The sequence below is a fragment of the Achromobacter sp. SD115 genome, assembly GCF_017355315.1.
GTDB lineage: Bacteria > Pseudomonadota > Gammaproteobacteria > Burkholderiales > Burkholderiaceae_B > Achromobacter > Achromobacter xylosoxidans_B.
This window is the reverse complement of sequence record NZ_JADIJM010000029.1, coordinates 1-84,797: the sequence shown is the minus strand read 5'-3', so window position 1 is coordinate 84,797 and position 84,797 is coordinate 1. Positions and strand designations below refer to the sequence as shown.

At 65.8% G+C, this 84,797-nt stretch carries 86 protein-coding genes and 1 pseudogene; 47 read left to right on the top strand and 40 right to left on the bottom strand.

The genetic code is table 11. The features are described from left to right. Positions 1 to 108: 108 nt before the first annotated feature. From IPU70_RS29175 to IPU70_RS29165, 3 genes and pseudogenes are all read right to left on the bottom strand, one after another. Positions 109 to 879, bottom strand: coding sequence for a hypothetical protein (locus IPU70_RS29175; RefSeq protein ID WP_207472634.1), 771 nt, complete (start codon positions 877 to 879; stop codon positions 109 to 111). A 99-nt stretch (positions 880 to 978) separates the two neighbouring features. Further along, complete coding sequence (locus tag IPU70_RS29170) at positions 979 to 1,533, bottom strand: hypothetical protein (RefSeq protein WP_207472633.1); 555 nt, start codon at positions 1,531 to 1,533, stop codon at positions 979 to 981. Between the two features lie 105 nt (positions 1,534 to 1,638). Further along, a pseudogene (locus IPU70_RS29165) lies at positions 1,639 to 1,965 on the bottom strand (GGDEF domain-containing protein); the annotation flags it as partial. Between the two features lie 333 nt (positions 1,966 to 2,298). Here IPU70_RS29165 and IPU70_RS29160 point away from each other — a divergent pair. After that, positions 2,299 to 3,354: an RNA methyltransferase gene (locus tag IPU70_RS29160; protein ID WP_207472632.1), complete on the top strand. Its 1,056-nt coding sequence runs from the start codon at positions 2,299 to 2,301 to the stop codon at positions 3,352 to 3,354. 72 nt (positions 3,355 to 3,426) lie between these two features. Here IPU70_RS29160 and IPU70_RS29155 read toward each other — a convergent pair whose 3' ends face one another. The 4 genes from IPU70_RS29155 to IPU70_RS29140 all read right to left on the bottom strand — a co-directional run bounded on the left by IPU70_RS29155 (position 3,427) and on the right by IPU70_RS29140 (position 6,908). Then, positions 3,427 to 4,200 carry a M15 family metallopeptidase gene (locus IPU70_RS29155; RefSeq protein ID WP_207472631.1) on the bottom strand — a complete coding sequence of 258 codons (774 nt, stop codon included), beginning with the start codon at positions 4,198 to 4,200 and terminating at the stop codon, positions 3,427 to 3,429. A gap of 213 nt (positions 4,201 to 4,413) precedes the next feature. After that, complete coding sequence (locus IPU70_RS29150) at positions 4,414 to 5,055, bottom strand: ABC transporter substrate-binding protein (protein ID WP_207472630.1); 642 nt, start codon at positions 5,053 to 5,055, stop codon at positions 4,414 to 4,416. A gap of 85 nt (positions 5,056 to 5,140) precedes the next feature. Next, positions 5,141 to 5,740 (bottom strand): hypothetical protein, encoded by a 600-nt coding sequence (locus IPU70_RS29145; protein ID WP_207472629.1) that lies wholly within the window; start codon positions 5,738 to 5,740, stop codon positions 5,141 to 5,143. Positions 5,741 to 5,957: 217 nt separating this feature from the next. Next, complete coding sequence (locus IPU70_RS29140) at positions 5,958 to 6,908, bottom strand: LysR family transcriptional regulator (protein WP_207472628.1); 951 nt, start codon at positions 6,906 to 6,908, stop codon at positions 5,958 to 5,960. 158 nt (positions 6,909 to 7,066) lie between these two features. On the opposite strand from IPU70_RS29140, the gene IPU70_RS29135 reads away from it, so the two are divergent. Next, a complete protein-coding gene (locus tag IPU70_RS29135) occupies positions 7,067 to 7,987 on the top strand; it encodes an alpha/beta hydrolase (RefSeq protein ID WP_207472627.1) in 921 nt (306 codons plus the stop codon). Between the two features lie 100 nt (positions 7,988 to 8,087). Beyond that, entirely contained in the window at positions 8,088 to 8,723 is a 636-nt protein-coding gene (locus IPU70_RS29130; RefSeq protein ID WP_207472626.1) for an SDR family oxidoreductase, read from the top strand. A 46-nt stretch (positions 8,724 to 8,769) separates the two neighbouring features. Here IPU70_RS29130 and IPU70_RS29125 read toward each other — a convergent pair whose 3' ends face one another. The 4 genes from IPU70_RS29125 to IPU70_RS29110 all read right to left on the bottom strand — a co-directional run bounded on the left by IPU70_RS29125 (position 8,770) and on the right by IPU70_RS29110 (position 11,146). Next, positions 8,770 to 9,609: a hypothetical protein gene (locus IPU70_RS29125; RefSeq protein ID WP_207472639.1), complete on the bottom strand. Its 840-nt coding sequence runs from the start codon at positions 9,607 to 9,609 to the stop codon at positions 8,770 to 8,772. Positions 9,610 to 9,666: 57 nt separating this feature from the next. After that, positions 9,667 to 10,278 carry an LON peptidase substrate-binding domain-containing protein gene (locus tag IPU70_RS29120; RefSeq protein ID WP_088140795.1) on the bottom strand — a complete coding sequence of 204 codons (612 nt, stop codon included), beginning with the start codon at positions 10,276 to 10,278 and terminating at the stop codon, positions 9,667 to 9,669. A gap of 9 nt (positions 10,279 to 10,287) precedes the next feature. Then, a complete protein-coding gene (locus tag IPU70_RS29115) occupies positions 10,288 to 10,695 on the bottom strand; it encodes a carboxymuconolactone decarboxylase family protein (RefSeq protein ID WP_207472625.1) in 408 nt (135 codons plus the stop codon). Positions 10,696 to 10,801: 106 nt separating this feature from the next. Further along, positions 10,802 to 11,146, bottom strand: coding sequence for a GFA family protein (locus tag IPU70_RS29110; protein ID WP_207472624.1), 345 nt, complete (start codon positions 11,144 to 11,146; stop codon positions 10,802 to 10,804). Positions 11,147 to 11,238: 92 nt separating this feature from the next. Between IPU70_RS29110 and IPU70_RS29105 the strand changes: the two genes are divergently transcribed. Both IPU70_RS29105 and IPU70_RS29100 read left to right on the top strand, forming a co-directional pair. Further along, positions 11,239 to 11,667, top strand: a complete 429-nt coding sequence (locus IPU70_RS29105) for a VOC family protein (protein WP_207472623.1) — start codon at positions 11,239 to 11,241, stop codon at positions 11,665 to 11,667. A 47-nt stretch (positions 11,668 to 11,714) separates the two neighbouring features. After that, positions 11,715 to 13,154: an MFS transporter gene (locus IPU70_RS29100; RefSeq protein WP_207472622.1), complete on the top strand. Its 1,440-nt coding sequence runs from the start codon at positions 11,715 to 11,717 to the stop codon at positions 13,152 to 13,154. Positions 13,155 to 13,205: 51 nt separating this feature from the next. On the opposite strand, the gene IPU70_RS29095 is transcribed toward IPU70_RS29100, so the two are convergent. Beyond that, positions 13,206 to 14,396: a M20 aminoacylase family protein gene (locus tag IPU70_RS29095; protein ID WP_207472621.1), complete on the bottom strand. Its 1,191-nt coding sequence runs from the start codon at positions 14,394 to 14,396 to the stop codon at positions 13,206 to 13,208. A 57-nt stretch (positions 14,397 to 14,453) separates the two neighbouring features. Further along, entirely contained in the window at positions 14,454 to 15,512 is a 1,059-nt protein-coding gene (locus tag IPU70_RS29090; RefSeq protein ID WP_371819126.1) for a Bug family tripartite tricarboxylate transporter substrate binding protein, read from the bottom strand. Between the two features lie 137 nt (positions 15,513 to 15,649). Here IPU70_RS29090 and IPU70_RS29085 point away from each other — a divergent pair, with 137 nt between their 5' ends. Further along, entirely contained in the window at positions 15,650 to 16,363 is a 714-nt protein-coding gene (locus IPU70_RS29085) for a GntR family transcriptional regulator (RefSeq protein WP_207466776.1), read from the top strand. A gap of 26 nt (positions 16,364 to 16,389) precedes the next feature. Here IPU70_RS29085 and IPU70_RS29080 read toward each other — a convergent pair whose 3' ends face one another. Further along, the gene (locus tag IPU70_RS29080; RefSeq protein ID WP_207472620.1) at positions 16,390 to 17,235 is read right to left on the bottom strand and encodes an IclR family transcriptional regulator; all 846 of its coding nucleotides are present in this window, start codon (positions 17,233 to 17,235) and stop codon (positions 16,390 to 16,392) included. 180 nt (positions 17,236 to 17,415) lie between these two features. Between IPU70_RS29080 and IPU70_RS29075 the strand changes: the two genes are divergently transcribed. Both IPU70_RS29075 and IPU70_RS29070 read left to right on the top strand, forming a co-directional pair. Further along, complete coding sequence (locus IPU70_RS29075) at positions 17,416 to 19,053, top strand: GMC family oxidoreductase (RefSeq protein WP_207472619.1); 1,638 nt, start codon at positions 17,416 to 17,418, stop codon at positions 19,051 to 19,053. 88 nt (positions 19,054 to 19,141) lie between these two features. Then, positions 19,142 to 20,479, top strand: coding sequence for an MFS transporter (locus IPU70_RS29070; protein ID WP_207472618.1), 1,338 nt, complete (start codon positions 19,142 to 19,144; stop codon positions 20,477 to 20,479). 53 nt (positions 20,480 to 20,532) lie between these two features. Here the strand turns inward: IPU70_RS29070 and IPU70_RS29065 are convergent, their stop codons facing one another. From IPU70_RS29065 to IPU70_RS29055, 3 genes are all read right to left on the bottom strand, one after another. After that, on the bottom strand, positions 20,533 to 21,543 hold the full coding sequence (locus IPU70_RS29065) for an aldo/keto reductase (RefSeq protein ID WP_207472617.1): 1,011 nt from the start codon (positions 21,541 to 21,543) through the stop codon (positions 20,533 to 20,535). A gap of 701 nt (positions 21,544 to 22,244) precedes the next feature. Further along, entirely contained in the window at positions 22,245 to 23,297 is a 1,053-nt protein-coding gene (locus tag IPU70_RS29060; RefSeq protein ID WP_207472616.1) for a serine hydrolase, read from the bottom strand. A 24-nt stretch (positions 23,298 to 23,321) separates the two neighbouring features. Next, positions 23,322 to 24,518, bottom strand: a complete 1,197-nt coding sequence (locus tag IPU70_RS29055) for an alanine--glyoxylate aminotransferase family protein (protein ID WP_207472615.1) — start codon at positions 24,516 to 24,518, stop codon at positions 23,322 to 23,324. 201 nt (positions 24,519 to 24,719) lie between these two features. Here IPU70_RS29055 and IPU70_RS29050 point away from each other — a divergent pair, with 201 nt between their 5' ends. The 7 genes from IPU70_RS29050 to IPU70_RS29020 all read left to right on the top strand — a co-directional run bounded on the left by IPU70_RS29050 (position 24,720) and on the right by IPU70_RS29020 (position 32,394). Further along, complete coding sequence (locus tag IPU70_RS29050) at positions 24,720 to 25,475, top strand: GntR family transcriptional regulator (RefSeq protein WP_242702745.1); 756 nt, start codon at positions 24,720 to 24,722, stop codon at positions 25,473 to 25,475. 100 nt (positions 25,476 to 25,575) lie between these two features. Next, entirely contained in the window at positions 25,576 to 27,147 is a 1,572-nt protein-coding gene (locus IPU70_RS29045; RefSeq protein WP_207472614.1) for an ABC transporter substrate-binding protein, read from the top strand. A gap of 65 nt (positions 27,148 to 27,212) precedes the next feature. Further along, positions 27,213 to 28,130 carry an ABC transporter permease gene (locus IPU70_RS29040; protein WP_013394212.1) on the top strand — a complete coding sequence of 306 codons (918 nt, stop codon included), beginning with the start codon at positions 27,213 to 27,215 and terminating at the stop codon, positions 28,128 to 28,130. Position 28,131: 1 nt separating this feature from the next. Continuing rightward, positions 28,132 to 29,043: an ABC transporter permease gene (locus IPU70_RS29035; protein ID WP_207472613.1), complete on the top strand. Its 912-nt coding sequence runs from the start codon at positions 28,132 to 28,134 to the stop codon at positions 29,041 to 29,043. Positions 29,044 to 29,045: 2 nt separating this feature from the next. Then, positions 29,046 to 30,035, top strand: coding sequence for an ABC transporter ATP-binding protein (locus tag IPU70_RS29030; protein ID WP_207472612.1), 990 nt, complete (start codon positions 29,046 to 29,048; stop codon positions 30,033 to 30,035). Next, complete coding sequence (locus IPU70_RS29025) at positions 30,032 to 31,003, top strand: ABC transporter ATP-binding protein (protein ID WP_207472611.1); 972 nt, start codon at positions 30,032 to 30,034, stop codon at positions 31,001 to 31,003. The genes IPU70_RS29030 and IPU70_RS29025 overlap by 4 nt, the downstream gene beginning before the upstream one ends. Next, on the top strand, positions 31,000 to 32,394 hold the full coding sequence (locus tag IPU70_RS29020; protein WP_207472610.1) for a M20 family metallopeptidase: 1,395 nt from the start codon (positions 31,000 to 31,002) through the stop codon (positions 32,392 to 32,394). The genes IPU70_RS29025 and IPU70_RS29020 overlap by 4 nt, the downstream gene beginning before the upstream one ends. Before the next feature lie 48 nt (positions 32,395 to 32,442). On the opposite strand, the gene IPU70_RS29015 is transcribed toward IPU70_RS29020, so the two are convergent. Continuing rightward, the gene (locus IPU70_RS29015) at positions 32,443 to 33,339 is read right to left on the bottom strand and encodes a LysR family transcriptional regulator (RefSeq protein WP_207472609.1); all 897 of its coding nucleotides are present in this window, start codon (positions 33,337 to 33,339) and stop codon (positions 32,443 to 32,445) included. A 112-nt stretch (positions 33,340 to 33,451) separates the two neighbouring features. Between IPU70_RS29015 and IPU70_RS29010 the strand changes: the two genes are divergently transcribed. Then, the gene (locus IPU70_RS29010) at positions 33,452 to 33,847 is read left to right on the top strand and encodes a hypothetical protein (RefSeq protein ID WP_207472608.1); all 396 of its coding nucleotides are present in this window, start codon (positions 33,452 to 33,454) and stop codon (positions 33,845 to 33,847) included. Positions 33,848 to 33,894: 47 nt separating this feature from the next. Here the strand turns inward: IPU70_RS29010 and IPU70_RS29005 are convergent, their stop codons facing one another. Then, positions 33,895 to 34,515, bottom strand: coding sequence for a TetR/AcrR family transcriptional regulator (locus IPU70_RS29005; protein WP_207472607.1), 621 nt, complete (start codon positions 34,513 to 34,515; stop codon positions 33,895 to 33,897). A 77-nt stretch (positions 34,516 to 34,592) separates the two neighbouring features. Between IPU70_RS29005 and IPU70_RS29000 the strand changes: the two genes are divergently transcribed. After that, positions 34,593 to 35,051 (top strand): carboxypeptidase regulatory-like domain-containing protein, encoded by a 459-nt coding sequence (locus IPU70_RS29000; RefSeq protein ID WP_207472606.1) that lies wholly within the window; start codon positions 34,593 to 34,595, stop codon positions 35,049 to 35,051. Between the two features lie 119 nt (positions 35,052 to 35,170). Continuing rightward, complete coding sequence (locus IPU70_RS28995) at positions 35,171 to 35,749, top strand: hypothetical protein (protein ID WP_207472605.1); 579 nt, start codon at positions 35,171 to 35,173, stop codon at positions 35,747 to 35,749. 103 nt (positions 35,750 to 35,852) lie between these two features. On the opposite strand, the gene IPU70_RS28990 is transcribed toward IPU70_RS28995, so the two are convergent. The 3 genes from IPU70_RS28990 to IPU70_RS28980 form a co-directional block, all read right to left on the bottom strand. After that, a complete protein-coding gene (locus IPU70_RS28990; protein ID WP_207472604.1) occupies positions 35,853 to 36,170 on the bottom strand; it encodes a hypothetical protein in 318 nt (105 codons plus the stop codon). Beyond that, positions 36,160 to 36,666, bottom strand: coding sequence for a DUF523 domain-containing protein (locus IPU70_RS28985; protein ID WP_207472603.1), 507 nt, complete (start codon positions 36,664 to 36,666; stop codon positions 36,160 to 36,162). The genes IPU70_RS28990 and IPU70_RS28985 overlap by 11 nt, the downstream gene beginning before the upstream one ends. A 94-nt stretch (positions 36,667 to 36,760) precedes the next feature. Next, entirely contained in the window at positions 36,761 to 37,027 is a 267-nt protein-coding gene (locus IPU70_RS28980; RefSeq protein WP_207472602.1) for a hypothetical protein, read from the bottom strand. Positions 37,028 to 37,125: 98 nt separating this feature from the next. Here IPU70_RS28980 and IPU70_RS28975 point away from each other — a divergent pair, with 98 nt between their 5' ends. Next, positions 37,126 to 37,923, top strand: coding sequence for a helix-turn-helix domain-containing protein (locus IPU70_RS28975; RefSeq protein WP_207472601.1), 798 nt, complete (start codon positions 37,126 to 37,128; stop codon positions 37,921 to 37,923). Positions 37,924 to 37,949: 26 nt separating this feature from the next. Here IPU70_RS28975 and IPU70_RS28970 read toward each other — a convergent pair whose 3' ends face one another. Further along, complete coding sequence (locus IPU70_RS28970; protein ID WP_207472600.1) at positions 37,950 to 39,707, bottom strand: NYN domain-containing protein; 1,758 nt, start codon at positions 39,705 to 39,707, stop codon at positions 37,950 to 37,952. Between the two features lie 102 nt (positions 39,708 to 39,809). Here IPU70_RS28970 and IPU70_RS28965 point away from each other — a divergent pair, with 102 nt between their 5' ends. The 3 genes from IPU70_RS28965 to IPU70_RS28955 all read left to right on the top strand — a co-directional run bounded on the left by IPU70_RS28965 (position 39,810) and on the right by IPU70_RS28955 (position 42,452). Beyond that, positions 39,810 to 40,373, top strand: coding sequence for a GNAT family N-acetyltransferase (locus IPU70_RS28965; RefSeq protein ID WP_207472599.1), 564 nt, complete (start codon positions 39,810 to 39,812; stop codon positions 40,371 to 40,373). A gap of 226 nt (positions 40,374 to 40,599) precedes the next feature. After that, positions 40,600 to 41,490: a motility protein A gene (locus tag IPU70_RS28960; protein WP_013394229.1), complete on the top strand. Its 891-nt coding sequence runs from the start codon at positions 40,600 to 40,602 to the stop codon at positions 41,488 to 41,490. Continuing rightward, complete coding sequence (locus IPU70_RS28955; RefSeq protein WP_207472598.1) at positions 41,487 to 42,452, top strand: OmpA family protein; 966 nt, start codon at positions 41,487 to 41,489, stop codon at positions 42,450 to 42,452. The genes IPU70_RS28960 and IPU70_RS28955 overlap by 4 nt, the downstream gene beginning before the upstream one ends. A 35-nt stretch (positions 42,453 to 42,487) precedes the next feature. On the opposite strand, the gene IPU70_RS28950 is transcribed toward IPU70_RS28955, so the two are convergent. Both IPU70_RS28950 and IPU70_RS28945 read right to left on the bottom strand, forming a co-directional pair. Further along, positions 42,488 to 42,919, bottom strand: coding sequence for a hypothetical protein (locus IPU70_RS28950; protein ID WP_013394231.1), 432 nt, complete (start codon positions 42,917 to 42,919; stop codon positions 42,488 to 42,490). Positions 42,920 to 43,028: 109 nt separating this feature from the next. Continuing rightward, on the bottom strand, positions 43,029 to 43,580 hold the full coding sequence (locus IPU70_RS28945) for an OmpA family protein (RefSeq protein WP_207472597.1): 552 nt from the start codon (positions 43,578 to 43,580) through the stop codon (positions 43,029 to 43,031). Between the two features lie 319 nt (positions 43,581 to 43,899). On the opposite strand from IPU70_RS28945, the gene IPU70_RS28940 reads away from it, so the two are divergent. Then, complete coding sequence (locus IPU70_RS28940) at positions 43,900 to 44,817, top strand: AraC family transcriptional regulator (RefSeq protein ID WP_207472596.1); 918 nt, start codon at positions 43,900 to 43,902, stop codon at positions 44,815 to 44,817. Here the strand turns inward: IPU70_RS28940 and IPU70_RS28935 are convergent. The 3 genes from IPU70_RS28935 to IPU70_RS28925 form a co-directional block, all read right to left on the bottom strand. After that, positions 44,814 to 45,587 (bottom strand): hypothetical protein, encoded by a 774-nt coding sequence (locus tag IPU70_RS28935; RefSeq protein ID WP_013394234.1) that lies wholly within the window; start codon positions 45,585 to 45,587, stop codon positions 44,814 to 44,816. The two genes, IPU70_RS28940 and IPU70_RS28935, sit on opposite strands and share 4 nt — an antisense overlap. A gap of 10 nt (positions 45,588 to 45,597) precedes the next feature. Further along, positions 45,598 to 47,040 carry a DUF1254 domain-containing protein gene (locus IPU70_RS28930; protein WP_207472595.1) on the bottom strand — a complete coding sequence of 481 codons (1,443 nt, stop codon included), beginning with the start codon at positions 47,038 to 47,040 and terminating at the stop codon, positions 45,598 to 45,600. A gap of 206 nt (positions 47,041 to 47,246) precedes the next feature. Next, on the bottom strand, positions 47,247 to 47,699 hold the full coding sequence (locus tag IPU70_RS28925) for an Lrp/AsnC family transcriptional regulator (protein WP_013394237.1): 453 nt from the start codon (positions 47,697 to 47,699) through the stop codon (positions 47,247 to 47,249). 100 nt (positions 47,700 to 47,799) lie between these two features. Here IPU70_RS28925 and IPU70_RS28920 point away from each other — a divergent pair, with 100 nt between their 5' ends. After that, positions 47,800 to 48,432 carry a LysE family translocator gene (locus IPU70_RS28920; RefSeq protein ID WP_207472594.1) on the top strand — a complete coding sequence of 211 codons (633 nt, stop codon included), beginning with the start codon at positions 47,800 to 47,802 and terminating at the stop codon, positions 48,430 to 48,432. Positions 48,433 to 48,445: 13 nt separating this feature from the next. Next, on the top strand, positions 48,446 to 48,799 hold the full coding sequence (locus tag IPU70_RS28915) for a flavin reductase family protein (RefSeq protein ID WP_256439256.1): 354 nt from the start codon (positions 48,446 to 48,448) through the stop codon (positions 48,797 to 48,799). Between the two features lie 757 nt (positions 48,800 to 49,556). Here the strand turns inward: IPU70_RS28915 and IPU70_RS28910 are convergent. Next, positions 49,557 to 51,332: a SulP family inorganic anion transporter gene (locus IPU70_RS28910; protein ID WP_207472593.1), complete on the bottom strand. Its 1,776-nt coding sequence runs from the start codon at positions 51,330 to 51,332 to the stop codon at positions 49,557 to 49,559. Between the two features lie 160 nt (positions 51,333 to 51,492). Between IPU70_RS28910 and IPU70_RS28905 the strand changes: the two genes are divergently transcribed. The 8 genes from IPU70_RS28905 (at position 51,493) to IPU70_RS28870 (ending at position 57,281) form a co-directional block, all read left to right on the top strand. Further along, the gene (locus tag IPU70_RS28905) at positions 51,493 to 51,921 is read left to right on the top strand and encodes an SgcJ/EcaC family oxidoreductase (protein WP_207472592.1); all 429 of its coding nucleotides are present in this window, start codon (positions 51,493 to 51,495) and stop codon (positions 51,919 to 51,921) included. 119 nt (positions 51,922 to 52,040) lie between these two features. Then, complete coding sequence (locus IPU70_RS28900) at positions 52,041 to 52,394, top strand: YciI family protein (RefSeq protein ID WP_013394242.1); 354 nt, start codon at positions 52,041 to 52,043, stop codon at positions 52,392 to 52,394. Between the two features lie 229 nt (positions 52,395 to 52,623). Continuing rightward, a complete protein-coding gene (locus IPU70_RS28895) occupies positions 52,624 to 53,034 on the top strand; it encodes a YciI family protein (protein ID WP_207472591.1) in 411 nt (136 codons plus the stop codon). Between the two features lie 43 nt (positions 53,035 to 53,077). Beyond that, a complete protein-coding gene (locus tag IPU70_RS28890; protein WP_013394244.1) occupies positions 53,078 to 53,605 on the top strand; it encodes an SRPBCC family protein in 528 nt (175 codons plus the stop codon). Positions 53,606 to 53,637: 32 nt separating this feature from the next. Further along, positions 53,638 to 54,045, top strand: coding sequence for a VOC family protein (locus tag IPU70_RS28885; RefSeq protein ID WP_013394245.1), 408 nt, complete (start codon positions 53,638 to 53,640; stop codon positions 54,043 to 54,045). After that, positions 54,042 to 55,319 (top strand): RNA polymerase sigma factor, encoded by a 1,278-nt coding sequence (locus IPU70_RS28880; RefSeq protein WP_207472590.1) that lies wholly within the window; start codon positions 54,042 to 54,044, stop codon positions 55,317 to 55,319. The genes IPU70_RS28885 and IPU70_RS28880 overlap by 4 nt, the downstream gene beginning before the upstream one ends. A 95-nt stretch (positions 55,320 to 55,414) precedes the next feature. Beyond that, complete coding sequence (locus tag IPU70_RS28875; protein ID WP_207472636.1) at positions 55,415 to 56,239, top strand: AraC family transcriptional regulator; 825 nt, start codon at positions 55,415 to 55,417, stop codon at positions 56,237 to 56,239. Between the two features lie 82 nt (positions 56,240 to 56,321). Beyond that, entirely contained in the window at positions 56,322 to 57,281 is a 960-nt protein-coding gene (locus IPU70_RS28870; RefSeq protein WP_207472589.1) for a DMT family transporter, read from the top strand. Positions 57,282 to 57,337: 56 nt separating this feature from the next. Here the strand turns inward: IPU70_RS28870 and IPU70_RS28865 are convergent, their stop codons facing one another. Beyond that, on the bottom strand, positions 57,338 to 58,516 hold the full coding sequence (locus IPU70_RS28865; RefSeq protein WP_207472588.1) for a CynX/NimT family MFS transporter: 1,179 nt from the start codon (positions 58,514 to 58,516) through the stop codon (positions 57,338 to 57,340). Positions 58,517 to 58,622: 106 nt separating this feature from the next. On the opposite strand from IPU70_RS28865, the gene IPU70_RS28860 reads away from it, so the two are divergent. Next, positions 58,623 to 59,561: a LysR family transcriptional regulator gene (locus IPU70_RS28860; protein WP_207472587.1), complete on the top strand. Its 939-nt coding sequence runs from the start codon at positions 58,623 to 58,625 to the stop codon at positions 59,559 to 59,561. On the opposite strand, the gene IPU70_RS28855 is transcribed toward IPU70_RS28860, so the two are convergent. Further along, positions 59,528 to 60,319, bottom strand: a complete 792-nt coding sequence (locus IPU70_RS28855; RefSeq protein ID WP_207472586.1) for a DUF169 domain-containing protein — start codon at positions 60,317 to 60,319, stop codon at positions 59,528 to 59,530. The two genes, IPU70_RS28860 and IPU70_RS28855, sit on opposite strands and share 34 nt — an antisense overlap. A 173-nt stretch (positions 60,320 to 60,492) precedes the next feature. Between IPU70_RS28855 and IPU70_RS28850 the strand changes: the two genes are divergently transcribed. Beyond that, positions 60,493 to 61,242, top strand: coding sequence for an SDR family oxidoreductase (locus IPU70_RS28850; RefSeq protein WP_013394252.1), 750 nt, complete (start codon positions 60,493 to 60,495; stop codon positions 61,240 to 61,242). A 47-nt stretch (positions 61,243 to 61,289) separates the two neighbouring features. Here the strand turns inward: IPU70_RS28850 and IPU70_RS28845 are convergent, their stop codons facing one another. Further along, positions 61,290 to 62,069, bottom strand: coding sequence for a DNA alkylation repair protein (locus tag IPU70_RS28845; RefSeq protein WP_207472585.1), 780 nt, complete (start codon positions 62,067 to 62,069; stop codon positions 61,290 to 61,292). Further along, positions 62,066 to 62,596 (bottom strand): MarR family winged helix-turn-helix transcriptional regulator, encoded by a 531-nt coding sequence (locus IPU70_RS28840; RefSeq protein ID WP_242702743.1) that lies wholly within the window; start codon positions 62,594 to 62,596, stop codon positions 62,066 to 62,068. The genes IPU70_RS28845 and IPU70_RS28840 overlap by 4 nt, the downstream gene beginning before the upstream one ends. A 125-nt stretch (positions 62,597 to 62,721) precedes the next feature. Between IPU70_RS28840 and IPU70_RS28835 the strand changes: the two genes are divergently transcribed. Both IPU70_RS28835 and IPU70_RS28830 read left to right on the top strand, forming a co-directional pair. Next, positions 62,722 to 63,237 carry a GNAT family N-acetyltransferase gene (locus IPU70_RS28835; RefSeq protein WP_207472584.1) on the top strand — a complete coding sequence of 172 codons (516 nt, stop codon included), beginning with the start codon at positions 62,722 to 62,724 and terminating at the stop codon, positions 63,235 to 63,237. Positions 63,238 to 63,255: 18 nt separating this feature from the next. After that, positions 63,256 to 63,729 (top strand): VOC family protein, encoded by a 474-nt coding sequence (locus IPU70_RS28830; RefSeq protein ID WP_207472583.1) that lies wholly within the window; start codon positions 63,256 to 63,258, stop codon positions 63,727 to 63,729. Between the two features lie 48 nt (positions 63,730 to 63,777). Here the strand turns inward: IPU70_RS28830 and IPU70_RS28825 are convergent, their stop codons facing one another. From IPU70_RS28825 to IPU70_RS28815, 3 genes are all read right to left on the bottom strand, one after another. Beyond that, on the bottom strand, positions 63,778 to 65,751 hold the full coding sequence (locus tag IPU70_RS28825) for a TRAP transporter large permease subunit (protein WP_207472582.1): 1,974 nt from the start codon (positions 65,749 to 65,751) through the stop codon (positions 63,778 to 63,780). After that, entirely contained in the window at positions 65,748 to 66,371 is a 624-nt protein-coding gene (locus IPU70_RS28820) for a TRAP transporter small permease subunit (RefSeq protein ID WP_207472581.1), read from the bottom strand. Before IPU70_RS28820 ends, IPU70_RS28825 begins: the two co-directional genes overlap by 4 nt. An 80-nt stretch (positions 66,372 to 66,451) precedes the next feature. Further along, positions 66,452 to 67,576, bottom strand: a complete 1,125-nt coding sequence (locus IPU70_RS28815; RefSeq protein WP_207472580.1) for a TRAP transporter substrate-binding protein — start codon at positions 67,574 to 67,576, stop codon at positions 66,452 to 66,454. Between the two features lie 263 nt (positions 67,577 to 67,839). Here IPU70_RS28815 and IPU70_RS28810 point away from each other — a divergent pair, with 263 nt between their 5' ends. Beyond that, positions 67,840 to 68,577 (top strand): hypothetical protein, encoded by a 738-nt coding sequence (locus IPU70_RS28810; protein WP_207472579.1) that lies wholly within the window; start codon positions 67,840 to 67,842, stop codon positions 68,575 to 68,577. Here IPU70_RS28810 and IPU70_RS28805 read toward each other — a convergent pair. The 4 genes from IPU70_RS28805 to IPU70_RS28790 all read right to left on the bottom strand — a co-directional run bounded on the left by IPU70_RS28805 (position 68,564) and on the right by IPU70_RS28790 (position 72,663). Then, on the bottom strand, positions 68,564 to 69,226 hold the full coding sequence (locus IPU70_RS28805; protein ID WP_207472578.1) for a PQQ-binding-like beta-propeller repeat protein: 663 nt from the start codon (positions 69,224 to 69,226) through the stop codon (positions 68,564 to 68,566). The two genes, IPU70_RS28810 and IPU70_RS28805, sit on opposite strands and share 14 nt — an antisense overlap. A 35-nt stretch (positions 69,227 to 69,261) precedes the next feature. Next, positions 69,262 to 70,491 (bottom strand): helix-turn-helix domain-containing protein, encoded by a 1,230-nt coding sequence (locus IPU70_RS28800; protein ID WP_207472577.1) that lies wholly within the window; start codon positions 70,489 to 70,491, stop codon positions 69,262 to 69,264. Between the two features lie 124 nt (positions 70,492 to 70,615). Beyond that, a complete protein-coding gene (locus IPU70_RS28795) occupies positions 70,616 to 72,004 on the bottom strand; it encodes an ATP-binding protein (RefSeq protein ID WP_207472576.1) in 1,389 nt (462 codons plus the stop codon). Next, positions 72,001 to 72,663 (bottom strand): response regulator transcription factor, encoded by a 663-nt coding sequence (locus IPU70_RS28790; protein WP_013394266.1) that lies wholly within the window; start codon positions 72,661 to 72,663, stop codon positions 72,001 to 72,003. The genes IPU70_RS28795 and IPU70_RS28790 overlap by 4 nt, the downstream gene beginning before the upstream one ends. A gap of 400 nt (positions 72,664 to 73,063) precedes the next feature. Between IPU70_RS28790 and hutH the strand changes: the two genes are divergently transcribed. From hutH to IPU70_RS28745, 9 genes are all read left to right on the top strand, one after another. After that, a complete protein-coding gene (gene hutH / locus IPU70_RS28785; protein ID WP_207472575.1) occupies positions 73,064 to 74,827 on the top strand; it encodes a histidine ammonia-lyase in 1,764 nt (587 codons plus the stop codon). Between the two features lie 40 nt (positions 74,828 to 74,867). Then, positions 74,868 to 75,851, top strand: a complete 984-nt coding sequence (locus IPU70_RS28780; RefSeq protein WP_207472574.1) for a tripartite tricarboxylate transporter substrate binding protein — start codon at positions 74,868 to 74,870, stop codon at positions 75,849 to 75,851. Positions 75,852 to 75,864: 13 nt separating this feature from the next. Continuing rightward, a complete protein-coding gene (locus IPU70_RS28775; protein ID WP_207472573.1) occupies positions 75,865 to 76,869 on the top strand; it encodes an ornithine cyclodeaminase family protein in 1,005 nt (334 codons plus the stop codon). Positions 76,870 to 76,879: 10 nt separating this feature from the next. Next, a complete protein-coding gene (locus IPU70_RS28770; protein ID WP_207472572.1) occupies positions 76,880 to 77,698 on the top strand; it encodes a phosphate/phosphite/phosphonate ABC transporter substrate-binding protein in 819 nt (272 codons plus the stop codon). A gap of 194 nt (positions 77,699 to 77,892) precedes the next feature. Then, positions 77,893 to 78,822, top strand: coding sequence for a LysR family transcriptional regulator (locus tag IPU70_RS28765; RefSeq protein WP_207472571.1), 930 nt, complete (start codon positions 77,893 to 77,895; stop codon positions 78,820 to 78,822). A 157-nt stretch (positions 78,823 to 78,979) separates the two neighbouring features. Then, positions 78,980 to 79,813 (top strand): DUF3348 domain-containing protein, encoded by an 834-nt coding sequence (locus tag IPU70_RS28760; RefSeq protein ID WP_207472570.1) that lies wholly within the window; start codon positions 78,980 to 78,982, stop codon positions 79,811 to 79,813. A gap of 10 nt (positions 79,814 to 79,823) precedes the next feature. Then, entirely contained in the window at positions 79,824 to 83,513 is a 3,690-nt protein-coding gene (locus IPU70_RS28755; RefSeq protein ID WP_207472569.1) for a DUF802 domain-containing protein, read from the top strand. Then, a complete protein-coding gene (locus tag IPU70_RS28750; RefSeq protein ID WP_207472568.1) occupies positions 83,510 to 84,160 on the top strand; it encodes an OmpA family protein in 651 nt (216 codons plus the stop codon). The genes IPU70_RS28755 and IPU70_RS28750 overlap by 4 nt, the downstream gene beginning before the upstream one ends. Further along, on the top strand, positions 84,150 to 84,797 hold a 648-nt coding region (locus IPU70_RS28745), incomplete at its 3' end, for a DUF2894 domain-containing protein (RefSeq protein WP_207472567.1). The genes IPU70_RS28750 and IPU70_RS28745, both read left to right, overlap by 11 nt.

Here is an 84,797-nt window from a genome sequence, read left to right as displayed (position 1 = left end):
GTCAAAATTGTAGTCTGACACCATTTTTCCGAAGGACCATCCAGCTGGGAGCAACTAACCGGCTTAACGTATTAAAGCCACCATTTTAGTCTGGCACCTTTACTTCATTCATCGAACGACATCGCTATCCCACCAACGCCTTGTCAAGCGAGGTTTCCGTGGGAATTGACTATGACGGGGTTCTATATGAATTGGAAGCTGAGAGAGGATATTTTTAAGATCTTCATAGCCCTTTATTGAAGTCATCCCCTTTTCTTCCCAGGCAGAGTCAGAGCCGAAATTATTGAATTGAATTCCAAGATTTCTGAGTGAATGCACAAATCCATTAAGATTATTGCTTTCAAAGGGATGCTCTGGATTACCATTCATACCCACATAGTTCCACCCTAGCAACCAGTACGGGAATGGACGTCCTTTTACCGAAAGTGTTGTAATTATTACGCGAGCGATCGCATCCACTATTTGCGCAGGTTCCAGTCGATCAAGTTGAGAATAAATGGAATGGTCGCGATTTTTTGCATGCGTCACTTCGTTACGAATTTCTTGAAAATCCTTGAAACAATAGATTAAATTCTCAGGAATTTCGACTGTCCTGCCGCATATCACCGACGGCCAATTTCGGAGCTTATCCTCCAATTTTCCTCTTCGGAGCTCTTTTAAAATAACATCTTCATCAAGTCCATCATGTGTAAGCTTCTCCCGCATCATCGAATTTAAGAAAGCTTCGAAGCAGCATACAGAAAAATATGTACATGCGCGTAAGTGGTGGTATTTTTTAAAATCGTTATTTGATTCTTTAGCCAACGCGCTCTCATAAACCGCGGATGAATAATAGTGCCAAGTTATATTTGAATTAAATCGCCAATATTCGCCGCTCATATTTTTCTCTCACTCAATTCACGATTTTGGAAGAATTATTTTAATATTAGGAACATAGCAAACGCATAGCCCACATTTTTCGGCGAGTTGACTGCCATATCAGACGCCTGGTCCTTTGAGTGCTCGAATCATATTCAAGGTAGCTTCAGTGAGTCGACGATTCCTTGGGATACCCAGACTTCCGGCAGGCGTAGACGCGAGCTTCGCAACAAACTCGCACGACTCGTAGATAATGTCACGCACATCATTCCAAGTAATATTAAGCGGCGCAAAAACGTCCTTGGCTGTCAGACGTTTTTCCACGTGCGCCACCGTCTTGTATCGTACTTTCAGAAGTGGTCGAGCACGTGAAGCCAACCCAGCGAACTCTGCTTCAAGAGCAGCAAGCGCGCTTATGTCGGCCGTCGCCTGCACAGATGAAAAATATGTAGGAATGGAAGACGAGTCGGACCTTGGATCGAACAAATGAGCGAAGTTAACAAAAAAAGCCGTATAGTGCGCATCGTAGGAGGCAAGAAAGAAATCACTATGCTCATTCATCACTGCTACGAGATGCGGCTTGGCCTCGCTAGCCTGTGCCCACCAGACATCGAAATGCACCTTTGCTGCGATGGCTGAATCTATCAGGTCGCCAAGAATCTTCGAATGAGTCATTCCGAAACCCTACGTCGGATTTAAGCGGGTGGAGGCTGGCTAGGCGTTCTACATAAGAGCAATGTTAAACAAGGTATCAGGCTAGCTTATTTGTAGTCTGACACCTATTTTCCACTCAATGCCATAAGCCGCAAAAAATATGAGCAACGTGCGCCACAACCGGACTTGACGCCCGAAGAAGCGCATGGCGCCTAGCCAGAAGGCGATCGGGGCTGCCAGCGTGAGGGTATGGTTGACGACGCTCATCACACTCCAGGCGGGTCCGCCTTCAAGCAGTTGCAGAATATAGGCCAACGCCAGCAAGAGATTGCCTGCGGCGAAAAAATCCATCCTCATCCTGTTGCCGGGCAAGCGGTGGCTAATCAGTAAGAACATGACCGAAAAGCACAATAGATGTGCACACAGCATGGCGACGAGAGTGGATGCAACCATAACCTTGACGTGGAGAGACGCGAAAAGTCCTGCACTGGAGCCGCAAAATCATAGGCAGCGACATTAACCGGGGAAACCCGAGCCAGGTCAAGTGCTATGTGCGACTTCATTCATTAAGGTGGAAATCAATTCCGAGGCGGTACGCGCCACGGTGGAACGACTTGGGTAAATCCTCAGGGCGTGATCCCCGTATGACGCAATCCGTGGAGAGCTGCCATTGGCCGATAAGAGACCGTGCGGCAGCTATCGACCTGAGAAGTCTCGCCAATAGTCGCCAACGAGCCATCTACCCTCCTACAGCCCGTTCCAGTCGCAGGGTAAAATGCGCCCCCCATGCGCTACTCCAACTTCGACCAATGCCTCGCCGCTCTCGGCGCCCTGCCCGTCCACCGTGGCCGGCTCCTGCGCGTCTGGCTGCAAGGCCAAGCGCTCGACACCGGCACGCGACGCCGGAGCGCCGAGCACTTTCTGCCTCTCGCGCTGCGCGACGCCGTCCCCGCCTTGACCGCAGAACTGGACGCCCTCGCCCGCGTCCGCTCCGAACACGCCGGCAGCGACGGCTCGCGCTTGCTGGTCGAACTCGCCGACGGACAGATGGTGGAAAGCGTGCTGTTGCCGCGCGACGGGCTCTGCGTCTCGACCCAGGTCGGTTGCGCGGTCGGCTGCCGCTTCTGCATGACCGGCAAGAGCGGCCTGATCCGCCAGGTCACGAGCATGGAAATCCTCGCCCAGGTCGTGCTGGCGCGGCGTCAGCGCGCGGTGAAGAAAGTCGTCTTCATGGGCATGGGCGAACCGGCGCACAACCTCGACAACGTGCTCGAAGCCATCGACCTGCTCGGCACCGAAGGCAATATCGGCCACAAGAATCTCGTGTTCTCCACCGTGGGCGACCCGCGCGTGTTCGAAGCCCTGCCGCAGCAACGGGTCAAACCCGCGCTGGCGCTGTCGCTGCACACGACCAAGGCCGAACTGCGCGCACACCTGCTGCCACGGGCGCCGAAGATTGCGCCGGAAGAACTGATCGAACTGGGCGAGAGATACGCCCGCGACACGGACTATCCCATCCAGTATCAATGGACGCTGCTCAAGGGTGTCAACGACGGCGACGACGAACTTGATGCGGTCGTGCGTCTGCTCAAGGGCAAGTACGGGGTGCTCAACGTCATTCCCTTCAATAGCCTTGAAGGGGATGACTATCAGCGGCCTGAAACCGAGCGCATCCGTGAAATCGTCCGCTCTCTGCAAAGCCGTGGCGTGCTGACCAAGGTGAGGAATAGCGCCGGTCAGGATGTGGATGGAGGCTGTGGGCAGTTGCGCGCTCGGGCTGTAGGCGCAGCGCAGGTGGTTGAGCTGCGCCGCATGCGGATCGCAAAGCTGGAAGCTACCTAGGACGGCACCGCCCTTAGTCTGGGCCTTTCTCTGCTTGCGGATTCACGGGCAGTTCCACAGAGAGTCGCCCTGTCAGTTAGTCACAGATGGAATTTTGTAGGTCCCATTTTGAACCGCCTGCTGAGCGCTTCTGGGATCGTATTCCCAATGCCATGGCTCATCACTGACGGTGCGAACGAACCCATACCGAGGCGCGTTCTGTTTTAGCCATTCATAAACCTCGTTGCCGTCCGCGCCCGCGACAGCGATATCGATGGCGATCCCGTTTTGGTGGTTCGAGTTGCCGGGCTTCGCAGCCAAATTGAATCCGGGAAGACGCTTGACATACCCATCCCACAACATCTTCTGCTCCGGATAGGATCGGAACCCGCTATTGATGGTGAGGTTCACATCCGACGACTTCGCCTTGCCTACCATTTCCAGATATGGCGAAACGGTATCAATAGAAAGACGCTCAATTTCCATTGTCGAATCGACTATTTCGACGACGTCAATCTGGCCAATGTAGGCGCCATGCGACCATGCGGCGTTAGGACCGAACTTTCCGCTTCCAGCCCCGGGTTTGAGCAGATCGAGGGTCTCATTGATAAACGAGCCCTCGAAGTTCTTTGCCGAGGTCCAGCCAAGTGGCTCGCCGTTTTCTCGGATGGCATGCGCGAACAGCGCGATCTTCTTTGCTCCCGTCTGCAAGCGCTGAATCGCGTCAACACGTACGACGGTCCCTTTCTGTATTATTCGGATTTTTCCGTTGGCCGTTTCGAAAGCCATGAGATTGTTTGCTTGCCTCAACCGCGCGTCGGGATCCGAGACGGTGAAGCTGTTGCTGAGATAGCTACGTTCAAGCATAGGTCCTCCATTTAGGCGCTTGCCTGAAATCAGATCGGAACACTACGACACACCTAGCTTTGCAAATAATAAAATTGATGCCGGACTAAAATTTACGCAGTACCCAGATAGCGAAACTGTAGTTCGACTACCACTTCCCAAGCGCAGATCAGCCAACCAGCAGCAGACCGGACGGCTTTAGAATTCGGCCGCATGGCCGGCGTTGTAGCCTGATCAGTTATCGACCCGGGCGCGGAGCTTTTCCAGAAAGTTTTCGACCGAACTGGACTTGATAATGGAGCGAAAACTCGAAAGATAGGTCTGCTGAACGGACATCCCGCTCATATACATTTCGACCACCTGCCATTTACCATCAATGTAAAGAAGTTGAAACTCCATGGTGAACTCGTTGGCCTTCGATTTCGCCGAATAGTAAATGCAGTCTGCCGTTTTCAGCGTGAGGCAGGTGATCTGAATCACAGTGGCCGAGCCTGGCTTACTTCGGAACATTTCCCCAGACTCCAACACAAACTGCGAGGGCAACGGGCCCTCGTAGGCGCCTTGTAAGGTCCTCATCAGCAACCGGCTATAGAGTTCAACGGCTTCTGCCTGCCTTGGCGGCGACATTGTTCCCCACTGCGGTCCAAGCACAACCCGCGTCATGGTCTCGGTTGCTACCAGGCGCTTGAAGGTGGGGCCAACACGCTGAGCGAACGCTTGCTTGGTCTCCTTCTGCGGGCTCGCTGTAGCTAGAAGTGCCGCTGCAACCTTCTTGGCATCGGCATCCGGTTTTTGAGAGGGCTGCGCGGTTCCACTTCCGGGCGATCCCACCAAAAGCAAGCCCAGCAGCAGAAGTTTCGGAAGTACGTTTTGCATCTTTTTTCATCCAGCAGCCGTGGAGAATGCACGCGTCCTACGCAAGACGCCTGTGCTCGATGAGCAAACCGCGGGTCGCGGGGCGCTACTGTTTAGCGTTCGCGGCATCCCCGCCAGGCTTTGCAGCGTTGCTGCCAGCCTTTAACTTCGCGCGTTCCGCGTTGCAGTCAAGTTCCAGCACCACTTTCCCCGAGTCCTTTTCCGTGACCTTCGATGCCAGCTTCAGGTCTTTCGGGTTGCCCCGGTCCTTGCATGCTTCGTATGCATAGCCTTTTGCGGAAGCGAGTAGCAACCCAGGATGGCTCGGAGCGGTAATCGCCGCTTTCCACTGGCCGGATTGTTCCTGCCAGTACGCCTGATACTTCGTAGTGTCCTGCGGCGGGTTTGTTGCGGCCTGGCGTTCCTTGGTTTTGGCTCGCTCCGCGTTGCAGTCCAGTTCCAGCATGACCTTCCCGGTAGCCTTCTCCGTCACTTTCGCGGCGCGGTTCCAAAGCTTGGGAATACCGCGATCCAGGCAGGCCCGATGCGCTGCCCCTTCCGCAAAATTCAGATCGGTCCCAGGTTGGTTTGCCGCAGGCCCCTTCCACACTCCCGCAGGATCCTGCCAGGTGGCGATGTATTGCGCGGCAGCCGGACCCGCCAGCAGCATGCCTATCACGGCTGCACCGCATAGCCAATTCTTCATGATCGCCCCCCCATTCATTTTTTGAACGAGTAGGTTATTCGTGATCGCGGTGGAAGTAACTAGCCCGGAAGGAGCAATCCAATCCTTCTAGCCGATACGCAGCTTCCCCGGATCGAGGAAATGAGGGTGCCAGACTACGATTCCGCAGCATAGGCACCGAAGTTCTTCTAGCCTAGCTACCTTAGTCTTAGGATAGCGGTCGGCGTGATCACGCCACTCAATACCCCCGCCCCTGCCTGGAAAGGGAATTCTGCGGACTCGTCATGCCCTCGCGTTTCTCGACCAGAAAATCAATCAACGCACGCACCTTGGCCGGCATCTGGGCCCGAGTTGGCGCATAGATATAGAACCCCGCGAAGGGCTTGCACCAGTTGTGCAGCACACGCACCAGCGCGCCGGACTCCAGATGTTCCCGGACGGCGATGTCGATATGCTGCATCAGTCCGGCGCCTTGCAACGCGGCACGGATCATTCCGTCGTCGTCGTTGGTGATGATGCGGCCCTGAGGCTCCACGGTGAAGGTGTGGCCGCCGGCCTCGGGCGAGGTGAATTCCCACGGGTGGATCGCACCCCGGGTCTGCCTGAAACGCAGGCAGTTGTGCCGGGACAGGTCTGCCGGTGTGACGGGCGAGCCATGTTGCTCGAAGTATGCGGGCGTGGCCACTACCGCCATTTCCAGCGCTGGCGTGATCGGCACCGCCACCATGTGTTCGGCCAGGCTCTCGCCTATGCGTATGCCGGCATCGCAGCCTTCGGCCACGATGTTGGCCAGCGCATCGTCCATGACCAGTTCCAGTTGCAGCCTGGGGTAGCGCGTACAAAACTCCTGCAAATGGGGTTCCAGCAGCGTTTTTGCCGCTACGCGCGAAGTGTTCACCCGCACCAGCCCGGAAGGTTCGTCGCGCATGTCGTGCATGGTGCGTACCGTGCGCTCCACCGCGATCAATGCCGGGTACCACACGTCATAGAGACGCTGGCCTTCTTCGGTGAGCGACATGTCCCGCGTCGTGCGGTACAGCAGCTTGACGTTCAGACGGCGCTCCAGTGCCTTCACGTTCTGCGACAGATTGGCCCGGGAGACCCCCATTTCAGCCGCCGCCTTGGTGAAGCTGCGGTGATGCGCCACATGGGCGAACCAGGCCAGGGACGGAAGCAGTGACGGGTCCATGCAGCGCTCATTGTCAATTTAGAAATACTACTGTAGTTCGGATTGAGGGCTATGGCTAACCAAATGCACGGCGTACAGTGCATCCATCGGGCTTGGGCTTGCGCCTTCAGAGAAAAGTGGCCCGGCAATTCCTACTCAGCGGCCACCAGGAGCGCACCATGCAAAGCGTCAAGATCAAGCACACCTATTGGGACATCGCGGCGGACCTGCACTTCCCGCCGGACTTCGACAAAAGCAGGAAGTACCCGGCGATCATCAGCGCGCACCCCATAGGAAGCTGCAAGGAGCAGACCTCGGGCAATGTCTACGGCGAGGCCCTGGCCAAGGCAGGTTTCGTCGTGGTCGCCTTCGATGCCAGCTTCCAGGGCGCCAGCGGCGGCGAACCGCGTTTCATCGAAGACCCCACGCTGCGCGTCGAGGACTTTCGGGTGGTGTGCGACTACCTGGTAACGCTGCCCTATGTGGACGAAGAACGCATCGGCGTGCTGGGCATTTGCGGCGGCGGCGGCTACTCCATCAACGCCGCCATGACCGAGCGCCGGATCAAGGCCGTGGGCACCGTCACGGGCGCCAACTATGGCCGCCTGATGCGCGAAGGCTTCAGTGGATTTGATCCGATCGGCGCGCTGGAGGCCATGGCCAAGCAGCGCACGGCCGAGGCCCGGGGGGCCGCGCTGCGCGTGGACGACCTGCTGCCGCCCTCGCCCGAGGCTGCCAAGGAAGCGGGCATCAAGGAAATTGACGTGCTCGGCGCCACCGAGTACTACCGCAGTGACCGTGGCCGCGCGCCCAATGGCCTGAACCGGGCGCTGTTCTCGCACCAGTCCGCGGCCATAGGCTGGGATGCCTTTCACCTTTGCGAGACCTTGTTGACGCAGCCCCTGATGGTGGTGGTCGGCGATCAGGTCGGGGCCTTTGGCGCTTACCGCGATGGCTGCGAGATCATCGGCCGCGCCGCCTCGAAGAAGAAGGAACTGGTGGTGGTCGAAGGCTGGTCGCATTACGACCTGTACGACAAGCCCGAGCCCGTCGGCCAGGCGTTGGCCAAGCTGGTCCCCTTCTATCAGGAAAACCTGTAAACGCAGGCGGGCGCGAGCCTGCGGCTCCCTGGCTTTCTGCGAGAACTAGCCATCGGCCCTGCCGGAGACGGCCGGGCCGATTCATTTGGAGAGGAACAACATGACCAAGGTATTGATCCTGGGCGCGAGCGGCCAGATTGCCCGCTGGGTCGTACAGATGCTGGGTGAGCGCAAGAATATCGAGCAGACCCTACTGGTGCGCGATCCCAGGAAGCTCACCAGCACTGAACCCACCAACGCCAGGATCGCCATCGGCGATGTGATGGATAAGAAGCTGCTGCCCCAACTCATGGAGGGGCAGGATGTGGTCTATGCCAATCTGGCGGGTGACGTGGACAAACAGACTGCGCACATCCTGGCGGTGATGAGGTCCAAGGGCGTCAAGCGCCTGATCATCGTGAACTCGCTGGGCATCTATGACGAAGTTCCGGGCAAGTTCGGCGAATGGAACCTCCGTGAGATCGGCCAGTACCTGCCGCCGTACCGCAAGTCAGCGGATCTGATCGAGGCATCCGATACCGACTACACCATCTTGCGCGCTGCCTGGCTGCAGGACGAAGAGGAAGTGGACTACGAGATCACCGGCCGGGACGAGCCATTCAAGGGCACGGAAGTATCGCGCAAGAGCGTGGCAGCGTTGGTGGTGGAACTGGTGGCTCACCCTGAACGGCTGGTGCGGGCCAACGTGGGGGTGAACAAGCCCAATAGCGACGGCGACATGCCCGCTTTCGTTTGATTCGAAGCGTCTCTACTCAGTTCCGCCCCCTACTCCGCCCAAGCCTTCAATCATCCCCTCCCCCCGACGCATTCCTCGCCTCCGCCAGCGCCACCGTCAAATGCATCACCTTCTTCTTCAACTGATCCCTCTCATCCGTCAGCCGAGTCAGCAATTCCCGTAACCGCGCCACCTCGGCCGGCAAATCAGCAATATTCTCAATAGGAATATCCGGCACAGCCTCCCGCGGCGGCGGCGCCTTGGCCTGGCGGACTTCCCGGGCAGCTTGCTGCAATTCCTTCCTGCCGCCAGCCACGGCCGCAGCCTGCCGCTCAGGCGGCAACGTCGACACCGCCGCCGCAGCGTTGATGGATATCGCCCCATCCTTGACCGCCCGCACCAGTTCCGGCGCGGCAGCCTTCTGTATCTTCTCGATCTGCCCCAAGGTATTGCTGCTGATCCTCGCAGCCCGGGCCAAAGCCTGTCGGCTCAGCGCCTGCGACACGACTGCAGCCGGCAACGGCGGCGGTTCGCCGGAGTCTTCGTCCCAAGGAGGATCGTCGGGCGCGGGCGCGGAGGCGGTGCGCCCCTGCAGGATCTCCTTCTTGCGCAGCGCCAGCACCCCGCGCTGGAAGTCCGACACGCTGCGCCGGCCCAGGTGGTTTTCGATCATCCAGAGGTGCACGTCCTCGATGGATTTGAACGAGGTGTTCTGGCGGGTTTCGAACGGGATGCCGTGCTTCATGCAAAGCGCATGGCGATTGTGGCCGTCGACCAGCAGGTCACCCCACAGCACCAGGGCGTCGCGGCAGCCTTCGGCGAGCAGGCTGCGTTCCAGCGCTTCGCGCTCGTCGTCGGTCAAGGGGTCTATGTAGGCGCGCAGGCCCTCGTCTATCCTGATTTCCATGGTGTCCAAATACGGTTACGCCCAGCCCGGTACCTATACGAGGCCCCGGCATCTGTCCTAAGCCAGCCCCTGCCCCCGCAGCACGTCCTGGATTGCCGCCAGGCGCGCCACCGGATCGGTCATGGCGAGCAAGGCGGCTTTGTCGTCGGGCGGCAGCGGCAGCAGTTCGCACCAGCGGTCGGCGACCCAGCCGCTGTCATCCAGCCGGAACGGCGGGCCCAGGGGCATTCTTTCGGGGGACACGCCGTCTTGCTGCCATTGGGCCACCAGGCGTCCCAGCGCGTCGGCGCTGGGCTGCATGGCGGCCGGTACGGGCGCGGGCGGGTCGTCGGGGATGGGCTCGGCCTGGCCCATCCAAAGACCGTATTTTGCCACCTCGCTGGAAAGCAGCCGGAAGCGGCTGGTGCCGACGCAGCGCAGCTCCAGCAGGGCCGGCATGGGTGCGTCCCAGTCCGCGATGCGCGCCATGGTGCCTACCGGGGCCAGGGTCTCCGTGCCTTCCGGCGTGCGGACCTCCTGGCCCGACAACAGGCCGACCACGCCGAATTCGCTGCCGTCCGCGATGCAGCGGCGGATCATGTCCAAATAGCGCACCTCGAAGATGCGCAGGTGCAGCACGCCTGCGGGGAACAGCGCGTTGGATAGCGGAAACAGCGGGATCAGAGACATGGCGGCCTCCTATTTCACGATGAATGCCTCGTCGACGGGCACCTGCATGGCGGTGACCATGGCGTTGGTCTGCGCGGCCATGCCTATTACGCCCAGCAGTTCGGCATGCTGACCGTCGGTCATGCCCTTGGCGCGGGCGGCGGCGGTGTGGGAATGGATGCAGTAGGTGCAGCCGTTGGCGGTGGACACGGCGATGTAGATCATTTCGCGCACCAGCGGCGAGAGTTCGCCGTCGGCCATCATGACCTGCTTGAGCTGGCCCCAGACCCGCTCCAGCTGCGGCGGATCGTTGGCCAGGGCGCGCCAGAAGTTGTTGACGAAGTCCGACTTGCGCGTGGCGCGGATGTCCTCGAACACGGCCCAGGCTTGCGGGCTTTGGCGGACGTCGTCGTCGGACAGCAGTTTTACGGTGCTCATGCGGCGCTTTCCTGAAAACTAGTTCAATTCGATGAAAAGACATGTCACGCGCTCGCCATATCGCGCGGCGCGCGCTTGCCCTATGATGTAGCGCGGTTCGCGGCGCTCAGATGCTGCGGCCGTCGTACGGGATGCGGGGCCAGGCGTTCAGATCCACGTTTTCCAGGCAGCGCACGTTCACCGCCGCTGTCTCTTCGCCCTTGGCGCCCACGCCGAAGCCGAATGGCGCGCAGCCGCAATTGGCGCAGAAGTGGTGTGAAATCACGTGCTTGTTGAACCGGTAGGTCGACATGCCGCTGGCGGGCGTGGCAAGGCGCACGCTGGCGCGGGGCACGAACCACAGCAGATAGCCTTTGCGGCTGCAGTGCGAGCAATTGCATTCCAGTACCTGGGACGGTTCGCCATCGACTTCGAACGCGATCTGTCCGCAATGGCAGCTTCCTTTCAGCATGGCCGGGCTCCTTCGTTAACGTCGGGTCGGGCTTCCATCATAGAGCGGCGCCGGCCGTCGTGGCGCGGTCCGCTCGTCACCCTGGAGACATCATGCCCCAACTATCCGCCTACCTCAGCTTTGACGGCAATTGCGCCGAGGCCATGCACTTCTACGAGCGCGTGCTGGGCGGGCGGATGGAGGCCATGATCCGCTATGCGGACGCCCCGCCCGACGCCGCCATGCCGGTCTTGTCGGACGAAGATGCCGGCCGTATCATGCACGCCCGCCTGGGCCTGGACGAGCAGACCCTGATGGGCAGCGACGCCACTGCCGGGCATCCCTACCCTGGCAAGCAGGGTGTGGCGCTGTCCCTGGCCTATCCCACGGTCTCGGACGCGCAGCGCGTATTCGACCTGCTGGCGGATGGCGGCAGCATCACCATGCCGCTGCAGAAGACCTTCTGGGCCGAGGCCCATGGCTCGCTGATAGACCGCTACGGCACGCGCTGGATGATCAGCGGCGGGCGCGTTTCGCACTAAGAAAACCAAGGCGGCATAGCTAGCCGCCCTCCACGGAGCAACACTCGATGACGCATGGAATACATGGCAAGCAACGCTGGTGGGCGCTGATGGTACTTTGCCTGGGCGTGTTGATGATCGTGCTGGACACCACCATCGTGAACGTCGCCCTGCCCTCCATCCGCGAAGACCTGCATTTCACGGAAACCTCGCTGGTCTGGGTGGTGAACGCCTACATGCTTACCTTTGGCGGCTTCCTGCTGCTGGGCGGGCGGCTGGGCGATCTGCTGGGGCACCGGCGCATGTTTCTGGTGGGCCTGGTGGTCTTCACCGTGGCCTCGCTGGCCTGTGGCCTGGCGCAGAACCAGGCCCTGCTGATCGGCGCGCGTGCGGCGCAGGGGCTGGGCGGCGCGGTGGTGTCGGCGGTGTCGCTGTCGCTCATCATGAATCTGTTCACCGAAACCGGGGAACGGGCGCGCGCCATGGGCGTGTATGGCTTTGTCTGCGCGGGCGGCGGCAGCATCGGCGTGCTGTTGGGCGGGTTGCTCACCAGCGCGCTGTCCTGGCACTGGATCTTCCTGGTGAACCTGCCTATCGGCGTGGTGGTCTATGCGCTGTGCCTGCGGCTGATTCCGGCGGCGCCGCCCGCCGCCGCGGGCGCCCGATTGGACGTGGCCGGAGCGCTGAGCGTCACCGCCTCGCTGATGCTGGCGGTGTATGCGGTGGTCAACGGCAACGAGGCCGGCTGGACGTCGACGCAATCGTTGACCCTGCTGGGCGCGGCGGCCGCGCTGATGGTGCTGTTCCTGACCATCGAGGCGCGGGTGGAATCGCCGCTGATGCCGCTGGGGCTGTTCCGCCTGCGCAACGTGGCCACGGCCAACGTTGTCGGCGTGCTGTGGGCCGCGGCCATGTTCGCATGGTTTTTCGTGTCGGCGCTGTACATGCAGCTGGTGCTGGGCTACAGCCCCATGGAGGTCGGCCTGGCGTTCTTGCCGGCCAACCTCATCATGGCGGCGTTCTCGCTGGGCCTGTCGGCCAAGCTGGTGATGCGCTTTGGGATCCGCGGGCCGCTGGCCACGGGCCTGTTCATCGCCGCGCTGGGGCTGGCACTGTTCGCGCGCGCGCCTGCGAACGGCAGCTTCGCGGTCGATGTCCTGCCCGCCATGCTGCTGCTGGGCCTGGGCGCGGGCGTAGCCTTCAACCCGATGCTGCTGGCCGCGATGAGCGACGTGGAGCCTAGCCAGTCCGGCCTGGCGTCTGGCGTAGTGAACACGGCTTTCATGATGGGCGGCGCCCTGGGCCTGGCGGTGCTGGCCAGCTTGGCCGCGGCGCGTAGCGCGGGGTTGGCGGCGGCTGGCGTAGCGCCGACCCTGGCGCTGAATGGCGGCTATCAGCTGACCTTCCTGGCGGGCGCCCTGATCGCGGGGCTGGCTGCTGCGCTCAGCGCGCTGCTGGTGCGCACGCGCAACCACGAACTGTCGGTGCAGGCCGGTTCCAGCCACTGAGGCTGATGGCCGCGTGGCCCCGGCGCGACCGCCGCCGGGGCCCTCGCGCCGCTACTTGCGCGGCATCCAGTTCTCAGCCAGCTTCACGAAGGCGCTGGCGCCGATGGGCAGCAGCGCGTCGTTGAAGTCGTAGCTGGTATTGTGGACCAGGCACGGACCTTCGCCATGGCCGGGCTCGCGGTGATCGCCTTCGCCGTTGCCGATGAAGCAATAGCTGCCGGGCACCTCTTCCAGCATGAAGGAAAAGTCTTCGGCCGCCATGATGGGCGCCTGCACCAACACGCGCTCCTGGCCCACCACCTGGGTCAGCGCGGTGCGCATGAAGGCGGTCTCGGCTTCGTGGTTGATGGTCGAGGGATAGTGCCGCGTGAAGACGAATTCACATTGCGCGCCGAACATGCCGGCCACGTGCTGCGCGACCTCGCCCATGCGGCGCTCGATCAGGTCCAGGGTTTCGCGGGTATAGGCGCGCACCGTGCCGCGCAGTTCGCAGGTGTCGGGGATGACGTTGACCACGCCGCCCGCCTGCACCGTGGTCACCGAAATGACCGCCGTCTCCAGCGGCTTCTTGTTGCGGCTGATGATGGTCTGGAAGGCCTCGATCATCTGGGCCGCCGCGGGAATGGGATCGATGGCCAGATGCGGCATGGCCGCGTGGCCGCCCTTGCCGCGTATGGTCACGTGGAATTCGCTGTTGGACGCCAGCACCGGCCCTGCTGACGAGGCGAAGCAGCCGACCGGAATGCCGGGCATGTTGTGCATGCCGTACACGGCTTCCATGGGGAATTTCTCGAACAGGCCGTCGCGCATCATTTCGCGCGCGCCGCCGCCGCGCTCTTCGGCGGGCTGGAAGATCAGGTACACGGTGCCGTCGAAGTTGCGATGGTGCGCCAGGTGCTGGGCCGCGCCCAGCAGCATGGCGGTATGGCCGTCGTGGCCGCAGGCGTGCATGACGCCGGGATGCTTGCTGGCGTGGCTGAACTGGTTGACCTCGTGCATGGGCAGCGCATCCATGTCGGCGCGCAATCCCAGCGTGCGCCCGGAGTCGCCGTTGCGGATCACGCCCACCAGGCCAGTCTTGCCGAAGCCGCGATGCACCGGGATGCCCCAGCTTTCCAGCAGCTGGGCCACCAGGTCGGAGGTGCGGTTCTCTTCGAACGCCAGTTCCGGATGCGCATGGATGTCCCTGCGGATGTCGCGGATGGACGGGGAGTTTTCAACAATCTCTTCGATCAGGTTCATAAGATGCTGCGGGCCCCGCAAGCGGAGCCCCGGATACCAGGGTTGGAAGTAGGAAGTTCAATCGGGCTTGATGCCCAGCTTGCGCAGCACGGGACCGGAAGTGTCCCGCTCGGCTGCGACGCGCTGGGCGAAGGCCGCCGCCGCCAGATGGTACGGCAAGGAGCCGTGGCTGGCGTACATCTGCTTGAGCGCGCCGTCCTGCTGCGCGCGGCCGATTTCTTCGTTGAGCCGCTGCACGATGGCATCCGGCGTGCCGGCGCGCGCCGCCACGCCCAGCCACACCGCGCCCTCGAAGCCCGTGAAATGGCTGGCCGCCAGCGTCGGCGCCTTGCCGAAGGCCGCGTCGGGCACGGTTTCGCTCATGGCCAGCACGCGCAGGCGTCCTTCCTTGACCATGGGCTCCACCAGGGCGGTGCCGGCGAAGTAGATTTCCGTGTCGCCCGCCAGCACCGAATTCAGCGCACCGGTGCCGGTCTTGAACGGGACGTGCATGATGTCGACGCCGGCCTGTTCGCGCAGCATCTCGAACAGCACGTGGGGCGGGCTGCCGTTGCCCGAGGACGCGTAGTTCAGCCGGCCAGGCTTCTGGCGCGCCAGCGCCAGCAACTGGTCCAGGGACTTGGCCTGCAGCTTGTCATTGACCGTCAGCGCCATGGGGATGACCGCCAGCGGGCTGACCGGCTGCAGGTCGCGCGCCGGATCGTAGGTCAGGGCCGGAAAAATATAGGGGTTCCACACCAGGTGGGCGTTGGTGACCAGGGCCAGCGTGTGGCCGTCGGCCGGCGCGGATTTCAGCTGCTGCATCGCCAGCATGCCGCCCGCGCCCGGCTTGTTTTCGACCACCACGGGCTGGCCCAGGGCATGGTGCAGGCGTTCGGCCAGGGGCCGGGCGAACAGGTCCGGCAGGCTGCCGGGGCCGCCGTTGACCAGGATGGTGACGGGCCGCGACGGCCAGTTGTCGGCGCTGGCCACGGGGCTGGCGGCCAAGGCGGCCAAGGCGGCGGCGCAGGCCGCAATATGGCGCAGCACCGATCGCAGCAAAGGCCGGCGGGCGGGCGTTTCGGACAGATTGCGGGTGCGCAGCCGGGCATGCCGGACGTCGTGTAGCCGTGTCACTGCTAGTCTCCTGGCGCGTCTGCCGCCGGCTGAGTGCCGATCGTGATCGCGACGCCTTTTTTCTACGATAAGCAGCATAAATCTCGGCGTCAATAATTTTTATCGAGATTTTTTTATCACAGTGATAAAGTAGCCCCATGTCAGACGGTGCCACTCTCCCCCCGCTTGCCCATTCCGCCTCGGCCAACACCCTGGTCGGCGCGGCCTATGTCAACCTGCGCCGCGACATCATCCAGGGCGTGCATCCGCCAGGCTCGCGCCTGCGGGTCGAGCATCTGAAGGACGATTACGGCGTGGGCGCGGGCACCTTGCGCGAAGCGCTGGCGCTGCTGGTGTCGGACGCGCTGGTCATCGCGCAAGGGCAGCGCGGCTTCCACGTCACGCCGATTTCGCTGGAAGACTTCCGCGACATCACCGAGAACCGCGTGCTGCTCGAAACCCAGGCATTGCGCCAGTCCATTGCGCTAGGCGACGACGACTGGGAAAGCGCCGTGCTGGCCGCCTTCCACCGCCTGAGCAAGGCCGAACAGCGCCTGGCCGCCGACCCCGACACCCGCTTTGAAGAATGGGAGCAGCGCAACCGCGAGTTCCACCGCGAACTGATCCGCGCCTGTCCCTCGCGCTGGCTGCATCATTTCCTGGGCATCCTGTACCAGCAGGCCGAGCGCTACCGCCGCCTGACCGTCACGCGCAAACCTATCGCCCGCAATCTGGACGACGAACACAAAGGCATTCTGGACGCCACGCTGGCCCGCGATGCCGACCGCGCCTGTGACCTGCTGGCCGCCCACATCCGCCTGACCTACGACGCCGTGGCCCGGCTGCCGCCGGACCTGTTCACACCTGATTGAAAACCCGCAGGCCTGAGGCCGGGCCGTTATGCCGCGCCAGTTCGGTGCTGCGCCAGCACGTCATGCATGGCCCGCGCCGCGCGTTCCAACACCGGCACGGCGCGCAGCAGATCGTCGAGCATCACGCGCGCGGTCGGCGCATGGCAGGCCACCGCCGCCACCACCCGGTCGTCCGCGTCGCGCACCGGCACAGCCACGGCGCTCATCCCGCGCACGAACTCCTCGTTGTCGATGCCGATGCCGCGCGCCGCCAACCGTTCGAGCTCTTCCTCCAGCCTGGCCGGATCCGTCAGCGTGCGCGGTGTGTTGCGCGTCAGCGGCAGGCGCGCCAGCACCCGCCCGCGCTCCAGCCGGTTCATGGACGCCAGGAACAGCTTGCCGCTGGCGGTGCAATGCATGGGCACGTGGCTGCCCACGGCGAAGAACAGGCGCAGCGGCTCGGCCGTTTCGACGCGTTCCATGTAGATCACGCGGTCGCCGTCGGGCGCGGTCAGGTTGCAGGTTTCGCCCAGAGTGCCGACCAGTTGCGCCAGCACGGCACGGCAGGCGCGAGTGAATGCCGATGCGCGCAAGGTAGCCAGCGCCAAGGTCGCTGCTTGCGGTCCCGGCACGAAACCGTTCTCGGTGGGAGTCGCAGCCACGAAGCCGGCGCGCTGCATGGCCGCCAGCAAGCGCATCAAAGTGGTCTTGGGCATGTCCAGCCGCTGCGCCAGTTGCGCCAGCGTGGGTGGATGCTGGGCCCGCGCCAGATGGTCCAGCACCACCAGCGCGCGCAGCGAACGCGCGGCTTCCTGTTGGGTCGCGGCGTCGTCGGCCTGCTGCGCCGATGCTGCACCGCGATTTTGAAACTGAATCTGCATATTCTGTTCCACTTTTCCGCCCCTGCGCCTGTTGTGCTTTGTTCTGCGCGCGTGCTTCCTAGAATCGCCACAAATGACGGAGCACCCAAGCCCCGGCATCGATCCAGTATATAAGTGCGCCCCACAACGACAAGCAGGGTTAACGCGCCGTAGGCCAGGCGCGGCGCCCGGCTGCAGGGAGAGCTTGCGGACATGTCCGATACCGTGGATTACATCGTGGTTGGCGCCGGCTCGGCCGGATGCGTGATGGCCAACCGGCTGAGCGCCAGCGGCACGCATAGCGTCTGCCTGCTGGAAGCCGGCCCCAAGGACAGCAACCCGTGGATACACATCCCCATCGGCTACGGCAAGACGATGTTCCACAAGGTCCTGAACTGGGGCTACTACACCGACCCCGATCCCGGCATGCTGGACCGGCGCATCTATTGGCCGCGCGGCCGCACGCTGGGCGGCTCCAGCTCCATCAACGGCTTGATCTATATCCGCGGCCAGCGGCAGGACTATGACGCCTGGGCCGCCGCCGGCAATCCCGGCTGGAGCTGGGACGAATGCCTGCCCTACTTCCGCAAGCTTGAAAACAATGACCTGGGTCCTGGCCCCACGCGCGGCACCGAAGGCATGCTCAACGCCACCTCGATCAAGACGCCGCATCCCTTGGTGGAAGCGCTGATCGGCGCGGCGCAAAAGCTGGGCCTGCCGCATGTGCAGGACTTCAATACCGGCGACCAGGAGGGCGTGGGCTACTACCAGCTCACCACGCGCAATGGCCGCCGCTGCTCCACTGCGGTCGCCTACCTGCGCCCCGCCCAAGGCCGCAGCAATCTGCACGTGGAAACCGACGCACACGCCATGGCCGTGCTGTTCGAGGGCAAGCGAGCCTGCGGCGTGCGCTACCGGCGCGACGGCCAGGTGCACACCGTGCGCGCCCGCCGCGAAGTCGTGCTGTGCGCCGGCGCCTTGCAATCGCCTCAGCTGCTGCAGCTGTCCGGCGTCGGGCCTGCCGCCCTGCTGCGCCAGTTCGGCATCGGCGTCGTGCGCGACCTGCCCGGCGTGGGCGAGAACCTGCAGGACCACCTGCAAATCCGTCTGATCTACGAAACCACCCGCCCCATCACCACCAACGACCAGTTGCGCAGCCTGACGGGCCGCGCCCGCATGGGTCTGGAATGGCTGTTGTTCCGCGGCGGGCCGCTGGCCGTGGGCATCAACCAGGGCGGCGTGTTCTGCCGGGTCGATCCGGCCAGCCGCACGCCCGACACGCAGTTCCATTTCGCCACGCTGTCCGCCGACATGGCGGGCGGCAAGGTGCATCCGTTCTCGGGCTGCACGTATTCCGTCTGCCAGTTGCGGCCCTCGTCGCGTGGCCGGGTCCAGCTGCGCAGCACGGATCCCTTCGAGGCGCCGTCCATGCAGCCGAACTACCTGTCCACCGAACTGGACCGCCACATGGCCGTGGCCGCGGTGAAGTATGCGCGCGGGCTCGCCGCCACCGAGCCGCTGGCCGGCCTGATGAAGCGCGAGTTCCGGCCCGGGGCGGACGTGCGCACGGACGACGAGATCCTGCACTTCTGCCGCGAATACGGCGCCACGATCTTCCACCCGTCCGGCACCGCCAAGATGGGACCGTCCAGCGACCCCATGGCCGTGGTAGACGAGCGCCTGCGCGTGCATGGCGTGGCGGGACTGCGCGTGGTGGACTGCTCGATCATGCCCACGCTGGTTTCAGGTAACACCAACGTGCCCGTGGTGATGCTGGCCGAACGCGCGGCCGATTTCATGTTGCAGGACCTCAGGCAAGCACAGCCGCAGGCGCTGCGCGTCGCCGCCTGAATCGGAGATGACGGACCCCGGATAGCAGAACCCCCCAAGGCGCAGGACAACGCAGATTGCCCGACCGCCCCACCAAAGGAGACTAGACATGGCCAAGCAAAACGAAGCCGCGGTGCGCAAAGTCGTCGCCGCGTCGCTGATCGGCGCCACCATCGAGTGGTACGACTTTTTCCTGTATGGCGTCGTCGCGGGCATCGTGTTCAACAAGCTGTACTTCCCCACGGGCGACCCGACGATCTCGACCATGCTGGCCTATACCACCTTCGCCGTAGGCTTCATCACCCGGCCGCTGGGCGGGCTGATCTTCGGCCACTTCGGCGACCGCATCGGCAGGAAGAGCATGCTGGTGATGACGCTGATGATCATGGGCATCGCCACCTTCCTGATCGGGCTGGTGCCGACCTACGACAGCATCGGCATCTGGGCACCGATTCTGCTGCTTCTGCTACGCGTGTTCCAGGGCATCGGGCTAGGCGGCGAATGGGGCGGCGCGGTGCTGATGGCCTATGAATACGCCCCGCCCGGCAAGAAAGGCTTCTACGCCTCGCTGCCGCAGATCGGGCTGGCGATCGGACTGTGCCTGGCCTCTGGCACGGTGGCGCTGCTATCCACCCTGCTGACGGATGAGCAGTTCATGGCCTGGGGTTGGCGCATCGCCTTCCTGGCATCGGCCGCGATGGTGCTGGTGGGCATGTACATCCGCCTGAACATCAAGGAAACGCCCGAGTTCGCGGCGGTCAAGGCCAACAACGCCGAAAGCCGCATCCCCTTCTTCGACATGCTCAAGCGCTATCCGGGCAATGTCTTCAAGGGCATGGGCGCCCGCTACATCGACGGCGTGTTCTTCAACGTGTTCGGCGTGTTCTCGATCTCGTACCTGACGCAGACCGTGCAGATCACGCGCACCGAAGCGCTGATCGGCGTGATGGCCGCGGCCCTGGTGATGTGCTTCTTCATCCCCTTCTTCGGCCGCCTGTCCGACCGCATCGGCCGAACCCGGGTCTACTTCTGGGGCTCGCTCATCACTGCTGCAGCGTCCTTCCCCGGCTTCTGGCTGATGCTCAACAGCCAGGGCAGCGTGATGCTGATCTGGCTGGCCATCATCATTCCGTTCGGCATCCTGTACGCCGCCGTGTACGGACCGGAGGCGGCGCTGTTCTGCGAGCTGTTCGACGCCAAGGTGCGCTACACGGGAATTTCCTTCGTCTATCAGTTCTCGGGCATCTTCGCCTCGGGCATCACGCCCATCATCGCGACCGCGCTGTTGAAGACGGGCGGCGGCCAGCCTTGGCTGATCTGCCTGTACGTGCTGTTCGCGGGGGTGGTGTCGGCGATCTGCGCCATGCTGATCGGGCGTGGCGCGCAGCCGGCGGAACTGGAAGCGGCGGCAAATGCCATGCCGCGCGGGGGATTGGGCAAGGCCTGAACGTGAAAGCGCCGGCCATATGAGCCGGCGCTTTTATCTTGGGATTGCCCGCCTCAGGCAGCTGCCACCGGACGGCCGTAGAACGGATAGTTGGGATCGTTGTAGCCGTGAGTGGAAGCATGGCCCGGCGTGACCCAGTCATTGACGACGGCCTCGTCCTCGGCCGTGATCTTCACGTCCAGGGCCGCGTAGTAGTCCTCCATCTGCGCCAGCGTGCGCGGGCCGGCGATGACGGCGGTGATGACGGGATTGGCCAGCACCCAGGCGGTAGCGAAATGCCCCGCCTGCGTGCCACGGGCGGCGGCATGCGCCACCAGCTTCTGCGCGATTTCCAGGGACTCTTCCCGGAACTCGGTGGCCAGGATACGGCGGTCGCCGCGTCCGGCGCGGCTGTCGGCCGCGGGCGCCTGGCCCGGCAGGTACTTGCCGGTGAGCACGCCGCGCGCGATCGGGCTGTAGGGCACGACGCCCAGGCCGTAGTGCTTGCAGGCGGGCAGGATCTCGACTTCGGGACCGCGGTTGAGCATGTTGTAGTAAGGCTGGCACACCACGGGTTGCGGCACGCCGAGCTTTTCGCACAGGCGCATCACTTCGGCGATGCGCCAGCCGCGGAAGTTGGACAGGCCGAAGCTGCGCAGCTTGCCAGCGCGGATCAGGTCGCCCAGCGCCCACAGGGCCTCTTCGAGGTTTTCCTCGTGGTAGTCGCGGTGCAGGTAGAGGATGTCCATGAAATCGGTGCCCAGGCGCGTGAGGCTGTCCTCCACGCCGCGAATCAGCCACTGGCGCGAATAATGGGCCTGGTTCGGGCCTTCACCGACGGCGTTGCCGATCTTGCTGGCGAGCACCCAGTCGTGGCGCTGGCCTTTCAGCAGCTTGCCGACCACTTCTTCGGAGCGGCCGCCGTTGTAGACGTCGGCGGTGTCGATGAAGTTCAAACCATGGTCACGCGCGGACGCGACGACGCGGGCGGCTTCGTCGTCGGGGGTTTGCTCGCCGAACATCATGGTGCCCAGGCAGAGCGGAGAGACGCGGAGATTGCTGCGGCCGAGGCGGCGGTAGTTCATGGTTGGCTTCCTCTCATTCACGGAAATGGATTAGACGCGAGCATGCAACGGCAGGCCCGCGCCCGTCAAATTTGCACCTAAGGCATTGTTGGTTGGATTGTTGATGATCGGTTTTGTAAGGCCGGGGTTCTTGAACCGCCGGTGGCCGGACTGCGGGATTCCGATGCTCGCCCCAGTGGGGCTGCGCTTCGGATCCCTCCGCCCGGCCACCGGCTCACGGCATCTACCCCTGAACGGGTTCCGAAACCAATGCATTAGGCTCCTACCAGCCGAGGACCCCGGAGCCATCCGAAGCGCAGCCCCACCGGGGCGAGCATCGGAATGGCGCAGGGCAGCCTCGGCGGCTATAGAACGCTGACATCCGCAAGCTCGAAGCCCTGCCGCCCCCACTTCGATGTTGTGAGGCAGCGTTCTTGAACCGCCGATGGCCGGACTGCGGGATTCCGATGCTCGCCCCGGTGGGGCTGCGCTTCGGATCCCTCCGCCCGGCCCCCGGCTCAAGGCATCTGCCCATGGACGAGGTCCGAAACCAATGCATCAGGCGACTGTCAGCCGAGGACCCCGGAGCCATCCGAAGCGCAGCCCCGCCGGGGCGAGCATCGGAATGGCGCAGGGCAGCCTCGGCGGCTAAAGAACCCCGATATCCGCAAGCTCGAAGCCCATCCCCATATCCCGAACACCAAAAGCCAAGCCAAAACTCCCTACACGCCAGCGTCCACCGCCGCCAGGATCTTCCCGAACAACGCATCCGCATGGGCCGAATCCAGCCAGCGCACGATCACCACCATCTGCCGTTCAGGCTCCACCCAGGTAAACGAGCTACCCGCCCCCACGCCAAAGAAGCTGGAAGCCGGCACGCTCGGAAATACACGGCCTTCATGATTCAGCCAGATCAAATAGCCGTAATACGGCGCGATCGCGCATGGCGTGCGCATATCCCGGATCCACTCGCTGGACAGGATGCGGCGGCCGTTGGCCATGCCGTCGTTCAACAGCATCTGGCCGATCAGCGCCTGGTCGCGGGCGCTGATCGACATGCCTCCGCCCCAGTGCGAGCCGCCCGGCACGGACGGCATGCGCTGGCCATCGATGTCGACCCAGGCGTTGTCGTAGCCCACCCATTGCCAGTTTTCGCTGGCGCCGATGGGACGCGTGACGGCTTCGCGGAAGACTTCGGGCAAAGGTTTGCGGAACAGGTGCAGCAGCGCGTACGACAGCTGGTTGATGCGCACGTCGTTGTATTCCCAGTACGTGCCTGGACGCTGCAAGGGCCGCGCCTCGCCCTTCTTGCCGTCCGGCGGCACGCCAAAGGTGACGGCGCGGTAGCGGTCGGCCTGGTCGGACACGCCGAAGCGTTCGCCCTCCCATTCGCTGGTCTGCTGCAGCAGATGACGCCAGGTGATGTCGGCGTTCTGCCCTTCGTCGAAACCGATGCCGCGCACGCGCTTGCCCACGGGTTCGTCCACGTCCGGCAACAGGCCGCGGTCGTGGGCCACGCCGGCCAGGATTGCCAGATAGAGCTTGGCCACGCTGAAGGTCAGGTCGGCGCGCTCGGGCTCGCCCCAGGACGCGATGGTCTCGCCGCTCACGGTGACCACGCCGGACACTGGGCCGCGGTCGTGGATGGGACCCAGCAGGCGATTCCAGGGCGGCGGATCGTTCAGGTGCACGCCGAAGTTGCCCTTGACGCTGCGGTCCCAGGCGGATTCGTGGTCGTTGGCGAACTGGATCGCCTGCTGCATGAGTGTGTTCATTGTTTCCCTCGTTATGTGTGTGTCTCAGGCCGGGGCGCTTGTCCGCGCCCCGGCCAGGAATTCCATTGCCGCCTGCACGCCGCCCGCTCGATGCGGCACGCCTGCCGCGGCCAGGCCCATTTCCACGCCGGCCAAGGTGCCGCACAGCGTCAGGTCGTTGAAGTGACCCAGGTGGCCGATGCGGAACACGCGGTCGGTCAGCTTGCCCAGCCCCTGCCCCAGCGACATGTCGAAGTGTTCCAGCACCACCTTGCGGAAGGCATCGGCGCTGTGGCCTTGCGGCATGATCGCCGCAGTCAGCGCCGGGCTGTGCGCAGCCGGGTCCAGGCTCAGCAGTTCCAATCCCCAGCCGGCCAGGGCCAGACGCGTGGCCTGGGCGTGGCGCTGATGGCGCGCGAAGACTTGCGGCAGGCCTTCTTCGCGCAGCATGGCCAGGGCCTCGTGCAGGCCATAGAGCAAATTGGTCGAAGGCGTGTACGGAAAGTAGCCGCGGGCATTGGCGGTGAGCATCTCGCGCCAGTCCCAGTACGAACGCGGCAGCTTCGCCACGTCGGCCGCGGCCAGGGCGCGTGCGCTGACGGCGTTGAAGGCCAGACCAGGCGGCAGCATCAGGCCCTTTTGCGAACCGGCCACGGTCACGTCCACGCCCCATTCGTCGTGGCGGTAGTCGATGGAGCCCAGCGACGAGATGGTGTCCACCATCAGCAGCGCCGGATGCGCGGCGCCGTCGATCGCGGCGCGCACGGCCGCAATGTCGCTCGTCACGCCGGTAGAGGTTTCGTTATGCACCACGCACACGGCCTTGATCTCACGTTCCTTGTCGTCAGCCAGGCGGGCGGCGATGGCCGCCGCGTCCACAGGGTGGCGCCAGTCGCCTTCCAGAAAGTCCACTTCCAGGCCCAGCCGCCCCGCCAGCTTGCGCCACAGGCTGGCGAAATGGCCCGTCTCGACCATCAGCACGCGGTCGCCGGGCGACAGGGTATTGACCAGCGCGGCCTCCCAGGCGCCGGTGCCGGACGACGGGAAGATCACCACCGGCGACTGTGTCTGGAACACGTGCTTGATGCCTTCCAGCACCGCCAGGCCCAACGCGCCGAACTCCGGTCCGCGATGGTCGATGGTGGGTTGGTCGATGGCGCGCAGCACGCGGTCGGGCACGTTGGTCGGCCCCGGAATCTGCAGGAAATGCCGGCCGGACGGATGACTGTTCAGGGTAAGCATGCGTAGTCCCAAAGTGGAATATTTTTGTATACCAACAAAAGGCGCCAAGCAAACAAGCAGGGGATGCCCGGCATGCGGACTTGCGGCATGCATCACTCTATCCCATTGTTTTTACGTTAATAACCTAGGGTATACACCCATCGGGCGATACCGAAGTACAGGTTTATAGTCTCGCAAAACACGGGGAATTTTTGTATACCAATGAGCAGCGTTTCCAGCCTGATGCCTGATTCCGGCGCCGCCAGCGTGGCTGCCGAAACCGCGCCGCCGCCTGCGGCCCGCGGCACGGGCAACGGCCGCACGCTGCCGGGCACGGTGGCCGGGCAATTGCGCGAACGCATCATCCAGGGTGAATTTCCGCCCGGCACGCGGCTGAACGAGCGCACCCTTTGCGACCTGCTGGGCGTGTCCCGCACACCCTTGCGCGAAGCCTTCCGCGTGCTGGCCGCCGAAGGGCTGGTGCAGATCGAGCCGAACCGCGGCGCGCAGGTGGTGGCGCTGTCGGAGGCCAACATCCGCGAAGCCTTCGAGGTCATAGGCGGGCTGGAAGCCATGTCCTGCCGGCTGGCCTGCGAGCGGGCCACGGACACCGAGATCGCCGAGATCCGCGCACTGACCTACGAAATGATGGCCAGCCACGCGCGCCACGACCTGCCCACCTACTTCCAGACCAATCGAGCGATTCACGAACGCATCAGTCTGGCCGCGCACAACAGCCTGCTCAAGCAGCTGTATGACGCCCAGAATGCGCGCATCCAGAACCTGCGCTTCGTCTCGAACGAGAATCGCCAGAAATGGGATCTGGCGATGCGCGAGCACATCGAGATGGCCGAGGCCCTGGACGCGCGCGACGCCGACCGGCTGGCCGGCATCATGCGCCAGCACTTGCAGCGCAAATGCGAGGCCGCTTTGAAGACCTTGGGCCAGGCGCCTGCCGCTGCGGCCGATTCGGGCTGACGTCCCCTCTTGCACAAGCAGTACAGCGGGCCACGCCGCCCGCATCAATAGAAGATGGCAGATACGCAGTACGTGCAGTGACTTCCACAGGAGCCTCACCATGACTGATTTCCGCATCACCCCCGCAGCATCCGCGCCAACCCGGCGCAGCCCCATCCCCCTCAAGGCCCTGGCCGCCGCCCTGCTGGCCTGCGCCACGCTGGCGGCCCAGCCGGCGCTGGCCGGCAAGAAGGACGACACCTTGCGCATGGCCTACGACCAGGCGCCCGAGAGCGTGGACCCCTACTACAACAACGTGCGGATCGGCGTCATCATCGCCGCCAACGTCTGGGACACCCTGCTCTACCGCGACCCGGTCACCAACGAATACAAGGGCCAGCTCGCCAAGAGCTGGAAGCAGGTCGACGACAAGACCATGGAATTCGAACTGCGCCAAGGCGTCAAATTCCATAACGGCGAAGAGTTCGACGCGGACTCGGTGGTGTACACACTGAACTACGTGGCGGATCCGAAGAACAAGGCCGTGACGCAGCAGAACGTGGCCTGGATCGACAAGGTCGAGAAGATCGACAAGTACAAGGTGCGCCTGATCACCAAGGAGCCCTTCCCGGGCGCCAAGGAGTATCTGTCCACCACCGCCGCCATCCATCCGGCCAAGTACTACCAGGAAGTCGGCCCCAAGGGCATGAACGCCAAGCCGGTGGGCTCGGGCCCCTATAAGGTGGTGGACTACCAGCCGGGCAAGTCCATCACGCTGGAACGCAATGCCGACTATTTCAAGGATTCGCCCAAGGCCCAGCCCAAGATCGGCAAGGTGGTGATCCGCTTCATCCCCGACCGCCAGACGCAGATGGCCGAAGTCATCTCGGGCGGCGAGGACCTGATCATGAGCGTACCCAAGGATCAGGCCGAGCAGTTGGGCGGCATGCCCTCGCTGCAGATGGTCACCGGCAACACCATGCGCATCGTGTTCATGCAGATGAACATCCAGGAAGGCACGCCTGCGCCGCAACTGAAGGACGAACGCGTGCGCCGCGCCATCATCCACGCTATCGACCGCGAGTCCATGCTGAAGAACATCGTGGGCGAAGGCGGCGGCCTCATCAACACCATCTGCACGCCGTCCCAGACGGGCTGCACCCAGGAAGGCGCCCCGGTCTACAAGTACGACCCGGCCCAGGCCAAGAAGCTGCTGGCCGAGGCCGGCTACCCCAACGGCTTTGACATCGACCTGGTAGCCTACCGCGAGCGCAACCAGACCGAAGCCATCATCAACTACCTGCAGGCGGTGGGCATCCGCGCCAAGCTCAACTTCCTGCAGTATGCCGCCATGCGCGACATGATCCGCGCCAACAAGGCCTCGCTCACGCACCAGACCTGGGGCTCCAACCTGGTTAACGACGTGTCCGCCTCCACGCCGGTGTACTTCGCCTTCGGCAACGACGACGTCACTCGCGACCCGCAGGTGCGCGACCTGCTCACCAAGGGCGACCGCACCATCGACAGCGCCGCGCGCAACGCCGCCTACAAGCAGGCGCTGGACCTGATCGCGCAGAAGACCTATGCGGTGCCGCTGTGGACCTTGCCTGCCTACTACGTGGCCACCAAGGACGTGAACTTCAAGCCCTATTCGGACGAACTGGTGCGCTTCTGGGACATGAGCTGGAAATAAGGCGCGGACCCGCGCCGGGCCGGCATCGCGCCGGGCCGGCGTGAGTCCAACGAAGAGGAAGCCCTATGCTGTATTTCACGATCAGGCGCCTGGGCCTGGCGGTGCTGGTGGCGCTGACGGTCTCGATCCTGGCGTTCCTGCTGCTGCACCTGTCCGGCGACCCGGCGCTGGCCCTGGCCGGCGAAGGCGCGCGCCAGGCCGACATCGACATGATCCGCAAGACCTACGGCCTGGACCGGCCGCTGGCCGTGCAGTATGCGGACTGGCTCTGGCATATCCTGCAGGGCGACTTCGGCACCTCGGTGTATTTCAAGACCGAGGCCGGGCCGCTGATCCTCTCCAAGCTCAAGACCACGCTGCTGCTGGGCATGGGCGCGCTGGCCTTCGCGCTGCTGATCTCGATTCCGCTGGGCGTGCTGGCCGCGCTGTACAAGGGCAGCCTGATCGACCGCATCTGCCTGGCCGTCGCCGTGCTGGGACAGGCGCTGCCCAACTTCTTCTTCGCGCTGATCCTGATCATGCTGTTCTCGATCTCGCTGCGCATCCTGCCGGTGTCGGGCAGCGGCAGCTGGCAGCATTTCGTCATGCCGGCGATCGCACTGGGCTACTACGTCGCGCCCGCCTTCATGCGCCTGATCCGCGCCGGCATGATCGAGGTCCTGGCCGCCGACTACATCCGCACCGCCCGCGCCAAGGGCCTGCCGGCGCGCAAGATCGTCTTCAAGCACGCGTTGCGCAACGCCATCGTGCCGGTGGTGGCGCTGGCCGCAGTGCAGCTGGGCTACCTGCTGGGCGGCTCGGTCGTCATCGAAACCATCTTCGCGCTGGACGGCCTGGGCTACCTGGCCTACCAGAGCATCACCTACAAGGACTATCCCGTGATGCAGCTGATCGTGCTGCTGCTGTCGGTGCTCTACGTGCTGCTGACCCTGGCGGCCGACATCGCCAACGCGTGGCTGGACCCGCGCATCCGGGTGTCCTGACATGAACACGCCTACCCTGACCCCGTCCGCTCCCGGCGTCCAGCCCCCGCTGGAACTGTCGGCGTCCGCCCTGCGCTGGCGGCGGCTGCGCCGCAACAAGGCGCTGCTGGCCGGCGGCGGCATCCTGCTCGTCATCGTGCTGATCGCGCTGTTGGCGCCCTGGATCTCGCCGCATGATCCCTATTTCCAGGACCTGGCCTACCGCACGGCGCCGCCGGTCTGGTATGCCAAGGGCACCTGGCTGCATCCGCTGGGCACCGACCAGCTCGGCCGCGACTACCTGTCGCGCCTGTTCTACGGCGCCCGCATCTCGCTCTTGATCGGCATCAGCGTGGCGCTGATCTCGGGCCTGATCGGCACGGCCATGGGCATGGCGGCCGGCTACTTCGGAGGCAAGGTCGACATGGCGGTGTCCTTCCTCATCACCACCCGTCTGTCCATGCCCGTGATCCTGGTGGCGCTGGCTACGGTGGCCATCGTCGGTGGTTCGCTCTGGGTGGTGATCCTGGTGCTGGGGCTGCTCAAGTGGGACCGCTACGCGGTGGTGATGCGCAGCGCCACGCAGCAGGTGCGCTCGCTGGAATACGTGGCGGCGGCGCAGGCGGCCGGCGCCTCGACCTGGCGCATCGTCTGGGGCGAGGTGCTGCCCAACGTGGTGCCGCAGCTGATCGTGATCGCCACGCTGGAGGCCGCCAGCGCCATCCTGCTGGAAGCGTCACTGTCCTTCCTGGGCCTGGGCGTGCAGCCGCCGCTGCCGTCCTGGGGCTTGATGATCTCGGAGGCCAAGGCCTATATGTTCTTCTCGTTCTGGCTGATCGCCATCCCCGGATCGGCGCTGGCCTTGCTGATCTTCGCGATCAACCTGGCCGGCGACGGGCTGCATCAACTCCTGACGCCTGAAGAGAGGGGCTGAGCATGAGCGACACGGACATCGTGCTGGACGTGCAAGGCCTGACCGTCGACATCGCCACGCCGCGCGGCGCCCTGCACGCGGTGCGCGACGTGTCGTTCCAGGTCAGGCGCGGCGAAACGCTGTGCCTGGTGGGGGAATCCGGCTGCGGCAAGTCCATGACTTCGCTGGCCATCATGGGCCTCCTGCCCAAGGCCGCGCAGCGCAGCACCCGCCGGCTGTCGGTGCTGGGCGAGGACCTGTCCACCGCGCGCGGGCGGCGCGTCAACGCGCTGCGCGGCAGCAAGATGGCCATGATCTTCCAGGAGCCGATGACGGCGCTCAACCCCGCCTACGCCATCGGCGAGCAGTTGACCGAACACTACATCCACCATTGCAAAGCCAGCGCGCAGCAGGCGCGCGACCGCGCGATCGAGCTGCTGGAGAAGGTCGGCATCGCCTCGGCCGGGCAACGGCTATCCCAGTATCCGCATCAGCTCTCGGGCGGCCTGCGCCAGCGCGTCATGATCGCCATGGCGCTGATGTGCGGCCCGGAGCTGCTGATCGCCGACGAGCCCAGCACCGCGCTGGACGTCACCATCCAGGCGCAGATCCTGCGGCTGCTGGCCGACCTGCAGGCCGAACTCGGCATTGCCATGGTGCTGATCACCCACGACCTGGGCGTGGTCGCGCGCATCGCGCGCCAGGTCGCGGTGATGTATGCCGGACAGATCGTCGAGGAAGGACCGGTGGCGGAGCTCTTCGCCTCGCCGCGCCACCCCTACACGCGGGGGCTGCTGGGCTGTATTCCCGTGCCCGGGCGCACGCCGCCGGGCGAAGCGCTGGGCACCATCCCGGGCGTGGTGCCCGCGCTGGTGGGCGAGCTGCGTGGCTGCGCCTTCTTCGACCGCTGTCCGCATGCGCAAGCGCAATGTCGCAACGAAGTCCCCGTGCATGCCTCCGCCTCCGGCCAGCAGTGGCGCTGCATCCTCCATCCCGAAGGAGTCCTGGCATGAGCCCCTTGCTGCAAGCCGAGGCCGTCAGCAGGCAGTTCTCGATCCGCTCGGGCATGTTCCGGCCGCGCAGCACCCTGCATGCGGTCAATGGCGTGGACCTGGCGGTGGAGCGCGGCGCCGTGCTGGGGATCGTGGGCGAATCCGGCTGCGGCAAATCGACGCTGGCCCGCATGCTCCTGGGCCTGACGCCACCGACCGAAGGCGCGATCCGCCTGGACGGACAGGACATCCGCAGCCTCGGCCGGCGCGCCCTGGCGCGCCGTGTCCAGCCGATCTTCCAGGATCCGTACTCTTCGCTCAATCCCCGCCGCTCCATCGCCTCCATCGTGTCGCTGCCGCTGGAAGTGCATGGCATCGCCAATCCCAAGCAGCAGAAAGCCATCGAAATGCTGGAACGCGTCGGCCTGCCGCCACGGCTGGCCCACAACACGCCGGGCCAATTGTCCGGCGGGCAGCGCCAGCGCGTGGCCATCGCACGCGCGCTGGTGATGCATCCCGAGATCGTCATTTGCGACGAGCCGACCTCGGCGCTGGACGTGTCGGTGCAGGCGCAGATCATGAATCTGCTGATGGACCTGCGGCGCGAATTCAACCTGACCTATGTCTTCATCAGCCACAACCTGGCGGTGGTCGAGCACATCGCCACCCATGTGGCGGTGATGTATCTGGGTCGCGTGGTGGAATCCGCCGCTACCGCGCAGCTGTTCCACGACCCGCGCCATCCCTACACGCAGGCGCTGCTGGCCTCGGTGCTGACGCCCGAACCCGGCCTGGGCATCCCCGACATGGGGCTGGGCCTGTCGTTCCCGGACCCGCTGCGCCCGCCTTCCGGCTGCCCCTTCCATCCGCGCTGCCAACAGGCCATGGCGCAATGCAAGACCGAGCGCCCGGCCTTGATCCGGCGCGAGCAATCCGTGGTGGCCTGCCACCTCTATCCCCCTATCTCCAACGGAGTCCAGCCATCATGACCCGCGCACAAGCCATCGCCCAGGCGGAACAGTGTTTTGATTCCGGCGCGTTCCGCGCCCTGCTGGCGCGCCGCCTGGCGCAACCCACCGAAAGCCAGAATCCGGCGCGCGCGCCCGAACTCGCCGCCTATCTGGAAGCCGAGATCCGGCCGGCCTTCGAGGCTCTGGGCTTCACCTGCCGCACGCTGACCCACCCGAAAGCGCTGGCGCCGTTCCTTTACGCCGAACGCATCGAGGATCCGTCCTTGCCCACCGTGCTGGGCTACGGCCATGGCGACGTCATCCGCGGCCTGGAAAAGGAGTGGAAGGAAGGCCTGTCGCCCTGGGCGCTGACCGAGGCCGAGGGCCGCTGGTACGGCCGCGGCATCGCCGACAACAAAGGCCAGCACAGCATCAACATGGAAGCGCTGCGGCTGGTGCTGGAAACGCGCGGCAAGCTCGGCTTCAACGCCAAGTACCTGATCGAGATGGGCGAGGAAACCGGCTCCATGGGCCTGCGCGACCTGTGCGAGGAACATCGCGCGATGCTGGCGGCAGACCTGCTCATCGCCTCGGACGGGCCGCGACTGAGCGCGGAACGCCCCACGATATTCCTGGGCGCGCGCGGCAGCCTGAACTTCGACCTGAGCATCGAGGCCCGCGCGGGCGGCCACCACTCGGGCAACTGGGGCGGCCTGATTTCCAACCCCGGCATCCAACTGGCCCATGCGATCTCCACGCTGGTCTCGCCCACCGGCCAGATCCGCATCCCCGAATGGGTGCCGCGCGAGCTTCCCGACGCGGTGCGGCGCGCCCTGGCCGACTGCCAGGTGGACGGCGGCGCCGACGGTCCCGAGATCGAACCCTGGTGGGGCGAACCGGGCCTGTCGCCCGCCGAGCGCGTGTTCGGCTGGTGCTCGTTCGAGGTCCTGGCCTACAAGACCGGAAACCCCGACACCCCCGTCAACGCCATTCCGCCGCGCGCCTGGGCGCGTTGCCAGCTGCGCTTCGTGGTGGGTGTGGACCCGGACGACCTGGTCCCGGCCCTGCGCCGACACCTGGACCGCCAGGGCTTCCCGATGGTCCAGATAACGTTGACGCGCGAGAACATGTTCCGCGCCACCCGCATCGACCCGGACGACGCCTGGGTGCGCTGGGCGGTGGATTCGCTGGAACGCACCTCTGGCGCCAAGACCGCCGTGCTGCCCAACCTGGGCGGCTCCCTGCCCAACGACATCTTCACCGACGTGCTGGGCCTGCGCACGATCTGGGTGCCACATTCCTATCCAGGTTGCTCCCAGCACGCGCCGAACGAACATCTGCCGCCGGCCTTGCTGCGGCAGGCGCTGGGCCTGATGACGGGGCTGTATTGGGACCTGGGCGCGGGCGACACGCCGGCATTGAAGCGCTGAGACGCGACGCCAGGGCCTGTGCAAGTTCAAAAGGACCTTGCGCCGCCCCTAAGGCTTGCCGGACGGCCCCAGTCGCGCCCGCAGGAAATCGATGAAGCGCCGCACCTTGGCGCTGACGTGGCGGGTGTCGGGATAGACCGCGTAGACCTCCTGGCGCGGCAAGGTGTACGAGGGCAGAACGCGTTGCAGCGCGCCCCGCGCCAGCGGTTCTTCCAGCAGCCATTCGGGCAGCGCGGCCACGCCGCATCCCGCCGTAGCGAACGCCAGCAGCGCCGAGGCCGTATCAGCCTGCGCCACCGGCGCCACGCGCAGTTCATGCTCGCGGCCCTTGCCGTCCGTCAGCCGCCAGCGGTCACTGCGCCCCGGCCTGTTGGCCAGCCACGGCAGCGCCGCCAGCGCCTGCGGCGTGCGCGGCATGCCATGTTGGGCCAGCAGCGCAGGACTGGCCACAAGCCATAACCTGAACTGGCCGATCCGCGTGGCGCGGTAGCTGGAGTCTTCCAGCGCCCCCACCCGGATCGCCAAGTCCAGCCGCTCGGCGATCAAGTCCGCATGCGCCGAACCGGCGCGGTAGCTGACCCGCAGGGCGGGATGCTCGCGCGCATAAGCCGCCAGCGCCGGCGCCACCACCAGGTTGCCGTAGTCCACCGACGCCGTGACCCGCAGGCTGCCGGACAAGGCCGTCTGCCCGGAACGCGCCTCGTCCACGGCGGTTTCGGCCTCGCGCAGCAGGCGGGCGCAATGGCCGTAGAAGCCTTCGCCCGCCTCCGTCAGGGCCAGCCGTCGGGTGCTGCGCGTCAACAACGCCACGCCCAGTTCCTGTTCCAGCTGCTTGATATTGAAGCTGACCACCGCCTTGGTCGTGCCCAGCGCATCGGCCGCCGCCGTGAACGAACCGGCCTCGACCACCGCCGCATACATCGCCAGACGATTCAGATTGATCATGGAAGGCAGCTACGAATTGTCAAAAAAACACGAACAGTATATCTATCCATAAGGCATTTTTTGGGAACGACAGGACTCCTAGAATGACGCTCCCTTACTGGAATCCATCCCCATGCCCGACCTTTCCTCGCACTGCCAGCGCCTGGCGCTCGACGCCCATACCCGCATCGAACAATGGATAGGCTCGCCCGACGCACCGGACAGCCAACTGGCCGACCTGCTGGAGAGTTTTGCGCCTGGCTTCAGCATGATCGCGGCCGACGGCCAGCGCCTGTCCGCCACGGCCTTGCCCGCCCTGTTCGCCAGCCTGCGCGGCGCGCGCCCAGGCTTGAAGATCGATATCGACGAGCTGGCCGTGCTGCATGCCGACACGGCTTCGGTCTTGCTGAGCTACCGCGAGCGCCATGCCTGGACTGCCGGCGCGACCCAGCGGCGCGCCACCGTCCTGTTCACGGTCCAGGCCAGCGGCCAGCCGAAATGGGCGCATCTGCAAGAGACCTGGGCCTGAGGATTGGACAGGCTGGGGCGGCCTCGAGGCCAAAAAAAAGCCTCCGGCTAGGAGGCTTGTCGTTGTCGTTTGCGTATACCGTCCAATAGCAGATCGGTAATGAATTCCGCCAGGACCAATTGCCGCGCCGCATCCGGCGTCTGCCGCGTGAACCGTTCGATGATGCCCATCAGCGATTGGGCGAACCAATCGGACGGTATGTCATCGCGGAACAGGCCGGCCTGCTGCTCGGCGCTCACGTTGCCGGTGATCATCGTCACCAGCTCGTCCTTCAGCGCCTCGGCCTCGGCGGCCTGGAAGAAGCCGATGCGCGTCAGGTTGGGATCTTCCTGCAGGATCGCGAGCAGGCCGCTTACGCTCTGGCGCAGACGCCCGGCCAGTTCGGCGCCTTGCAGATCATCGGGCAAGCGCGCCTGGCCGATGGCCTGCCGCAAACGCTGGGCGAACAAGCCCACCAGTTCGTCGTAGGCCGCCTGCTTGCTGGCGAAGTATTGATAGAAGACAGGTTGGGTCACGCCGGCCCGGGCGACGATGTCGCTGATCCGGGTATGCTGGAATCCGCGTTCCGCGAATTCCGCCGCCGCGACTTCCAGAAGTTGAGCCCGTGTGCGTTCACCCTTGGTGAGACGCTTGTCTTGCGGTAAAGAAGTAGGTCGTGCCGTAATCATCGCGAGAAAATACTACCCTTCGGCGCTTTTAGCCACTGGTTTTACCCACGGCTTCCAGCACGGATACAACCATTGCAATGTCATATCCAAAGTACTGGCCTGCTGTTGCTGCCATCGCCCTCGCCGGCCTGGTCTCGGGTTGCGTGCCCTACCCGGTCTACAAGACCATGCAGCCCGACGCCCACGCCACGGTGCTGGACGAAAATTCCCAACCATTGGCCGATGCCTGGGTCGTGTTGATCAGCAGCACCTTTCCCTATGGGCGGGAACAGTTCCGCAATGAAACCCGCAGCGCGGCCGACGGCGGCGCCACCTTCGAGGCCTTGCGGGAATGGCGCGCCGAATCCATGGTGATCCACGGTTCGCAGGTCTACTTCTGGAACTGGTGCGTGGAAAAAGCGGGTTACGAAACCTACATGACCCTGGACCGCGACGCCGCGTATTTCAAGGACAAGCCGCAAATCACCCTGCGTCCCGGCGAGTCGCATTCCTGCAACAGCTGGCCCGACCGGCAGGCATCGCCCGCGCCCCGCTGAAATCAGTTGAAATCTCGGTAGCGCTTGAGACACTTTATGGCAACGGCCAGGCAGTAAAGTAGGAATACCGGCCCGGGCCAGGCGTTGCGCCTGCCCCGAGACGGATCAGGAGCAAGATCATGAAGCGGTTTTCTGGCCGTATGGCCATCGTCGCGGCGCTGGCATTGGCCGTGGCAAGCGCGCCTGCCCTGGCTGGCGGGCGTGGCGGCGGTTATTGGGGCGGCGGCCATGGCGGCGGATATCACGGTGGCGGATACCACGGCGGATATCACAATTACCATGGCGGCAGCAGCAGTTCCGACGGCTGGTGGATAGGCGGCGCGTTCGCGCTGGCCACCATAGGCCTGCTGCTGGCGGCGGATTCCGGGCCTTCCTACACCCAGGCAGGCGTCTACTCGTCGGGCGTGGGCTACACCAGCCCGCCGGTCTACGCGGCCCCCGTCTACAACGCGCCGGTCTATGTGGCGCCGCCCGTCTATGCCGCGCCCCAGCCTCAATACGAGCCGGTGCAGTACGAATCCGTACCGCCCGTCAACAGCGCGCAGGCCAACGCCACCGTGGACTGCCAGCGCTGGGCCATGAACCAGAGCGGCTATGACCCGGCCACCATCACGCAATGGACCACCCAGGTCATGGTGGACTCCTATAACCGGGCGCTCGATTCCTGCATGACCAGCCGCGGCTATCGCGCGCACTGAAGCGCGATTCCGGGTGTTCCCGCTTGTCCCGCCGCGCCGGCCTGCGCACACTGCATGCCGGCGCGCCTCATTGGAAGGCCGTTGCCGCGTCCCGGCCAGCGGTTCAGCGCCGCCAGCCCCGCCAGGCGCACAGCAGGCCGACGGCCAGCAAGGCGCCGGCAGGCAAGATCCAGACGAATCCGGCATCCGTGTAGACCACCTGGTCGACCGGGTCGTAATAGCGGCCCAGCTCGTTGAAATCCCACTTCAGGTATTGCGCGTACCAGGCGTAGAAGAAGAAGGCAGACAAGGCCAGGCTGACCGCGCCGGCCACGCGCAGCAGGCCCTTGCTGCGTCCCGCGCGCACCGCGGCCTTCCACGCCAGGACCGCGCAGCCCGCCACGGCCGCCAGCACCAGCAGGTCGCCGACGTCAACGCCCATCGGCCGCCTCCAGGCCGTCCAGACAGGCCTGGGCTTCCTGCCACTGCTTTTCGCTGAAGACGCGCAGGCCAGCTCGTTGCAGCAGTTCCGCCGTCACGCCCACGCCGGGCTGCTTGCGGCCGGCGAAATGGCCGTCGTACACGTAGCCGCTGCCACAGGAAGGACTGCCCTCCTTCAGCACCGCGATGCCGATGCCCTGCTTGCGCGCGGCCTCCAGCGCCGCTTGCGCGCCGTGCACGAAGGGCGCGGTCACATCCTCGCCAGACACCGCCATGACGCGGGCGCGGCCGGCCAGTACCGCCGCCGCGTCGGCGGCAGGCTCGATCTCGGCCGGCGGGCGCGGTACCGGCATGCCGCCCGCCATTTCCGGGCAGACGGCCACCACCCGCCCCTCGTCGCGCCACCGGCCAAGCACGGGGTTGTCGTGGGACGCGCTGCGTCCGTCGTAGCGCACGGGGTTGCCCAAGAGGCAGGAACTGACCAGAACGTATTGCATGCGTAATCCGACGTGTTGGGCTGCCAGGCCCGAATCCAAAGCATGCATGATAGAGCACCCTGCCTGGCAGCCTGGCTGCCCGTCGGCCCCGGGATCAGCAGCCGGCCGCGCCGCTCCCGCGCATCCAGGCGCGCAGGGCGGGATCGCGCACTTGCAGCACTTCGAACAGACCCAGCGCGTTCAACGCGGGCAAGGCCTCCTGGATGTCCTGCCGCGCCACGGCCACGGCTTGGGCCGGCGCCTGCGGGTCGAGGCAGACGCGGGCGTTCGCGAGGAATGCCCCCACGGTCCCCTTCCTGACCTCCACGCCCTTGAAATCGCCTCGTTCCACGCCGTCCGGCAAGATGTCGCATGCCTTCATGTTCAACTCCTGTTGGTGTCCGATACAGGCGTTACGATAGACGGGACCCGCATGGCAGGTCTGCGTAGCTTCAGCCATTCAATACGGTTTTTCTGCCAATGGAAATTCCTGCTCCCAGCCCTCCCTTGCTCGATCCCCAACGCGCCCGGTCGCGCGGCGGCCCCAGGCTGATCGCCGTGCGCAGCCAGGACGGTGCGTTGCGCCACACCGCCATGCACCAGCATGCGCGAGGGCAGTTGCTGGGCGCCTATCGGGGCTTGCTGACGGTCTACGCGGGGGACCTGCAATGGGTGGTGGCGTCGCGGCAGGCCGTCTGGATTCCTCCCAACCAGCCGCATGGGCTGTATTCGCACGGGGTCTATGCAGGCTACAGCGCGTATCTGAGCCCTTCGGCCTGCGCCGGGCTGCCTGCCGCGCCCTGCGTGCTGCATGCCTCGGATCTGCTGCTGGCCGCGGTGGACCGCGCCGCATCCTGGGGCGGCGACGGCACGATGGGACCGGCGCGCAACCGTCTCATTGAAGTGATCCGGGATGAGATCAGGAGCTTGCCGCATGCCGGCCAGGCGCTGCTGCTGCCCCGCGACCCGCGCTTGCAGCGGCTGGCGCTTGCGCTGTCGGAACAACCTTCGGACGTCCGGACGCAGGAGGAATGGGCCGCCGTGATCGGCATGTCGCCGCGCACGCTGGCGCGCCGCTACCTGGCGGAAACCGGCATGACCTTGGGGGCATGGCGCCAGCGCGCCCGCCTGATGCGGGCGCAGGAAATGCTGGCGGAAGGCACCGCCGTGACCACGGTAGCGTTGGAACTGGGCTACGACAACGTCAGCGCCTTCATCGCCATGTTCAAGCGCGTACTGGGCGCCACGCCGGGCCGCTACAGCGGCCCGGGCAGCTAAACGCTGTCAGCTCTGAAGCCTGGGCTTCAGGATTCCCCGGCCGTCTTGCTGGCCCGGCGCGCGCGGGGAGCGGCCTTGCTGGCGGTCTTGCTAGCGGTCTTACGGGCGGGCTTGGCGGGCGCCTCGGAAGCCGTTGCGGGCACCGTGTCAGCCGGCGCCGCCTCGGCGGTGGTCTTCTTGGCGGCGGTGCGGCTGCGGGTCGTGGCCCGCTTTGCGGCGGGCTTGCCGGCCGCGGCGTCGTCTGCCGCTACCTTGCCTGCCCCGCCCTTGTCTGCCACAGGCTGGTCCGCGACGGGCTTGCTGGCCTTGGCCTCTTCCCTGGCGGCGGTCCTGGCCACGCCGCCCTCGAACGGGTCTGACATCTTGGCAGGCGTCTTGCTTGCGGGCTGGCTGCGGCTTTCCGCGGCGGGCGGGGCAAAGGTCCATTCAGCGATATTCACCGCGGGCAGCGGCTGGCGCGCCTGTGGCAAAGGCTTGGGCATGGGCGGCAGGCGCGAGGGCTGGACAGGCTTGGACTCCTGCGCCCGAACCAGCGCGTCGGCCCGCAAGGCGTCCACCTTGGCGGCTTCCGCCTGCTCGGCGGCCTTTCTCGCGGCGTCGGCCTGGGCGGTTGCTTGCGTTGCAGCCGGCGATTGCGCGGCGGTCGTTGCCGGCGCCTTGGCCGGCGTTGCGGAGACAGTTTCGGAAACCTCCGGAGAGGAAGCTACCGCTGAAGCTTCGGACGGCGCGGCATCGCTTTCGCCGCTGGCGCCCTGCTCGACGACTTGGCCGGTTCCCCTGCCCTCGCCGCCCGACTTGCGCCCGCCACGCGACTTGCGACCAGAGCGGGAACGGGGTTCTTCCTGGGACGCGCCGCCTTGCGCATCGCCGGTGTCCGCAGCAGCCGGCTGGCGGGCCTGAGTAGAACGGGAGCCGCCATCGGCGGCGGCGCGATTCGCGGCCGGCGCGCCGCTTGCGCTATCGCGGTACACATAGGTGCCGGCGTTTTCCTCGCGCCCCACTTCCAGCAGGCCGCGCGACTGCGCCTCGTCCAGCAGGTTGCCAAAGGCGCGGAAGCCGTAGTAGGACTCGTTGAAATCCGGCCGGCGGCGCTTGAGCGCGTCCTTCAGGGCCGACGCCCAGACCTTGCCGCTGTCGCCGCGTTCGGCCATGAGCGCTTCGAAGGTTTCCGCAACCATCTCGACGGCCTGGGTCTTGCGGGCCTCCAGTTCTTCCTTGCGGCGGCGCTCTTCGTCGGGCGTGCGACGTTGCTGGCTTGCGCCGGCGCCGCCACGGTTGTCTCGGCGCGCGTCCGCCGCGCGCTGGCCTTCGCGCGCCAAGTCGTCATAGAAGATGAATTCATCGCAGTTGGCGATGAGCAGGTCCGAGGTGGACTGCTTCACGCCCACGCCGATCACCTTCTTATTGTTCTCGCGCAGCTTGGACACCAGGGGCGAAAAATCGGAATCGCCGCTGATGATCACGAAGGTGTTGACGTGCGACTTGGTGTAGCAGAAGTCCAGCGCGTCCACGACCAGGCGGATGTCGGCCGAATTCTTGCCGGACTGGCGCACATGCGGAATTTCGATCAGTTCGAAATTGGCCTCGTGCATGGGGGCCTTGAATTCCTTGTACCGCTCCCAGTCGCAATAGGCCTTCTTGACCACGATGCTGCCCTTGAGCAGCAGGCGTTCCAGCACCGGCCGGATGTCGAATTTCTGGTACTTGGTGTCGCGCACGCCCAGCGCCACGTTCTCGAAATCACAGAAAAGCGCCATGCTGACGTTTTCGTTGGGGGTATTCATGTTTTGCTCCAATGCGATGGCGGCTGTCGGGCGAGACGCCGCCAGATGACGCTCATGATATACATATCTGCCGCCCATCCGCGGCGCACCTACCCAGCAGCCATGCCAGAAGCTCCCTTGTTCCCGGCGCTTGCCACCGATCGTCTCGTCCTGCAGCCCCTGGAAATCGGCGATGCCGAGGCCATCCAGCGCCTGTTTCCGCAGTGGGAAGTGGTGCGCTACCTGGTCGATCAAGTGCCATGGCCCTACCCGCCCGACGGCGCGCGCCACTATCTGGAGCAAGTGGCGATCCCTGCGATGCGGCGGGGCAAGGAGTGGCACTGGTCCATCCGCACCCGCCAGGCGCCCGGCAGCCTGATCGGCATCGTCAGCCTGATGGACGACGATCCCTGGAACAACCGCGGTTTCTGGCTGGACCCCGCCCATCACGGCCACGGCTATATGACCGAGGCCAGCGAAGCCGCCACCGCCTACTGGTTCGAGGTGCTGGGCAAGCCGCTGCTGCGCGCGCCCAAAGCCGCCGTCAACGTCGCCTCGCGCAGGATTTCGGAGCGCGGGGGCATGCGCCTGGTCGGTACCGAGGAACGCGGCTACGTCAGCGGCCGCCTCCCTACTGAAATCTGGGAGATCACCCGCGAGGAATGGCTGGCCCGGCAAAGCCGCTAGGGCCGGCGCAAGGCCGCAAGCGCGCCGGCGCAAACGGCGGGCGTTTGATGAATAAACCCGTCCCCATTATTTCCTGGATCGCGCCGGCCCGATAGCCGGTCCAAGCCGCCGCTTACCGCCCTTTTCGCCCCTTTTTCCGGCCAATTGACCCAGGCCCGTCATGGCTAGAATTCCCGAAAGTCCGGCATTCCGCGCATGGAATGCCTATGTTTATCGGGCAAGATCCATGAATCCGTCTACCGTCATCGGCGCCGCCGTCGGCCTGCTCACCCTGGTTATCGTCGTGGCCCTGGCCGCCACCGACCCCGGCATGTATATCAACCTGCCCGGGCTGGCCATTGTGCTGGGTGGCACCGCGGCCGCCGTGTTCATCGCCTACCCGCTGTCCGAAGTGCTGCGCGTCTTCAAGCTGGTGCGCACCGTCTTCCGCAACGACCAGCACGACCAGCAGCGCGACATCGAAGAGCTGGTGTCCATGGCCCAGCTGTGGATGAACACGGACGTCCGCAAGGTCGAACAGGAACTCAAGAAGGTCAGCAACCCCTTCCTGCGCACCGGTGTGCAGCTGATCATCGACAACACGCCCGAAGACCAGATCATCGAACTGCTGCAATGGCGCGTGGCCCGGCTGCGCGCCCGCGAGCAGGCCGAAGCCCAGATGTTCCGGGTCATGGCGACCTTCGCCCCGGCCTTCGGCATGCTGGGCACGCTGGTGGGCCTGATCAACCTGATGTCGGTGCTGGGCGACGGCAGCATGCAGATGATCGGCCAGCAACTGGCGATCGGCCTGATGACCACCTTCTACGGCATCCTGCTGGCCAACCTGGTGTGCAAGCCGATCGCGCTCAAGCTGGAGCGCCGCACCGCAAGGCGCGTCGAATCCATGAACATGGTGTTGCAGGGCATCGCCATGATGTGCGAGAAGCGCGGCCCGGCGGTGGTGCGTGAAACCCTGAATTCCTTCGTCATGCACGTCGAGGACGAGATCTACGACGGCGGCGCGGACGCCAAACCCCAGGCCGCCGCGCAAGCCAAGACGGAAGGCCAGGCCAAGTCCGCCGCCAAGCCCGCAACCCAGCCCGTTTCCATCGCCCGCCCTGCCGCCGCGCGCCAATGAGCCTGATTTCCCCCACCCTGGCGCAGCGGATCGAACAGGCCCGCCAGGCCCAGCTACGCGCCGAGAAAACCGCGGCCAACGGCGGCTGGCGTCCCAGCAAGAGCGACCGCAAGGACCGCTACGCCCGCTGGCACGTCGAAGAGACCGTCGAGCAAGACTCGGAAAACTGGCTGCTCAGCTACCTGGACCTGATCACCCTGCTGCTGGCCATGCTGGTCGTGCTGCTGGCGCTCACGCGTCTGCACGGCGGCGCCTTCGGCCAGTCGGAACAACCCGTGGAACTGGTCGGCACGCTGGCCGAAAGCGGCCTGCCCGCCTACGACGGCGAATACTCCGAATTCGATGCCGTGCAGATTCCCGCAAGCTGGGCGCAGGCCGAGACCCCGGCGGTCGCCGTAGCCGCAGCCTCTGCCTCGGCGCAACAACCCGCCCAGGAAGGCGAGGTCGTCGCCGAAGCCGCCCCGCCGCTGCGAGCGCCTTCCAAGGAATCGCTGGGCCTGGGCGACCTGGGCAAATCGGTGGACGTGATCATCAACGAACAGTCCGTCAGCTTCCGCATCAGCAACGAACTGCTGTTCCCGTCCGGCCAGGCCACGCTCAGCCCCACCGGCCTGGACGTGATCAAGCGCCTGGCGGCCATCCTCAACAAGAACGAGTACCAGGTTTCGGTCGAGGGCCACAGCGACCCCGTGCCCATCCAGACCCGGCAATTCGCGTCCAACTGGGAACTGTCCAGCAGCCGCGCCACCAGCGTGCTGCGCGAGCTGGTCCGCGACGGCGTATCGGCCCAGCGCTTGCGCGCCGTGGGCTATGCCGAGACCCGCCCCATCGAGTCCAACGATACCCAGGCCGGCCGCGCCGCCAACCGGCGGGTGGAACTCATCATGGACATCACGGCGCCGCAGAAGGCGGCGCAGAGTGCGGCGCCTGCCGCGCCAGCAAGCAACGCCAGCCAAGGCTAGGCGATCGAACGGCCGCAGCACGCACAAGTGGTGCGCTACGGCATTCTTATGCTTCTTGATCGGTCGTTCTGGATCGCGGCAAAGAAGAATGCCGTGGTGAGGCCAAATAGAATGAGCCCGTTCACTGCCTCAATGGCTCCGACAAGCTGCCAATGCGGCGGCAGGAATGCCGGCGCGTGCCCATAACTTGTTATGGCCTCCAGCGAATAGAGCATTGCTTCGGTAAGACTATGGACGGCGCCTATGTGTACATAGAGCAAAGCCCACGCAAACGCCTCTAAAGCGTGGAGGACCGCCGCAAATAATGCAAAGATTGCAACGGATAAGCCAAAGAGTATCTTGCTTCGGCCCCAATGGGACGGCGCAGCAGCCAGAATCCGGGCCATGGTCATGAATGCCGTGACATGCATGACGATAGTTGCGACGAATAATGGCAAACCCCAAAGCCAATCATCTTCCCAAATCATGCCGCGCCTCCCGGCCCTGGATCGTCCGATCAGAGAATTTCCCCAACATTCAAATCCGGAACAATCCCAGGCCTCGTTCACAAGCGCGCTCTGGCTGGAGAAAAATGGGCTACGGACGTCCGGCCGACGTAATCACGATCTCGACACGCCGGTTCTGCGCCTTGCCTTGAGGCGTCGAGTTACTCGCCACGGGGCGAGCTTCACCAAAGCCTTGCGCCGAAATTGAATTCGGCGGCACGCCCTTAGAGGTCAGGAAACGCGCGACGTTGTCCGCTCTTGCGGATGACAGTTCGAGATTGGAGGGGAACTGCGATCTCAGCTCCGGGCCGATGGGTTCGTTATCGGTGTATCCCTGCACAACGACTTGCTGCCCCGGCAGATTGGAAAGTGTAGGGGCAATCTTTGCGAGAGTCTGTTCACCTTTCGGACTAAGTCTCCAGCCGCCTTCCGGGAAAAGTATCTCGTTGACCATCGTCACCTTGAGTTCATTTTGCAATTGCGTGATCTGCGCGCGATCGCCGCTCAACTCAGTGGTGAGCTTTTGGTTGAGGGCCGCATACTCAGCCGCCATCTGGGCCTCTTTGTCATAAGTCTTTTTGGTAACGCAACCCGAGACCGCCAGCATTAAGCACGCCATTACAGCAAGTTTGCCTGGTTTCATATTTCTCTCCGCCGATGTTGTAAAACGGCAGCGCGAGCGGCTGGCTCGTTCCGCCGAATGTAATATTGGATTCGCACGACAGGACCGACCTCTGCAAGTCTCAAAAAAGAGAGTTGACAGGTTCCACGCAACTACATGGCAAAGGTAGTCAGAAGTGAACCAAGTCACCACTCATTTGACGCCAGCGTCCTGTCGATCCTATCCAGGTTCCGGCGTTCTGGCTCCTCCTGTGAAATCAGTCACGACCTTGGCAGGCGTATCCGGCCTGGTCAGGCATACATTCGGCGACAGGGTTTTGAGGTATGCCAAAGAAGCCGTGATGCTTGATATCGAGCTGATCGAGAACCAGGAATGCTTCATTCCTCAGGTCGTCATGACAGACTTCCTGTGGGAGATCGAACGGCGTTCCGGAGAGGCCAACCTGGCCCTGCTTGCCGCCCCGTGCCTGTCGCTCACGACCTATGGCCGCTGGGGAGAATATGTCCTGGCTGCCGACAACCTGGGCGAGGCGATTGCGCGGGCCGCGTCCTCATTGGGCTATCACAGCACAGGCGACCGGTTGCAGCTCACGATAGAACAGGGCATTGCCCGAATCAGCTATTTCCATGCCATGCGAGGCCGTCGCGGCTACGCGCATATTGCAACCGGCACGGCGGTAGTGTTGCTCAGCCTTTTGCGCCCCTATCTGGGAGCGGACTTTCTTCCCATTCAGATTGAACTGGATATACGCCGTCCAATGGCGTCCGCCCCTTTCGAGGATACTTTCCTGTGCCCCGTCGTGTTCGAGACCGAAGCCGTATCCGTCTGCATTGATGCCCGCCTATTGCAGCGCCCGGCCAAGGCGGGCATTCGGTCACGCCTGGTGACGATCGACGACGTCGCGCGGGTGCTTCTGGAACCTGCCGACCTGGGAAACTTTCTGGGAGTGGTCGTCGCGCATATCCGCGCGCAGGTCCAAAGCGGCGTCGTATCGATCGACAGCACGGCGCGGGCGTTGGGCAGCAGCGTGCGGACGCTGCAACGGGTGCTGCGCCGCGATAGCGGCTCGGACTTCAGAGAACTCGTGAACGTCATCCGCATGCGCCGCGCCAAGGAATTACTGGCGGGGACAAATGCTTCGATCACCGAGATTGCAACGGAATTCGGATACTCCAGTCCGGCGAATTTCGCTCGCGCGTTTCGCAATGCCGTCGGCTTGGCGCCGCATGAGTATCGGCTGAGTCAGAAGACAGGCTAGAAACGAATGGTCAAACCCGCCATCGGCCCCTGCAGCACGGCGTCGAACTTGAAACCGCCGCGGTTGTAATCCACGCCCAGGGCGCGGTAGCCGACGGCGGCGGATACGCTCTTGCTGAAGTTGTAGCCGACACCCAGCCCTACATCCCAGTCCGCATCGGCGCCGCCTGCACCGATCAGGCCCCAACCGGTGATGTAGAACTTCTGGGTCAACACGTAGTTTCCCCGCACGCCCACCAGCCCGTCGACCCAGGTGGCGCCGTCGCTGGTTTTTCTGCCATTGAGATGCGCGCCTTTCAAGGTGACGTCGGTATCGACCGACCAGACCCGCAAGCCCGCCACGACATCCAACTGGTGTGGCGAGTTTTCAAGGACGGAATAACCGACTCCGATGAGCCCCGCAAACGTCGACGTCTGCACCTCTGCGCTGGTGGCAAGAATACCGTGCGGCGTATCGCCCTGCGAACCGATTTTCGTGTAGATCAAATCGCCGAAAATACTGTATCGCCCCTTGCGCGCGTCGCCGATAAGCATGGCTCCAAAGTCAAGGTTGTCGAACAGTTTGTCGAATCCCGCGTCGAAATCGATGACGGGGGAACGCGACTGAGAGGTCTTGCCCGACAGTCCGGCTGCCCAGAAATACGGCGTAACCGAAAACTTCCATTCGCTGGAAGGCTGGGAGTCCGCCGCGGCAGACTCCCGTTCCGCGCCCGCCACGGAACCGGCATAGAGCAATCCGCAAACCAGGCAGCCTGTGATCTTCTTTTTCATCGTTAAAGATTCAGCTGACTCTTCTTACCGGCGGAATGGTCCAGGATCCATTGATGATCGAAGGATCGCTCTCATTGGGCCAATACAGGCGCATCATCAGGATGAATTCCCCCTTGGGCGCCGGCAGCCAGTTCGACTCCAGGCCTGGGCCGGGAGATTCATGCTGGATGAGCAGGTCGATCGAGCCGTCCGCTTTTGCTTTCAGCGGCTGGCGCGCGCTGATGGAATAACGGTTGAGCGGGTTATCGACAAAGAAGTAGTCCGCGTCATACATGGTCAATGACCAGAATCCGGAAACCGGCGGCGTAAGCCCCTTCTTGAACGACAGCACATACTTTTCCGAACCGTTGTAGACGCGTTTGATTGCTCCGGTGTCCGACTTCAGGGACGTGGGATAGATGGCATCCTGGGGCCGGTTGGCGCCCAGGCCGATCGCGGTGATCAGGGCTCGCTGGATATAGTTGGTGCCATAAATACCGGTCTTGGTCGTGAATCCCCAGCCATCGACGTCCTGGATGTCGCCGCCGCTGGACTTGAAGTGCGTCATGATCCGTCCGAAACCTACCTGCGGAACACGTTTGGCAAGAGCGGGATCGAGTTTGGATTTGTCGAAGTCCTGGCCCGGCACGATACCCATCGATGCCAGCTTTGCCACCAGGGGCGCGTCCGCCGCGCTCGGCGGGTTTCTTTTCAGCAACTTGGCAAACAAGGTGAAGTATTCGGTCGCGTCCATGTTGTTGACCTGGTCGCGAACGGACGCTTTCATATCGATGGCGGGATTGACCTTGCCTTGGGGCGCGTTCCAGTTCTTGCCCCAGGCGCTGAGGGGACAGAGCTTTACTTCGTCTTGCAGCTTATGGACTTTGGCATAGTCTTCCGGCGTGCCTGAACAGTAGATGCGGCCCAGCAGCCACACAATGCTGGTCGGCGACTTGTATTGCGTCATGCCATTGGGAATGGTCCCCTCCCAGCCTGGGCCCGTCACCACGAAGGTTTGCGGACCGGTGCCGGTCGTGCGTTTTCCTGGCACGTCAAACACGGTCGTCCAACCATCAAGCATAGGGAACAGCGCGTAGCGGTCGTCCAGGTCGGGCAGGCTGACGACCCAGGGCTCGTCGCCCACATCGAAAAAGGCCGTGGTGTAAAGGGTGTCGGCGTTCGGTGCGGTCACGTCGCGGAATTTGGCGTCGGGATATTGACGCAGCTTGATGAGATGCCCCATGGGCGCACGGGTGCCCTTGGGCTCCGCGACGTTGGTGATAACCCGCCGGGTCATCTCCATGGTCACCAGGGGATAGGCATAAATATAGGCTTCGGTCGCCAGCCCAAACTGCTCATCGCCTTCCGGCAAATTCGCGACCAGGCCATCGGCCGCGCGCGCGGAAGCGCCCAGGGTGGCGGTTGCCAGCAAGGCGACGCCACCGGCATTGAATTCTCGACGTGTTAGCTTCATTCACATGCTCCGACAGGATTACTTATAAAAACGTGGAACAGACACAAACCTGGACAGCCATTGCCCAGCGAAGAAAGAAACACCCGCAGCGTAGGAGAAGGGAAATCGGCTCGCCACTCATTTTGCGCCACACGGCCTGTTCAACTGCCCTCCTCTGATTGGATTCAGCTATTGCGGTCCATCCCGCGGTCAACCCCGCCGAGACCTCACAGCGGCACCGGCCGGTTCCGCAGCACGTTCTTCATCACCAGCGTCGACCGCAAGCGCAGCACGCTAGGCAGCGCCGACAACACCCGGTCGTAGAGCGCCTGGAACGCCGGCAAGTCCTGGGTAACGACATGCAGCATGTAGTCCGGGTCGCCAAACAGCCGCTGCGCCTGCACTACCTCTGGAATGTCGCGCAAGGCGGCTTCGAACGCCGACACCCGGTCGCTGCTGCCTTCGCGCATCGTGACGAAGACGATGGCTGAGAAGTTCAGCCCGACGGCCGCCAGATTGATGTTGGCGCCGTAGCCGCTGACCACGCCCGCCTCTTCCAGCGCCCGCAGCCGCCGGTGGCAGGGAGACAGGCTCAAACCGACCCGTTCGGCCAGGTCCGTGATGGAAATCCGGCCGTCCTGCTGCAGTTCAGCAAGAATCTTTCTATCTAAGTCATCCATTCGGGAGATTCTACCCATATACAGAATTTTTCAGGTAGATAGCGGGAGCACTTCCCCGCTCATCGCCGATAACATTCCCCGCCTGTGGTTCATTTGGGGTATGCAGTTGGAAACCGGCAATCTGGTGGCGTTTTGGCTCGTCTCGCTTTCGTTGGTTGTCGTCCCGGGCGCGGATTGGGCGTATGCCATATCCGCCGGCTTGCGGGACAAGGCAGTGCTTCCGGCCGTGGCGGGCATGTTGACCGGCTATCTGATGATCACCATGGTGGTCGCGGCGGGGATAGGCGCCCTGGTGGCGAGCGAACCCGCCATCCTCACCGTCCTGACCCTGGCCGGCGCCGCGTATCTGTTGTGGCTGGGCGCCAACGTGCTGGCCCATCCCTCCGAGCCCCAGGCCGGCGATGCGCAAGCCTCGGGACATTGGATGGCCTGGGCCGCGCGCGGTTTCGCAGTCAGCGGCGTCAATCCCAAGGCCATCCTGCTGTTCCTGGCCTTGCTGCCGCAGTTCACCAGCCGCGATGGCGCGTGGCCGATTTCCACGCAGATCACGGCGCTGGGCATCTTGCAGATCCTGAACTGCGCGGTCATCTACACCTTGGTGGGTCTGGGCTCGAAGGCGATCCTGCAAACGCGGCCGACGGCGGCGCGCCGGGTGAGCCAGTTCTCGGGCCTGGCCATGATCGTCATCGCGCTGATTCTTTTCGGGGAGCAGATCGCCGTCCTGATGGCTTGATCGGCCTAATCCCCTGGATGCCCGCCGCCCGCGCCCTCCAAAACTTCCCCGGGCGGGTCGATTCGTGGTCAATATCCTGTCGGATGAACAGATCAAGATTTCCAACCAATTCGCTCAGCGAGGCACGGACAAGCGGCACGAAGTCGAGTTGCAGGAATCGCCGCTAGGCAATCCGATCATTGCCGGCAGCCCGCACTGGCTTGATTGCGAGATTTATGCCGAACACGCCGCTGGCGATCACCTGACCGTGATTGGCGAAGTGAAGGCGCTGAACCAGCAAGAAGCTGCTTCAACGGCGTTTCCCCTGCTGGACGGCTCACCGTTGCCCGCGAGCATCGGAATGGCGCAGGGTAGCCTCGGCGGCTAAAAAAAGAACCCTGACATCCGCGAGCTCGAAGCCCTATCGCCCCTGCACTTCGATTTTGGGAGGCAGCGTTCTTGAGCCGCCGCCGTCCGGACTGCGGGATTCCGATGCTCGCCCCGGTGGGGCTGCGCTTCGGATCCCTCCGTCCGGCCACCGGCTCATGGCATCTGCCCATGAACGGGGTCCAAACCCGACGCATTAGGCGACTACCAGCCGAGGACCCCGGAGCCATCCGAAGCGCAGCCCCACCGGGGCGAGCATCGGAATGGCGCAGGGCAGCCTCGGCGGCTAAAGAACTCCAACATCCGCAAGCTCGAAGCCCTACCGCCCCGCACTTCAGTTTTGAAAGGCTGGGGTTCTTGAGCCGCCGGCGTCCGGACTGCGGGATTCCGATGCTCGCCCCAGTGGGGCTGCGCTTCGGATCCCTCCGTCCGGCCACCGGCTCATGGCATCTGCCCATGAACGGGGTCCAAACTCGACGCATTAGGCGACTACCAGCCGAGGACCCCGGAGCCATCCGAAGCGCAGCCCCACCGGGGCGAGCATCGGAATGGCGCAGGGGAGCCTCGGCGGCTAAAGAACTCCAACATCCGCAAGCTCGAAGCCCTACCGCCCCGCACTTCAGTTTTGAAAGGCTGGGGTTCTTGAGCCGCCGCCGTCCGGACTGCGGGATTCCGATGCTCGCCCCGGTGGGGCTGCGCTTCGGATCCCTCCGTCCGGCCACCGGCTCATGGCATCTGCCCATGAACGGGGTCCGAAATTAAGGCATCCGGCAACTGCCTGCCGAGGACCCCGGAGCCATCCGAAGCGCAGCCCCATCGGGGCGAGCATCGGAATAGCTGTCCACCGCGCTCCCCACCGTGGGGTGGAACCGGTCGTCGCCGAATATCTCGGTCAACTCGAAGCGCTTGAGCTTGTCGCGCACGGGATCCTTCATTTCCGCGAAATGGAGCGCCGCGCCGCGCTGGGCCAGGCTGCGGCTCAGTTCGCGCAGCATGTCCGCGGAGGTGACGTCGACGCTGGTGACCGGCTCGGCCGCCACCACCACCCGGCGCACCGGCGTGGGCGAGGCGTCCACGGCTTCCATCAGGCGTTGCTGGAACAGCTCGGCATTGGCGAAGAACAGCGGCGCGTCCCAGCGGAACAGCACCAGGCCGTCGATCAGCGAGGCATTCGGATAGCGTTTCAGGTCGTGGTAGCCGCGCAGGTTGGGCACGCGGCCCAGCACGGCGTAGTGCGGACGCCAGCCGTCCCACAGGAACTCGATGACGGCAAGGACCACCGCCAGGCAGATGCCGGGAATGGCGCCGAACACGGCCACGCCGGCAAAGCACGCCATCGACAGCCAGAACTCCCACTGCTGGATGCGGTAGATGCGCCGCAGGTCCTTGAATTCGAACAGGCCGATGGCCGCTGCGATCACTACGGCGGCCAGCGCGCTGTTCGGCAGGTAACGCAGCAGATTCGGCGCCGCGACCAGCAAGACCGCCACCGCAATCGCGCCCACCACGCCCGTGAGCTGCGTGCGCGACCCCGCCGCCTCGGCCACCGGCGTGCGCGACGCGCTGCTGCTGATGGGAAAGCCCTGGAAGAAGCCAGCCGCCAGGTTGGCCACGCCCAGGCCCACCATTTCCTGGTTCGGATCGACCCGCGTATTAGTGCGCGCGGCATAGGTGCGCGACAGCACGCTGGTATCCGCGAACGCGATCAGCGCTACCGCGCAGCCGCCCAGCGCGATCTTGACGAGGTCCGCGTTGCTGAGCCATGGCAAGGCGAACTTGGGCAGCCCCTGCGGAATCTCGCCCAGCACTTTCACGCCCTGGGAATCCAGGTGCAACAAGCTGACCGCCAGCGTCGCCAGGATCACCGCGATCAGGATGCCCGGCACGCGCTCGAAGCGCTTGAGCAGCAGGATCACCGCCAGGGTCGCCGCCCCCACCGCGAAGCTGTACCAATTAGTCTGGCCCTGATACACGGCCTGTCCCAGCTGCGTCAATTCGCGCAGCGGACCAGCGTCCTCGATGGAGATGGCGAACAGCTTGGGCAACTGGCTGACCAGCACCGTCAAGGCGATGCCGTTCATGTAGCCGTAGCGGATCGGCTTGGACAGCAGCTCGGTGATGAAGCCCAGCCGCAGCAGGCCCATGACGATGCAGAACAGCCCGGCCACCAAGGCCATCAGGCTGGCCGCGGCCACGGCGCGCATGGGATCGCCTTCCGAAACGCTGAGCACCACCGCCAGGATGGGCGCGGCCAGGGCGGAGTCCGGCCCCAGCACCAGGATCCGGCTGGGGCCGAACAGCGCATAGGCCAATAGCGGAATGATCGTGGCATACAGGCCGTAGACGCCTGGAACGCCGGAGGCTTCGGCATAGGCGATGCCGACCGGCACCAGCATGGTGGTCAGCACCAGGCCCGCGGCCAGGTCCTTCGGCAGCCAGGCGGCCTGGTACGACCGGAGCATCGCCAGCCCGGGCAGCCAGCGCAGCCAGCCGGCGGCGGACATATCCTTGGAGGCGGAAGTATGGGATGCCATGGGACCTTCGCAGTGTGGACGGGCGTGCCGGCAGCGCGTGTCAGGCTGCAAATCCGGTAGCGCCGATTCCGTAGTCTGACGCATTATTCATGCTTGCGGCCGTCCATGGCGGCGCACGGCACGGCATCCTTTCCTTATACAGGCACTGGCAAGAATCCACATGACGCAAATGCACAATCCCGAAGACGTCCCAGGCGCGTTCCAGGCCGCCTGGAACGATCATGACATGCAGGCGCTAGGCGCGTTGTTCCATGAGGACGCAACGTTTGTGAACCGGTTCGGCCACTATGTGCGCGGCGTCGACGAAATCGTCAAGATGCATGCTCCCATTCACGCCACCATCTATGGCGATTCCACGCTGGCGAACGAACTCGTCGGCGTGACGCCGATCGGCGCCGACGCGGCGGTCGTGCACTTCTGGAGCCGCCTGGCGGCCGGCGCGGCCCATCCGGCGGGCGCGCATGCCGTCGACACCATGATTCTTGCCGTGCTAACGCGGCAGGCCGGCGCCTGGCGCATCAAGGCACTGGAGAACGTCACACTGGTGAATCCCCGTACGGGCGTGGCTGTGCTGAGGGATGGCGGCTGAGCCTGCCGCCTACCTCTGCTTACAAACAACGCCTTTTGGCGCGCGTCGCGGGATGGTCCGGGCGCAACAAATAGCGGTAATCTGGCGAACCTTATCAGCAGTCCGCACTGGAAGATCCCATGTCCTATCTGCTTTTCATCGTCGAACCGGTGGGCCAGCGCGCCCAACGCACGCCCCAAGAAGGCCGTGAAGCCTACGCGCAGATGCTGCGCTATGCCGAAGACCTGAGCTCGCGCGGCCTGCTGGCCCGCGCGGAGTCCCTGAAGTCCGAATCGGAAGCCGTGCGCTTGCAGATCCGCGACGGCGAACGCTCCCTGCTGGACGGTCCCTACGCCGAAGCCAAGGAAATGATCGGCGGCTTCTTCCTGTTGAACTGCGAAACCCGGGAAGAGGCGTTGGCGCTGGCGGCCGAATGCCCGGCGGCGCAATGGGCCACGGTGGAAGTCCGCGAACTGGGTCCGTGCTTCATGTAGGCGCCTCTATTCGGCTGCCTTACCGCTTGGCCGGATGACCGCGCCGCCGGGCTGCTCCCGGGCCGGCGCCCGCTACCCCGATTCCATTTCCGGGGATCCGTCGCCAGCAGGTCAAACCTAGTACTTACCCTAGGTTCATCATTTTCTTGTCGATCCCGCGTCTCGCCGTTCGTCGTGCCAGTACAAGCCCCCCCTTGGGCTGTGTTTTCTGAATCGAGGAGTCTCAGGAATGCGATACATGATCATCGTCCGGGCCACGCCGGACAGTGAGGCCGGCGTGATGCCGCAGGAAAGCCTGCTGGGCGCGATGGCGACCTACCACGAAGCCCTGGCCAAGGCCGGCGTGCTGCTGGACGCCAATGGCTTGCACCCTTCCTCCAAGGGCTGGCGGGTGCAGTACGACCAGGGCCAGCGCAAGATCGTCGACGGTCCGTTCGCCGAGACCAAGGAGCTGATCGCCGGCTACACCATGATCCAGGTGCGTTCGCGCGAGGAAGCCATGCAATGGGCGCTGCGTTTTCCCGAGCCCTTCCCCGGCCAGCCCTGCGCCGTCGAAGTGCGCCAGGTCTTCGAGCTGGACGAGTTCGGCCCCAGCGAGGGCGTCGAACGCTACCGGCGGATACCCGGCAACGGTCAATGAGCACTATCGCCACACTCCCCCTACCCATCAACGGACTTCATTCATGCTGAAAACCCTGCTGCTCATCGTTCTGGCCGCCATCGTGCTCGTACTGGCCTATGCGGCCACGCGCCCGGACACCTTCCGCGTCGAACGCAGCGCGCAGATCCAGGCGCCGCCGGCGCGCCTGTTTCCCCTGATCAACGATCTGCACGCCTTCAACACCTGGAATCCCTACGAAAAGAAGGACCCCGCGATCAAGGGTACCTATGGCGCGGTGACGGCCGGCCCAGGCGCGACCTACGCATGGGAAAGCAAGGAAGTCGGCGTGGGCCAGATGCAGATCGAAAGCGCCGTGCCGGACGCTTCGGTGGCCATGCGGCTGACCTTCATCAAGCCCTTCTCCGCCGTCAACCAGGTCAACTTCACCCTGGCGCCAGCCGGCGACGGCACGCGAGTCACCTGGGCCATGGAAGGCCGGCTGAACTATGTCGCCAAACTGATGCACCTCTTTTTCAACATGGACAGCATGGTCGGGAAGGATTTCGAAGACGGGCTGGCCAACCTCAAGACCCTGGCAGAAAGGCGCTAGGACAACCACACTAAAAAGGAAGCGGGAACATCATGCACAACCAGATCTTCGTCAATCTCCCCATCAATGACATGCAGAAATCGCAGGCCTTCTTCAAGGGCCTGGGCTTCAGCTTCAATCCGCAATTCACCAACGACCAGGGCGCCTGCATGGTCGTGAGCGAGAACATCTACGTCATGCTGCTGGTGAAGGATTTCTTCCAGACCTTTACCGGCAAGCCGGTGGCCGACGCCACGAAATCCACCGAAGTGCTGATCGCGCTGTCCTGCGACAGCCGCGCCGAGGTGGACGAACAGGTGGCGCGCGCCCTCGCCGGCGGCGGCACCGCTCCGCGCCAGCCCCAGGACCACGGTTTCATGTACGCCCACGGCTTCGAGGATCTGGACGGCCATGTCTGGGAGCTGGTGTACATGGTTCCCGGCGAAGTGCCCAACGCATGACGCAGGAGGCCGTGCATCGCGCCATCGAGGCAGTCTGGCGGATCGAGGCCGCCAGCGTCATCGCCGGCGTCGCGCGCCTGGTGCGCGACGTCGGGCTGGCTGAAGAGCTGGCGCAGGATGCCTTGGTCGCCGCCCTGGAACGCTGGCCCGAAACCGGCGTGCCGGACAACCCGGGAGCGTGGCTGATGACTACCGCCAAGAACCGCGCGCGCGACCGGCTGCGGCTGAACGCGCTGCATACGCGCAAGCACGAGCAGATCGGGCACGAACTGGAGGCCTTGCAGGCCGACGTCGAGCCCGACTTCGTCGACGCGCTGGACGCCGCGCGCCAGGATGACATCGGCGACGACCTGCTGCGGCTGGTATTCACCGCCTGCCACCCGCTGCTTTCCACCGAGGCGCGCGTGGCGCTCACCCTACGCCTGCTGGGCGGCCTGACCACGGCCGAGATCGCGCGCGCCTTCCTGGCCTCGGAATCGACCATCGCGCAGCGCATCGTGCGCGCCAAACGCAGCCTGTCCGCGGCCAACGTGCCGTTTGAAGTTCCCAAGGCCGAAGAGCGGGCGCCGCGCCTGGCGTCGGTGCTGGAGGTCATCTACCTGATCTTCAACGAGGGCTATTCGGCCACCTCGGGCGATGACTGGGTCCGTCCCGCGCTATGCGACGAAGCGCTGCGCCTGGGCCGTATCCTGGCCCAACTCGCGCCCGGTGAAAGCGAGGTCCACGGATTGACGGCGTTGATGGAGCTGCAGGCTTCGCGCCTGCACGCGCGCACCGACGCGCAAGGCCGCCCCGTGCTGCTGATGGAACAGGATCGCGGCCGCTGGGATCCGCTGCTGATCCGGCGCGGACTCGCCGCGCTGGCGCTGTCGGACAGCCTGGGCGCGCCGCGCGGCCCTTACGCACTGCAGGCCGAGCTGGCCGCCTGCCATGCCCGCGCGCGCACGCCGGAGGAAACCGACTGGCCGCGCATCGTGGCGCTGTACGACGCGCTGGCGCAGGCCATGCCGTCGCCGGTGGTGGAGCTGAACCGCGCCGTCGCCGTGGGCATGGCGTTTGGCCCCCAGGCCGGGCTGGACCTGGCCGACCATCTGGCCGGGGAGCCGGCGCTGGCCAATTACCACTGGCTGCCCAGCGTGCGCGCGGACCTGTTGGCCAAGCTGGGACGCAAGGCCGAAGCCCGAGCCGAGTTCGAACGCGCGGCCGGCATGACACGCAACGCGCGCGAACGGGAACTGCTGCTGGCGCGGGCGCGCGACATGGCCGATTCATAGACGCGCCGGTCCGGGCGCCGGGGCCCTGGCCGGCATGCTTAAATCCCTCCATGCGCCCCGCCGACCATGCCCCGTCCGACCTTGCCGCGCCCGCCATGCCGGGCGTGCCGCAGGCGTTCGAGCATCCCGGCGACCGGGCCGAGTTCCGCCAGGCGGCGCACCAGCCCGGCGTGGAGCTGTACCGCGCCCACATCATCCGCTACGCCTTCGAGCCCCACACCCACGAAGCCTACGGATTGGGCGCGATCGAGGCCGGCGTCGAACGCTTCCGCTACCGTGGCGCGGAGCATTTGGCGCCCTCCGGCTCGGTGGTGCTGATGAACCCCGACGAATTGCATACCGGCCGCGCCGAAACCGAGGGCGGCTGGCGCTATCGCATGGTCTATCTGGACCCGGACGTGGTGGCGCGCGTGGCCGGCGAAAGCGGCTGGTGGTTCGATACTGCCGTCGGCCATGACGCCGCCGGCGCGCAGCGCGTCACCACGCTGCTGGACACCTTGTGGCAGGCGCGCGAGCCATTGGCTTTCGACAGCGCGCTGTACGCGCTGCTGGGCGAATTCCGCCGCCATGCGCGCGTGCCGCACGCGGCCCGCGATGAAGGTTCGCCGCGCTTCGCACCCGTCATCGATTACCTGCGCGCCCATCTGGCGCGCCGCCTGACGCTGGACGAACTCGCGGCCGTGGCCGGGCTCAGCCCCTTTCATTTCCTGCGCAGCTTCCAGGCGCAGTACCACGCCACGCCGCAGCAGATGCTGATGGCGCTGCGGCTGTTCGAGGCCAAGCGCCGGCTGGCAGCGGGCGAGCCCCCGGCCCAGGTGGCGCTGGCGGCGGGGCTGACCGACCAGGCCCACCTGACCCGCGCCTTTTTGCGCCGCTACGGCGTCACGCCCTCGCGCTATCAGAAGCAAGTCCGCGCCTGAGTCGCGTGCAGCAATCTGGTACAAGACGCGCCGCCCGCGCGCTGGCTAGACTGCCGCCATTCGTGACCTGGAGCGACGTCGTATGTGGGCTGGAACCCTTTACGCCCTGGCCGCCGGCCTGATGTGGGGCCTGGTGTTCGTGGGGCCCCTGCTGCTGCCGGAATACCCCGCCGCGCTGCAATCCGTGGCGCGCTATCTGGCGTTCGGCCTGATCGCGCTGCCGCTGGCCTGGCTGGACCGCCGCGGGCTGCGCCAATTGAAGCGCGCCGACTGGATCGAAGCGCTGAAACTCGCCGCCATCGGCAACCTGCTCTATTACCTGTGCCTGGCCAGCGCCATCCAGCGCGCGGGCGGCCCCGTGCCCACCATGATCATCGGCACCCTGCCCGTCGTCATCGCCATCAGCGCCAACCTGCGCAACGCCCGGCGCGATGGCCGGCTGCCATGGAAGCGGCTGGCGCCCGCACTGGCCTTGATCGCGCTGGGCATTGCCTGCGTCAACCAGGTCGAACTGCAGGCCTTGCGCCAGGAGCCGGACGCCGACATGTCGCGTTACGCCATCGGCGCGCTGCTGGCGCTGGGCGCGGTGGCCTGCTGGACCTGGTATCCGCTGCGCAACGCGGACTGGCTGCGCGCCCACCCCGACCGCAGCCCCCGCACCTGGGCCACGGCCCAGGGCGTGGCCACGCTGCCGCTGGCGCTGGCGGGCTACCTCATATTGTGGGCCGGCATGGCGGCGACTGGCAGCGACTTTCCGATGCCGGCCGGCCCCCGGCCCGAAGTCTTCCTGGCCTTGATGGCCATCATCGGCCTGTTCGCGTCCTGGCTGGGCACCTTGTGCTGGAACGAAGCCAGCCAGCGCCTGCCCACCGCGCTGGCCGGACAGTTGATCGTGTTCGAAACGCTGGCGGCGCTGGCCTATGCCTACATCCTGCGCGGGCAGATGCCCCAGCCGTTGACGCTGATCGGCATCGCCTGCCTGATGGTGGGCGTGCTGCGCGCCGTGCGGATCAAGCCCGAGCCCCTGCCCGTGGCTGCGTAGGGCCGCGCCCCAGCGGACATCGGCCCAGACCGGTGCTAGCGACAACCGCGCGACGTCTACAGCCCGGGACCTTTCAAGTGCCGCAGGCGCCATGCCAGGAAGACGCCGCCCAGCCCGGCCGCGGCCACGATGAGCGAAGCCACCGACCAGCCGTAGCGGTCGATCGCGCCGCCCACCGCCAGCGGACCGATCACCTGGCCCAGGCCGCTACCCTGCATCACCAGCCCGACCGACGCCGGCGTCAACGCCGGTCGTGGCGCCAGCAACGGCGCCGTGCCCAGCAAGGTGGCCGGTATCAGCCCGCCCACCGCCGAGAACAGCACGCACAACAGAAAGGTCGGCATGGCCGGCAGCACTGAACGGAAAATCAAAAGCGCCACCGCGCCCATGATCAGGCTGGCGCAAGCGATCAGCGTCGAACGCCGCCAGCCGCGCGCCAGCAGCACGCCCGCGCCCAGGTTGCCGACCACGTTGGCGGCGCTGGCAATGGCGCTGTACAGGCCGGCGGTCGCCAGCGGCAGGCCCAGTTGTTCGGTCAGCAATACGGGCAGAAAGGTGAACAGCGCGAAGAACATCAGGCTGTAGAGCGTGAACGACAGCGCCAGCAAGCGCGGACCCGGCGCGCCCATCGTATCCACCGTGTCCTGCCGCAAGCCCCGCCAGGACAGGCTGGCACCGCCCGGCGTGGCCGGCGCCAGCGCCGCCACGCAAACCAGCGCCACCAGCACCGCGGCACCCGCGCACCACCAATAGGCCTGCCAGCCGCTGAAGGCCTGCGAGGCCAGCATCGCAATCGCCATGCCGGCCGGCATGTAGCAGCTCCACAGCGCGAAAGCGAAGTCGCGGGTGGACGCCGACACCATGCGCTGCAGGGCGGCAGGTCCCGCCACGGTAATCATCAGAAAGCCCAGCCCCTCGACCACCCGCGAGGCCAGCAGGACACTGTAGACCGTCGCCATCGCGCCCATCACCGAACCCGCTGCGGTGGCCACCAGGCCCGCCAGCAGCATGCGCCGCGCGCCGTAGCGGTTGATGACGCCCCCGGCCGCGATCCCGCCGACCAGCCCCAGGATAGAAAACACCGCGGCCAGCGCCCCGATGGAGGCCAGGTCCAGCCCCATGTCCTTGCGCAGCAAGGGCGCGGCGATGATGACCTTGCCCACTTGCAGCGCCGCCACCACGCCCGCCCCCACGATGGCCAGCACCGCCGACCAGCGCGTTCCTTCCTTGCCCATTCCAGTCTCCCCTTGCTTCAACCCAGCCAGGATGCCAGCGCAAACCGATCCCGGTAAGTGATAATCTTTTGATGTATTTGATCGATTTAATAGATCAGCCGGCCAGATGATAGACGCCCTGACCCTGGACCAGTTGCGCGTGTTCGCCGCCGTGGCCGACGCCGGCAGTTTCCGCGCGGCCGCGCGCCGCCTGTCGCGGGTGCAGTCGGCCGTCAGCCACGCCATCGCCAATATGGAAGCGCAGCTGGGCGTGACGCTGTTCGACCGCAGCGGCCATCGGCCCGTGATGACGCCAGAAGGGGCGGCGCTGCTGGCCAACGCCCGCGACATCCTGCTGCGCGTGGACGCCATGCGCGCCCGCGCCCAAGGCCTGGGCGAAGGCGTCGAGCTGGAACTGTCGCTGGCGGTGGACACGTTGTTTCCGATCGCCGAGGTGGGCGCTGCCCTGAACGCCCTGCGCGCGGCCTACCCGTCCGTCGCCGTCCGCGTATCCGTACTGCCCTTGGGCGGCCCGGTGGAAGCCCTGCTGACACGCAGCCACACGCTGGCCATCGTCGCCGGCGACCATTTCCGCAACCCGCGCATCGTGATGCAGGCGCTGTCGTCCGTGCAGATGGTGGCGGTGGTCGGCGCCGGACATGCGTTGGCGCAGCGCGTCGCCGCCGACATCCCGCTGGGTCCGGCGGAACTCGCCGATCATGTGCAGATCGTGCAAATGGACCCCTCCTCGCTGACACAGGGCCGGGACTTCGCGGTGCTGTCGCCGCAGACCTGCCGCGTCAGCGGCCAGGACACCAAGCACGCCCTGATCCTGGCGGGCGTGGGCTGGGGCCGGCTGCCCTACTGGCAGGTGCAGCGCGACCTGGCCGAAGGCCGGCTGTTGCGGCTGCCGACCGACAGCCTGGGCCGCGGCAGCCAAGTCGCCAGCGAAACCTATCTGGCGCACCGCATCGACCAGCCCCTGGGACCGGCCGCCCGCGTGCTGGCGGGCGCCTTGCGCGCAGCCGTCCATCAGGGCTTGGACGACGCTGGCGCGCGCGCATAGCTCACGCCCATGCCGGCGCGCACGTCGTTCTGGATGCCGTAGGGCGGAATCGGATAGCGCAGGCCATTGGCCGACAAGGCTTTCATGCCCTCGATGGCGATGGGCAGGTAGCGCGGCGGCAAGGCCATCAGCATTTCCTCGTCGGGCACGCCGCCGTAGCGGCGTTCCGCGTAACAGGGCAAGGACAGGCTGGGTTCGCCGGTGGCCAGCGCGCGGCCCCAGGAGTCCGCACAGGCCGTCTCGCCCACCACGCTCCAGTCGAAGCGCCGGTAGTGCTTCCATTGCAGGCCATTGATCAGGATGATCATCTGTCCCGGCGTGGCGTAGATCAGGCAGATGTCCGGCGGGTCCAGCCGGCCCGAGGCCAGCGGCGACACCACCAGCCCGCGATATTTGCCCGCCGGCACACAGGACAATGCCTCCTGCCGCGCCTGGGCGTCTTCCTGGGTGGCGTGCCAAACGCCCACGTAATCCTCGCCGCGCTTCCAGGCTTGGTCCTGCGGCCCCAGGCCGATCACGGCGCGGCATTGGGCGCCGACCAGGTCGTCACCCGTGATGCCTACGGTCCAGCCAAGCCGGGCGGCCATTCCGACGATCTGGTCGGTGGTGTGCGTGGCCTGCGGCCGCCGCAAGCCCTTTACCGCCGCCATATCTTCTTCACGTTCGTAGAGCTTCATGCCGATGACCGTGGTCTTCAGGCGCAGCAATTTGTTCAGTTCATCGACCAGCGATGCCCAGTTCAGTGTCGTCTCTTCCATGCCCGTCCCTTGGACTGTTGTGCGCGGACTTTGCCGCATTGCCGCAGATTGATCGCGGTCAGCAATGACTATAACGAATCGCCCGCCGGGCCCTTGATTGATCTATCGTGGAATGCGGCAATCCTGCCAGCGGCATGCGCGCAGGACACTCCCCGGCTTCCAAGGAGCCCACCATGAACCGTTTCGAACAGAAGACCGTCCTGATCACCGGCGGCACCAGCGGCATCGGCCTCGCCGCCGCCCAGGCGTTCGCCGCCGAAGGCGCCCGCGTGGTCGTCACCGGCCGCGATGCCGCGGTGCTGAAGCAGGTGCGCGCCAGCCTGGGTTCCCATGCGCTGGCGCTGCGCAACGACGCCGGCGCGCCCGGCGCCCCCGCCGCCCTGGCGACCGAACTGCGCCAAGCCGGCATCCGCCTGGACGCCGTGTTCATCAACGCCGGCGTGGCGCGTTTCGCGCCCCTGGCCGAAGCCACCGAAGCGCTCTGGGACCAGACGTTCTCGACCAACGTCAAGGGCGCCTTCTTTCAATTGCAGGCGCTGGACCCGCTGCTCAACCCCGGCGCCTCCATCGTGCTCAACGGCTCGATCAACGCGCGCATCGGCATGCCGGCGTCCTCCATCTACGCCGCCAGCAAGGCCGCGCTGATCTCTCTGGCCAAGACCCTGTCGGCGGAACTGCTGCCACGCGGCATACGCGTCAACGTCATCAGCCCCGGCCCCGTCGCCACGCCGATCTACGACAAACTGGGCCTGGACGCCGCTGCGCTGGAAAAGACCGCCGCCAGCATCCGCGCCCAGGTGCCGCTGGGCCGCTTTGGCACGCCGCAGGAAATCGCCTCGACCGTGCTGCACCTGGCCTCGCCCGAGTCCGCCTTCATCGTCGGCACCGAGATCATTGCGGATGGGGGCATGAGCCAGTTGTAGGCCCTGGCCGGCCGGGTTGGCGCGGACTTATCTGCCGATACCTGCGGCTAGGCTCCGATGGAACGCAGCGCGCGCTTGCAGATGCGTTGCGTCGCCTCGGCCGGCTTGCCTTTGGACCAGCGCGCGCAGACCTCGCGTACCCAATCCGGCTGGTCCTTGCTGGCGTCGTTCAGCCAGTTTGCGACCGAGTCCTGCACGTAGACGGCCGGGTCGGCCCGCAGCGGCTCCAGCAGGGGCAGCGCCCTGCCGGGATCGGCCTTCAAGGCCGCAATGTGCGCGCACCAGACCCCGCGCGGCCGCAGCGACTCGCTGGCGTAACGGCGCACGCGTTCGGAGGCATCCGCCGTCCAAGGCTGCAGCAGTTCCAGTGCCGTGTCCAGTTCAGCCGCCAACTGCGGGCGCAGCGCCAGCCAGGCCCATTCCCGCACGCCGAAATGCGCATCGTCGGCCAGCGGCCGGATCAACGCCAGCCGCTGCTTCAGGGTCAGATCCGGCATCATCCCGACCATGAAGCAGGCCCAGCCCCGGACGGTATCCGAGCGGTGGTTGCGCAACGGTTTGAAGGCGTCCTTGCCCAGGCCTTCCTGCAAGTGATGCGCTGCCGCGGCCATGCGCTTGGAGATCCCCATCCCGGCCTGGGCGCGCAGCGCGGCGATGGCCTCGGCGCCCACCTGCGGGGCGGCCGCCTGCATCAGTTCGGCAAAGTCCACGGCCAGGCATTCGGTCAGGTTGCCGGCCGGTTCGCCCGCGTTCAACTGCGACAGGCGCTCGGCGCTGATGTCCTTCACGCCCCGGCCCGTCGGCGCGGCGGGAGTCTTCTTATTCATTGCATGGCCTCCTGTCCCGCGGACCGGCCCGCGTCGGTTCCCTGCCAGATCTTACCCAGCAGCGCGCGCAGGCTCGCCCGGTCCGCAAGGCTCAAGCCCGCGAACAAGGAGCCTATCCAGTCCGTATGCGTCTTGAACAACTGCCCGGCCTCGGCCCGCCCCTTGGCGCTGAGCTTCACGATGATCTTGCGCCGGTCCTCCTTGCCGGCGCGCCGCAGGACGAATCCGTCGCGCTCCAGGCCGTCCAGCAGGCCCGTGACCGTGGCCCGCGTGACACCGGCGCCATCGGCCAGCTCGTGCGGCGACATGCCGTCCGCCTGCTCGTGCAGCAGGAACAGCAGCACGAACTTCCCTTCCGACAATTGGCGCGGCGCCAGCCGGGCGGCGCAATCCCGGTCGATGGCGTTGGCCAGCGACAGCAGCTGAAAGCAAAGGCCTATCCCGTCCGCCGACGGCAGTCCACGCCTGGCCGCGACTTCAAGCAGCGCGCGGTGCTTGGGTTCCAGCATGTGTTGCGGGTCTTGCATGAGGAATCTGATCCTGTGATTCTCGACGCCAATATAATAAGGCGCCTAACCATTTATCCGCAAGGTGGCCCGACCGGTTCGAACCGCTATCATCCTGGCTATCTCAGCAGTCGACGACTGAATCCATGCCCCTACCCTCCCGCGTGACCCTGCGCCGCATGCAGGAAGATGACCTCCCCATGCTGCTGGCCATGGAGTCCGATCCCGAGGTCATGCGCTACAGCACTGGCGTCAAGCCGGCAGACGAGGCGCGGCGGCAAGAACTGCTGGCATGGCTGCGTGAACCGCTGACCCGACTGGGCCATTGGGCGGTCGCGATCGATGGCACCGCAGTGGGCTGGGTGAGCCTGGTCCCTCTGGCAGGCACGGACAGCATCCAGCTTGCCTATCGGCTGCAACGCGCGGCTTGGGGACGGGGGTACGCCAGCCAGGCAGCGAAGCAGTTGTGCGAATACGCCTGGCGCGAGCTTGAAGTGGCCGAACTCGTCGCGGTGGTCTGGCCCGACAACCAAGCCTCCGTTCGCGTCCTGGAGAAACTGGGTTTTACGTTCCGCACGCGCGAACGCCACTACGACCGCGACACCATCGTCTATGCACTGCCGCGTCCTGCCGCCGAATCCGACCTATCATTGCGGCCCTGATCTCCCCATGCGCCATTCATGCAGAAATCCGCCATGAACTACCCCGTGCTTCCCGCGTCCGAATTCTCCGCCGCCCGTGTCGTGCCCGAGCTGCTCGTGTCCGACATCCACAAGAGTCTGCATTTCTGGTGCGGGCTCTGCGGGTTCTCGATAGCCTACGACCGCCCGGAAGACCATTTCGCCTATCTGGACAAGAGTGGTTCGCAGGTCATGCTGGAGGAATACGGCCACGGCAGGAACTGGATCACCGGCCCGCTGGAAGCGCCGCTGGGACGCGGGATCAATCTGCAGATCGAGGTGCCTTCGATCACGCCGATAGTCGACGCCTTGCGCGGCGCCGGCTGGCCGCTGTACATGGAACCCGAGGAAAAGTGGTACCGCGCCGGTATGACCGAGGTCGGCGTGCACCAGTTCCTGGTGCAGGATCCCGATGGCTATCTCATCCGCTACTCGGCGGGCCTGGGCAGGCGCGACGTTCCGCCGGCGGCCTGAGCCACGGCGGCTTGGAGGCGGCGTCTCAGCCGCCTCCGCCCAGGGTCTTCAGCGGTACAACACCGTCGGCAACCACATGCCGATGCCCGGAAACACGTACAGCAGGAAGATCGCCACCACCTGGATGCCCATGAACGGCATCATGCCCAGGAAGATCTGGTTCAGCGTCACGTGCGGCGGCGACACGCCCTTCAGGTAGAACGCCGACATCGCCACCGGCGGCGACAGGAAGGCCGTCTGCAGGTTCAGCGCCACCAGCAGGCCGAAGAACAACGGGTCGATGCCGAAGGTGTTGAGCAGTGGCACGAAGATGGGCATGAAGATCACGATGATCTCGGTCCATTCCAGCGGCCAGCCCAGCAGGAAGATGATGACCTGCGCCAGCAGCAGGAATTGCAGCTGCGACAGCCCCAACGACAGCACCCACTCTTCGATGATGCGCTGTCCGCCCAGCAGCGCAAAAGCCGCCGAGAAGATCGACGAGCCCACGAACAGCCAGCACACCATGGCGCTGGTCTTGGCGGTCAGGAATACAGATTCGCGCAGCACCGGCAGGTTCAGCCGCCGGTACGCCAGCGCCAGCAGCGCGCCGCCCATGGCGCCCATGGCGGCAGCCTCGCTAGGCGTGGCCAGGCCGAAGGCGATGGAGCCCAGCACCGCCGCAATCATCACGGCCAGCGGGAAGAACGAGGCCATCAGCATCTTGAAGATTTCCATGCGCGCCCAGGTCAGCATCGCATAGAACAGCGCCAGGATTGCCGCGCAGATGGCCGCGAAGATCCAGAACCCCTTGGGCGCGGCGATGCCCTCGCCTGCGGCGGCCGGCGCCTGCGCGGCGGCCGACTGCGAGGCGGCTGACTGCGAGGCGGGCGCGGACGCGGCGGCCGGCGTGCCTGGCGGTTCGGCCAGGCCGGTGGCGGCCGCCGGCTCGCTGGTGGGAGGCTCGGCCAATTCGTTGGACGGCGGCTCTGCCAGACCATCGGCGGACGGCTCGCTCAATTCCGAATCGAAGCCCCCCGATCCCAGCTGCAGCTCGGCGGGAATCTCGTACACGACCTCCGGGCGCGTCGTCGCCTGATAGACCACCGCCACCAGCAACACCGTGACCGCCAGCGGCGCCAACGCCAGCGCCATGTTGCGCATCAGGAAGCCGAATGGCACGTCCTGGTTGCGGCGCCCTTTGAACAAGGCCGCCAGCATGCCGGACAAGGCGCGCGTATAGCCGCCCGACGCCAGCGCCGCGGATTCCCGGGACAGCGGCACGCCGCGCTCTTCCTTGGGCAGCGGCGGCGCCATGTCGGGGCGCAGCTTGGCCACGATGATCACGTAGATCATGTACAGCACCGCCAGCATGATGCCGGGGAACAGCGCTCCGGCGTATAGCTGCACCACCGACACGCCAGTGGTCGCGCCGTACACGATCAGCATCACGGAAGGCGGCAACAGAATGCCCAGGCAGCCGCCCGCCGTGATGGAACCGGCGGTCAGGCGCACGCTGTAGCCGGCCTTCAGCATGGCAGGCATGGCCAGCAGGCCCATCAGGGTGACTACCGCTCCGACGATGCCCGTGGCAGTGGCGAAGATCGCGCAGGTCGCCAGCGTGGCGACCGCCAGCGCGCCCGGCAGGCGCGCCAGCGCCAGATGCATCGAACGGAACAGCTTCTCGATCAGGTTCGCGCGTTCGACCAGATAGCCCATGAACACGAACAGCGGGATCGAAATCAGCGAGTCGTTGGTCATCGTGGCGTAGGTCCGCTGCACCATCAGGTCCAGCGTCTGTCCGACCGAGCGGCCGGCGTCCGCGCTCTGCATGTAGTACGCCAGGAACGTGAACAACACCCCCATGCCCATCAGCGTGAACGCCGTGGGAAAGCCCAGCATGATGGCCACCACGATCAGGGCCAGCATCAGCAGGCCTATGTGCCCGGTGGTGAGATGGTCCCAGGGTGTCAGGAACGCAATCATCAGCAACACCAGCCCGATGCACGACAGGCCGAACCACAGCGCTTTATGGATCTTCATGAGCGCGGCTCCCCGGAGGTGACGTAGCGGTCCAGCTTGGCGATGTCCTCGTCCTTGACATGCACCATCTGCTTGAGCTTGTCGACGTCGACTTCCTCGACGTCTTCCGCGCGCGAGGGCCAGGCGCCGCGCCGCAGGCAGAGCACGCAGCGCAGCACTTCCGCCACGCCTTGCACCAGCAGCACCGCGCCCGCTATGGGAATAAACGCCTTGAAGGGATAGATGGGCGGCCCGTTGGCCATGAGCGACGAATGCTCGCGGATGGCGATGGAATAGCCGGCGTAATACCACCCGGCCCACACCAGCGCGATCACGCCGGGGAAGAAGAACACGATGTACAGGATCAGGTCCAGCGCCGCTTGCACGCGCGGCGGCAGGAAGCCGTACAGGATGTCGCCACGCACATGCCCGTTCTTGGCCAGGGTATAGGCCCCCGCCATCATGAACAGGATGCCGTAGTACATCATCTGCATGTCGAACGCCCAGGCGCTGGGCTGGTTCCACAGGTAGCGCGCGGCCACCTCCCAACAGACATGCAGGGTGAGAACGACGATCAACCAGGCAAAAGCCTGCCCGACAAAAGTGGAGATGCGGTCTATGAAACGTATGATTCGGATCATCTCACTTCCAGGTCAAGACGCATGGCGTCCCGCCGCGCGCCGATGAACGGCGCGCGGCGCGGGATACAGGTACCGGTCCTTCAGGCGGGTTTGGTCGTACGCGAGAAGTAGTGGTTGTAGGCCATGCGGAAGTTGACCGAGGTATCCCCGTGCCAGCGCCCCACCCGCTCGGCGAAGGCGCGCTGCGACTCCAGCACCTTCTTGAACAAGGGGTTTTCGGCCGAGCGCTTGGCGATCATCTCGTCCCAGATCTTCAGCTGCTGCTGCAGGATGGCGTCGGGCGTCTTGTAGAACTTGACGTTGTGGTCCTTCTGCAGCTTGCCGTAGTCCTGCGAATAGCGGTTCGCCGCCTTCCAGGACATGTCCGCACTGGCCGCCTGCGCGGCATTGCGCAGGATGTGCTTCAGGTTGTCGGGCAGCGCGTCGTACTTGGCCTTGTTGAACAGGATTTCGAACTGCTCCGCGCTCTGGTGGAAGCTCTGCAGCATGCAGATCTTGGAGACGTCCTGGAAGCCCAGCGCCAGGTCCGAGGACGCGTTGTTGAATTCCGCCCCGTCCAGCAGGCCGCGGTCCAGCGCCGGCACGATTTCCCCGCCCGGTAGCGCGTTCACGGCCGCGCCCATGGCGGTGTACATGTCGATGGCCAGGCCCACGGTGCGGAACTTGAGGCCCTTGACCTCCTCCATCTTTGTGATGGGCCTTTTGAACCATCCGAAAGGTTGAGTCGGCATGGGACCGTACATCAACGACACCACGTTCACGCCCATGGCCTTCTGGATCTCGACCAGCAGTTCCTTGCCCCCGCCGTATTCATGCCAGGCGAGCAGCATGTTGGCGTCCATGCCGAAGGACGGACCCGAGCCCCACAGGGCCACCGCCGTGTTCTTGCCGTACCAGTAGGCCACCACGCCATGCCCGCCGTCCAGCGTGCCCGCGGACACCGCGTCCAGCAGATCGAAGGCCTTAACCACGGCGCCGGCCGGCAGGATCTCGATCTTCAACTGGCCGCCGGCCATGTCGTTGACCTTCTGCGCATAGTCGCGCGCGAACTCGTGGAAGATGTCGTTGGCGGGCCAGGTGCTCTGGAACCGCAGGGAAACCGGCGCATTCTGCGAGCGGGCGACGGCCGGAAATCCGAGCGCGGCGGCCCCGGCGACGGCGGCGCCGGAGATGAACTTGCGGCGGGGCTTTGTAACGTGTTGCATGGCTTGTTGTCTCCTGAATTAGGACTACATGGACCAGCTTGTAGTTACTACTCCTGCGTGGGCGCGGGATGGTGAAGCCTGCTGCGGGATCCCGCGGGCGCGGTTGCGGACGATACGCAAAGCGTGTGCTGATTAAACCTTTCTGACTAATCGCTGACAATCAGCTTTGTGTCAGGAATTACCCTAGAGGCACGGATTACGTCTTTTGGATGATGGACAAGCCACGCGGTACCATCGCTGGACCCCAATCGCCAAGGAAAGGAATGAACCAGAAGCAGCGCGCCGCCAATCGCCGCCGGATTCCACGCAAGGCCTGGGTCCTGGGCCTGGTCATCGCTGGCGCCGCGGGTTTTTATGCATGGTGGCAATCACCCCTGGGTCCCGGCCTGACCGAAGGCAAGATGCGCAAGATCCTGGTCGAGGCCACGGGGCAACCGGCATATGCGCCGGTCGGCGCCTGCGTCAACGTCGTGGGCGTGCGGCCCTTGCCCACCGATGTCTACACCGCGTTCCTGGAAAGCCAGGACAGGATCGTGCAGGGGTTGATCAAGCATCAGCTGGTCACGGTCAAGCGCGTCAGCGCCAACGGCGACGGCGGGCCACCGCAAGCGGACGAAGATCCCGAGGACGCGAGCAGCCGCATGGAGCTGACGGATAAAGGCCGGCCCTACTACACGGACGGCGAGGCCCGCCTCAGTTCCAAGCTGGTCTATACCGCGAAGTTCTGCGCCCCCGGCCTTCAGATCGGCAAGATCCTCACCCATACCAAGCCGCTGAAGAATCCATTCGACGACAACCCCAACCTGGTCTCGGCGGTGAAGTTCGAATGGCGGCTGGACCGCAGCACCGCGGACTGGGCGGCGGATCGCGCCTTCCGTCCGTACCTATCCGGCTTTGCGCCGGAGGACCAGCCGGACGAATGGCAAACCGAGTACATCATGCTGGAACGGAAAAACGGCGTGTGGGAACTGGGAGACAGGCCCTACATCATCCGTTGGTGAGCGCGGCGTCGTCGGACTCGGCTGGCGGACGGCGCACCGCTCTCAGCTTGCCGCTTTCGCCGCCGCCGCAGAAAAAGCAGCCGGCGCCATCCGACTCCAATCCGGATACGCCGGTGCCGGCCGGCATTTCCACGCTTTGCAGCACTTCGCCGGTCCGCTCGTCCAGCTGCCGCAGGTCGCTGGCGCCATCCTCCCAAGTGCCGTGCCAGAGCTGCCCGTCGACCCAGGTCACGCCGGTGACGTAGCGGTTGGATTCGATGGTGCGCAGCACCCGGCCCGTGTCGGGATCCACCTGATAGATCTTGCGCTGGCGGTACTCGGCAACCCACAGGCTGCCCTCGGCCCAGGCCATGCCCGAGGCGCCGCCGCCCGGCGCCGGGATGCGGGTCAGCACCCGGCCGCTCTCCGGCTCCAACTTGACGATGGTGCCGTCGGAGATCTGATAGAGATGCTTGCCATCAAAGGCCGTGCCCGCGTTGGCGACCAGGTCGATGGAGGCTTGCGTGCTGCCGCTGTCGGGATCCATGGCGATCAGTTTTTCGCCGGTGGCGAACCACACCTGCTGGCCGTCATAGGTGACGCCGTGTACCGCCTGCACGCCGGGAAAGGGGCCGTACTCACGGATGATCTGGGCTTGCGTACGTTTCATGTCGATGTCCTTGAACTGGAGTTCGAGCATTCATGCTAGTCGGCAGCCAGCGCGGCCGGGAGTAACAAGGTTGTCGTGAATCCCGGCACCGGCGGCGTCATCCAGCGGCGCGCCCGGCCCTGGCCGCAAGCCTGCGCCTTGCCGGCCACCGCCAGCGCGTCCAGCGTGCGCTGCACCGTGCGCTGGCTGGCGCCCAGCGCCAGCGCCAGGGCGGAACTGGACCAGGCTTCGCCATCGGCCAGACAGGCGAGCACGGCCCCCTGGTCCCTGTCGCCGTCGCCCGCGGGCCGTGCCAACAGCGCGACCCCTCTGCCCTCTTGCGGCTTCAGGACAAAGCCGCCGCGCGCGGCGCTGATGCCGGCCACGCCGTCCAGGGCCGCACGCAGGCGCCCGATCTCGACGCGCAGGCGCGCGCGGTGCGTCTCGTCGAAGTAGGCGGTACGGAACGCCTGCTCGATGAGCGTTTCCCTGGGCGCCGGCTGCGGCCAGGCTTCGGCCAGGACGCGGGCAAGCGTGAACAACACCGGGCGGCTGGCCAGGGGGATTGCCCGGCCCTCGCTGCGTACCGCGTGGCGGCAGCCGTCCACGACCAGCGCGTCGGAGGCCAGCAGCGCCTCCACCTCATCCAGCAAGATGGGCCGCTGGACGCCCTGCCCGATCAGGCGCGCCGCGGGTGTATTCAGGAGCAGGGTCGCGTGTTCGACCTCGGCCATCAGCGCGGGGATGCCCGCGACGCGGGCGGCCAGTTCCGCCTGGGTCAGCGCGGCGCGCGCCGGCCCCGTGCGCAGCCGCCGCAAGGCAACGCCGGCGGCGATCAGTTCGTGGATGGCGCGGGACGCCGGTGCCAGGGCGGCAGGGTCCAGCAAGGCCAGCGCATCCTCGGCGCGATCGAGCCGGCCTAGCAACAGCTCGCGGCGCGCCTGCAGATGCCGCGCATGCGCGGCGTTGGCCGGGTCGCCGTGGGCGTCCAGCGCGGCGCGCGCGGCCTCCAGCGCCTTTTCCGGCCAGGCCAGGTCGCGCGACACCAGGGCGATCTCGGCCTCGGCCACGACGCAGCGGGCGCGGGCCAGCACGTTCTTGGGATCGAAGTTCCGCGCCGCACTACGCAGCAGGGTCCGGGCGCGCCGGAACTCGCCCAGTTGCGCCAGGGCGATGCCGCGCAAGGCCAGCGCGGGCGCGTCGTCGCGCAGGGCCACAAGGTTCAAGGCGCCCAGCGGATTGCCGGCGGCCAGGGCGCGCGCCGCCGAGGTGATCAGAAAATCCATGGAAATCCCGCCACTGCCGCCGCTCCCGCGATCCGCACACCGGGAACTAATCTACCATCTGCCGGGTTCGCGGCGTAGTTGGGGAGACAGGCTATGCGACGCCCTACTCCCCAGCCTGCCAGATTCAGCCGCCAGGCGCGTGCATCGCCGACGGCCCTCCGGCTGAAGGCGGGAACGTCACCGTCAGCGCCACGCCCGCGCCGCGCAGGCCCTCGCCCAGCTGGACCTCGGCGCCATGCTGCTGCGCAATCTGCGCCACCAGCGACAGGCCGATGCCGCTGCCGCCCGCGGCGCTGCCCGGGGCGCGATAGAAACGGTCGAACACGCGCGCCCGTTCCTGCGGCGCGATGCCCGGGCCATCGTCGGCCACGCGCAGGCAGGCCCCGCCCTGCGGCGACGGCCCGCAGGACACCACGATCTGGCCGCCGCTCTGCGTATAGCGCACGGCATTGTCCAGCAGGTTGCGGACCAGCACGCCCAGGGCGTCCAGCCGCCCGCGCACCACGCAGGCCTGCACGTCCAGCTGGATGCGCAGCTGCTTGCGGGTCGCGTCCGTTTCCCAGTCGCGCACCAGCATGGCGACCAGCGCATCCAGTTGGACCAGTTCGGGCTCGTCCGCGCTGGCGCTGAGCGCATCCATGCGAGCCTGGTCCAGCAATTGTTCCGACAAGCGCGAGGTGCGCTGCGCGACCAGGCGCAGTTTCTCGATGGCAGCCGGGGCATCGGCGGAACCGGCGCTGCGGGCCACCAGTTCCGCGTGCGCGCTCAGCGCGGCCAACGGGGTGCGCAGCTCGTGCGCGGCATCCTCAAGAAAGCGGCGCTCGCGGTCCATGCCGCCCTTGACCCGCAACAGCAACTGGTTGATCGAGCGGATGAAGGGACGCAGTTCGCCTGGCATGCCGGCCATGGGCAGCGGGGCCAGGTCGAACGGCCCGCGCCGCGCGATGGCCAGGCCGGCGCGGTCCACCTTGCGGAACGCGCGGCCGACCACCCGCCAGCTCACCACGGCCAGCAGCACGAACAGGACGGACACGATGACCAGCCCGCGCTTCAGGCTGTACAGCGACTGGGCGCGCAATTCGCTCTGCGGCCGCGCCACCTGCACCTGCACCCGTCCCTGTGCGTCGGAGACCGCGTACACGCGCCAATCCATGCCGTCGGCGGACACGTCGGCATAACCATCCTGGAAGCCGCCGCTCAGGGGGTGTTCGGGGGACTCGGGCGAGCGTAGCAGCAGCCGGCGGTCGGCCAGCGACCACAGGTGGAAGCGTATCTTGTCGCCGTCGACACGGCTGGACGCGGGCGGGGCGAAACGCTCGGACGGCGCCTCATTGCCCAACAGGCTGACCGGCAGCGACGCCAGCATCTGGCTGGCCGCGTCATGCAGCCACCGATCGCGCGCGCCAGTCTGCGAGCGCGTGGTTTCGTACTGCTGGAAGGCAAACACCGCGATCCAGGACAGGGTCATCGTCAACAGCAGCGTCAGCGTCAGTTGCTTGCGCAGCGTCTTCATTCGGCCGCCTCGATGCGGTAGCCCAGTCCATGGACGGTGAGGATCAGCTTGTCGCCCAGCTTGCGGCGCAACTGATGGATATAGACCGCCACCGTATTGCTTTCGATCGCGCCGCTGTCGCCATAGACGGCAGCCTCCAGCTGTTCGCGGCTGACGGTGTGGCCGATGCGTTCCATGAGCGCCAGCAGCGTGCGGTATTCATGCGCGCTGAGGCTGACCTCGACGCCGTCGCGCGTCACCGCCCTCTTGGCCGGCTCCAGCACCACGTCGCGGCAGCGCAGCGCCGACACCACGGCGTTGCTGCTGCGCCGGACCACGGCGCGCAGCCGGGCCAGCAGCTCGTCCAGCTGGAATGGCTTGACGATGTAGTCGTCGGCGCCGGCATCCAGGCCCTGTATCCGTTCGCTCAACCGGTCGCGCGCGGTCAGGATCAGAACCGGCGTGGCGTCGTAGCGCGCGCGCAGGTGCTTCAGCACCGCCAGCCCGCTGCCGTCAGGCAGGCCCAGGTCCAGCAGCACGGCATGAAAGCCGTGCTCCACCAGGGCCAGCCGCGCCTGCGCGACGTCGCGCACCCATTGCACGTCGGCGCCAGACTGCGCCAGGCTGGTGTGCACGGCGTCGCCCAACATGGCGTCGTCTTCAACTAGCAGGACACGCAAGAAATCTCCAGGAACATCAACGATGCCGCAGCATGCCAGCCGCGGGTTAAGAACTTATTAAGAATCCAGGCTGCAAACGCCGCTCTGACAGCCGGAGGCGAGCTGCGGGCGGCCAGCTGCGGGCGGCCAGCTGCGGGCGGCGAGCCCTTGCAGGGAGCGCATGGCCAGCCATGGACTTGAGCGCAGCATTTTAGAGTGCCATCTTGACTGTACTTGTATATACGAGTTAAATGAATCCAGCCGATACCCGCACCACCGGAACGCGCCATCAGCGCCACCCGCCGCACCGCACCTGGGCAACACCCCCCCGCCCTCAAGTACGCGCCAGCAGTCGGCCCGGATCCGCCCCCTCTCACGCTGTACCTCTTCTCTCCCCCTTTCCTCCGCTCGAGGAGTAGTGATGCGTTATCTTCCAGTTGTTGAAGTTTGCGTTTCGAGAAGTTTTTCACCCAGGTTCGCGGCTCCGCTGCTGCTGGCCCTGGCCCTGACGGCGGCGTTGCAAACCGCCCCAGCCTGGTCCGCCACCCCCGCCGCGCCGGCCGCCGCCGACACGCGCGCCGCGGCCCGGCAAGCGCCCCTGACGCTGGACGGGCGGTCGCTCACCGCCGCGGATGTGGTCGCCGTGGCGCGCGGCGGCCGGCCCGTGGCGGCCACCGAGGCCGCGTGGCAGCGCGTGGCCCGCTCGCACGATCTGCTGCTGGAATACGGTCGCCTGGGACAGCCCGTGTACGGCCTGAATCGCGGTGTGGGCCAGAACAAGGACCAGACCATCTTCTCCGGCGACACGCTGTCGGACGAGGCCCGGGCCTTGTCCGCCGCCTTCAACCACCGCATGTTGCTGTCGCACACCGTGGCCTACGGCGAACCGGCGGCGGCGGACACGGTGCGCGCCGCCATGCTGATACGGCTGAACACCGCGCTGGCCGGCGGCACCGGCATGAGCCCGCCCCTGGTTCGCCAATACGCCGATTTTCTCAACAAGGGCTTGACCCCTGTGGTGCTGGGCCAGGGCTCGGTTGGCCAGGCCGACATCACCATCCTGCCGCAGATCGGGCTGGCCATGATGGGCGAAGGCATGGTGGAGACCGGCGGCAAGCTCCTGCCGGCGGCCGAGGCCATGCGCCAGGCGGGCCTGGCACCAGTACAGCCTTATGCCAAGGACTCCCTGTCCCTGCTGAGCTCCAACGCCTATGGCGCGGCCCTGGCCATCCTGGCCGCGCACGACGCCAGCCGGGTGCTGGACCGCGCCGACGAGGTGGCGGCCCTGTCGCTCGAAGGTCTGAACGGCAATATCGCGCCCCTGCTGCCCGCCACCCAGGGCCAGCGCCCCTATCCCGCCCAACAGCAGGTGGCCCGACGCATCCTGTCGCTGCTCGAAGGCAGCGCGCTATGGCAGACGGACGAGCAGCGGCCCCTGCAGGATCCCCTGAGCTTCCGTACCGTGAGCCAGGTGCATGGCGCCGCACGCGAAGCGCTGCGCCAGCTGGACGCGCAGTTGCTGGTGCAGATCAACAGCTCGGATGACAACCCGACCGTGGCGCTGGATGTGTCGCCGCCGGCCGGCGCCACGCCGCAGGAAACCCGCTATTACGTCACTCAAGGCAAGCTTCGCGGCGCCGTGTTGCCCAGCGCCGGGTTCGACCCCACCGCCTGGGTCGTGCCGCTGCAGTCGGTAGGCGTGGCGCTTTCGCAGGTGGCCCAGTCTTCGGCGCAGCGCGTGCTGCGCATGGGCGACCCCGCCTTCACCAAGCTGCCGCGCTTTCTGTCGCCCAATGACACGACCCTGGCCTACACCACGATCCAGAAGCCCGTGTCGCTATTGGCCACCGAGATCCGGACGCTGTCGCAACCCGTCTCGTCCGATGCGCTGGCGGTCGCGGGCAATATCGAAGACGTGGCCACCAATGGCCCGCTCGCCGCGCAACGCGTGGGGCAGCAGACCGGGCGGTTGCGCACCTTGCTGGGCATAGAACTGATCCACGCGGCGCAGGCCGTGGATCTGCGCACGCGCGCCGACCCCCGGCGTCCGCTGGGCAAGGGAACCGGCGCGGTACTGGCGGCCTTCCGGGTGGAAGTGCCGTTTCTTTCGCAAGACAGAAGACTCGCCGACGACATCGCGCGCGCCGACCGCTTTCTGGACCAGGGGCGCGACGCCGCGCTGTAGACGCCACGCCGCCGCCTGACCGACAACAAGGGGAATGAACATGAACAAGTATCTCGCGCAGTGCCTGGGCAGCGCGCTTCTGGCCGCCACGCTGTCCGCGCCCGCGGCTGCCGCCGAAGGCAAGTATCCCGCCCGGCCCGTCACCATCGTCGTGCCGTTCGGCGCGGGCGGCATCGCCGACGCGTTGCCCCGCATCGTGGGCCAGGAGCTCAACAGCAAATGGGGCGTGCCGGTCATCATCGAAAACAAGGTCGGCGCCTCCGGCAATATCGGCATGGACTTTGTTGCCCGCGCCAATCCGGACGGCTACACGCTGGCCCTGGCGCCGGCCGGCAACCTGACCGTCAACCCGCTGCTCTATACCAAGCTGCCCTTCAACACGGCCCGCGACTTCGCGCCGGTGACCATGCTGGCCACTTCGCCCAATGTGCTGGTGGTCAACGACAAGGTGCCGGTCAAGACCTTCACCGAGCTGGTGGCCTATGCGCGCCAGCATCCGGACAAGCTCAACTATTCCTCGCCAGGCCCTGGCAGCGGCGCCCACCTGGCGGGCGAACTGCTCAACCAGTCGGCCGGCATCGTCACGCGCCACATTCCGTACAACGCCATGGCTGCCGCCGTCAACGATGTGGTGGCGGGCAATGTGGACATGATGTTCGCCGGGGTCTCGACCGTGCTGCCGTTTATCCAGTCCGGCAAGCTGCGCGCGCTGGCGGTCGCCGGTCCGCAACGCCTGCCGCAATTGAAGGACGTGCCCACGGTGGCCGAAAGCGGCTACCCGGGCTTCGACGTGACCTCCTGGTACGGCATCGTCGCGCCGGCCAAGGTGCCGCCCGCGATCCTTGACCAGTTGCAGGCCGACATTGCCGCCGTGCTGCAGAAGGAGTCCGTGCGCCAGAAGTTCGCCGGCCTGGGCGTGGAGCCCGCCGGCTCGAACCGTGCGGATTTCACCCGGGCGATCCAGCAGGAAACCGATAAATGGGCGGCCATCGTCAAGCAGGCCGGCATCCAGCCTATCCAATAACCGAGGAGACAACATGCAATCCATAGACATCACCTATCTGAACGGCCCCGACGTGCGCGCACTGGAGCTGACCGACGCGGAAATCCTGGCCGCCGTGCAAAGCGCGCTGGACGCCCAGGGACGAGGCAAGACCGTCATCGAACCGCGCATGCACCTGGTGCCGGAGTCTTCCGCCAAGGGGCACTTCAATGTGCTGCGCGGCTATATCGAGCCGCTGCATGTGGCAGGCGTGAAAGTGGTCAGCGACTTCGTCGACAACTACAAGGTCGGCCTGCCTTCGGAAATGGCCTTGCTCAACCTGTTCGATCCGGTCAACGGCAAGCCGCTGGCCGTGGTCGACGCGACCGCCATCACCGACATGCGCACCGGCGCGGTCACGGCGCTGGGCGCCAAATATCTGGCGCGCAAGAACAGCAAGGTGCTGGGCCATATCGGCTCGCGCGGCACCTCTTACTGGAACGTGCGCCTGCTCGACAGCCTCTACGACTTCGACGAGATCCGCGTGCATTCGCGCCGTCCGGAAAGCCAGCAGGCCTTCGGCGAGCGCCTGTCGCGCGACCTGGGCAAGCCGGTGAAGGTCGTCAATGATTGGGAATCCTGCGTGCGCGGCGCCGACATCGTGGTCGAAGCCTCGCGCCTGCCCGAACCCACGCCGCTCCTCAAGACCGAATGGATCAAGCCCGGCGCCCTGGTCATGCCCTACGGCACCATGAGCGCGGTGGAACTGAGCCTGACCGACATCATGAGCAAGGTGGTGGTCGATGACTGGGGCCAATGCCGCAAAGGCCTGCCCTATGGTTCGCTGCGCGCCCACGTCGACAGCGACCGCATCACCGAGGAAAACCTGCACGCCGAACTGGGCCAGATCGTGGCGGGCCTGAAGCCGGGCCGCGAACGCGATGACGAGACCATCCTGTTCTGGCACCGTGGCCTGTCCACCACCGACATTGCGCTGGGCCATGCCATGCTGGAGAAGGCCCGCAAGATGGGCCTGGGCCAGACCTTGAAATTTGCCTAGGCGAAGCGCCATGGATCTCATCACTTCGACGCGTATGTACGACGTGGCGCCCGCGGCGCGGGCTGCCTGGCATGCGCTGCTGCAGGCCGCGCACGCCCGCGCCGGCCTGGACGTGCACTTCGTCGAGCACGGCTGGCCGACGCCCATCGGCGAACTGTGGGAGCGGCCGGGGCTGTGCGGCGTCTTCATATGCGGCTGGCCCTACGTCACGGCGCTGCAGGCGGGGCGGGCCTTTGGCGCCGTCGCCGCAGTGGTGCCGGACTGGCCGGCCTACGAAGGCCTGCCGCGCTACCGCAGCGAATTCCTGGTGCGCGCCGACTGCGGCTGGTCGTCGCTGGCTGACGCGGCCGGCAGCCGCTATGGCTGGATGGTGCGTGACTCGCAATCGGGCTGGAACGCTCCGCGCGCGGCGCTGGCGGAGCTGGCCGCGGCCGGCGGCGCCCTGTTCGCGGCGTCCAAGGGACCCTATGGCAACCCGCGGGGCCTGCTGCGCGCCCTGGCCGACGGCGAAATCGATCTGACCGCGGCCGACGGCTGGTACCTGGATCTGCTGCGCGCGCACGATCCGGCCGCGCTGGCCGGATTGCGCACGCTGGCGTATACGCCCTGGACGCCGAATCCCTTGCTGGTGGCCGGACCCGACGTGGTTCCGGCCAGCGCGCAAGCCCTGTCGGACGTCCTGCTGACCATGCACGAGGATCCAGCCCACGCGCCGCTGCTGCGCGCCGCCCATGTGGCGCGCTTCACGCGCCCTGACCCCGCGTCGTACACGGTCCTGAACGACATGGCGCAAGCCGCGACGGCGGCCGGCTATCCCGAGATACGCTGAAGCAGGGGCAGGCGCCGCTTTGCGCAGCGGGTGTACTGCCCCGACTCCCTGGAACGTCGGCGCTTTAAAGAATTATTAAAACCCCGTGCCGACAATGCACTCCTGCGACGGCGGGCCCCCGGCCCGTCCTCAGCACGCACCCTCAGCAATGAAAGATGGCGCTGATCCGTCCGGACCGCGCGGGAGATGCATATATGAAACGCCTGCATGGCATGGAATTGTTCGCCGAAGTGGCGAAGGCGCATAGCTTCAGCCGGGCCGCCGCGGTCCTCGGCATGCCGACCTCCACGGTGTCGCGCCAGGTGGCCGAGCTGGAGCGCGCGGTCGGCCTGCGGCTGCTCAGCCGCAACACGCGCCGGGTGGAATTGACCGACGCCGGCCGGCTGTATTTCGAGCGCTGCCGCCGCATTGTGGCCGAAGCCGAAATCGCCCACGAGGAATTGCGCGACCAACTGGAAATTCCCAGCGGCCCGCTGCACGTCCAGTTGCCGGCGGCATACGCGTTGGACGCCTTGATGCCGGCCTTGGTCGAGTTCGGCAGCCACTATCCCGAAATCCGCCTGCAACTGAGCGTGACCGGCCCCGAGTTCGCCGAGCACCCGCCCGAGATCGGCGACGTGGCGATCCGCCTGGGCGAACTGCCCGACTCGTCGCTGGTGGCGCGCCGACTCGGCGCGGTCCATGCCAACCTGTACGCCTCGCCCGCCTACCTGGCGGCCCGCGGCACGCCCGCCTGCCCCGCCGACCTGGCGCGCCACGACTGCATCGGCCTGCGCGCCGGCGGCGGCCAGCCCGCGCCCTGGCCGCTGCAGCGCGGCCGCGAGCAGCTGCTGGTCCCGGTCGAATATCGCTATGGCGCCAACGACGCCTGCATGGCCCGGCAGCTTGCCGTGCTGGGCGCAGGCATCGCGGCGCTGGGCGGGGACGAAAGCGGCCGGCTGCGCTCGGGCGAGCTGGCGCGCGTGCTGCCGGCCTGGAGCCTCGGGCCAATCGAGGTCCATGCCGTGACCGAGACCCGCCTGCTGCCCGCCCGGACCCGCCGGCTGATCGATTTTCTGGCCGATTACCTGGATGGCGCCGCGCGTCGCCACACACCGCGGCTGGAGGTGCGCCGCGCGGCCTAGGTTTTTCCCTGCGCGCACGGGCCCTGGCCCCCGTCACAATATTGCATCCCGAGGCAATGCGGCCCCCTTTTTCACCCGCGGGCCGCCCCTCCTGTCCTCCCTCGGCCCTGGCGCCGCCCTCCACCGTGTAAACTCCCCCCTTTTTGACTCTGGTGGTATGTTGCAGGCCCCACAGCGCACAGGTTTAAGCGGCCCGACGCTCATTCGCTTGCTGACTCGCCTGACGGATGTCGACGTTCCGCAATCCAGGCAATCGCTTTCAGACCATCTGAGCCTATGGCTCGGCTGGACGGACGCGATCGCGCTCTCCGCGGCGCTGAATACCAGCCCGCCGATGATCGCCCCCGGCGCGCGCATGTTCAGCAGCGCCGAGGAGCGCGACTGCGCCCGCGTGCGGACCACGTTGGCCGACGCCATCGCCAGCGACACCGCGGCCACGGCCGCCAAGCGGCCCGGACCCGGGCAAGCCCACGCTCCCGCCAAGCAGTTGGCGGCGCTGGCCGAGGCCGAAGCCGACTACGCGAATTTTCGCCAGCGCTATCTGTCGTTGCAGCACACGATGGAAACCGCCGTGGGCAATCTGCGCAGCCGCCTGCGCGGCATGGTCGCGGCCAAGAATGGCGAAATGACACGTCTGGCGGTGGTCGACGCCATCATGGACCGCGCCCTGCTGCCCAAGGAACGCGCGCTGTTCGGCGTGATTCCGAAATTGCTCCAGGGCCATTTCAACCGCTTGCGCGAGGCCGAGGCCGCTGCGCTGGCCGAGGCTGCCGCATTGGCGGAAGCTGAGGCCCAAGCAGAGGCCGACGCCGCGGCGCAAGGCGATGCCACAGCCGAGACGGGCGCGGCGCCCGCAGTGGCGCAGGCACCGATAACGCCAGGCGCCTGGCTGGACACGTTCCGCAAAGACATGCGCAGCGTGCTGCTGGCCGAATTGGATGTTCGTTTACAACCGGTCGAAGGGCTGCTTGCCACCCTTCGCGCCAGCTAACCGGGACACTATGTCCAAATATCTGACTAATCTCGTTGTTTTCTTGGCGGGTCTGGCCGTCGTGGGCTGGATCGGCGCGGGCTATGCGGGCAACAACCCGCTGGCGCTGGCCGTGACCTTGCTGATAGGCGCCTGTTACGTGGGCGGCGCGCTCGAACTGCTGCGCTACCAGCAGGCGACCTCCTCGCTGACGCGCGCGCTTTCGGGCCTGTCCGATGCGCCCGGCAATCTGGGCTCCTGGCTGGACCAGTTGCCGCCTAGCCTGCGCAACGCCGCGCGCCTGCGCATCGAGGGCGAGCGCGCGGGCCTGCCCGGACCGGCGCTGACGCCGTATCTGGTGGGCCTGCTGGTGTTGCTGGGCATGCTGGGCACCTTCCTGGGCATGGTCGTGACCCTGCGCGGCACCGGCCTCGCGCTGGAAAGCGCCACCGACCTGGCCGCCATCCGCGCCTCGCTCGCCGCACCGGTCAAGGGCCTGGGCTTTGCCTTCGGCACCTCGATCGCCGGCGTCGCCAGCTCCGCCATGCTGGGATTGCTGGCGGCCCTGTGCCGCCGTGAACGCGTGCGCGCGGCGCAATTGCTCGACAGCAAGGCAGCCACCACGCTGCGGGTGTACTCGCAAGGCTACCAGCGCGAGGAATCCTTCAAGCTGCTGCAACGCCAGGCCGAAGTCATGCAGCGCCAGGCCGACGCCATGCCGACCCTGGTCGATCAACTGCAGGCCATGATGAACAGCATGGCGCAGCAGAACCAGGCCCTGAGCGACCGCCACATGGCCAGCCAGGACGCCTTCCAGGGCAAGGCCGAAGCGGCCTATTCCCGCCTTGCCACTGTCATGGAGCAATCCATGAAGGAAAGCGTGTCGCAAAGCGCGCGCTCGGCCGGCGCCGCCCTGCAACCGGTGGTGGAAGCGACGATGGCCAGCCTGTCGCGCGAAACCGCGTCCCTGCAAGACACCGTGACGCAAGCCGTGCAGCGCCAGCTGGAAGGCCTGACCTCGGGCTTCCAGGCCACCACCAGCAATGTCGCCGGCATCTGGAACCAGGCCCTGGCCGGACAGCAACGCGCCAGCGAGGCCCTGTCCCAGGACCTGCGGGCCTCGCTCGACCACTTCGCCCAGACCTTCGAACAACGCTCGGCCGCCCTGCTGGACAGCGTGTCCTCGCGCCTGGAGGAATCGTCGGGCAGCATGTCGCACGCCTGGACCCAGGCGCTGTCGCGCCAGGAGCAAGCCAGCGAGAAACTGGCTGGCGACAATCTGCAGGCCCTGACCGCGGCCGCGGCCAGCTTCGAGCAGCATTCGGCCTCGCTGCTGCGCACCCTGAACCAATCGCACTCCCTGCTGCAATCCGAACTGGCTTCGCGCGACCAGCAGCGCCTTGCCGCCTGGACCGAAACGCTGGGCGCCATGGGCGCCACGCTGCGCCAGGAATGGGAGCAATCCGGCGCGCAGGCCGCCGAACGCCAGGAGGCGATCAGCGCCACACTGGCGCAGGCGGTGCACGACATCACTGCGCAATCGCAGGTCCAGGCCCAATTGCTGGACGGCGTGTCGGCCCGCATGGAAGCGGCCGCCAACGGCGTCTCGCAGCAGTGGGCCAGCGCCCTGGCCCGCCAGGAACAGGCTGGCGAAAAGCTGGCCGGCGACAACCGCCAGGCCCTGGCCGCCGCGGCCGCCACCTTCGAACAGCATTCGGCCGCCCTGTTGCAGACGCTGGACCAGTCGCATGCCCAGTTGCAAGCCGCACTGGCCTCGCGGGACCAGGAGCGCCTGGCCGCCTGGACTGGCACGCTGACCGCCATGGGCGCGACGCTGAGCCAGGAATGGCAGCAGGCCGGCGCCGACACCGTGGCCCGCCAACAGGCCGTCAGCGACACGCTGGCCCAGACCGCGCGCGACATCGCGGCCCAGACCCAGGCCCAGGCCGGCCTGCTGGAAAGCGTATCCGCCCGCCTGGAAACGGCGGCCGGCAGCGTCACCCAGGCCTGGACCGAAGCCCAGGCGCGCCAGGAACTGGTCAACGCCCAGCTCGCCGGCGACAATCAGCAGGCCCTGGAAACCGCTGCGGCCACCTTCGAACAGCATTCCGCGGCTCTGCTGCAGACGCTGGACCAGTCGCACACTGAATTGCAGGCCGCGCTGGCTTCGCGCGACCAGGAGCGCCTGGCCGCCTGGACCGGCACCCTGACCACCATGGCCGCCAAGCTCGGCCAGGAGTGGGAACAGGCCGGCACCCAGGCCGCGCTGCGCCAGCTGGAAATCAACGACACGCTGGCCCAGACCGCGCGCGATCTCACGGCCCAGACCCAGGCCCAGGCCGGCCTGCTCGAAAGCGTATCGGCCCGCCTGGAAACGGCCGCCACCGGCGTCACCCAAGCCTGGACCGACGCGCAGGCGCGCCAGGAGCAGGCCAACGCCAAGCTGGCCGGCGACAACCAGCAAGCGCTGGAAACCGCCGCCGCCGCCTTCGCGCAGCACTCCACCGGCCTGCTGCAAACGCTGGAGCAATCGCACGCCGGATTGCAGGACGCCCTAGCCTCGCGCGACCAGGAACGCCTGGCCGCCTGGACCGGCACGCTGACCGCCATGGCCGCCAAGCTCGGCCAGGAATGGGAACAGGCCGGCACGCAAGCCGCCCTGCGCCAACTGGAAGTCAACGACACCCTGGCCCAGAACGCGCGCGACATCACAGCACAGACGCAGGCCCAGGCCGGCCTGCTGGAAAGCGTATCGGCCCGCCTGGAAACGGCGGCTACCGGCGTCACCCAGGCCTGGACCGACGCGCAGGCGCGCCAGGAACAGGTCAACGCCAAGCTGGCGGGCGACAACCAGCAAGCGCTGGAAACCGCCGCCGCAGCCTTCGAACAGCATTCCTCCGCCCTGCTGCAAACGCTGGAGCAATCGCAGACGGACCTGCAAGCGGCGCTGGCATCCAAGGACGAAGCGCGCCTGGAAGCCTGGACCGGCAAGCTTGGAACCATCGCCGACTCGCTGCGCGCCGAATGGGAGCAGACCAGTTCCTACACGGCCAACCAGCAGCAGCAGATCTGCGACACCCTGGCCATCACCGCGCAGGACATCAGCGCGCAGACCCAGGCGTCGGCCAACGACACCATCGCCGAAATCGGCCGCCTGGTACAGGCCGCCTCCGAGGCGCCACGCGCCGCCGCCGAGGTCATCGGCGAACTGCGCCAGAAGCTCTCCGACAGCATGGAGCGCGACAACGACATGCTGGAAGAGCGCACTCGCCTGCTGGAAACCCTGGGCACCCTGCTGGACGCCGTCAACCACACCGCCGCCGAACAGCGCACGGCCGTGGACGCACTGGTGTCCTCGTCGGCGGACCTGCTGGACCGCGTCGGCACACAGTTCACCGAACAGGCCCAGGCCGAAACCGGCAAGCTGGCCGAAGTGGCCGCGCAGGTCGCCAGCGGCGCGGTCGAAGTGGCCAGCCTGGGCGAATCCTTCGGCACGGCCGTGCAGCTCTTCGGCGAGTCCAACGACAAGCTGGTCGCGCACCTGCAACGCATCGAAGCGGCGCTGGACAAGTCCATCGCGCGCGGCGACGAACAGCTGGCCTACTACGTGGCGCAGGCCCGTGAAGTGGTGGACCTGAGCATGGTGTCGCAGAAGCAGATCATCGAAAACCTGCAGCAGCTGGCCGTCCAGCGCGCGACGGCCGGAGCGGAAGCGGCATGAGCGAGGACATCGACGGCGGCGTGGAGCCCGCGGTCCCGGCCTGGGCCGTCTTCGGCGACCTGATGTCGGTGCTGCTGGGCGCCTTCGTCCTGATCCTGGTGAGCGTCGTCGCGGTGCAGTTGCAGCTGTCGACCCAGCTCGAGGAAGAGGTCAAGCAGCGCCAGGTCGAAACCCAGCGCCGCGAGACACTGGAACAGGCGCTGGCGGGTCCCCTGGCCGCCGGCCGCGTGACCCTGATCGACGGCCGCATCGGCATCAGCGGCAGCGTCTTGTTCGCGCTGAACTCCGACCAGTTGCAGCCGGAAGGCCGCGAGGTCCTGAAGAGCCTGATCGAACCCCTGTCGGCCTATCTGAAGTCGCACAACGAAATCCTGATGGTCAGCGGCTACACCGACGACCAGCAGGTGCGCGAAGGCAACCGGCGCTTCGCCGACAACTGGGACCTGTCCGCGCAGCGCGCCCTGACCGTGACGCGCGCGCTGATCGACGAGGGCGTACCTTCGTCAGCCGTGTTCGCCGCGGCCTTCGGCTCCGAACAGCCGGTGGCCGCGAACACCGACGAGGAAGGCCGGGCCAAGAACCGCCGGGTGGAAATCGCGCCCATCCCCAAACCCTCCAGCGACGCCGGAACCCAGCATGGCCAGTGACGGCACGCGCGGCGAAATCGTCGACGCCCGGGCCGTGCTGGACGCCTGGCGGGAAACCGGCGCGGACCGCATCGCGCCGGTCCGCTTCCAGTTCATGGACGCCCTGCAACGGCGCGCCGCCACGCAAGACGGCCAAGCCCGCAGGCTGCTGGACGGCAAGCTGGCGGCGCTGATCCAGGCCTATGAGGCTGAGCTCGACGGCGCTGCTGTTAAGGCTCTTGCAACCGCCAATGAATGCGCTTATGAAGGCGCCACCGCGGCGGCGCCCGCCGCTTGCGAACCCGGACCGCTGGCAGCGCTGACCGCCTATATGGCCGACCCCGGCTCCGACGCGCGCGGCGCCGCCGACCTGCGCGCCGCCTACCCCGAGCTGGAAGTGCTGGAGTACTTCCGCGGCGTATGGTCGCGGGTCAGCGCGGACCGGCAGGTCCGGCAGTCCCAGGAACAGGTGCACAAGAACGCCGGCCCGCTCAACTCCAATCAATTGGTGCACCGGGCGCTGTCGCTGATGCGCGAGGTGTCGCCGGGCTATCTGCAGCAGTTCCTGTCGTACACCGATGCCCTGATGTGGCTGGAGCAGGTGCAAGCTGCCACTGCGCCCCCGCCCAAGGAAGCCGCGCCCCGCGCCGGCGCCAAG

Excerpts from the sequence above, each read along its gene's own strand:
- IPU70_RS29015 (WP_207472609.1), bottom strand. The coding sequence starts at position 33,339 with ATGATCAATCTGAATCGTCTGGCGATGTATGCGGCGGTGGTCGAGGCC.
- IPU70_RS28880 (WP_207472590.1), top strand. The coding sequence starts at position 54,042 with ATGACGCAGGAGGCCGTGCATCGCGCCATCGAGGCAGTCTGGCGGATC.
- IPU70_RS28900 (WP_013394242.1), top strand. The coding sequence starts at position 52,041 with ATGTCCTATCTGCTTTTCATCGTCGAACCGGTGGGCCAGCGCGCCCAA.
- IPU70_RS28795 (WP_207472576.1), bottom strand. The coding sequence starts at position 72,004 with ATGAAGACGCTGCGCAAGCAACTGACGCTGACGCTGCTGTTGACGATG.
- IPU70_RS29055 (WP_207472615.1), bottom strand. The coding sequence starts at position 24,518 with ATGCTTACCCTGAACAGTCATCCGTCCGGCCGGCATTTCCTGCAGATT.
- IPU70_RS29115 (WP_207472625.1), bottom strand. The coding sequence starts at position 10,695 with ATGAGCACCGTAAAACTGCTGTCCGACGACGACGTCCGCCAAAGCCCG.
- IPU70_RS28845 (WP_207472585.1), bottom strand. The coding sequence starts at position 62,069 with ATGAATAAGAAGACTCCCGCCGCGCCGACGGGCCGGGGCGTGAAGGAC.
- IPU70_RS28955 (WP_207472598.1), top strand. The coding sequence starts at position 41,487 with ATGAGCCTGATTTCCCCCACCCTGGCGCAGCGGATCGAACAGGCCCGC.
- IPU70_RS28855 (WP_207472586.1), bottom strand. The coding sequence starts at position 60,319 with ATGGAAGAGACGACACTGAACTGGGCATCGCTGGTCGATGAACTGAAC.
- IPU70_RS29075 (WP_207472619.1), top strand. The coding sequence starts at position 17,416 with ATGTCCGATACCGTGGATTACATCGTGGTTGGCGCCGGCTCGGCCGGA.
- IPU70_RS28870 (WP_207472589.1), top strand. The coding sequence starts at position 56,322 with ATGTGGGCTGGAACCCTTTACGCCCTGGCCGCCGGCCTGATGTGGGGC.
- IPU70_RS28945 (WP_207472597.1), bottom strand. The coding sequence starts at position 43,580 with ATGAAACCAGGCAAACTTGCTGTAATGGCGTGCTTAATGCTGGCGGTC.
- IPU70_RS29030 (WP_207472612.1), top strand. The coding sequence starts at position 29,046 with ATGAGCGACACGGACATCGTGCTGGACGTGCAAGGCCTGACCGTCGAC.
- IPU70_RS28850 (WP_013394252.1), top strand. The coding sequence starts at position 60,493 with ATGAACCGTTTCGAACAGAAGACCGTCCTGATCACCGGCGGCACCAGC.
- IPU70_RS28860 (WP_207472587.1), top strand. The coding sequence starts at position 58,623 with ATGATAGACGCCCTGACCCTGGACCAGTTGCGCGTGTTCGCCGCCGTG.
- IPU70_RS29140 (WP_207472628.1), bottom strand. The coding sequence starts at position 6,908 with ATGGACCCGTCACTGCTTCCGTCCCTGGCCTGGTTCGCCCATGTGGCG.
- IPU70_RS28960 (WP_013394229.1), top strand. The coding sequence starts at position 40,600 with ATGAATCCGTCTACCGTCATCGGCGCCGCCGTCGGCCTGCTCACCCTG.
- IPU70_RS29125 (WP_207472639.1), bottom strand. The coding sequence starts at position 9,609 with ATGGAAATCAGGATAGACGAGGGCCTGCGCGCCTACATAGACCCCTTG.
- IPU70_RS29005 (WP_207472607.1), bottom strand. The coding sequence starts at position 34,515 with ATGATTACGGCACGACCTACTTCTTTACCGCAAGACAAGCGTCTCACC.
- IPU70_RS28930 (WP_207472595.1), bottom strand. The coding sequence starts at position 47,040 with ATGAAGCTAACACGTCGAGAATTCAATGCCGGTGGCGTCGCCTTGCTG.
- IPU70_RS29105 (WP_207472623.1), top strand. The coding sequence starts at position 11,239 with ATGCCCCAACTATCCGCCTACCTCAGCTTTGACGGCAATTGCGCCGAG.
- IPU70_RS28840 (WP_242702743.1), bottom strand. The coding sequence starts at position 62,596 with ATGCAAGACCCGCAACACATGCTGGAACCCAAGCACCGCGCGCTGCTT.
- IPU70_RS28890 (WP_013394244.1), top strand. The coding sequence starts at position 53,078 with ATGCTGAAAACCCTGCTGCTCATCGTTCTGGCCGCCATCGTGCTCGTA.
- IPU70_RS29040 (WP_013394212.1), top strand. The coding sequence starts at position 27,213 with ATGCTGTATTTCACGATCAGGCGCCTGGGCCTGGCGGTGCTGGTGGCG.
- IPU70_RS28950 (WP_013394231.1), bottom strand. The coding sequence starts at position 42,919 with ATGATTTGGGAAGATGATTGGCTTTGGGGTTTGCCATTATTCGTCGCA.
- IPU70_RS28995 (WP_207472605.1), top strand. The coding sequence starts at position 35,171 with ATGAAGCGGTTTTCTGGCCGTATGGCCATCGTCGCGGCGCTGGCATTG.
- IPU70_RS29025 (WP_207472611.1), top strand. The coding sequence starts at position 30,032 with ATGAGCCCCTTGCTGCAAGCCGAGGCCGTCAGCAGGCAGTTCTCGATC.
- IPU70_RS28875 (WP_207472636.1), top strand. The coding sequence starts at position 55,415 with ATGCCGGGCGTGCCGCAGGCGTTCGAGCATCCCGGCGACCGGGCCGAG.
- IPU70_RS28940 (WP_207472596.1), top strand. The coding sequence starts at position 43,900 with ATGCTTGATATCGAGCTGATCGAGAACCAGGAATGCTTCATTCCTCAG.
- IPU70_RS29155 (WP_207472631.1), bottom strand. The coding sequence starts at position 4,200 with ATGCTTGAACGTAGCTATCTCAGCAACAGCTTCACCGTCTCGGATCCC.
- IPU70_RS28965 (WP_207472599.1), top strand. The coding sequence starts at position 39,810 with ATGCCAGAAGCTCCCTTGTTCCCGGCGCTTGCCACCGATCGTCTCGTC.
- IPU70_RS28975 (WP_207472601.1), top strand. The coding sequence starts at position 37,126 with ATGGAAATTCCTGCTCCCAGCCCTCCCTTGCTCGATCCCCAACGCGCC.
- IPU70_RS28810 (WP_207472579.1), top strand. The coding sequence starts at position 67,840 with ATGAACCAGAAGCAGCGCGCCGCCAATCGCCGCCGGATTCCACGCAAG.
- IPU70_RS28755 (WP_207472569.1), top strand. The coding sequence starts at position 79,824 with ATGTCCAAATATCTGACTAATCTCGTTGTTTTCTTGGCGGGTCTGGCC.
- IPU70_RS29045 (WP_207472614.1), top strand. The coding sequence starts at position 25,576 with ATGACTGATTTCCGCATCACCCCCGCAGCATCCGCGCCAACCCGGCGC.
- IPU70_RS29120 (WP_088140795.1), bottom strand. The coding sequence starts at position 10,278 with ATGTCTCTGATCCCGCTGTTTCCGCTATCCAACGCGCTGTTCCCCGCA.
- IPU70_RS29135 (WP_207472627.1), top strand. The coding sequence starts at position 7,067 with ATGCAAAGCGTCAAGATCAAGCACACCTATTGGGACATCGCGGCGGAC.
- IPU70_RS28905 (WP_207472592.1), top strand. The coding sequence starts at position 51,493 with ATGACGCAAATGCACAATCCCGAAGACGTCCCAGGCGCGTTCCAGGCC.
- IPU70_RS28895 (WP_207472591.1), top strand. The coding sequence starts at position 52,624 with ATGCGATACATGATCATCGTCCGGGCCACGCCGGACAGTGAGGCCGGC.
- IPU70_RS29145 (WP_207472629.1), bottom strand. The coding sequence starts at position 5,740 with ATGAAGAATTGGCTATGCGGTGCAGCCGTGATAGGCATGCTGCTGGCG.
- IPU70_RS29160 (WP_207472632.1), top strand. The coding sequence starts at position 2,299 with ATGCGCTACTCCAACTTCGACCAATGCCTCGCCGCTCTCGGCGCCCTG.
- IPU70_RS28835 (WP_207472584.1), top strand. The coding sequence starts at position 62,722 with ATGCCCCTACCCTCCCGCGTGACCCTGCGCCGCATGCAGGAAGATGAC.
- IPU70_RS29065 (WP_207472617.1), bottom strand. The coding sequence starts at position 21,543 with ATGAACTACCGCCGCCTCGGCCGCAGCAATCTCCGCGTCTCTCCGCTC.
- IPU70_RS29060 (WP_207472616.1), bottom strand. The coding sequence starts at position 23,297 with ATGAACACACTCATGCAGCAGGCGATCCAGTTCGCCAACGACCACGAA.
- IPU70_RS29020 (WP_207472610.1), top strand. The coding sequence starts at position 31,000 with ATGACCCGCGCACAAGCCATCGCCCAGGCGGAACAGTGTTTTGATTCC.
- IPU70_RS28920 (WP_207472594.1), top strand. The coding sequence starts at position 47,800 with ATGCAGTTGGAAACCGGCAATCTGGTGGCGTTTTGGCTCGTCTCGCTT.
- IPU70_RS29175 (WP_207472634.1), bottom strand. The coding sequence starts at position 879 with ATGAGCGGCGAATATTGGCGATTTAATTCAAATATAACTTGGCACTAT.
- IPU70_RS29170 (WP_207472633.1), bottom strand. The coding sequence starts at position 1,533 with ATGACTCATTCGAAGATTCTTGGCGACCTGATAGATTCAGCCATCGCA.
- IPU70_RS28990 (WP_207472604.1), bottom strand. The coding sequence starts at position 36,170 with ATGGGCGTTGACGTCGGCGACCTGCTGGTGCTGGCGGCCGTGGCGGGC.
- IPU70_RS29150 (WP_207472630.1), bottom strand. The coding sequence starts at position 5,055 with ATGCAAAACGTACTTCCGAAACTTCTGCTGCTGGGCTTGCTTTTGGTG.
- IPU70_RS29110 (WP_207472624.1), bottom strand. The coding sequence starts at position 11,146 with ATGCTGAAAGGAAGCTGCCATTGCGGACAGATCGCGTTCGAAGTCGAT.
- IPU70_RS28910 (WP_207472593.1), bottom strand. The coding sequence starts at position 51,332 with ATGGCATCCCATACTTCCGCCTCCAAGGATATGTCCGCCGCCGGCTGG.
- IPU70_RS28885 (WP_013394245.1), top strand. The coding sequence starts at position 53,638 with ATGCACAACCAGATCTTCGTCAATCTCCCCATCAATGACATGCAGAAA.
- IPU70_RS29070 (WP_207472618.1), top strand. The coding sequence starts at position 19,142 with ATGGCCAAGCAAAACGAAGCCGCGGTGCGCAAAGTCGTCGCCGCGTCG.
- hutH (WP_207472575.1), top strand. The coding sequence starts at position 73,064 with ATGCGTTATCTTCCAGTTGTTGAAGTTTGCGTTTCGAGAAGTTTTTCA.
- IPU70_RS29035 (WP_207472613.1), top strand. The coding sequence starts at position 28,132 with ATGAACACGCCTACCCTGACCCCGTCCGCTCCCGGCGTCCAGCCCCCG.
- IPU70_RS29010 (WP_207472608.1), top strand. The coding sequence starts at position 33,452 with ATGCCCGACCTTTCCTCGCACTGCCAGCGCCTGGCGCTCGACGCCCAT.
- IPU70_RS28775 (WP_207472573.1), top strand. The coding sequence starts at position 75,865 with ATGCAATCCATAGACATCACCTATCTGAACGGCCCCGACGTGCGCGCA.
- IPU70_RS28780 (WP_207472574.1), top strand. The coding sequence starts at position 74,868 with ATGAACAAGTATCTCGCGCAGTGCCTGGGCAGCGCGCTTCTGGCCGCC.
- IPU70_RS28815 (WP_207472580.1), bottom strand. The coding sequence starts at position 67,576 with ATGCAACACGTTACAAAGCCCCGCCGCAAGTTCATCTCCGGCGCCGCC.
- IPU70_RS28805 (WP_207472578.1), bottom strand. The coding sequence starts at position 69,226 with ATGAAACGTACGCAAGCCCAGATCATCCGTGAGTACGGCCCCTTTCCC.
- IPU70_RS28760 (WP_207472570.1), top strand. The coding sequence starts at position 78,980 with ATGTTGCAGGCCCCACAGCGCACAGGTTTAAGCGGCCCGACGCTCATT.
- IPU70_RS28825 (WP_207472582.1), bottom strand. The coding sequence starts at position 65,751 with ATGAAGATCCATAAAGCGCTGTGGTTCGGCCTGTCGTGCATCGGGCTG.
- IPU70_RS29100 (WP_207472622.1), top strand. The coding sequence starts at position 11,715 with ATGACGCATGGAATACATGGCAAGCAACGCTGGTGGGCGCTGATGGTA.
- IPU70_RS28865 (WP_207472588.1), bottom strand. The coding sequence starts at position 58,516 with ATGGGCAAGGAAGGAACGCGCTGGTCGGCGGTGCTGGCCATCGTGGGG.
- IPU70_RS28820 (WP_207472581.1), bottom strand. The coding sequence starts at position 66,371 with ATGATCCGAATCATACGTTTCATAGACCGCATCTCCACTTTTGTCGGG.
- IPU70_RS28750 (WP_207472568.1), top strand. The coding sequence starts at position 83,510 with ATGAGCGAGGACATCGACGGCGGCGTGGAGCCCGCGGTCCCGGCCTGG.
- IPU70_RS29085 (WP_207466776.1), top strand. The coding sequence starts at position 15,650 with ATGTCAGACGGTGCCACTCTCCCCCCGCTTGCCCATTCCGCCTCGGCC.
- IPU70_RS28935 (WP_013394234.1), bottom strand. The coding sequence starts at position 45,587 with ATGAAAAAGAAGATCACAGGCTGCCTGGTTTGCGGATTGCTCTATGCC.
- IPU70_RS29130 (WP_207472626.1), top strand. The coding sequence starts at position 8,088 with ATGACCAAGGTATTGATCCTGGGCGCGAGCGGCCAGATTGCCCGCTGG.
- IPU70_RS28925 (WP_013394237.1), bottom strand. The coding sequence starts at position 47,699 with ATGGATGACTTAGATAGAAAGATTCTTGCTGAACTGCAGCAGGACGGC.
- IPU70_RS28800 (WP_207472577.1), bottom strand. The coding sequence starts at position 70,491 with ATGGATTTTCTGATCACCTCGGCGGCGCGCGCCCTGGCCGCCGGCAAT.
- IPU70_RS29095 (WP_207472621.1), bottom strand. The coding sequence starts at position 14,396 with ATGAACCTGATCGAAGAGATTGTTGAAAACTCCCCGTCCATCCGCGAC.
- IPU70_RS28765 (WP_207472571.1), top strand. The coding sequence starts at position 77,893 with ATGAAACGCCTGCATGGCATGGAATTGTTCGCCGAAGTGGCGAAGGCG.
- IPU70_RS28970 (WP_207472600.1), bottom strand. The coding sequence starts at position 39,707 with ATGAATACCCCCAACGAAAACGTCAGCATGGCGCTTTTCTGTGATTTC.
- IPU70_RS29000 (WP_207472606.1), top strand. The coding sequence starts at position 34,593 with ATGTCATATCCAAAGTACTGGCCTGCTGTTGCTGCCATCGCCCTCGCC.
- IPU70_RS28980 (WP_207472602.1), bottom strand. The coding sequence starts at position 37,027 with ATGAAGGCATGCGACATCTTGCCGGACGGCGTGGAACGAGGCGATTTC.
- IPU70_RS28830 (WP_207472583.1), top strand. The coding sequence starts at position 63,256 with ATGCAGAAATCCGCCATGAACTACCCCGTGCTTCCCGCGTCCGAATTC.
- IPU70_RS28985 (WP_207472603.1), bottom strand. The coding sequence starts at position 36,666 with ATGCAATACGTTCTGGTCAGTTCCTGCCTCTTGGGCAACCCCGTGCGC.
- IPU70_RS28770 (WP_207472572.1), top strand. The coding sequence starts at position 76,880 with ATGGATCTCATCACTTCGACGCGTATGTACGACGTGGCGCCCGCGGCG.
- IPU70_RS29050 (WP_242702745.1), top strand. The coding sequence starts at position 24,720 with ATGAGCAGCGTTTCCAGCCTGATGCCTGATTCCGGCGCCGCCAGCGTG.